Origin of the sequence: Dongia sp. (assembly GCF_041905885.1) — a bacterium.
GTDB lineage: Bacteria > Pseudomonadota > Alphaproteobacteria > Dongiales > Dongiaceae > Dongia.
Genome location: NZ_JAYRKD010000001.1, coordinates 62138 through 173939 on the forward strand (window position 1 = coordinate 62138; position 111802 = coordinate 173939).

Annotated in this window: 105 protein-coding genes and 1 tRNA gene (2 of these 106 cut by a window edge); 67 read left to right on the plus strand and 39 right to left on the minus strand. The window is 65.8% G+C overall.

The annotated features are described in order from the left end of the window. Both urtD and urtE read left to right on the plus strand, forming a co-directional pair. Window positions 1–41, plus strand: the 3' portion of a protein-coding gene (gene urtD, locus ACH2CY_RS00285; RefSeq protein WP_395014633.1) for an urea ABC transporter ATP-binding protein UrtD. 706 nt of this gene lie to the left of the window's left edge; only the last 41 of its 747 coding nucleotides appear in the window; its start codon lies off the left edge, out of view; the stop codon is at window positions 39–41. Window positions 42–47: 6 nt separating this feature from the next. Beyond that, window positions 48–743 (plus strand): urea ABC transporter ATP-binding subunit UrtE, encoded by a 696-nt coding sequence (urtE, locus tag ACH2CY_RS00290; RefSeq protein WP_395014635.1) that lies wholly within the window; start codon window positions 48–50, stop codon window positions 741–743. Between the two features lie 56 nt (window positions 744–799). Here urtE and ACH2CY_RS00295 read toward each other — a convergent pair whose 3' ends face one another. The 8 genes from ACH2CY_RS00295 to ACH2CY_RS00330 form a co-directional block, all read right to left on the minus strand. Continuing rightward, complete coding sequence (locus tag ACH2CY_RS00295) at window positions 800–1342, minus strand: DUF1097 domain-containing protein (RefSeq protein WP_395014636.1); 543 nt, start codon at window positions 1340–1342, stop codon at window positions 800–802. A 358-nt stretch (window positions 1343–1700) separates the two neighbouring features. After that, window positions 1701–2273, minus strand: coding sequence for an S-(hydroxymethyl)glutathione synthase (gene gfa, locus ACH2CY_RS00300; RefSeq protein ID WP_395014639.1), 573 nt, complete (start codon window positions 2271–2273; stop codon window positions 1701–1703). Between the two features lie 232 nt (window positions 2274–2505). Then, entirely contained in the window at window positions 2506–3219 is a 714-nt protein-coding gene (locus tag ACH2CY_RS00305) for a hypothetical protein (RefSeq protein WP_395014640.1), read from the minus strand. 25 nt (window positions 3220–3244) lie between these two features. Then, on the minus strand, window positions 3245–4069 hold the full coding sequence (locus ACH2CY_RS00310; RefSeq protein ID WP_395014643.1) for an ABC transporter permease: 825 nt from the start codon (window positions 4067–4069) through the stop codon (window positions 3245–3247). A 10-nt stretch (window positions 4070–4079) separates the two neighbouring features. Further along, window positions 4080–4847 (minus strand): ABC transporter ATP-binding protein, encoded by a 768-nt coding sequence (locus ACH2CY_RS00315; protein WP_395014645.1) that lies wholly within the window; start codon window positions 4845–4847, stop codon window positions 4080–4082. Window position 4848: 1 nt separating this feature from the next. Then, complete coding sequence (locus tag ACH2CY_RS00320; protein WP_395014648.1) at window positions 4849–5814, minus strand: PQQ-dependent catabolism-associated beta-propeller protein; 966 nt, start codon at window positions 5812–5814, stop codon at window positions 4849–4851. Window positions 5815–5865: 51 nt separating this feature from the next. Continuing rightward, a complete protein-coding gene (locus ACH2CY_RS00325) occupies window positions 5866–7104 on the minus strand; it encodes an ABC transporter substrate-binding protein (protein ID WP_395014650.1) in 1239 nt (412 codons plus the stop codon). Further along, entirely contained in the window at window positions 7101–7499 is a 399-nt protein-coding gene (locus tag ACH2CY_RS00330; RefSeq protein ID WP_395014652.1) for a c-type cytochrome, read from the minus strand. Before ACH2CY_RS00330 ends, ACH2CY_RS00325 begins: the two co-directional genes overlap by 4 nt. Before the next feature lie 209 nt (window positions 7500–7708). Between ACH2CY_RS00330 and ACH2CY_RS00335 the strand changes: the two genes are divergently transcribed. Beyond that, on the plus strand, window positions 7709–8632 hold the full coding sequence (locus ACH2CY_RS00335) for a quinoprotein relay system zinc metallohydrolase 2 (protein ID WP_395014655.1): 924 nt from the start codon (window positions 7709–7711) through the stop codon (window positions 8630–8632). A 44-nt stretch (window positions 8633–8676) separates the two neighbouring features. Beyond that, the gene (locus tag ACH2CY_RS00340; protein ID WP_395014656.1) at window positions 8677–9501 is read left to right on the plus strand and encodes a quinoprotein dehydrogenase-associated SoxYZ-like carrier; all 825 of its coding nucleotides are present in this window, start codon (window positions 8677–8679) and stop codon (window positions 9499–9501) included. A 39-nt stretch (window positions 9502–9540) separates the two neighbouring features. Here the strand turns inward: ACH2CY_RS00340 and ACH2CY_RS00345 are convergent, their stop codons facing one another. Continuing rightward, the gene (locus ACH2CY_RS00345) at window positions 9541–9888 is read right to left on the minus strand and encodes a hypothetical protein (protein ID WP_395014658.1); all 348 of its coding nucleotides are present in this window, start codon (window positions 9886–9888) and stop codon (window positions 9541–9543) included. An 83-nt stretch (window positions 9889–9971) separates the two neighbouring features. Between ACH2CY_RS00345 and ACH2CY_RS00350 the strand changes: the two genes are divergently transcribed. From ACH2CY_RS00350 to ACH2CY_RS00395, 10 genes are all read left to right on the plus strand, one after another. Continuing rightward, window positions 9972–10427: a hypothetical protein gene (locus ACH2CY_RS00350; RefSeq protein ID WP_395014660.1), complete on the plus strand. Its 456-nt coding sequence runs from the start codon at window positions 9972–9974 to the stop codon at window positions 10425–10427. A 202-nt stretch (window positions 10428–10629) separates the two neighbouring features. After that, the gene (pqqA, locus tag ACH2CY_RS00355) at window positions 10630–10707 is read left to right on the plus strand and encodes a pyrroloquinoline quinone precursor peptide PqqA (RefSeq protein WP_395015264.1); all 78 of its coding nucleotides are present in this window, start codon (window positions 10630–10632) and stop codon (window positions 10705–10707) included. A 56-nt stretch (window positions 10708–10763) separates the two neighbouring features. After that, window positions 10764–11684: a pyrroloquinoline quinone biosynthesis protein PqqB gene (pqqB, locus tag ACH2CY_RS00360; RefSeq protein ID WP_395014661.1), complete on the plus strand. Its 921-nt coding sequence runs from the start codon at window positions 10764–10766 to the stop codon at window positions 11682–11684. A 5-nt stretch (window positions 11685–11689) separates the two neighbouring features. Beyond that, entirely contained in the window at window positions 11690–12421 is a 732-nt protein-coding gene (pqqC, locus tag ACH2CY_RS00365; protein ID WP_395015267.1) for a pyrroloquinoline-quinone synthase PqqC, read from the plus strand. A 5-nt stretch (window positions 12422–12426) separates the two neighbouring features. Continuing rightward, window positions 12427–12702 carry a pyrroloquinoline quinone biosynthesis peptide chaperone PqqD gene (gene pqqD / locus ACH2CY_RS00370; protein ID WP_395014663.1) on the plus strand — a complete coding sequence of 92 codons (276 nt, stop codon included), beginning with the start codon at window positions 12427–12429 and terminating at the stop codon, window positions 12700–12702. Between the two features lie 44 nt (window positions 12703–12746). Next, window positions 12747–13871 carry a pyrroloquinoline quinone biosynthesis protein PqqE gene (pqqE, locus tag ACH2CY_RS00375; RefSeq protein ID WP_395014664.1) on the plus strand — a complete coding sequence of 375 codons (1125 nt, stop codon included), beginning with the start codon at window positions 12747–12749 and terminating at the stop codon, window positions 13869–13871. 402 nt (window positions 13872–14273) lie between these two features. Further along, complete coding sequence (locus ACH2CY_RS00380; protein ID WP_395014665.1) at window positions 14274–16025, plus strand: methanol/ethanol family PQQ-dependent dehydrogenase; 1752 nt, start codon at window positions 14274–14276, stop codon at window positions 16023–16025. A 202-nt stretch (window positions 16026–16227) separates the two neighbouring features. Beyond that, complete coding sequence (locus ACH2CY_RS00385; protein ID WP_395014668.1) at window positions 16228–16662, plus strand: c-type cytochrome, methanol metabolism-related; 435 nt, start codon at window positions 16228–16230, stop codon at window positions 16660–16662. A gap of 8 nt (window positions 16663–16670) precedes the next feature. After that, entirely contained in the window at window positions 16671–17495 is an 825-nt protein-coding gene (locus ACH2CY_RS00390) for a substrate-binding domain-containing protein (protein ID WP_395014670.1), read from the plus strand. Continuing rightward, window positions 17492–18043, plus strand: a complete 552-nt coding sequence (locus tag ACH2CY_RS00395) for a PQQ-dependent catabolism-associated CXXCW motif protein (RefSeq protein WP_395014671.1) — start codon at window positions 17492–17494, stop codon at window positions 18041–18043. The genes ACH2CY_RS00390 and ACH2CY_RS00395 overlap by 4 nt, the downstream gene beginning before the upstream one ends. Window positions 18044–18090: 47 nt before the next feature. Here ACH2CY_RS00395 and ACH2CY_RS00400 read toward each other — a convergent pair whose 3' ends face one another. The 5 genes from ACH2CY_RS00400 to ACH2CY_RS00420 are packed head-to-tail and all read right to left on the minus strand — an operon-like array spanning window position 18091 to window position 22691. After that, window positions 18091–18882, minus strand: a complete 792-nt coding sequence (locus ACH2CY_RS00400) for an ABC transporter ATP-binding protein (protein WP_395014674.1) — start codon at window positions 18880–18882, stop codon at window positions 18091–18093. Beyond that, the gene (locus ACH2CY_RS00405; protein ID WP_395014675.1) at window positions 18879–19661 is read right to left on the minus strand and encodes an ABC transporter permease; all 783 of its coding nucleotides are present in this window, start codon (window positions 19659–19661) and stop codon (window positions 18879–18881) included. The genes ACH2CY_RS00400 and ACH2CY_RS00405 overlap by 4 nt, the downstream gene beginning before the upstream one ends. After that, window positions 19658–20632 (minus strand): ABC transporter substrate-binding protein, encoded by a 975-nt coding sequence (locus ACH2CY_RS00410; protein ID WP_395014678.1) that lies wholly within the window; start codon window positions 20630–20632, stop codon window positions 19658–19660. The genes ACH2CY_RS00405 and ACH2CY_RS00410 overlap by 4 nt, the downstream gene beginning before the upstream one ends. A gap of 47 nt (window positions 20633–20679) precedes the next feature. Next, window positions 20680–21555 (minus strand): S-formylglutathione hydrolase, encoded by an 876-nt coding sequence (gene fghA / locus ACH2CY_RS00415; RefSeq protein ID WP_395014679.1) that lies wholly within the window; start codon window positions 21553–21555, stop codon window positions 20680–20682. A 26-nt stretch (window positions 21556–21581) separates the two neighbouring features. Next, on the minus strand, window positions 21582–22691 hold the full coding sequence (locus tag ACH2CY_RS00420) for an S-(hydroxymethyl)glutathione dehydrogenase/class III alcohol dehydrogenase (RefSeq protein ID WP_395014682.1): 1110 nt from the start codon (window positions 22689–22691) through the stop codon (window positions 21582–21584). 241 nt (window positions 22692–22932) lie between these two features. Between ACH2CY_RS00420 and ACH2CY_RS00425 the strand changes: the two genes are divergently transcribed. Continuing rightward, window positions 22933–24141 (plus strand): FIST N-terminal domain-containing protein, encoded by a 1209-nt coding sequence (locus ACH2CY_RS00425; protein WP_395014685.1) that lies wholly within the window; start codon window positions 22933–22935, stop codon window positions 24139–24141. Then, on the plus strand, window positions 24138–26810 hold the full coding sequence (locus tag ACH2CY_RS00430; RefSeq protein ID WP_395014686.1) for a NahK/ErcS family hybrid sensor histidine kinase/response regulator: 2673 nt from the start codon (window positions 24138–24140) through the stop codon (window positions 26808–26810). Before ACH2CY_RS00425 ends, ACH2CY_RS00430 begins: the two co-directional genes overlap by 4 nt. Here the strand turns inward: ACH2CY_RS00430 and ACH2CY_RS00435 are convergent. After that, on the minus strand, window positions 26778–27464 hold the full coding sequence (locus ACH2CY_RS00435; RefSeq protein ID WP_395014687.1) for a response regulator: 687 nt from the start codon (window positions 27462–27464) through the stop codon (window positions 26778–26780). The two genes, ACH2CY_RS00430 and ACH2CY_RS00435, sit on opposite strands and share 33 nt — an antisense overlap. 303 nt (window positions 27465–27767) lie before the next feature. On the opposite strand from ACH2CY_RS00435, the gene glgA reads away from it, so the two are divergent. The 8 genes from glgA (at window position 27768) to treY (ending at window position 46319) form a co-directional block, all read left to right on the plus strand. Then, window positions 27768–29264 (plus strand): glycogen synthase GlgA, encoded by a 1497-nt coding sequence (gene glgA / locus ACH2CY_RS00440; RefSeq protein ID WP_395014689.1) that lies wholly within the window; start codon window positions 27768–27770, stop codon window positions 29262–29264. 109 nt (window positions 29265–29373) lie between these two features. Then, complete coding sequence (locus ACH2CY_RS00445; protein ID WP_395014691.1) at window positions 29374–32640, plus strand: maltotransferase domain-containing protein; 3267 nt, start codon at window positions 29374–29376, stop codon at window positions 32638–32640. Continuing rightward, window positions 32637–35945: a maltose alpha-D-glucosyltransferase gene (treS, locus tag ACH2CY_RS00450; protein ID WP_395014692.1), complete on the plus strand. Its 3309-nt coding sequence runs from the start codon at window positions 32637–32639 to the stop codon at window positions 35943–35945. Before ACH2CY_RS00445 ends, treS begins: the two co-directional genes overlap by 4 nt. Next, complete coding sequence (gene glgB / locus ACH2CY_RS00455; RefSeq protein WP_395014695.1) at window positions 35926–38121, plus strand: 1,4-alpha-glucan branching protein GlgB; 2196 nt, start codon at window positions 35926–35928, stop codon at window positions 38119–38121. Before treS ends, glgB begins: the two co-directional genes overlap by 20 nt. A gap of 2 nt (window positions 38122–38123) precedes the next feature. Next, window positions 38124–40232 carry a glycogen debranching protein GlgX gene (glgX, locus tag ACH2CY_RS00460; RefSeq protein ID WP_395014697.1) on the plus strand — a complete coding sequence of 703 codons (2109 nt, stop codon included), beginning with the start codon at window positions 38124–38126 and terminating at the stop codon, window positions 40230–40232. Further along, window positions 40229–41974, plus strand: a complete 1746-nt coding sequence (gene treZ, locus ACH2CY_RS00465; protein WP_395014699.1) for a malto-oligosyltrehalose trehalohydrolase — start codon at window positions 40229–40231, stop codon at window positions 41972–41974. The genes glgX and treZ overlap by 4 nt, the downstream gene beginning before the upstream one ends. Continuing rightward, the gene (gene malQ / locus ACH2CY_RS00470) at window positions 41971–43923 is read left to right on the plus strand and encodes a 4-alpha-glucanotransferase (RefSeq protein WP_395014701.1); all 1953 of its coding nucleotides are present in this window, start codon (window positions 41971–41973) and stop codon (window positions 43921–43923) included. Before treZ ends, malQ begins: the two co-directional genes overlap by 4 nt. Further along, window positions 43920–46319, plus strand: coding sequence for a malto-oligosyltrehalose synthase (treY, locus tag ACH2CY_RS00475; RefSeq protein ID WP_395014702.1), 2400 nt, complete (start codon window positions 43920–43922; stop codon window positions 46317–46319). Before malQ ends, treY begins: the two co-directional genes overlap by 4 nt. On the opposite strand, the gene ACH2CY_RS00480 is transcribed toward treY, so the two are convergent. Further along, a complete protein-coding gene (locus ACH2CY_RS00480) occupies window positions 46306–46599 on the minus strand; it encodes a DUF1488 family protein (RefSeq protein WP_395014705.1) in 294 nt (97 codons plus the stop codon). The genes treY and ACH2CY_RS00480 overlap by 14 nt on opposite strands. A 173-nt stretch (window positions 46600–46772) precedes the next feature. On the opposite strand from ACH2CY_RS00480, the gene ACH2CY_RS00485 reads away from it, so the two are divergent. Further along, window positions 46773–47852, plus strand: a complete 1080-nt coding sequence (locus tag ACH2CY_RS00485) for a diacylglycerol/lipid kinase family protein (protein WP_395014707.1) — start codon at window positions 46773–46775, stop codon at window positions 47850–47852. Further along, window positions 47828–48709, plus strand: coding sequence for an inositol monophosphatase family protein (locus ACH2CY_RS00490; protein ID WP_395014709.1), 882 nt, complete (start codon window positions 47828–47830; stop codon window positions 48707–48709). Before ACH2CY_RS00485 ends, ACH2CY_RS00490 begins: the two co-directional genes overlap by 25 nt. Here the strand turns inward: ACH2CY_RS00490 and ACH2CY_RS00495 are convergent. Further along, window positions 48645–49013 carry a DUF1488 family protein gene (locus tag ACH2CY_RS00495; protein ID WP_395014710.1) on the minus strand — a complete coding sequence of 123 codons (369 nt, stop codon included), beginning with the start codon at window positions 49011–49013 and terminating at the stop codon, window positions 48645–48647. The two genes, ACH2CY_RS00490 and ACH2CY_RS00495, sit on opposite strands and share 65 nt — an antisense overlap. Before the next feature lie 224 nt (window positions 49014–49237). On the opposite strand from ACH2CY_RS00495, the gene ACH2CY_RS00500 reads away from it, so the two are divergent. Then, window positions 49238–49918, plus strand: coding sequence for a hemerythrin domain-containing protein (locus tag ACH2CY_RS00500; protein ID WP_395014713.1), 681 nt, complete (start codon window positions 49238–49240; stop codon window positions 49916–49918). 73 nt (window positions 49919–49991) lie between these two features. Further along, the gene (locus ACH2CY_RS00505) at window positions 49992–50978 is read left to right on the plus strand and encodes an SDR family oxidoreductase (protein WP_395014716.1); all 987 of its coding nucleotides are present in this window, start codon (window positions 49992–49994) and stop codon (window positions 50976–50978) included. Here the strand turns inward: ACH2CY_RS00505 and ACH2CY_RS00510 are convergent. Continuing rightward, window positions 50975–51343 (minus strand): response regulator, encoded by a 369-nt coding sequence (locus ACH2CY_RS00510; protein WP_395014718.1) that lies wholly within the window; start codon window positions 51341–51343, stop codon window positions 50975–50977. The genes ACH2CY_RS00505 and ACH2CY_RS00510 overlap by 4 nt on opposite strands. 128 nt (window positions 51344–51471) lie before the next feature. After that, on the minus strand, window positions 51472–53490 hold the full coding sequence (locus tag ACH2CY_RS00515; RefSeq protein ID WP_395014721.1) for a PAS domain S-box protein: 2019 nt from the start codon (window positions 53488–53490) through the stop codon (window positions 51472–51474). Window positions 53491–53983: 493 nt separating this feature from the next. Here ACH2CY_RS00515 and ACH2CY_RS00520 point away from each other — a divergent pair, with 493 nt between their 5' ends. From ACH2CY_RS00520 to ACH2CY_RS00530, 3 genes are read left to right on the plus strand one after another with little or no spacing between them, the layout of a single operon-like run. Then, window positions 53984–54157 (plus strand): bacteriocin, encoded by a 174-nt coding sequence (locus ACH2CY_RS00520; RefSeq protein ID WP_395014724.1) that lies wholly within the window; start codon window positions 53984–53986, stop codon window positions 54155–54157. A gap of 44 nt (window positions 54158–54201) precedes the next feature. Next, window positions 54202–54357 (plus strand): bacteriocin, encoded by a 156-nt coding sequence (locus tag ACH2CY_RS00525; RefSeq protein ID WP_395014725.1) that lies wholly within the window; start codon window positions 54202–54204, stop codon window positions 54355–54357. 54 nt (window positions 54358–54411) lie between these two features. Further along, window positions 54412–55809, plus strand: coding sequence for a class I SAM-dependent methyltransferase (locus ACH2CY_RS00530; protein ID WP_395014728.1), 1398 nt, complete (start codon window positions 54412–54414; stop codon window positions 55807–55809). Window positions 55810–55813: 4 nt separating this feature from the next. Here ACH2CY_RS00530 and ACH2CY_RS00535 read toward each other — a convergent pair whose 3' ends face one another. Genes ACH2CY_RS00535 through ACH2CY_RS00550 form a run of 4 tightly spaced genes read right to left on the minus strand, consistent with a single transcriptional unit; the run spans window position 55814 to window position 62643 of the window. Further along, complete coding sequence (locus ACH2CY_RS00535; RefSeq protein WP_395014730.1) at window positions 55814–56350, minus strand: cyclic nucleotide-binding domain-containing protein; 537 nt, start codon at window positions 56348–56350, stop codon at window positions 55814–55816. A gap of 16 nt (window positions 56351–56366) precedes the next feature. Next, the gene (locus ACH2CY_RS00540; protein ID WP_395014732.1) at window positions 56367–59231 is read right to left on the minus strand and encodes an NHLP bacteriocin export ABC transporter permease/ATPase subunit; all 2865 of its coding nucleotides are present in this window, start codon (window positions 59229–59231) and stop codon (window positions 56367–56369) included. Beyond that, a complete protein-coding gene (locus ACH2CY_RS00545) occupies window positions 59221–61365 on the minus strand; it encodes an NHLP family bacteriocin export ABC transporter peptidase/permease/ATPase subunit (RefSeq protein ID WP_395014734.1) in 2145 nt (714 codons plus the stop codon). Before ACH2CY_RS00545 ends, ACH2CY_RS00540 begins: the two co-directional genes overlap by 11 nt. Window positions 61366–61377: 12 nt before the next feature. Further along, on the minus strand, window positions 61378–62643 hold the full coding sequence (locus ACH2CY_RS00550) for an NHLP bacteriocin system secretion protein (protein ID WP_395014736.1): 1266 nt from the start codon (window positions 62641–62643) through the stop codon (window positions 61378–61380). 330 nt (window positions 62644–62973) lie between these two features. On the opposite strand from ACH2CY_RS00550, the gene ACH2CY_RS00555 reads away from it, so the two are divergent. The 22 genes from ACH2CY_RS00555 to ACH2CY_RS00660 all read left to right on the plus strand — a co-directional run bounded on the left by ACH2CY_RS00555 (window position 62974) and on the right by ACH2CY_RS00660 (window position 84208). Next, complete coding sequence (locus ACH2CY_RS00555; protein ID WP_395014739.1) at window positions 62974–63183, plus strand: hypothetical protein; 210 nt, start codon at window positions 62974–62976, stop codon at window positions 63181–63183. A gap of 94 nt (window positions 63184–63277) precedes the next feature. Continuing rightward, window positions 63278–63445 (plus strand): hypothetical protein, encoded by a 168-nt coding sequence (locus tag ACH2CY_RS00560; protein ID WP_395014741.1) that lies wholly within the window; start codon window positions 63278–63280, stop codon window positions 63443–63445. Window positions 63446–63564: 119 nt separating this feature from the next. Beyond that, window positions 63565–65157, plus strand: coding sequence for a tetratricopeptide repeat protein (locus tag ACH2CY_RS00565; RefSeq protein ID WP_395014743.1), 1593 nt, complete (start codon window positions 63565–63567; stop codon window positions 65155–65157). 32 nt (window positions 65158–65189) lie between these two features. Continuing rightward, on the plus strand, window positions 65190–66191 hold the full coding sequence (locus ACH2CY_RS00570; RefSeq protein ID WP_395014745.1) for a Gfo/Idh/MocA family protein: 1002 nt from the start codon (window positions 65190–65192) through the stop codon (window positions 66189–66191). A 181-nt stretch (window positions 66192–66372) separates the two neighbouring features. Further along, on the plus strand, window positions 66373–67113 hold the full coding sequence (locus ACH2CY_RS00575; protein ID WP_395014747.1) for an ATP-binding cassette domain-containing protein: 741 nt from the start codon (window positions 66373–66375) through the stop codon (window positions 67111–67113). Next, window positions 67103–68227, plus strand: a complete 1125-nt coding sequence (locus ACH2CY_RS00580) for an ABC transporter permease (RefSeq protein WP_395014750.1) — start codon at window positions 67103–67105, stop codon at window positions 68225–68227. The genes ACH2CY_RS00575 and ACH2CY_RS00580 overlap by 11 nt, the downstream gene beginning before the upstream one ends. Before the next feature lie 51 nt (window positions 68228–68278). Beyond that, window positions 68279–69283, plus strand: coding sequence for a sugar-binding protein (locus tag ACH2CY_RS00585; protein WP_395014752.1), 1005 nt, complete (start codon window positions 68279–68281; stop codon window positions 69281–69283). A 119-nt stretch (window positions 69284–69402) separates the two neighbouring features. Further along, the gene (locus ACH2CY_RS00590) at window positions 69403–70419 is read left to right on the plus strand and encodes a sterol desaturase family protein (RefSeq protein WP_395014754.1); all 1017 of its coding nucleotides are present in this window, start codon (window positions 69403–69405) and stop codon (window positions 70417–70419) included. 12 nt (window positions 70420–70431) lie between these two features. Next, window positions 70432–70746, plus strand: a complete 315-nt coding sequence (locus ACH2CY_RS00595; RefSeq protein ID WP_395014756.1) for a MocE family 2Fe-2S type ferredoxin — start codon at window positions 70432–70434, stop codon at window positions 70744–70746. A gap of 197 nt (window positions 70747–70943) precedes the next feature. Further along, the gene (locus tag ACH2CY_RS00600) at window positions 70944–71597 is read left to right on the plus strand and encodes a GntR family transcriptional regulator (protein WP_395014758.1); all 654 of its coding nucleotides are present in this window, start codon (window positions 70944–70946) and stop codon (window positions 71595–71597) included. 277 nt (window positions 71598–71874) lie between these two features. Next, window positions 71875–72981: an ABC transporter ATP-binding protein gene (locus ACH2CY_RS00605; protein WP_395014761.1), complete on the plus strand. Its 1107-nt coding sequence runs from the start codon at window positions 71875–71877 to the stop codon at window positions 72979–72981. 69 nt (window positions 72982–73050) lie between these two features. Next, window positions 73051–74481, plus strand: a complete 1431-nt coding sequence (locus ACH2CY_RS00610) for an ABC transporter substrate-binding protein (RefSeq protein ID WP_395014763.1) — start codon at window positions 73051–73053, stop codon at window positions 74479–74481. Window positions 74482–74661: 180 nt separating this feature from the next. Then, complete coding sequence (locus ACH2CY_RS00615) at window positions 74662–75687, plus strand: carbohydrate ABC transporter permease (RefSeq protein ID WP_395014765.1); 1026 nt, start codon at window positions 74662–74664, stop codon at window positions 75685–75687. 5 nt (window positions 75688–75692) lie between these two features. Beyond that, window positions 75693–76640, plus strand: coding sequence for a carbohydrate ABC transporter permease (locus tag ACH2CY_RS00620; protein ID WP_395014767.1), 948 nt, complete (start codon window positions 75693–75695; stop codon window positions 76638–76640). 2 nt (window positions 76641–76642) lie between these two features. Then, the gene (locus ACH2CY_RS00625) at window positions 76643–77731 is read left to right on the plus strand and encodes an ABC transporter ATP-binding protein (protein ID WP_395014769.1); all 1089 of its coding nucleotides are present in this window, start codon (window positions 76643–76645) and stop codon (window positions 77729–77731) included. Beyond that, a complete protein-coding gene (locus ACH2CY_RS00630) occupies window positions 77728–78177 on the plus strand; it encodes a hypothetical protein (protein WP_395014770.1) in 450 nt (149 codons plus the stop codon). Before ACH2CY_RS00625 ends, ACH2CY_RS00630 begins: the two co-directional genes overlap by 4 nt. Window positions 78178–78223: 46 nt before the next feature. After that, entirely contained in the window at window positions 78224–78970 is a 747-nt protein-coding gene (locus ACH2CY_RS00635) for a type 1 glutamine amidotransferase domain-containing protein (RefSeq protein ID WP_395014773.1), read from the plus strand. A gap of 167 nt (window positions 78971–79137) precedes the next feature. Then, complete coding sequence (locus tag ACH2CY_RS00640) at window positions 79138–79926, plus strand: AraC family transcriptional regulator (protein WP_395014775.1); 789 nt, start codon at window positions 79138–79140, stop codon at window positions 79924–79926. Between the two features lie 19 nt (window positions 79927–79945). Beyond that, window positions 79946–81139, plus strand: coding sequence for a Tm-1-like ATP-binding domain-containing protein (locus ACH2CY_RS00645; protein ID WP_395014777.1), 1194 nt, complete (start codon window positions 79946–79948; stop codon window positions 81137–81139). An 11-nt stretch (window positions 81140–81150) separates the two neighbouring features. Next, complete coding sequence (locus ACH2CY_RS00650; protein ID WP_395014780.1) at window positions 81151–82071, plus strand: SRPBCC family protein; 921 nt, start codon at window positions 81151–81153, stop codon at window positions 82069–82071. Between the two features lie 9 nt (window positions 82072–82080). Continuing rightward, complete coding sequence (locus ACH2CY_RS00655) at window positions 82081–82851, plus strand: SDR family NAD(P)-dependent oxidoreductase (RefSeq protein WP_395014783.1); 771 nt, start codon at window positions 82081–82083, stop codon at window positions 82849–82851. 19 nt (window positions 82852–82870) lie between these two features. Then, window positions 82871–84208, plus strand: coding sequence for a hypothetical protein (locus ACH2CY_RS00660; protein ID WP_395014785.1), 1338 nt, complete (start codon window positions 82871–82873; stop codon window positions 84206–84208). Here ACH2CY_RS00660 and ACH2CY_RS00665 read toward each other — a convergent pair. Together ACH2CY_RS00665 and ACH2CY_RS00670 are read right to left on the minus strand one after the other, a co-directional pair. Next, window positions 84205–84396 (minus strand): hypothetical protein, encoded by a 192-nt coding sequence (locus ACH2CY_RS00665; RefSeq protein WP_395014788.1) that lies wholly within the window; start codon window positions 84394–84396, stop codon window positions 84205–84207. The genes ACH2CY_RS00660 and ACH2CY_RS00665 overlap by 4 nt on opposite strands. A gap of 289 nt (window positions 84397–84685) precedes the next feature. Then, window positions 84686–84925, minus strand: a complete 240-nt coding sequence (locus ACH2CY_RS00670; protein WP_395014789.1) for a hypothetical protein — start codon at window positions 84923–84925, stop codon at window positions 84686–84688. 230 nt (window positions 84926–85155) lie between these two features. Between ACH2CY_RS00670 and ACH2CY_RS00675 the strand changes: the two genes are divergently transcribed. Genes ACH2CY_RS00675 through ACH2CY_RS00690 form a run of 4 tightly spaced genes read left to right on the plus strand, consistent with a single transcriptional unit; the run spans window position 85156 to window position 88727 of the window. Next, the gene (locus tag ACH2CY_RS00675) at window positions 85156–86736 is read left to right on the plus strand and encodes a DUF4118 domain-containing protein (protein ID WP_395014791.1); all 1581 of its coding nucleotides are present in this window, start codon (window positions 85156–85158) and stop codon (window positions 86734–86736) included. Between the two features lie 2 nt (window positions 86737–86738). Further along, window positions 86739–87452, plus strand: a complete 714-nt coding sequence (locus tag ACH2CY_RS00680) for a response regulator transcription factor (RefSeq protein ID WP_395014794.1) — start codon at window positions 86739–86741, stop codon at window positions 87450–87452. A gap of 34 nt (window positions 87453–87486) precedes the next feature. Continuing rightward, complete coding sequence (locus tag ACH2CY_RS00685; protein WP_395014796.1) at window positions 87487–87873, plus strand: hypothetical protein; 387 nt, start codon at window positions 87487–87489, stop codon at window positions 87871–87873. After that, window positions 87870–88727, plus strand: a complete 858-nt coding sequence (locus ACH2CY_RS00690) for a sulfotransferase domain-containing protein (RefSeq protein WP_395014799.1) — start codon at window positions 87870–87872, stop codon at window positions 88725–88727. The genes ACH2CY_RS00685 and ACH2CY_RS00690 overlap by 4 nt, the downstream gene beginning before the upstream one ends. Here ACH2CY_RS00690 and ACH2CY_RS00695 read toward each other — a convergent pair whose 3' ends face one another. Further along, entirely contained in the window at window positions 88728–89645 is a 918-nt protein-coding gene (locus ACH2CY_RS00695) for a 3-hydroxyacyl-CoA dehydrogenase family protein (RefSeq protein WP_395014802.1), read from the minus strand. It abuts the gene before it with no gap. Window positions 89646–89776: 131 nt separating this feature from the next. On the opposite strand from ACH2CY_RS00695, the gene ACH2CY_RS00700 reads away from it, so the two are divergent. The 5 genes from ACH2CY_RS00700 to argE all read left to right on the plus strand — a co-directional run bounded on the left by ACH2CY_RS00700 (window position 89777) and on the right by argE (window position 93473). Continuing rightward, window positions 89777–89850, plus strand: a tRNA-Gly gene (locus ACH2CY_RS00700). Window positions 89851–90241: 391 nt separating this feature from the next. Next, a complete protein-coding gene (locus tag ACH2CY_RS00705; RefSeq protein ID WP_395014805.1) occupies window positions 90242–91081 on the plus strand; it encodes an OmpA family protein in 840 nt (279 codons plus the stop codon). Between the two features lie 157 nt (window positions 91082–91238). Then, a complete protein-coding gene (gene apaG / locus ACH2CY_RS00710; protein ID WP_395014807.1) occupies window positions 91239–91637 on the plus strand; it encodes a Co2+/Mg2+ efflux protein ApaG in 399 nt (132 codons plus the stop codon). Between the two features lie 49 nt (window positions 91638–91686). Further along, window positions 91687–92319, plus strand: a complete 633-nt coding sequence (gene folE / locus ACH2CY_RS00715; RefSeq protein ID WP_395014810.1) for a GTP cyclohydrolase I FolE — start codon at window positions 91687–91689, stop codon at window positions 92317–92319. Further along, window positions 92319–93473, plus strand: coding sequence for an acetylornithine deacetylase (argE, locus tag ACH2CY_RS00720; protein WP_395014813.1), 1155 nt, complete (start codon window positions 92319–92321; stop codon window positions 93471–93473). The genes folE and argE overlap by 1 nt, the downstream gene beginning before the upstream one ends. Here argE and ACH2CY_RS00725 read toward each other — a convergent pair whose 3' ends face one another. From ACH2CY_RS00725 to ACH2CY_RS00740, 4 genes are read right to left on the minus strand one after another with little or no spacing between them, the layout of a single operon-like run. After that, complete coding sequence (locus ACH2CY_RS00725) at window positions 93474–94052, minus strand: hypothetical protein (protein WP_395014815.1); 579 nt, start codon at window positions 94050–94052, stop codon at window positions 93474–93476. It abuts the gene before it with no gap. A gap of 16 nt (window positions 94053–94068) precedes the next feature. Next, window positions 94069–94983, minus strand: a complete 915-nt coding sequence (locus ACH2CY_RS00730; protein WP_395014818.1) for an Hsp33 family molecular chaperone HslO — start codon at window positions 94981–94983, stop codon at window positions 94069–94071. Window positions 94984–94999: 16 nt separating this feature from the next. Next, window positions 95000–95938 (minus strand): ornithine carbamoyltransferase, encoded by a 939-nt coding sequence (gene argF, locus ACH2CY_RS00735; RefSeq protein ID WP_395014819.1) that lies wholly within the window; start codon window positions 95936–95938, stop codon window positions 95000–95002. Window positions 95939–95940: 2 nt separating this feature from the next. Continuing rightward, complete coding sequence (locus ACH2CY_RS00740) at window positions 95941–97113, minus strand: aspartate aminotransferase family protein (protein WP_395014822.1); 1173 nt, start codon at window positions 97111–97113, stop codon at window positions 95941–95943. A 307-nt stretch (window positions 97114–97420) separates the two neighbouring features. On the opposite strand from ACH2CY_RS00740, the gene ACH2CY_RS00745 reads away from it, so the two are divergent. The 4 genes from ACH2CY_RS00745 to ACH2CY_RS00760 are packed head-to-tail and all read left to right on the plus strand — an operon-like array spanning window position 97421 to window position 100333. After that, on the plus strand, window positions 97421–98227 hold the full coding sequence (locus ACH2CY_RS00745; protein ID WP_395014825.1) for a transporter substrate-binding domain-containing protein: 807 nt from the start codon (window positions 97421–97423) through the stop codon (window positions 98225–98227). 14 nt (window positions 98228–98241) lie between these two features. Next, window positions 98242–98910, plus strand: a complete 669-nt coding sequence (locus ACH2CY_RS00750) for an amino acid ABC transporter permease (protein WP_395014828.1) — start codon at window positions 98242–98244, stop codon at window positions 98908–98910. An 11-nt stretch (window positions 98911–98921) separates the two neighbouring features. Then, window positions 98922–99569, plus strand: coding sequence for an amino acid ABC transporter permease (locus tag ACH2CY_RS00755; protein ID WP_395014831.1), 648 nt, complete (start codon window positions 98922–98924; stop codon window positions 99567–99569). Between the two features lie 11 nt (window positions 99570–99580). Next, window positions 99581–100333, plus strand: coding sequence for an amino acid ABC transporter ATP-binding protein (locus ACH2CY_RS00760; protein WP_395014834.1), 753 nt, complete (start codon window positions 99581–99583; stop codon window positions 100331–100333). 2 nt (window positions 100334–100335) lie between these two features. Here the strand turns inward: ACH2CY_RS00760 and ACH2CY_RS00765 are convergent, their stop codons facing one another. Then, window positions 100336–101301, minus strand: a complete 966-nt coding sequence (locus ACH2CY_RS00765) for a LysR family transcriptional regulator (RefSeq protein WP_395014836.1) — start codon at window positions 101299–101301, stop codon at window positions 100336–100338. A 113-nt stretch (window positions 101302–101414) separates the two neighbouring features. Here ACH2CY_RS00765 and ACH2CY_RS00770 point away from each other — a divergent pair, with 113 nt between their 5' ends. Further along, the gene (locus ACH2CY_RS00770; RefSeq protein ID WP_395014838.1) at window positions 101415–103016 is read left to right on the plus strand and encodes a 5-guanidino-2-oxopentanoate decarboxylase; all 1602 of its coding nucleotides are present in this window, start codon (window positions 101415–101417) and stop codon (window positions 103014–103016) included. Here ACH2CY_RS00770 and ACH2CY_RS00775 read toward each other — a convergent pair. The 8 genes from ACH2CY_RS00775 to ACH2CY_RS00810 all read right to left on the minus strand — a co-directional run. After that, on the minus strand, window positions 103013–103804 hold the full coding sequence (locus ACH2CY_RS00775) for an ABC transporter permease (RefSeq protein WP_395014841.1): 792 nt from the start codon (window positions 103802–103804) through the stop codon (window positions 103013–103015). The genes ACH2CY_RS00770 and ACH2CY_RS00775 overlap by 4 nt on opposite strands. Then, the gene (locus ACH2CY_RS00780; RefSeq protein WP_395014843.1) at window positions 103804–104598 is read right to left on the minus strand and encodes an ABC transporter permease; all 795 of its coding nucleotides are present in this window, start codon (window positions 104596–104598) and stop codon (window positions 103804–103806) included. Before ACH2CY_RS00780 ends, ACH2CY_RS00775 begins: the two co-directional genes overlap by 1 nt. 82 nt (window positions 104599–104680) lie before the next feature. Further along, window positions 104681–105391 (minus strand): DUF1868 domain-containing protein, encoded by a 711-nt coding sequence (locus tag ACH2CY_RS00785; RefSeq protein ID WP_395014845.1) that lies wholly within the window; start codon window positions 105389–105391, stop codon window positions 104681–104683. Between the two features lie 84 nt (window positions 105392–105475). Continuing rightward, the gene (locus ACH2CY_RS00790; RefSeq protein WP_395014848.1) at window positions 105476–106501 is read right to left on the minus strand and encodes an ABC transporter permease; all 1026 of its coding nucleotides are present in this window, start codon (window positions 106499–106501) and stop codon (window positions 105476–105478) included. A 14-nt stretch (window positions 106502–106515) separates the two neighbouring features. Further along, window positions 106516–108000, minus strand: a complete 1485-nt coding sequence (locus tag ACH2CY_RS00795) for a sugar ABC transporter ATP-binding protein (RefSeq protein ID WP_395014851.1) — start codon at window positions 107998–108000, stop codon at window positions 106516–106518. Window positions 108001–108129: 129 nt separating this feature from the next. Next, entirely contained in the window at window positions 108130–109146 is a 1017-nt protein-coding gene (locus tag ACH2CY_RS00800) for a sugar ABC transporter substrate-binding protein (RefSeq protein ID WP_395014854.1), read from the minus strand. Window positions 109147–109334: 188 nt separating this feature from the next. Beyond that, the gene (locus ACH2CY_RS00805; protein WP_395014856.1) at window positions 109335–111722 is read right to left on the minus strand and encodes a glucose/quinate/shikimate family membrane-bound PQQ-dependent dehydrogenase; all 2388 of its coding nucleotides are present in this window, start codon (window positions 111720–111722) and stop codon (window positions 109335–109337) included. Next, window positions 111722–111802: the 3' portion of a hypothetical protein gene (locus ACH2CY_RS00810; RefSeq protein WP_395014857.1), read on the minus strand. 216 nt of this gene lie beyond the right edge of the window; only the last 81 of its 297 coding nucleotides appear in the window; the start codon falls outside the window, past its right edge; the stop codon is at window positions 111722–111724. The genes ACH2CY_RS00805 and ACH2CY_RS00810 overlap by 1 nt, the downstream gene beginning before the upstream one ends.

Genomic DNA, 111802 nt, shown 5'->3' on the forward strand with positions numbered 1-111802 from the left:
GCGCCGATCCGCGGGTGGTGGAAGTCTATCTGGGGCGATAGAAGATCATGCTGGAGATCGACAATATCTCGCTCCGATACGGCGCCGCGGTGGCGCTGAAGAGCGTGTCGCTGGCTGCCTGGCCGGGGCGGATCACCTGCCTCTTGGGTCGCAACGGGGTGGGGAAGACCAGCCTCTTACGCGCGGTGGTCGGGCACCAGCCGATCTTCAACGGCGCCATCCGCTGGCAGGGCGAGGAAGTCGCGAAGCTGCCGCCCTTCGAGCGGGCGCGGCGCGGCATCGCCTATGTCCCGCAGGGGCGCGAGATCTTTCCGCTGCTGACGGTGAAGGAGAATCTGGAGACCGGCTTCGCGGCCTTGCCCGGCAACCGGCGCAAGCTGCCGGCGGAGATCTTCGAGCTCTTCCCGGTGCTGGGCAGCATGCTGCGGCGGCGCGGCGGCGATCTTTCCGGCGGTCAGCAGCAGCAGTTGGCGATCGCGCGGGCGCTGGTCACCCGGCCCAAGCTGCTGGTGCTGGACGAGCCGACCGAGGGCATCCAGCCCTCGATCATCAAGGATATCGGGCGGGTGATCGCGCATCTCGCCGCCGGCGGCGAGATGGCGATCCTGCTGGTCGAGCAGTATTTCGAGTTCGCCCGCGAACTCGCGCCCCGGATCGCGGTGATGGACCGCGGCGAGATCGTGATCGACGACGCCGCGGAACGGCTCAATCCCGAAGTCGTCAAGCGGCATATCGCCGTTTAGGACCGTTCATCCGATGCTCGGCGCCCGCCATCCCGACGGGCGCCGATTGCCAGGGTTCAAGCCGCCTTCTTGGTCAGCGCGCCGGCGAGCTTGCCGGAAATCAGACCCGCGACTGCGCCGATCACGAACGACACGATCATCTTGACCAGCGGGTTGTCGAAGTTCGGCGAGGTGAGATTGGCCAGCGGCCCGGTCCCGGCTGCCGTATCCGAAGCCTGGTGCAGCGAATAGGCGACGGTCGCGGCATAGCCGTAGACCTGCGCCGGCACCGCCGACAACGGCTCGATCGAGGCGACGATCACCAGGAAGAAGACGGTGACGCCGACCACGATCGCCGGCCAGACCGGCAAGGTGCCGAAGGCCGTGACCGGCACCTTCACGATGATCAGCAGCGCGATCCAGGCGATCACGGCGCCGTAGGCGGTGCCGGCGATGGTCTTCACCAGCGCCTTCTGGTCGCCGCCGGTGTGGAAGAAGCAGCCCCAGGCGATGAAGCCGGCCCAGACCAGCACGATGCTGGAAAGAGGCCCGAGAGCGAGGAACGCCCAGATGGCGCCCAGCACGGCGATACTCAGTGACAGAGCAGTAAGCTGCGGCACGATACCCTCCCAATATGTCAATCGGGGGTGTTGTTCGGCCTTCCGCCGATGTGATGTGCGAAGAAAGTCAGAATCGCTTCGTTGCCTCTACCGCGGTCCCCCGTTCTTCCCGCGCAAGGCCATTCGCACAACTCGCGCCCGCAAAATCCCCTGCAGCGGACGGGAGGCGATTCATGACGGAGATTTTACCGGGATTCGCGTGGCGCCGATCTTGTACTTGGGAACGACGGGACTCGGCGCTGTTGAGAGCGGTTCTAGAAGACTCGCCTTCGACTCGCCGAAGATGGACCGCAAAAAAGAAAACGGCGCGCCACCGGGGTGGCGCGCCGCTATAGGCGGAGAGCAATCTTCAGTCGGATCAGGCAGCCAGCGCGCCGGATGCCTTGGCGATGTGAGTCGCGATCGCGTCCATCAGCGCCGGCGACAGGCAGTCATAGGGCTCGAGGCCGAGTTCCCTGATCCGCGCGCGCACCGCGCCCATGTTGTCCGGCTTCGCACCGGATTCGATGATCGAGGACACGAAGGCGGCGAACTGCGGCTCCTGCCAGCCGTCCTGCTTCGAGAGCTCGGTGTGGATGAAGTCGAGGCCGTAGAAAGGATGCTTGGTGTTCTCGATCCGGCCATACATGTGGACGCCGCAACCGGTGCAGGCGTAGCGCTGGATGGTGGCGCTCGGATCGACGATCTTCAGCTTCTGGCCGTTCTTGGTGACCGACACGGAATCCTTCGGGACCACCGCGACCATCGAGAACAGCGCGCCGGAGGGCTTCCAGCATTTGGTGCAGCCGCAGATATGGTTATGCGCGCTCTGCGACTTGACGGTGACTTCGACCGGATCGCTGGAGCATTTGCAGGTCAGCGTCCCGCCGGTGAAGCTCGAAGAGCCTTTCTTGAGCCCGCCGTCGACCGACGGATGAATTGAAACTGCCATCTTTTTCCTCCCAATCGCGAATGCGTTTCGCCGCCCGCAGCGAGGGTGCTGCCGATAGGGCCGGCCTCGCTGGCCGAGCGCTTTGCGGCTCTCAATTTATACGCTTGCCGGTTTCCCCCCGTCGAGGGTCGCGGCGGTAACCCTGGCCTAAAGGATGAGACATGCGCGGAAATTCAAGGATTTCCGTGATGCATGTCACGGATTTGACGCCGATCGATTATGGGAACCGGATCTACTGGGGCAGATCTTCCTGGATCGCACGCGATAGGGCGAAAAGCCGCTGCTCGATGACGCTGGGCTGCTGGCAGATCACCGGCAGCAAATGCTCGCGGTCGTCGAACACCCTGGAATCCCAATCGATGGTCTGCTGCAGCGCCATGCGTTGCTCGATCACTTTCGGATCGCCGGAGCTGGGATCCAATTCGTCCAATTGCTTCCAGCCTTCCTGGATGCGCTGCGAGAGGCTGTCCTGGCGGCTGTTGAAGTGCTTGATTCCGCGAATGATCTGGCTGCGCTCGTCGCTCATGGTTTCGAACAGGCCGGCGAACAGGGCGGTCAGCACGCCGGCACGGTCGTCCTTGTAGCCGGCGGAGAAGCGATGCACGGCGTCGATCGCCTGGTCCTGCGGCATGCGCCGCGGCGCGATCTGCTCGACCAGGCTGGCGACGGCCTGGTTGTCGCGCCAGCTGGTCGCGGCGGCGCCTTCCGGGTCCGGTCCGTGCCAGACCGAGCCGATGGAAATCTCCGGACGCTGCACCTGCTCGCAGGGCCAATCGGAGCCGGTCGCGGCGGCCGGCGCGTTCGAGGCCGGCGCGGCGGCGCCGGGTGTGCTGGCCGAGGCGGGATCGGGCGCGGTGCTGCCGGGTGCGGTTTCCTGCGCCAAGGCGAATGCGGCCGACAGCGCCAGCGCCGTGGAGAGGCCGAGGGTTTGCAGCACCGATCTCATCGCGATCTCCTGTTGAAACGCGGCATCATGCGCCGGCGCCGCCGGTGCGCACGCGGGCGATCAGGCCCTTGGCCGGATCGTAGGCGGCGATGGCGCCGCCGAGGAAGACGACCAGGAAGCCCGCCACTACGCCGGCATTCTGCAGCGCGGTCGCGTCGAACTTCACGTAGAGCAGGAAGCGGGTCAGCTCGACCGCATAGGTGAAGGGGTTGAAGGCGCAGATGTCGTGCAGCAGCGGGCTCGCCTCCTCGACCTTCCACAGCGGATAGAGCGCCGACGAGGCGAAGAACATCGGGAAGATGATGAAGTTCATCACCCCGGCGAAATTCTCCAGCTGGCGGATCATCGAGGAGAGCAGCAGGCCGAGCGCGCCCAGCATCAGGCCGGAGAGGATCAGCGCCGGGATGACGGTGATGTAGCCCAACGGCGGCAGCTCGATGCCGTAAGCCCAAGCGATCAGCAGGAAGACGTAGATCTGCGGCAGCGAGAGCAGGGTGCCGGCGATCAGCTTGGAGATCAGCAGGAACCAGCGCGGCACCGGGCTGGTCAGCAGCACGCGCATGCTGCCCATCTCGCGGTCGTAGACCATGGAGAGCGAGCTCTGCATGCCGTTGAATAGCTGGATCATCGCGATCAGCCCGGGGATGATGTATTCGTCGTAGAGGATGTAGGTCTCGTAAGGCGGCACGATCGAGACCCCGAGCACCGAGCGGAAGCCGGCGGCGAAGACGAACAGCCAGATCAGCGGCCGCACCAGCGCCGAGACGAAGCGGCTCCTTTGCTGGATGAAGCGCAGGCCCTCGCGCCAGACGATGCCGATGAAGCAGCGGATCCAGCCGGCGCCCGTCATCTATCGTCCCTCATGCGGCCTTCCCCTCGGTGATGCGGCGGAAGGCGTCGTTGAGGCTGGTGGCGCCGGCCGAGGCGATGATCTCGCGCGCCGGCCCCTGGTTCAGCACCTTGCCGCGGTGCAGGATCACGGTGCGGTCCTCGGGCTGGACCTCGTCGATCAGATGGGTCGCCCAGAACACGGTGAGGCCGCGGTCGCGCACCAGGCTGCGGACGTCGGCCATGATGTCGGCGCGACTCCGGATGTCGAGGCCGACGGTCGCTTCGTCGCAAAGCAGCAGATGCGGGTTGTGCAGCAGCGCGCGGGCGATCTCGACCCGCCGCGCCTCGCCGCCGGAGAAGCCGCGCACCTTGCGCTTGGCGTGGTCGGCGAGGCCGACCCGCGCCAGCTCCTCTGCGATGCGCGCGCGCGCCTTGCCCCAGGGCATGCCGTGCAGCGCGGCGTGATACCAGAGATTCTGGTTGGCGCTGAGATCGGGATCGAGGGCCCGCTGCTGGAACACCACGCCCAATTGCGAGAGCGCCACCGAGCTCTCCTGGCGGAGGTCGTGGCCGAAGATCCGGATCGAGCCCACTTGCGCGGTGTAGAGCCGGGTCACCAGGGAGAAGAGCGTGGTCTTGCCGGCGCCGTTCTGGCCGAGCAGCACCACGAACTGCCCGGCCGGAACCGCGATGTTCACTTGATCCAGGATGGTCTTGCCGCCGATCTTGTGTGACAGGTTCTCGATCGCCAAAGCGGCGACGTCACCATGGTCTGAAGCTTGATCCGAAACCGTCATCTCACTTGATCGCGATGCCCCAGGGCAATTCGCCCACGGGAATCGATTTCAAGACCTTGAGCTTCTCCACGTCAATCACCGAGACGTCGTTGGATTCGCCGTTGGCGCTCAGGAGCATCTTGGCGTCCGGGGTCAAGGCGAGCTGCCAGACCCTTTGCCCGACCAGCAGATAGTCCTTTACCTCGTAGGTGGCGGCGTCGATCACCGCGACCCGGTTGGCCGGTCCCAGGGCGACGAAGACGGTCTTGCCGTCGGGCGTGATCGAGATGCCGACCGGTTGGATGGTCTCCTTGCGCAGGCCCTGCACCGCGAACTCGATCTTGTGCTCGACCTTCCTGGTGGCGGTGTCGATGACGGCGACCGTGCCGCCCACTTCCGACGAGACCCAGACCTTGGAGCCGTCCGGCGTGAAGCGGGCGAAACGCGGCCGGGTGTCGACCAGCACGCTGTCCACCACCTCGAGGGAGGTGGTGTCGATGAAATGCGCCATGCTGGTGGTCTCGGAGGTGTTCACCAGCCATTTCCCGTCGGGGCTGACGCCCATGCCCTCGGGCTCGGTGCCGACCGGGATCTCGGCGGCGACGTCGCCGCTGTCGGTGTCGAGCACGGTCACCATGTTGTTGTCCTCGTTGGCGACGAACAAGGTCTTGCCGTCGGTGGACAAGGTGAAGAGCTCGGGGTCGGGGCCGCTGTTCAGGGTGCGGACCACCTTCAGCGTCTCGGTGTCCAGCACCTCGATATGGTCGGCGTCGCTGGTGCAGACATAGACTTGCTTCAGGTCGCCGCTCATGATGATTCCGCGCGGCCGCTCGCCGACGTCGACGGTCGCGGTCACCTCCATCTTGTCGAGGTCGATGACGGTGACCGTGTTGCTCTTCTCGTTCGAGACATAGGCGGTGTAGGCCTGGGCGCCCGATGCCGTCAGGAGCAGCCAGGCCAGGGTCGTGGTGCCGAGCAGCGTCTTCATCTTTGTCCTCCCGTCAAAGCGGCTCCGGCGGCGGCTGGTCGCTCTTCTTGATTATGGGTTCAGGTTGCATTGCGAATCCGGCTGATCGAAGCCGAGCGTGTCGAGCGGCGTGCGCTGGTGCAGGAAGCCTTCCTGCGGCGAGACCGAGACGAGCATCAGGGGCGAGGCCAGGAGGATCGGCTCCCGGAGCTGCTGGTCCCAATGGCGGAAGGTGAGGCCCTGCCCCTTGAAGGCGGCGAGCTCGAACTGGTCGGAGAGCATGTAGTCGCGCATCGCCTTGGGGTCGGCGGTGCTGATGCGGGTGACACTTTCGCCGAAGGTCCGCGCCGCGGCCCAGCCGGCATAGTCGCGCTCCAGCATCGGGCGGCCGGCGAGCTTGATGAAGCGGCGCTGGATCTGCGTGGCGCCCCATTGCTCCTGGGCGCGGTGCCAGGCGGTCGGCACCAGGCCCTGGGTGCCGACCACCGGCCGCGGGTCCCAGGTGCGGTAGGGGAGATAGTCGCCGAACACCTCGCTCTCGTCAGCGACGATCATCACGTCGTAATCCGGCAGGCGCTGGGTCAGCTCGGTCATCTGCTTGCGGACCTGGGCCTGGCCGGTGTCGGTGCGCCGCGAGCCGGCGGTGAAGGTATAGGTGCGCTCTTCGACGATCTTGCCGGCGAAGCGCTTGGCGGCGCGACGGATGGCGTCGGCGAACAGCTTGTCGTCCGGGTTCGAGCCCTCGATCAGCACCCACTTCATCCATTGTTTGCTGACGAGATACTGGGCGAGAGCGTCCGCCTTCATCGCCCGGTTGGGCATGATGTGGAAGACATTGGCGCGGCAGTCCGTCAGGCGCAGGCGGTCGTCCTGGGTGCGGATATCCAGGATGACCGCGTCCTGCATCTCCGGGAAGCCGGCCAGCTCCAGCAGCCGGTCGGCGGTCAAGTCGGCGATGATGAGCTTGATGCCGGCGCTGGCGAGCTCGGTCGCCGCCTGGTGCAGATCGCCGCCGTCCGGGATGACCTTCTCGGTCACCGTGTAGTCCTGCTTCAGGAACTTGCCAGTGGTGTTGTTGTCCTCGAGGCCGAGCTTGATGCCGGCCAGCCCCTTGTCCTTGGGCACGACCTCGATCAGCGAGAGCGGATCCGGCTCGGGGATCTCTTCGCTGATATAGCCGATGGATATCTTCAGCGGGGTCGTATCAGCGCGGGCGTCGTTGCCACCAGTCGAGACGATCGAGATGAAGAGAGCCAGAAGTGCAACGAAACCGGCGCCGATTCCGCGAGGGAGAGCGGCGCCCCCCGTCATTGCGTTGCCTGCTTCAGGTAGGCGATGACGTTGGCCCGGTCTTCCGCCTTGGGCAGGCCGGGGAAGGCCATCTTGTTGCCGGGAATTTCATCCTTGGGCTTGGTGAGGTACTTGTCGAGCTCGGCCTCGTCCCAGGTCTTGCCGGAATTCTTCATGGCGTCGGAATAGCTGAAGCCCTCGATCGAGCCCGCCTTGCGGCCGATGATGCCGTGCAAGCTCGGGCCGACCTTGTTCTTGCCGGCCTCGACGGTGTGACAGGCGGCGCATTTGGCGAAGACCTTCTTGCCCTTCTCGGCATCGCCATCGGCGCGGGACGGCGCGCTGGCCAGGGTGACGAAGGCCGCGGCGGCGAGAATGGTGAGGCCGAAACGCGCGGCCGCGATGGAATGACGCATGAAAACTCTCCCAGTTTTGGTCTTAGGTGGCAGGCGAACGGCATGCTGCCGTGCCGGCGAAGAATCGCCAAGTCCTCTTTCGTACAATTCCAAAGAGAGTAGAAATCGCCCGAAAGCCGGGCAAGGGGCCTTGCAATGGGGTTCGACTAAAGTAGTAGCAAGAATCAGTGACTTGACGAGAGGACGCGGGCTGGCAGGCTCAGGGCCGCATGCGCGCCCCGGCTTTCATTGTCATCCTGCTTGCAGCTCTAGGATCGCCCGCCCGGGCCGAGGAAGCGCAGCCCTTGCCGGTCGAGGAAGTGGCGCCCGGCGTCTATGTCCACCACGGCCTGCATGAGGAGGCGACCGTCGCGAACCAGGGCGGCATCGCCAATATCGGATTTGTGATCGGCGACGCCGCGGTCGCGGTGATCGACAGCGGCGGCAGCCCGATGGAGGGCAGAGCGCTGCTGGCGGCGATCCGGCAGATGACGCAACTGCCGGTGCGATACGTGATCGACACGCATTTTCATCCCGACCATGTGCTGGGCAATGCCGCCTTCGTGGCGGAAGGCGCGGAGTTCATCGCCCACAAGAACCTGCCGATGGGCCTGATGGCGCGCCGCGACAGCTATGTCGCGATGTATGAAGCCGTTTTTGGTCCGGGATCGGCCCAGGACGCGCTCGTGGTGCCGTCTCATCTCGTGGGCGATAGGGAGACGATCGATCTCGGGCAGCGGGTGCTGGAGATTCGGGCTTTTCCGACTGCGCATACCGACAGCGATCTCGTGGTGATCGACCAGACGTCGCAGACGCTGTTCGCCGGCGACCTGGTCTTCCTGGAACGGACGCCGGCAATCGACGGCTCGATCCTCGGCTGGCTGAAGGCGATCGAAGCCTTGCGCGCGGTTCCGGCGGCCCGGGTGGTCCCCGGTCATGGACCGGTCAGCGCGCCCTGGCCGGCGGCGCTGGATCCGGAGCAGGCCTATTTCGAGCTGCTGGTGCGCGACATCCGCAAGCTTTTGGCCGAGGGCGGCAGCCTGCAGCAGGCCACCGACCGGATCGGCTTTTCGGAAAGCGCGAAATGGCAGCTGTTCGATTCCTATAATGCGCGCAATGTGACCGCGGCGTATACTGAACTGGAATGGGAGTAGGGCCGCCGACGGGCCGGCCCACCCCGCAATGGGAGATCACCCCCATGCATACCTTTAGGAAGCTGGGCTTCAAGCGGCGTACATTTCTCGGCACCATGCTCTCGACCGGCCTGCTCGCCGTGTCCGGACGCGCGCGGGCCTATGACGATCCCTGGCCGGATCTGCAGGAGGCGTTGTTCCCGGGCAAGACCCTCGACGACGGCGCGGGCTTCATCACGATCACCGCGCCGGAACGCGCCTACGACGCCGCAACGGTGCCGATCTCGATCGACTTCGACGCCGCGAAGATGCCGGGCATCGCGGTGAAGGCCATGACCCTGGTCGTGGACAAGAACCCGGCGCCGGTCGCGGCGGTGTTCCACTATCCGGACGACACGGTCAATCCGTCGATCGGGACGCGGATCCGGGTCAACGAATACACCAATATCCATGCGGTGGTGGAAGCCGCCGACGGGCGCCTGTTCCTGGCCAAGGTGTTCGTGAAGGCGGCGGGCGGCTGCTCGGCGCCGGCCTCGAAGAGCGTCGCCGACGCGGCGGAGCATCTCGGCGATCTGAAGCTCAAGGTGCCGAAGGAAGCCAGCGCCGACAAACCGTCCAAGCTCGAGCTGCTGATCCGGCATCCGAACTTCACCGGCATGCAGATGGATCAGGTCACGCGCAACTACGTGCCGGCCGATTTCGTGCAGAAGGTCGACATCACCCATGACGGCAAGCCGGTGCTTTCGGTCGAGGGCAACATTTCCTTGAGCGAGAATCCGGCCTTCGAGTTCTGGCTGAAGCCGAAGACCCAGGGCGTGCTGCGGGTCAACGCCGAAGACTCGAGCGGGCGGAAGTTCGAGCGTGTCTGGATGGTGCCCGCGACATCCTGAGGGCGACTTCCCAAGGTTGGCGATTTGACAGAAGCGGTGTCAGAAGCAGCGGAAATCGGCCTCGATCTGCGCCAGGCGCAGCTGCTTCACGATCTCATCCAGCTTCGTCATGCTGCGGAACACCGCCGTGGCGTCGCCCGCCACCTGTCGCATCTGCAGGATGGTCGAAGCTTTCTCGTAGGTGTCGTAGGGCACGATCGAGGAGACCGCGTCGATCGAGCAGGAACAGCGGCGCAGCATGTCCTGGGTCTGGCCGTTGCTGGCCAGGCAGCCGATCACGTAGTCGGCGACGACCTCGGTCGGGTAGTTGTTGGCCGCCACGGCCGGGCCGGGACCGGCGCCGAGCATCGCGATCGCCGCCGCCGTCGCAACCAGAATGCGCCTCATGCCGTCACCTCCATGCCGCATGCCGCACAGCACATCACAGGATGCGGAACATGGTCAATCATCCTTCTCGCTGAGACCGCGGCATGATCATTTCCCCGAAGCTGATCTCGGCGCTGCTGGTCTCGATCTCGCAGATGACCGGCTACTCGATTCCCGGCGAGCCGCCGCGGGTGCGGCCGATGTCGCATGCACAGCTGGCCGAAGAGGTCTGCGGCAAACCCTGCGGTGTCCTCGCCTTCACCACGCCCACCGGCGAAGTGCTGATCGACGAATCGCTGATGATCGGCCGCGACCCCGCAGCGACCAGCATCCTGGTGCACGAGCTCACGCATTACCTCCAGGTCAAGAGCCAGGTCATCCCGGCGGTGTTGACCTGCGATCTCTGGAGCGCGCGCGAGCGCGAGGCCTATGACGTGCAATATCGCTGGCTTCGCCTGCAGGCGCCGAACATCCGCGTCTACAGCTTCGAGGTGCGGCGTCTGGACGACCCGATCCTGCCGGACTGCCCGGAAATCCGGCCGTTGCCGACGGGCGGATGAAGCCGCGATTGTGCGATGCAGCAGGTCGGGAAAATTTCCCGAAGGCCAGCTAAATCAGGGATTTCGGACTAAAGGATGATACTTCCGCGGGCGATTCGGTCCCTGGAACGATTGTAACGATTCCAAATTACCGATAGCATCACCCTCAGTCGGCACAGCCGGCTGCTACACGGCTTCTGCAACCTCGAACGGGAGGACGATCATGAAGAAGTGGAAATCACCGCGCGTTTGCGAAATCTGCGTCGGCATGGAAATCAACAGCTACGCCAGCGCTTCGTAACGCCGTCTTTCGTCGCGCGGTGAGCCAGTACAGATCACAACCGAGGCTTTGACGCCATGGACGTGGCGGTACTTGGCTCTGCCGCCGGCGGGGGATATCCGCAGTGGAACTGCAACGCGCCGCTGAGCAAGGCGGCGCGCGACGGATCGATCAAGACAAAATGGCGAACGCAAGCGTCGATCGCGGTTTCCGCGGACGGCGCGCGTTGGCTTTTGATCAATGCATCGCCGGATCTGCGTCAGCAGTTGATGCAGACCAGGACGCTCTGGCCGCGCAAGTCGCCGCGGCATTCGCCGATCGACGCCGTCCTGCTGACCAGCGGGGAGATTGACCATGTGGCGGGCTTGCTGTCCTTGCGCGAGAGCCAGGCCTTCACGCTCTGGGCCACGCCGCGGATCCTCGAGATCCTCGGCGAGAACTCGATCTTCGGCGCGCTCAATCCCGACTATGTCGCGCGCAAGACCTTCCCGCTCGGCACCGCGTTCGAGCCCAGCGGCGCGCAAGGGCCGCTCGGCTTCACCCTCGAGGCGTTTCCGGTGCCGGGCAAGGTGCCGTTGTTCCTGGAATCCCGGAACCAGGGCAATCTCGGCGGGATGCCGGAAGAGACCGTCGGCCTGGAAGTCACCGCCGAGGATGGCGCGCGCTTCCACTACATTCCCGGCTGTGCGCGCATGACACCGGAGCTCCGGACACGTCTCAAGGGCTCGGCGCTGGTCTTCTTCGACGGCACCTTGTGGCAGAACAACGAGATGATCGATCTCGGCATCGGCCAGAAAACCGGTGCGCGCATGGGTCACATGAACATCAGCGGCGCGGATGGTACGATCGCGGCGTTCGCCGATCTCGACGTGAAGCGCAAGCTCTTCATCCACGTCAACACAACCAATCCGGTGCTTGACGAAGGCTCGCCCGAACGTGCTGAAATCAGGGCGAAGGGATGGGACGTGGCCGAAGACGGAATGGAGATCCACCTGTGAGCGAAATGCTGAGCCCCGAGGGACTGGAAGCCGCGCTGCGCGAGATCGGCCGCACGCGCTACCACAACAACCACCCGTTCCACGGCCTCTTGCACAGCGGCAAGCTGAACAAGGGCCAGGTCCAGGCCTGGGCGCTCAACCGCTACTACTACCAGTCCATCATCCCGATGAAGGATGCGGCGATCCTGGCCCGCTCGAGCGATTCCGAGTTCCGCCGTGCCTGGCGCCAGCGGATCATCGACCATGACGGCACCGAAGAGGCCCCGGACGGAGGGATCGAGCGCTGGCTGGGCTTGACCGATGCGCTGGGGATCGACCGCGGCTACGTGACCTCGGGGGCGGGGATGCTGCCCGGCACGCGCTTCGCGGTCGAGGCCTACCTGCATTTCGTCAGCGAGAAGAGCCTGCTCGAAGCGGTGGCCTCGTCGCTGACCGAGATGTTCGCGCCGACCATCATCACCGAGCGCGTCTCCGGCATGCTGAAGGCCTATGACTTCATCGATGCGAAGGCGCTGAGCTATTTCGACAAGCGGCTCTACCAGGCGCCGCGGGACGCGAATTTCGCGCTCGACTATGTGAAGCGCGAGGCGCGGCTGCCCTATCAGCAGCAGCAGGTCTTGAAGGCGCTGGAGTTCAAGTGCGCCGTGCTGTGGTCGCAGCTGGACGCGCTCTACTACGCCTATGTCACGCCGGGCAATATTCCGCCGGGCGCGTTCCGGCCGGACGACGCAAAGTGACGGTCATGGCGCTCGATCTCGACTCCCGTCCGAGATTGGCGCCCGGCGTGCGGCTGAAATACGACGAGGCACGGGAATGCTGGGTGGTCCTGGCGCCCGAACGCGTGCTGATGCCGGATGAAACCGCGCTGGAAGTGCTGCAGCGCCTGGACGGGCAGAAGACCATCGATGCCCTGGTGGACGAGCTGGTGACCGCCTATGAGGCGGATCGCGGCGAGATCCTGGCGGATGTGACCGAGCTCTTGAACGGTTTGCTGGAGAAGCGGGTGCTGGCGCTGTGAACGCCCCATTGGATCAAAGAGGGTCGAAAAAACTCGCGCCGCCGATGGCGGTGCTGCTCGAGCTGACACACCGCTGTCCGCTGCAGTGCCCCTATTGCTCCAACCCGCTGCAGATGGATCAGGTAAAGAGCGAGCTTTCCACCGACGAGTGGAAGTCGGTGATGACGCAGGCGGCCAAGCTCGGCGTGCTGCAGGTGCATTTCTCCGGCGGCGAGCCCACCGTGCGACAGGACCTCGCCGAGCTGGTCCGCCATGCGCGGAAGGTCGGGCTCTACACCAACCTCATCACCTCGGGGGTTGCGGCCAACAAGGCGCGGCTCGATGAGTTCGTCGCGGCCGGGCTCGACCATGTGCAGCTGTCGATCCAGGATGCCGATGCCGCGACCGCAGAGAAGATCGGCAACTATGCCGGCGCCCAGGAAAAGAAGCTCGCCTTCGCGAAGTGGGTGCGCGCGGCCGGGCTGCCGCTGACCGTGAACGCGGTCGTCAACCGGCACAACATCGACCGCGTGGGCGAGATGATCGACCTCGCGGTATCCCTGGATGCGCACCGCGTGGAGATCGCCAATGTCCAGTATTACGGCTGGGCGGTGAAGAACCTGGCGGCGCTGATGCCGCGCTTCGACCAATTCGAGAGCTCGATGGCGATCGTCGAGGCGGCGCGCGAGCGGCTAAGGGGCAAGATCGTCATCGACTACGTGGTGCCGGATTACTACGCGCGGGTGCCCAAGGCCTGCATGAATGGCTGGGGCCAGCGTTTCATGAACGTGACCCCGGCCGGCAAGGTGCTGCCCTGCCATGCCGCGGAGACGATTCCGAATCTGAAATTCGACAATGTGCGCGAGCGGCCGCTGGCGGAGATCTGGGCCCATTCCTCGGCCTTCGAGGCCTATCGCGGTACCGACTGGATGCCCGATTTGTGCAAGGGCTGCGACAAGCGCGACATCGATTGGGGCGGCTGTCGCTGCCAGGCGATGGCGCTGACCGGATCCGCGGCCGAAGCGGACCCCGCCTGCGGGCTTTCGCCCTGGCATGCGAAGCTGCGCGGTATGGCGGAGGCGGCGTCGCAAGCCGCGGCACCCGAGTTCGAGTATCGCCGCATTGCGCCGCGCAAAGAATCTTCTTCCGAGGGGAAGAAGTTCGACTCTCCCGAACTCGCCGTCGGTTAACGCGGCGATCCATCTTCATCTTTGAATTTGCGTCGCGCGCGCTGATGAAACGCGTGCCTTTTTCATGCCTTGGTGCAATGCCAAAGGCCCGGCTCGTACCAAAGAACAATGGGTTTTGGCCGTTCTTCCGTTGACGGCAAATGGTCGCAGGTCCCACTCTGTTCGTGGCTGTCGTTGTCTGCTGAGTGTCAGACGAATGTCTGAGCCGGCTCCGATCGAGAGACCGTTTCGCGACGTCGGGGCCGCGATCCAAAGAGCTCAGAACAGCGATCGACGATGGTGACTGCGTTGGCTCCGGCATGTCAGGGAACGCGCCGGTGCATCTGTGCCGTACAATTGTGGGAGGACACGATGGCAAAGAGATTGCCCGCTTCACGAGTTATCCTGGGGCTGGCGGGGGTCATGACCTTGTGGTCTGGCGCAGCCCTGGCCAATGACGATCTGGTGAAACGGCAGCAGGATCCGAAGCAGTGGGTCATGCCGCTCGGCAACTATTCGAGCCAGCGCTACAGCGCCCTCGACCAGATCACCAACAAGAACGTCAAGAATCTGCAGGTCGCATGGACCTTCTCGACCGGCGTGCTGCGCGGCCACGAGGGTGGTCCGCTGGTGGTCGGCGACATGATGTATGTCCACGCGCCGTTCCCCAACACGGTCTTCGCGCTTGATCTTTCCAAGGGCGGCCAGATCGTTTGGAAATACGAGCCGAAGCAGGACCCGAACGTCATCCCCGTCATGTGCTGCGACACGGTCAACCGTGGCGTCGCGTACGGCGACGGCATGATCTTCCTCCACCAAGCCGATACCAACCTGGTCGCGCTCGACGCGAAGACCGGCAAGGAAATCTGGAAGGTGGCGGACGGCGACCCGGCCAAGGGCGAGACCGGCACTTCCGCGCCGATGGTGATCAAGAACCTGGTTCTGATCGGCAACTCGGGCGGCGAGTTCGGTGTGGTCGGCCACATCACCGCCTACGACAGCAAGACCGGCAAGCGGGTGTGGCGCGGCAACTCCATGGGCCCCGATGCCGACACGTTGATGGATCCGGAAAAGACGACCGAGCTCGGCAAGCCGGTCGGCAAGGATTCCGGCATCAGCACCTGGCAGGGCGACCAGTGGAAGATCGGCGGCGGAACCACCTGGGGCTGGATGTCCTATGACCCGGCGCTGAACCTGGTCTACTACGGCTCCGGCAACCCCTCGACCTGGAACCCGGTGCAACGCCCGGGCGACAACAAGTGGTCGATGACCATCTGGGCCCGCGATGTCGATACCGGCATGGCGAAGTGGGTCTACCAGATGACCCCGCACGACGAGTGGGACTATGACGGCGTCAACGAAATGATCCTCGCCGACATCAAGGTCGGCGGCAAGGACACCAAGGCGCTCGTCCACTTCGACCGCAACGGCTTCGGCTACACCCTTAACCGTGAAACCGGCGAGCTGCTGGTGGCTGAGAAGTATGACCCGGCCGTGAACTGGGCGTCCAAGATCGACCTGAAGACCGGCAAGCCGGAGCGGGTGAAGGAATTCTCCACCGAGGCCGGTGGCGAAGACACCAACACCCAGAACATCTGCCCGGCGGCCCTCGGCTCCAAGGACCAGCAGCCTTCGGCCTTCTCGCCGAAGACCGGCTTGTTCTACGTGCCGACCAACCATGTCTGCATGGACTACGAGCCGTACAAGATCGCCTACACCGCGGGCCAGCCGTATGTGGGCGCGACCTTGAGCATGTATCCGCCCAAGGGCGAGGAGAATCTCGGCAACTTCATCGCTTGGGATGCCGGCACCGGCAAGATCAAGTGGTCGCTGCCCGAGCAGTTCTCGGTCTGGAGTGGTGCTCTGGCGACGGCCGGCGACGTGGTGTTCTACGGCACGCTGGAAGGCTATCTGAAGGCGGTCGATGCCGCGTCGGGTAAGGAACTCTACAAGTTCAAGACCCCGTCTGGCATCATCGGCAACGTCAACACCTACGAGCATGACGGCAAGCAGTACGTCGCCGTGTACTCGGGTGTTGGTGGCTGGGCCGGCATCGGCATGGCTGCGGGCCTGACCGGTGACCAGGAAGGTCTGGGTGCGGTGGGTGCCTACAAGGCCCTGTCGTCCTACACCGCCCTGGGCGGCACCATGACCGTGTTCAAGCTCCCTGACTAACCCGCTTGCGCAGCGGCGGGAAGGTGGCAGCGATGCCGCCTTCCCGCCGGCCTTTTTTCCGGCACAAGCGAATTTGAAGCACAAGCCTGCTTCCGACGCGTATAATCCATCCGATAGATTTGGGAGTTGCTGAAGAATGCTCTCGCGTGGCTTTCGGCTGTTCGTCCTCGGCTCAGCCTTTTTCCTCTCGCTCTTTATGATCATGGCTGATCGCAGCCAGGCGCAGGACAGCACCGCCGCCGCCGAAGAAGAGAAGCCCTACAAGGTCGATCCCGACGGCACCGTCGATTGGCCGAGCTTCAGCGGTTTCCGCCGCTTCAACAGCGAATGCTTCGTCTGCCACGGTCCCGACGGGGTCGGCAGCACCTTCGCGCCGGCGCTGATCGATTCGCTGAAGACCATGACTTACGAGCAGTTCCTGGAGACCGTGACCAACGGCAAGCAGGAAGTGAATACCGCGGTCCAGAAGAAGATGCCGGCCTTCGGCACCAACCCGAACGTCATGTGCTACCTGGACGACATCTACGCCTATCTGAAGGCGCGCTCCGACGGCAAGATCGGCCGCGGCCGCCCAGCCAAGAAGCACGAGAAGTCGCCGGAATGGGTCGAGGCCGAGAAAGCCTGCATGGGCAACTAGATTCCATGATGACGCTGCGGGCAGGAAGCATCGCGGCAGGGCTACTGCTGGCAACGCTGTGCCTGGCGCCGGCCAAGGCGGACGATCCCCCGGAAGCGGTCGATCGCTCCGCCTTTCGCGTCTGTTCGGACCCGGCGAACCTGCCCTTCTCCAACGACAAGGGCGAGGGCTTCGAGAACAAGATCGCCGAGCTCCTGGCCAAGAAGCTCAATGTTCCGCTCAAATACACCTGGTATCCGAACTCGATCGGGTTCCTGCGGAACACGCTGCGGGTGCGGCGCTGCGACGTGGTGATGGGCATCGTCACCGGCGCCGAGATGGTGCAGACCACCAATCCCTATTACCGCTCGGTCTATGTAATGGTGACCCGCAAGGCCGACAACATCGCCGCCGAAAAGATCGAGGATCCGGCGCTGAAGGACCTCAAGATCGGCCTCAACGCCGGGGCGCCGCCGGCCGACGCGGTGGCGAAGAGCGGGCTGGCCGCGCATGTCCGGCCCTATGATCTCTACGTCGACACGCGGGTGCAGTCGCCGGGCAAGGACATGATCAACGATCTCGCCAAGAAGGAGATCGACGTCGCGCTGCTCTGGGGCCCCATCGCCGGCTACTACGCGGCGCAGCATGGCGACGAACTGAAGGTGACGCCGCTGCTGAAGGAGTCCAAGAAGACGCGCATGGAGTTCTACATCACGCTCGCGGTCCGGCCGGGCGAGAACAAGTGGAAGAACGACCTCAACACCCTGCTGCGCGACAACAAGGCCGAGATCGACCAGATCCTGCGCGACTATCACGTGCCCACCTTGAACGCACGCGGCGAGCTGATCCAATGATCTCCCGGGCCGCCAGGGTCGGGCTGTTGATCCTGGGCCTCGGCCTCGCCGGACCCGCTGTGGCCGAGGTGCCGGAACCCGCCGACTATCGCCAGGGCGACTATCGCGCCGAGGTCCCCGCGACCTTGATGGGGGCCACCGTCGTCGACGCGAAGCAGGTCCACGCGATGATGGTCAAGGAGGCCGTCGTGGTGATCGACGTCCTGCCGCAGCCGCCGCGCCCGGCGGAACTGCCGGCGACGACGCTCTGGCATCCGCCGGCGCGCCACGACATCCCGGGCTCGATCTGGCTCGCCAATGTCGGCTTCGGCGCCCTGTCGGCGGAGATGGAGGGCTATTTCCGGAAAGCGCTCGAGGCGGTCAGCCTGGGCGCCAAGGACCGCAAGCTGGTCTTCTACTGCGAGGCCAGCTGCTGGATGTCCTGGAACGCCGCCAAGCGCGCGGTGGAATACGGCTATACCGCGGTCTATTGGTTCCCCGGCGGCATGCAGGCCTGGTCCGAGGCGGGATATCCCACGCTGCTCAATGCACCGGTGCCGGTGAAATAGGCGACCTTCCGCTGCGTCTCACGCGGCTTGAGGCCTCTCCAGGAAGATCAGATCGTCAGCAGCCGGAGCCCGGTATTGCCGGCGCGTTCCTCGCCCTCGCTTTCCGGCGACGGCGGCGGCGCCGGCCAGTCTTTTGCGAGGTCGCGGAGCTCGCCCAGCAGCGAAGCCTCGGCGGGGTCGGTCATCTGCCGGGGATAGGGGAGCGGGATCGCGCGGTCGAGGGCGATGCGGCCGGTCTCCGGCGCGAGCGCGATCACCCGGCTGGAAAGCTCGATCGCCTCGGCGAAGTCGTGGGTCACCATGACGATGGTGGGCTTCCCGGCCTGCCAGAAGGCCAACAGACGCGCGCGGAGCCGCTCGGCCCGCGTGCTGTCGAGGGAGATCAGCGGCTCGTCCAGGAGCAGCAGGTCCGGTTTGGCGAGCAAGGCGCGGGCGAGGGCGGCCCGCCGCTGCATGCCGCCGGATAGCTGGCGCGGCAGGGCATCGGCGCAACCCTGGAGCTCGACCAGGTCGAGCAAAGCCAGGGCCTCGCTCCGGGCGCCGGGTTCGGCGATCAGCAGCAGGTTGTCGAGGATGCTGAGCCAGGGCACCAGGCGCGGCTCCTGGAACACCATGCCGATCTTCGGCCGGCGACCCTCGGGCCAGGTGACGCGGCCTTCAAAGCCGCGGTCCAGGCCGGCGATCATCCTGAGCAGGGTCGTCTTTCCGACTCCCGAGGGCCCGACCACGGTCACGAAGGCGCCGGACTCAACCGTGAGCGAAATGTCCTGGAGGACGGTCTTCTGTGCCCCGTTGGCGGCGAAGCGGCGGGTGATGTCTTCGAGCCGGAAGCCGGTCATGCAGCCCGCCAGCGTCCGGTCCGGCGCTCGATCGGCTGGATCAGGAAGGTCTCGATCGCCAGCACGACCGCGATGAAGGCGAGCGAGTAGGCGAGGATTCCGGCGATGTCGAAGTAGTTGAAGAAGGTGCGGATCTGGAAGCCGATGCCGTTCGGCCGGCCCAGCAGCTCGACCACCAGCACGATCTTCCAGGTGAGCGCGAGACCCGCCCTGGCCGAGGCGATGAAGCTTGGCGCCAGCTGCGGGAGAACCACCTGGCGCAGCACCTTCCAGCGCGAGACACCGAACACCTCGGTGGTTTCGAGGAGCTGCCGGTCGAGCGCCCGGGCACCTTCTCGCATGATCGCGGCGACTGTCGGTGCCTTGTTGATGGTGACGGCGAGGATGGCGGCGACCTCGGTCAGGCCGAACCAGACGTAGCAGAGCACCATTGTGACCAGCGCCGGCATGTTGAGCGCGATCGACAGCCAGCCGCCGAAGATCGCGTCCGCCGGCTGCGAGCGGCCGAGCGCGATCCCGATCGCGCTGCCGATCACCATGGCGAACAGGAAAGACACGGCGACCCGCGCCAAGGTGGCGGCGAGGTTCAGCAGCAAATCGCCCGCCATCAGATGCGCATAGCCGGTCTCGACCGTCGCCCAGGGCGTCGGGAAGACCGGGTCGGCGATCAGCATGGCCGAGGCCTGCCAGAGCACCAGCAGCGCGATCAGGGAGGGCAGCTTGAGCCGGAGCCAATCCGGCCTCTGGCGCGGCACGTCGAGTGCTGCGGCCAGCTTCATGGGCGATAGGCGGGATAGAAGGTTCCGGCCGGCAGCCGGTCGAGGCCGGCGACCGCTTCCTGGTCGATGCTGCGCATCAGGTCGAAGGCTTCCGCCGCGGCGGTGACGTCGGCCTCGCTATAGCCTGCGGGAATGCCTTCGCGATAGCCGGCCTTCAGGATCTCGAACAGGCTGTCGCTCTCGGCGTCCATCTTCGGCCGCAGCTTCAGCCAGACTGCGTCGTCGGTCTTCATCACCTGCTTGGCCTCGTAGGAGGCGTCGATCAGGCCCTTGGCGAGATCGGGGTTGTCCTTGGCCCATTTCTCGCTGAACACCCAGCCGAGCAAGGGCGGCGAGGTCTTGATGCCGAGCGTCGGCAGGATCTCGCCGATGGTGATCAGCGGTACCATGCCCTTCTCCTTCAGGCGCGCATTGAAGTTCCAGAAGTTGAGCACACCGTCCAGCTTCCCGCGCAACATTAGCTCATTCAGCATCGGCGGTGCCGCGAACTGCGCGTCGATGGCCTTCGATATCTCCATGCCCGCGGTCTTCTGCGCATAGGCCTGCAGCAGTACCCAGCTCTTGTCGCTGGCGCCGCCGGCGATGCCGATGCTCTTGCCCTTGAGGTCGGCGAGAGTCTTGTAGCCCTTGGCGGGATCGACCATCAGCGCGCCGACCGAGCGCGAGAAGGGCACGAAGGTGAAGTCGCGGCCGAGCGAGCGCTGCTTGGCGACCCAGATCCAGTCGGTGACGATGGCATCGACCTCACCGGAGAGCAGCGCCACGCTAGTGGCGTCCTTGTCGGCCAGCACCACCGGCTTCAGGGTGAAGCCGTGCTTCTGGTCGATGCCGCCGGCGACCACGCCGAGCTCCCAATTGACGGTGCCGAACTGCAAGGTGCCGACCCGCACCTCGGGCGCGGCCGCGGCGGGTCCGAAATCGACGGCGATCAGCGAGAACGCGGCGAGAAGTATGGAAGAGAGCTTGGCCATTCCGCCTCCACTCCACCTGTTACGCGCACGAGCCTCGCCGCAGCCCTCTAGCGATGCAATGCGGCGGCGTGTCGCTTCAGATGATCGGCCATGAAGCTTTGGATGAAATAGTAGTTGTGGCTGTAGCCGGGATGGAGGCGGAGCTCCACCGGCTGGCCCATCTTCACCGCGGCCTTCTCGAACAGGTTGGGATGCAGCTGCTCGGTCAGGAACTCGTCGTCGAGCCCCTGGTCGATCAGGATCTCGGAATGGAACGGCTGGTTCTGCACCAGCTCGGTCGCGTCATAGGCGCGCCAGGAGGCCTTGTCCGCGCCGAGATAGCCGCTGAACGCCTTGTTGCCCCAGGGACATTGCGTCGGCGCGCAGATCGGCGCGAAGGCCGAGACCGAGCGATAGCGCTTCGGGTTGCGGAGCGCCGAAACCAGCGCGCCATGGCCGCCCATCGAATGGCCGAAGATCGACTGCCGCTCCGGATCGACCGAGAAGCCGTTGGCGATCACCTCGGGCAGCTCGTGGTTGACGTAGGAGTACATGCGCCAGTGCTTGGCCCAGGGCTGGGCGGTGGCATCGACATAGAAGCCGGCGCCGATGCCGAAATCCCAGTGGTCCGCCTGGCCCGGAAAATCGGTGCCGCGCGGGCTGGTATCCGGGGTCACCAGCGCGATGCCGAGCTCCGAGGCCAAGCGCTGGGCGCCAGCCTTGATCGCGAAGGTCTCTTCGTTGCAGGTCAGGCCCGCGAGATAGGTCAGCACCGGCACGCGCTCGGTCTCCGCCTGCGGAGGCAAATAGACGCCGAATCGCATGGGGAGGCCGATCTCGCGCGACTGGTGTCGGTAGTAGCCCTGCCAGCCGCCGAAGCAGCGGTGCCGGGAGAGCGTCTCCAATGCAGGTGCCGTGGCGGTCTGTACGAAACTCTGTGCCATTATGCTGGGCGATCGATCTTCGGGGGTCAGTAGATCACGACGCCGCGGATCGACTTGCCTTCCTTCATCAGCTCGAAGCCCTTGTTGATGTCCTGCAGCGGCATGGTGTGCGTGATCAGGTCGTCGATGTTGATCTTCTTGTCCATGTACCAATCGACGATCTTCGGCACGTCGGTGCGGCCCCTGGCGCCGCCGAAGGCGGTGCCCTTCCAGACCCGGCCGGTGACCAGTTGGAACGGACGGGTGGAGATTTCCTGGCCGGCACCGGCGACGCCGATGATGACCGAGACGCCCCAGCCCTTATGGGCGCATTCGAGCGCCTGGCGCATCGTCTTCACGTTGCCGATGCATTCGAAGCTGTAATCGGCGCCGCCCTTGGTCAGGTCCACGAGATAGGGGACGAGGTCGCCCTGGACTTCCTTCGGGTTGACGAAATGGGTCATGCCGAACTTCTCGCCCAGCGCCTTGCGAGCCGGGTTCAGATCGACGCCGACGATCATGTTGGCGCCGGCGAGGCGGCAGCCCTGGATCACGTTGAGGCCGATACCGCCGAGGCCGAACACGACGCAGTTGGCGCCTTCCTCGACCTTCGCGGTGTTGATCACCGCGCCGACGCCGGTGGTGACGCCGCAGCCGATGTAGCAGACCTTGTCGAACGGCGCGTCCTCGCGGATCTTCGCCAGCGCGATTTCCGGCAGCACGGTGTGGTTGGCGAAGGTCGAGCAGCCCATGTAATGCAGGACCTTCTGGCCCTTATACGAGAACCGGCTGGTCCCGTCGGGCATCAGGCCCTGGCCCTGGGTCGCGCGAATCTTCTGGCAGAGATTGGTCTTGCGGCTGAGGCAGTATTCGCATTCGCGGCATTCCGGGGTGTAGAGCGGAATGACATGGTCGCCCTTCTTCAGCGACTTCACGCCCGGGCCCACCTCGACCACGATACCGGCGCCCTCGTGACCCAGGATCGCGGGGAAGGCGCCCTCGGGGTCCTCGCCGGACAGGGTGAACCAATCGGTGTGGCAGAGGCCGGTCGCCTTGATCTCCACCATGACCTCGCCCTCTTTCGGGCCCTCGAGGTCCACGTCGTCGATAACGAGAGGCTTGCCGGCCCCCAGCGCCAAAGCTGCCTTGGTCTTCATGTCGTTTCCCTGTAGATCGGTCCCAGAAGGCGCCACCGCCCCGGAAAATCGGGGGGAAGATGGAGCGCAGATGATTGAACAGGAATGCTAACGAGAAGTCTATTGGCTCCGAAATTGGACTTTGGAAGGAGGCCATAAGAGTCAATAATATGGCCACGAAACACACCCGGCCGGACGTTGCAAAAAAGAAGATCCGGCCGACTTGGAGGATGGCTCTAGGGAGCCTTGGGGAGGGCAGGAGATGATCGTCACCGAGAAGGTCGTCGCCGAGGAGACGCTGCGCCATGGGACCGCGCGCGGCAGCGGAATCCGCTGGGCGGTGCAGGAATGCAGCCAGCGCGACAACCTGAAAGTCGCCGTCGCCGAGTTGCTGGACGCGATCGCGCATGACCAAAGCGAGCTGGTCCTGCTGTTCTGCTCGCCGCAATTCCACATCCCGGAGATCGCGGCGGCGGTCGGCGCCAGCGGCGGCAATACCAGCCGGATCGTCGGTTGCACCACCGCGGGCGAGCTGACGCCGCTCGGCCATCGCGACGGCACCATCGCCGGGATCAGCTTCCCGGCGCAGCATTTCGTGACCAGCCTCAGGGTCTTCGAGCAGCTCTCGAAATTCGAGATCGCGGATGGATTTACGGATGCCCGCACCATGCTGGTCGATCACGAGGCGGTGCAGGCCCGGCACGGCAAGATGCATACCTTCGGCGTGCTGATCAACGACGGCCTCTCGATGCGGGAAGAGGCGATCGCCAGCGCCTTCGGCAACGCGCTGGGCCATGTGCCGCTGGTCGGCGGTTCGGCCGGCACCAGCGCCATGACCACCGAGCCCAACATGTTCCTGGGGGACCGCGTGCTCACCAACGCCGCGGTCCTGATGCTGATCTCGACCGATCTCGATTTCCGGGTATTCCAGACCCAGCATTTCGAGCCCCTGGACCAGCAACTGGTCATCACCCGGGCCGATCCCGGCCGCCGCGTGGTGATGCAGATCAACGCCGAGCCGGCGGCGCTGGAATACGCGCGGCTGCTCGGGTTGGAGCGCGCCGAGCTCACGCCCGGCGTGTTCGCACTTCATCCTTTGGTCGTACGTGCGGGCGGTCGTCACTATGCGCGTGCGATCCAGAAGGTGAATGACGACGATTCATTGCAGTTCTTCTGCGCGATCGACGAGGGCATCGTGCTGTCGATCGCGAAAAGCGGCGATCTCGTTGAAGACCTGGATTCGGTCTTCAACAAGCTGCATGAAGATCTGGGTGAGGTCGAAGCGGTGCTCGGCTTCGACTGCATTCTGCGCTACATTGAGATGGAGCAGGGCCAGATGCTGAGCCCGGTCTCCAACCTGCTGCGGGCCAACAAGGTGGTCGGCTTCAACACCTACGGCGAGCAGTTCGGCACCATGCACATGAGCCAGACCTTCACCGGCATTGCCTTCGGGAACAACGTGAAGCGATGAACCTGCCCGCGACCACGCAAGCCGCAGCGCTGCAGACCGCCCCGACGCCGGAGGAGGAGCGCGCGGCGCTGAAGCGCGAGGTCGTCAAGCTCAAGGAGATCAACCGCGCCCTGATGAAGCATGTCGAGCACAGCCTCGATCTGCAGGGCAATGCCTACCACTTGTTCCAGGCCGCCGTTTCGCTCGACCGCATGGTCAAGGAGCGGACCCGCGAGCTGGAACAGGCGCTGGAAGCCGTCGCCAGTTCGAACCGCGAATTGAATGAAGCGGTGGTGGTCGGCCTCACCGCACAGAACCGCCTGCGGGACGCGATCGACAGCATCTCCGAAGGGTTCGCTATCTTCGATCCCAAGGACCGGCTGATCCTCTGCAACCAGCGCTTCATGGATTTCTGGCCGAACCCCTCGGTCGACATCCGCTCGGGCATCACCTTCGAGGAACTGATCACCCGCGCGCTCAAGGACGGCTCGATCGTGACGCCGGAGGACGTGGCCTCGGAGCAATGGGTGGCCGACCGGCTGAAGCAGCGCGAGTCCGCGAAGAGCTCCGGCTCCGGACGCTGGGTCTATGCGCTCTCCAACGGCCGCTGGATCCAGGTCAACGACCGCCTGTCGCTGGAAGGCGGCATCGCCTCGATCTACACCGACATCACCGACATCAAGGATGCGGAACGCCAGGAGCGCGAGCGCGCGCTGGCTGAACGGTCGCTGCATCTCCAAGCCACGCTTGAATCGATGTCGATCGGCGTCGCGGTGTTCGACAAGGACCAGCGCCTGGTGACCGCGAACCGGCGCTACGGCGAATTGCTGGAACTGCCGGCCTCGCTGACCACGCCGGGCGCCACCTTGCACAGCTTCCAGCGCTTCAACGACCAGCGCGAGGTGTCCGAGCTCGGCACCGCGTCCTTGCTGGTGACGGCCAATGCCTCGACCCCGGCGGAAGTCTCGGTCAACGGCCGCTGGTTCGCGATCAAGCGCGACCCGATGCCCGACGGCGGCTTCGTCATCTCCTATGCCGAGATCACCGAGCGCCGCATGGTCGAGGAGGCGTTGCACGACACCGAGGAGCGCATTCGCCTCTTCGCCAACGCCATGCCGACCATGATGTCCTACGTGGACACCGAGGAACACTACCAGTTCGTCAACCGCGCCTATCGCACCACCTATGGCCGCAACGGCAAGCGCATCCTCGGCCGGGATCTCAAGGCCGTGCTGGGCGAAGTCGAGTATGGGATGCGCAAGCCCTATATCGACCGCGCGCTCCGTGGCTCGACCGTGGTGTTCGACACCCAGCTGCCCTCGCCGGACGGCGAGCCCAGATTCGGCCTCGCGACCTATGTGCCGCATCGCGGCGCCCGCGGCCAGGTGGTCGGCTTCTTCGTGCTGATCCAGGACATCACCGAGCGGCGCCGGTCGGAGCGCATCCTCGAGGCCGCCAAGGAGGAGCTGGAGCGCCGGGTTTACGAGCGCACCGCATCGCTGCAGCAGCTGAACGAGACCTTGCTTTCCGAAGTCGTGGAACGCCGCCGCATCGCCGCCGAGCTGCAGAAGTCGAAGGTCGAGGCCGAGCGCGCCAATCTCTCGAAAACCCAATTCCTGGCCGATGCCAGCCACGACCTGCTGCAGCCGCTGAACGCGGCCCGGCTGTTCGTCTCGGCGATGCAGGACCGCACCTTGCCAGAGGGACTGCCGCCGATGATCGGCAAGGTCGATCAGGCGCTCTCCAACGTCGAAGACATCCTCAACATCCTGCTCGACATCTCCAAGCTCGATGCCGGCAAGGTCGCGGTCAACATGAAGCGGGTGCCGCTGACCGCGGTGATGACCTCGCTGCATGACGAGATCGCGCCCCTGGCCGAGCGCGGCGGGATCGAGCTCCGCTTCATGCCGTCCTCGCTGATCGTCAATACCGACGTGCGGCTGCTGCGGCGGCTGTTGCAGAACTTCCTGACCAATGCCTGCCGCTACACGCCGAGCGGGCGCATCCTGTTCGGCGCGCGGCGGCGCGGCAACCATGTCGAACTGCAGGTCGCCGATACTGGGATCGGCATCCCGAAGGACAGCCTGGATGAGATCTTCCAGGAGTTCCAGCGCCTGACCGACGTCGCCGGCGGCAAGAAGGGCTATGGCTTGGGGCTCTCGATCGTGCGGCGCATCAGCCGGCTGCTCAATCACCCGATCAAGGTGCGCTCGGAGCCCGGCAAGGGCTCGGTCTTCTCGGTCCTGGTGCCGCTGGGGACCGAGGTCACCGAGCTGATCGAGGTGCCGAAACCCGAGCCGGTCTCCAACGCCGCAGTCGACCAGATCAACGCGCTCATTGTCGAGAACGAGCCGGACGTGCTGGAGGGCATGGCCAATCTGCTCGGCACCTGGGGCTGCAACTACCTGGCGGCGCCCAATCAGGAGCAGGCCCTGGCCGCCGTCAGCGAAAGCGGCCGGCAGCCGGACATCCTGCTGGTGGATTATCACCTCGACAACAATGTGCTGGGCACCGATGTGATTGCGGCGCTGCGCCGGCAGCTCGGCACCGAGATCCCGGCGGTGGTGATTACCGCGGACCGCAGCGCCGAGGTGGCGCACGCGATTCAGGAGATGCCGGCGGCGACCCTGCTGCCGAAGCCGATCAAGCCGGCGCGGCTACGCGCTCTGGTCGCCTCGGTTCGTCGCTGACATATAGCGGCAGTAATTCTCGTAGAGAATGACCGCCTGGGTGCGGCTGGTGACGCCCAGTTTCTGCAGCAAGGTCGAGACGTGCGACTTCACCGTGGTGATCTGCACGTTGGTGTTATAGGCGATCAGCTTGTTAGCCATGCCCTGGGCCATCAGCTCCAGCACCCGGCGCTGCTGGTTGGTCAGCAATTCGAACCGGCACAGCACCGCTTCGTCGATCACCGGCGCCTCTTCGGTCACCGGCTCCGATCGCGCCGCCGCCGGCTCCTCGGCCGGGGTGTAGCTGCCGCCGTCGAGGATGGTCTTGATCGCGCTGGCGATCTCCGCCCGCGGCAGCGACTTCGGGATATAGCCGATGGCGCCAGCATCGAGGCATTCGCGGACCACGAAACTGTCGGTCAGCGCCGAGATGACCGCGATCGGCACGTCCGGGCGGCGGACCCGGAGCGCGCGGATGCCCTTGACGCCGCTCATTCCCGGCATGCGCAGGTCGAGCAGGATCAGGTCGAGATCATCGTGGCCGGCGACCTGGTCGAAGGCCTCGGAGATCGAGCCAGATTCGATGACGCCGACATCGCCGTCCATGCCCTGCAGGGCGCCGACAATGGCTTCACGGAATAAGGGGTGATCGTCTGCGACCAGCACCTTCATCATGGCGATCCCTCCCTGGGCAGCGTTAGTGGTTCCTCGAATTGAAGGCCACAATCGGCTGTCTTGTCAACGCGACAGGCCGTATACAGCCTCCGACCATTGGAGCATTGCGAAGCTTGTGGCTTTGCCGGGCGCAGCTGTGGCGCGCCTGCATCGATGGGCTCCGATTTTGTTGCGTTCATGAGACAGGGGCAGACGACAACGCACGGGCGCAGCGGCCTTTTATCCGATTCGGCTCGCTTCGTTTTGCGGCGCGGAACTCCGCCCAGGTCGACGTCTTGGTCACGCGAAAGGGAGACCAAGGGTATGCGTAGTCGGGTGGGTCGGGCGCCGGACGTTGCTGCTGCTGAGCGCGACGCGGCACTGCGCTGCAAGCTTCTCTTCGTCACCTCTGAAATCGCCGATTTCCTGAAAGTGGGCGGCCTTGGCGAGGTTTCCGCCGGCCTGCCGCGGGCGCTGCGCCGTGTGGCGGATGCGCGGGTGCTGTTGCCGGGCTATCGCGCGGTGCTCGCCGCCAATCCGGACATGCGGATCGTGGCCAAGCTGCCGGCGGTCGCCGAGATCCCGGCTTGCGAGATCGGCGAGATCGACACGCCGGACGGTCTCACCATGTATATCGTGGTCGCAGACGGGCTGTTCGACCGGCCCGGCAACGCCTACCTGGACGAACACGCCAGCCCCTGGGACGACAACGACGTCCGTTTCGCACGGCTCGCCATGGCAGCGGTCGAACTTGCCCGCGGCGTGCCTGCCCTCGGCTGGCAGCCGGAAGTGCTGCACCTCAACGACTGGCCGGGTGCGCTCGCCGCCGGCTATCTCGACTGGCAGAAGGTCGAGACGCCGAGCATCCTCACCATCCACAATCTCGCCTATCAGGGCCTCTACGGCCGCGATCGTCTCAGCCGCCTCGGCATCCCGGCGGAAGCCTTCGCGATGGACGGGGTCGAGTTCCACGGCAAAATCTCCTTCCTCAAGGCCGGCATTTATTACGCGTCGCAGATCACGACCGTGAGTGCCACCTATGCGAAGGAGATCACCACGCCGGAATTCGGCTGCGGCCTCGACGGCCTGTTGCGCCTGCGCAGCGGCGAGGGGCGGCTGACCGGAATCCTGAACGGCATCGACGAGAGCTGGAACCCGAGCGCGGATCCGCATCTCGCCCATCCTTTCGACAGCGTGAACTGGCGCGGCAAGGCAGCCAACGCGCAGCACCTGCGCGAGGCATTCGGCCTCGCGGTCAGCCGCGGGCCTTTGTTCGCAGTGGTTTCGCGCCTGGTTCACCAGAAGGGTCTCGACCTCACCATGGCGGCGATCGAATCGATCGTGCGGGACGGCGGCCAACTGGTGGTCACCGGCGAGGGTGAGCCCGAAGTCGAAAACGCATTGCGCGCGACGGCAGCGCGGCATCCGCAATCGATCGCGGTCAAGATCGGCTACGAGGAGCCGACCGCGCGGCGGATCTTCGCCGGCAGCGATTTCCTGCTGATGCCGTCGCGCTTTGAACCTTGCGGGCTCAGCCAGATGTATGCGCAGCGGTTCGGCTCGTTGCCGATCGCGCACAACACCGGCGGGCTCGGCGATACGATCGAGGACGGCGCCACCGGATTCCTGTTCAGCGGCGCCACCCCCGAGACCTTCGCCCAGGCGATCCACCGCGCAAAATCGGTGTTCGACCGCAAGGACCAATTCGCGGCCATGCGCCGGCGCGCCATGCTGCGGCCCTCGGGCTGGGGCGAAGCGGCCCGCTCCTACATGGACGTCTATCGGCGCGCCATCGGCCCGGGTCTTCGCGTCGCAGCGTAGCGGAATTCGCGCGGAACGATCAAAGCCCGCCGACCGTTAACTATGCGAGTGCCGCCCAACTCAGCGCGGCACCGACTGCGAATCCGTCACATATGCAGGGCTGTCCGTCATGCAGAACCGGCAAGCGGCGTCGCGGCCGTCGATCTATTATTTCCACCCGGCGCTCGGGGGCGCGATGGCAGGCTGGAGCCGCCATCTGGACCGCTGCGCTACGATGGGTTTCTCGCATCTGCTGCTCGCTCCGCTGTTTCAGCCGGGGCGCAGCGGCAACATCTTCCTGACCGCCGATCATCAGGCCTGTCATCCAGCCCTGCAGGCCGGCGGGTCCGCCGCGTCGCAGCTGCGCGATCTCGCTGGGGAATGCCGCCGGCGCGGCATCGGTCTCTGGCTCGACCTGGTGCTGGACCGGGTCGCGCGCGAAGCCCGCGTCGTCGCCGAGCATCCCCGCTGGTTCATCGGCGGCGGCGAGGATCCGCTGCCCGACCCGCGCAGCATCATCCGCACCAGCCAGGCCGCGCGCTTCGCCTACGAGAACGGCGCGAGCGCCGAGATTCTCGCCTGGTGGAAGGCGCGCATCGACGAATGGCTGGAAGCGGGCGTCGATGGCTTCCGCCTCGACCAGCCACAGGCCATTCCGCCGCATCTCTTGAAAGAAGTGATCGCGGCGGCGAAAGCGACGCAGCCGGAGTGCCGCTTCGTTGCCTGGACGCCCGGCCTGACGCCCGCCGAGATCAAGCAGCTTGAGGATTGTGGGGTCGATTTCACCGTCGCCTCGACCTGCTGGTGGGATTTCAAGGGCGAGTGGTTCCTGGAAGAGCAGGCGAAGCTCGCCGCGGTGGCGCCGCCCCTGGCGCTGGCGGAAGCGCCGTTCGCCCGCCGCCTAGCCGAGCAATTCGCCAGCAGCGATGCGCTGGAGCTGGGCTATCGGCGTGTCCTTGATGTCTGCGCCACCGACGGCAACGGCTGGCTAATGCCGATGGGCTTCGAGTTCGGCAATGCGCTGCCGCTGGACACCGTGCGCGCCGACCCGGCCGCCTTCGAGCGCCACGAACAGGCCAGCAATATCCGCCTGATCGACGAGATTGCCGCCGCCAACGACCGCGCCGCCAAGCGTTTCGGCGGCAAGCCGGTGCGTTGGCGCGTGCTCTCGGCGCCTCAGGCGCCGGTCTTCGCCCAGATCGCGGAGACCGCCGATGCGGGAACGCTGCGGCTCGTCAATGCCGAAGCGCGGGCGGCCCAGGTCGTGGACATCGCCATGCTGCTGGCCCGCGCCGGCCGCGCCTGGGCGCTGCAGGAGAAGTCGCGCGGGCTGGACGGAACGGAGATTCACCTGCAGCCGGCGGAGGTGCTGTTGCTGAAACTGACGCCGGCGGCCACGGTGAAATTGCCGACGCCGCAATCCAAGCGCCAGGCGACGGCGGCGGCCAAGGTCCCGCGGGTGGCGATCACGCATGTAGCACCGGCGGTCGAAGGCGGCGAATACCCGGCCAAACGCGTGGTGGGCGAGCGCGTGACGGTCGAAGCCGACATCTTCAGCGACGGTCACGGCGAGTTGGCTGCCGATCTGCTCTGGCGCGCCGCGGACGAAGCCGACTGGCGCCGGGTGCCGATGAAGTTCCTGGGCAACGACCACTGGACCGCGCATTTCCGGCCGGAGCGGGTGGGCGATCACCTCTTCACCATCGAGGCCTGGCGCGACGACTTCGCCTCGCTGCAGCACGGCAGCCTGAAGAAGCGGGACGCCGGGATCGCCATCGAACTCGAGTTCCAGGAAATGTCGGCCTTCCTCGATCGCCATGTGCCGCCGCCGGCCGAACGCGGCGAGGCAGTGAAGGCCTTCATGGCCCAGCTGCACCGCGCCAAGAAAGAGGAACGCCGCGACCTGCTGCTTTCGAAGGAAGCGGTCGCCGCCCTGCGCGACGTGCCGGCGCTGGAATCCCGCATCCGGCACCAGCCGCCGATTCCGCTGACCGTCGATCGCGGCGCGGCCATGTTCTCCAGCTGGTATGAGATTTTCCCACGCTCGATGAGCGGCACGCCGGAGCGTCACGGCACTTTCGATGACGTGATCGCCCAGCTGCCGCGGATCGCGGCCATGGGTTTCGACACGCTCTATTTCCCGCCGATCCACCCGATCGGCAGGGTCAACCGCAAGGGCAAGAACAACAACACCCGGTCCGAGCCGGGGGAAGTCGGCAGTCCCTATGCGATCGGATCGGACGAAGGCGGGCATGACGCCATTCACCCGGAGCTCGGCACGATCGAGGATTTCCGCCGGATGCGCGACGCCGCGGCCGGGCACGGGCTGGAGATTGCGCTCGACTTCGCGATCCAATGCGCGCCCGATCACCCCTGGCTGAAGCAGCATCCCGAATGGTTTGCCTGGCGGCCGGACGGGACGATCGCCTATGCCGAGAATCCGCCGAAGAAATACGAGGACATCGTCAATGTCGACTTCTACGCGCCGGGTGCGGTGCCGGGGTTGTGGCTCGCCTTGCGCGACATCTTCCTCTATTGGCGGCAGGAGGGTGTGCGCACGTTCCGGGTCGACAACCCCCACACCAAGCCGCTGCCGTTCTGGCGCTGGGTGATCGCCGATATCCGCGCGCGATTCCCCGACACGCTCTTCCTCTCGGAGGCCTTCACCCGGCCGCAGGTGATGTATGAGCTGGCCAAGGTTGGCTTCTCGCAGTCCTACACCTACTTCACCTGGCGCAACACCAAGGCCGAGCTTGAGTCCTACCTGAAGGAGCTCGCCGACGGCCCGCCGAAGGATTTCTTCCGGCCGCATTTCTTCGTCAACACGCCGGACATCAATCCCACTTTCCTGCAGCGCTCCGGCCGCGCCGGATTCCTCATTCGCGCCGGCCTGGCCGCGACAATGTCGGGCCTCTGGGGCGTCTATAGCGGCTTCGAGCTTTGCGAGGGCACGCCGCTGCCGGGCAAGGAGGAGTATCTCGATTCCGAGAAATACGAGATCCGGGCCTGGGACTGGAATCGCCCCGGCAACATCAACGCCGAGATCGCGCAGCTCAATCACATCCGCCGGCGCAACCCGGCTTTGCAGACGCATCTCGGCATCCGCTTCATCCCGGCCGCGAACGACAGCATCACCGCCTTCATCAAATCCACGCCGGAGCGCGACAATGTGATCCTGGTGGCGATCAACCTCGATCCCTTCCATGCCCAGGAGGCCTGGATCGAGATTCCGCTTTGGGAGTGGAGCCTTCCCGACCACGCCAGCATTGATGTCGAGGACCTGGTCCGCGGTACGAAATTCCAGTGGCAGGGCAAGAGCGGCTCGATCCGTCTCGATCCTTACGAGCTGCCTTACTCCATCTGGCGAATCGCCGTTCCTGCCGGAGACAAAGCATGAGCCGACGCGAAAAGCCGAAACTGCCGGTCGACCCGCTCTGGTACAAGGATGCGGTCATCTACCAGCTGCATGTGAAGTCGTTTATGGACGCGAACGGCGACGGCATCGGCGACTTCAAGGGCCTGTTGCAGCGCCTCGACCATGTGGTCGAGCTCGGCGCCAACACGATCTGGATCCTGCCCTTCTATCCCTCGCCGCGGCGCGACGACGGCTACGACATCGCGGAGTATCGCAAGGTCTCGCCCGACTACGGCACCATGGCGGACTTCAAGAAGTTTGTGAAGGCTGCGCACGAGAAGGGCATCCGGGTCATCACCGAGCTGGTGATCAACCATACGTCCGACCAGCATCCCTGGTTCCAGCGGGCGCGCAAGGCCAAGAAGGGCTCGGCGGCGCGCGACTTCTACGTCTGGTCCGACACCGACAAGGCCTATGCCGGCACCCGGATCATCTTCATCGACACCGAGAAGTCGAACTGGACCTGGGATGAGGAAGCGCAGCAGTATTTCTGGCACCGCTTCTATTCGCATCAGCCGGATCTGAACTTCGACAACCCGAAGGTCCTGAATGAGATCTTCTCGATCATGAAATTCTGGCTCGACATGGGGGTCGATGGCCTGCGGCTCGACGCCATCCCCTACCTGATCGAGCGGGAAGGCACCAACAACGAGAATCTCCCCGAGACCCATGAGGTCCTGAAGAAGATTCGCGCCGAGATGGACCGGCTCTATCCGGGCAAGATGCTGCTCGCCGAGGCCAACCAATGGCCGGAGGATACCCAGGTCTATTTCGGCGACGGCGACGAATGCAACATGTCCTTCCACTTCCCGCTGATGCCGCGGATGTATATGGCGATCGCCCAGGAGGATCGCTTCCCGATCTCGGACATCCTCCGGCAGACGCCGAAGATCCCGGATAATTGCCAGTGGGCGATCTTCCTCAGGAATCACGACGAGCTCACCCTTGAGATGGTCACCGACAGGGAGCGCGATTATCTCTGGGATACCTATGCCGCGGATCGCCGGGCGCGACTGAACCTCGGCATCCGACGCCGCCTGGCACCCTTGGTGCAGCGCGATCGCCGCCGCATCGAGCTAATGAACGGTTTGCTGCTCTCCATGCCGGGCACCCCGGTGCTCTACTACGGCGACGAGATCGGCATGGGCGACAACATCTATCTGGGTGACCGGGATGGCGTCCGCACGCCGATGCAATGGTCGCCCGATCGCAACGGCGGCTTCTCCAAGGGCGATCCGGCGCGGCTGGTCCTGCCGCCGATCATGGATCCCGCCTACGGTTACCAGGCCGTCAATGTCGAGGCGCAATCGGCCGACCCGCATTCGCTGTTGAACTGGACCCGGCGCATGCTCGCGGTCCGCAAGCAAACCGCTGTCTTCGGCCGCGGAGAGTTCAAGCTGCTGGCGCCCGGCAACCGCAAGATCCTCGCCTATCTGCGGACGTTGGGCGACGACGTGGTGCTCTGCGTCAATAATCTCTCGCGCACCGCGCAGGCAGTCGAGCTCGACCTCGCGCAATTCGCGGGCCGGGTGCCGGTCGACATGGTGGGCGGCAGCGCCTTTCCGCCGATCGGCCAGCTCACCTATCTCCTCACCTTGCCGCCCTACGGCTTCTATTGGTTCACCCTCGGCGTCAGCGCCGACATGCCGGACTGGCACAAGCCGGCGCCCGAGCAGATGCCGGAGTACATCACCTTGGTCTTGCGCAAGAACGTGGCCGAGCTGCAGCAGCCGGCCTTGAGGAAACAGCTGGAGGAGGAGATCCTCCCCACTTACCTGCCGAAGCGCCGCTGGTTCGGCGCCAAGGATGCCGCGGTGCCAAAGCTGGAGGTCAACTGCCAGCCGGCCTTCCCGGAATCGCGCTATCCGGTCGTGCTCTGCGAGATTCGCCTCGAAGGGTCCGGCGCACGCTACCAGCTGCCGCTGACCATACTCTGGGAGGACGACAGCGTCGCCAGCGCCTTGCCGCAGCAGCTGGCTTTGGCGCGGGTCCGGATCGGCCGCCGCGTCGGTCTGGTGACCGATGCCTTCGCGCTCGACACATTCCCGTTGATGCTGCTGGAGCATCTCCGGAAGGAATCGGTGCTGGAACGCGGCGAGGAGACGACGCATTTCATCCCGACCGTCCTGCTGAAGGATTACGCGCTCGACGGCGAGGACCCGCAGGTGCGCACGCTGGCGGCCGAGCAGTCCAACAGCACCGTGGTGATCGATGACAAGGTCATCATCAAGCTGCTGCGCCGGCTCGACGACGGCATCCACCCGGAAGCCGAGATCGGCCGCTATCTGGCCGAGCACGGCTACCGCAACACGGCGCCGGCATTGGGTGAGATCCGCCGCGTCGCGCCGGACGGCACCCCGCGCACGCTCGCCGTGGTGCAGGGCTTCTTGCGCAACCAGGGCGACGGCTGGAGCTGGGCATTGGCCTATCTCGCGCGCGCGCTCGAGGATGCCGCGCTGGCGACGCAAGCCGGCGCCGACGGCGCCACCACCGCCGAGCTGATGGCGCCCTATGCCAGTTTCGGCGCGATGATCGGCAAGCGCCTGGCCGAGCTGCATGCCTGCCTCGCCCAGCCCACCGAAGACCCGGCCTTCGCACCCGAACCGGCCGCCAAGGACGATGTCGCCGCCTGGGAGGCACAGGCGCAGGATCAGCTGGATCGGGCTTTCGCGGCGCTGGAGAATGCCAAGGCCAATCTCGATCCGGATTCCGCGGCCGCCGCCGCCAAGTTCCTCGGCCGGCGCCGCGAGGTCCATGACCTCCTGCGCAAGATGGCGAATGCCAAGAACGCGGGCTTGATGACCCGGATCCATGGCGACTTCCATCTCGGCCAGATCCTGGTGGTGCAGAACGACATCCACATCATCGATTTCGAGGGCGAACCGGCCAAGCCGCTGCAGGCCCGCCGCGCCAAGGCCAGCCCGCTGCGCGACGTCGCCGGCATCCTGCGCTCCTTCGACTACGCGGCCGCGGCCACGGTCGGCAACCGGCCGCCGACCTCGCCGGCCCTCGATGAGAAGCAGCTCGCCTTGCTGCAGCGCTTCACCGCCGCGGCCGGCGATGCCTTCCGCAAGGCCTATCAGGAGGTGCTGGCGGAAGCGGAGCATCCCTGGATCGATCTCGCAGCCGACGACAAGCTGCTGCGCCTGTTCCTGATCGAGAAGGCCGCCTACGAGATCTGCTACGAGGCGGCGAACCGCCCGGCCTGGATCGCGTTTCCGCTGCGCGGATTGACCAGGCTCCTGGAACGCAAGACGGAGAAGACGCTTGAGCCGCACCACGCATGACGTAGCGCCGGATCCGGGCGCGCTCGAAGCCCTGCTGCGCGGCCGATTGGGCGATCCCTTCAGCCTGCTCGGGCCGCATCGCGGACGACACGGCACGGTGATCCGCACCTTCCAGCCGGGCGCCAAGGCCGTCGAGGTCCATCCGCTGCAAAAGGATGAGGCCACGGAGACGCTGCAGCCGCTCCATCCCTCCGGGGTGTTCGGCGGCGAGGTGATCGATCCCGGTCGCTATGTGCTGCGGGTGCAATGGCCGGAGACGGTGCAGGAGACCGAGGATCCCTATTCCTTCGGCACCCTGCTGGGCGACGTCGATCTGCATCTGATCAGCGAAGGCACGCATCGCAATCTGGGCGCCACCCTGGGCGCGCAGGTGATGGAGCAGGGCGGTGTCGCCGGTGTGCGCTTCGCGGTCTGGGCGCCGAATGCACGGCGGGTCTCGGTGGTGGGCGACTTCAACAACTGGGATGGCCGCCGGCATGGCATGCGGCTGCGGCACAGCGCCGGCGTCTGGGAGCTGTTCATCCCGCGGCTCCGCCCCGGCACAATATATAAGTATGAGATCGTCGCCCCTTCCGGCGAGGTCCTGCCGCTGAAGGCCGATCCGGTCGCGCTGCGCGCCGAAGTGCCGCCCGCGACCGCCTCGATGGTGGCCGATCTCGCGCTGATCTCTTGGACCGACGGCGACTGGGAGGCCGGCCGCGCCGAGCGCCAGACCGCGCAGGCGCCGATGTCGATCTATGAGGTGCATGCCGGTTCCTGGTTCCGCGAGAACGGCGTCGAGCCGACCTGGAACGACCTCACCGAACGGCTGATCCCTTACGTCAAGGAGATGGGCTTCACCCATATCGAGCTGCTGCCGGTGATGGAGCATCCCTTCACCGGCTCCTGGGGCTACCAGCCGATCGGACTATTCGCGCCCACCTCGCGCTACGGCAGCTGCGAGGACTTCGCGCGCTTCGTCGATGCCTGCCATCGAGCCGAGATCGGCGTGATCCTGGACTGGGTGCCGGCGCATTTCCCGAGCGACGCCCACGGCCTGGCCACCTTAGACGGCACGCATCTCTACGAGCATCAGGATCCGCGCGAGGGCTTCCACCACGACTGGAACACGCTGATCTTCAATTTCGGCAGGCGCGAGGTGCGCGGCTACCTGATCGCCAGCGCACTGCACTGGCTGCGGCACTATCACATCGACGCACTGCGGGTCGATGCGGTCGCCTCCATGCTCTACCGCGACTACAGCCGCAAGCAGGGCGAATGGGTCCCGAACGTCCATGGCGGGCGCGAGAACCTTGAAGCGGTGAGCTTCCTGCAGGAGCTATCCCAGATCATGCGCCAGGATTTCCCCGGCCGCCTGCTGATCGCCGAGGAATCGACCGCCTGGCCCGGCGTCACGCGCAGTGCCGACGAAGGCGGGCTCGGCTTCCAGTTCAAATGGAACATGGGCTGGATGAACGACACCCTGCGCTACATGTCGCGCGACCCGGCCTATCGCTCCTGGCACCACGACGACATGACCTTCGGGCTGATCTACGCCTTCTCCGAGCGCTTCATCCTGCCGCTGTCGCATGACGAAGTGGTGCACGGCAAGCGTTCGATCCTCGGCCGCATGCCGGGCGACGACTGGCAGCGCTTTGCCAACATGCGCGCCTATCTCGCCTTCATGTGGTCGCATCCCGGCAAGAAGCTCATCTTCATGGGCACGGAGATCGCCGAGCCCTTCGAATGGAATCATGACGCGCAGGTGAACTGGTGGCTGCTGGACCATGCACCGCATTCCGGCATGCAGCGCTTGGTGCGCGACCTCAACCGCCTCTACGCGTCGGAGCCGGCGTTGCATCGGCGCGACGCGGAGCCGGCCGGCTTCCGCTGGATCGTCGGCGACGATCGGGGGCAGAGCGTCCTCGCCTACCTGCGCTCCGCCGGCGAGGATGATGGGAAGCCGGTGCTGGCGGTCTGCAATTTCACGCCGGTGCCGCACCGGGGCTATCGCATCGGCGTGCCGCACGGCGGGCGGTGGCGCGAGCGACTGAACTCCGATGCCGGAATCTATGGCGGGTCGAACCTGGGCAATGGCGGCGGGATCTCGGCTGAGACGAACCCGGTCCACGGCTTCGACCATTCGCTGTCGCTGACGCTCCCGCCGCTGGCCACGGTCTGGCTGCAGCCGGAATAGCCGTGGCCCGCTTCCCCGACCGGCTCGAGCCGGGCAGGCCGGATCCCTTGGGCGCGACCTGGGACGGGCTCGGGGTGAACTTCGCCGTCTTCTCCGCCAATGCCGATCGCATCGATCTCTGCTTGTTCGATCATTCCGGCCGCCGCCAGGTGGCGAGGCTTCCCTTGCCGGAATGCACCGACGAGATCTGGCACGGCTATCTGCCCGATGCCAGACCGGGCCTAGTCTATGGCTATCGCGCCGAGGGGCCCTATGACCCCAGGCGCGGCCATCGCTTCAATGCGCACAAGTTGCTGCTCGATCCTTATGCGAAACGGCTGGTCGGCGAGCTCAAATGGTCTGACGTGCTCTACGGCTATCGGCCGGGCAGCGCCAAGGGCGATCTCTCGCAGGACCGCCGTGACAGCGCCGCCGCGGTGCCCAAGGGCGTGGTCGCGGATTGCACCTTCAATTGGGGCGAGGACCGCCGGCCGCACACGCCTTGGCCGCGGACCGTCATCTATGAGCTGCATGTGCGCGGCTTCTCGATGCGCCGTGACGACCTGCCGCTGGCCGAGCGCGGCACCTTCGCGGCGCTCGCCGATGCCCGTTCGATCGACCGGATGGTGAAGCTCGGGGTGACCGCGGTCGAGCTGATGCCGGTCCATGCCGCGATCAACGACCACTTCCTGGTGAAGAAGGGTCTGGCCAATTATTGGGGCTACAACACGCTCGCCTTCTTCGCGCCGCAGCCCGGATTTCTCTCCGATGGCGCGCTGTCGGAGTTGCAGACCGCGGTGCGGCGGCTGCATGCGGCAGGAATCGAGGTCGTGCTGGACGTGGTCTACAACCATACCTGCGAGGCCGACGAGACCGGGCCGACGCTTTCGTTCCGCGGTCTCGACAACGCCAGCTACTACCGCCTCCATCCCGACGACCCGCGCCGCTACATCAATGACACCGGCACCGGCAACAGCGTGAACCTCTCGCACCCGCGCGTGTTGCAGATGGTGATGGATTCCATGCGCCACTGGGCCGAGACCTTTCATATCGACGGCTTCCGCTTCGATCTCGGGGCCAATCTCGGCCGCGAGCAGGGCGGCTTCGATCCGAATTCCGGATTCTTCGATGCCATCCGCCAGGATCCGGTGATTTCCAGGTTGAAGCTGATCTCCGAACCCTGGGACCTGGGACCGGGCGGCTATCAGCTCGGCAACCACCCGCCGGGTTTTGCCGAATGGAACGACAAATATCGGGACAGCGTGCGGCGGTTCTGGTGCGGCGACGCGCATCAATGTCCGGATCTGGCGGCGCGGCTCACCGGATCCAGCGATCTTTTCGATCACCACAAGCGCCGGCCGTTTGCCTCGGTGAACTTCGTCGCCGCCCATGACGGCTTCACCCTGGAAGACGTCACCCGCTACCGCGAGAAGCACAACGCCGCCAACGGCGAGGAGAATCGCGACGGCCATAACGAGAATTTCAGCAGCAACTGGGGGGTCGAGGGGCCGAGCGACGACCTGGCGATCCGGGTGAAGCGCGGCCGGGTCAAACGGGCCATGCTGGCGACCCTGTACTGCTCGCTCGGCACGCCGATGCTGCTGGCCGGCGACGAGCTGGGGCGCAGCCAGGGCGGCAACAACAACGCCTATGCCCAGGACAACGAGACTTCCTGGATCGACTGGGCCAAGGCCGCCGAGCCTGACAACCGCGACCTCGAACGCTACGTCGCGCGGCTCGCGGCGCTGCGGCGCAATCACCCGACCCTGCGGGCGGATCGCTTCCTGCATGGCCGCAACGAGATCGCGCCCAATCTCCTCGACATCGAATGGTTCAACGAAGCGGGCTCGGCGATGGAGCCCGAGCATTGGCAAAACCCGGAACGGCGGCTGCTGGCGGTGCGCCGGGCCGGCTTCGTCAACGGCGGCGGGACGATCGAGGCCTCGCTGATGATGCTGAACGGCTCGGTCGAGGACTGCGAATTCCGCGTGCCGCCGACCAACAACCTGCATTGGGCCCTGGCGCTCGACAGCAGCGATCCCAACCGCCTGCCCGGCGGCATGGCATCCGATACCGTGGCGGTGCCGAGCCACGCCGTGGTGCTGCTGATCGGCCAGCAGAACGGCGCATGACGGCGCTCTCCCACGGCGCCACCTTGATTGCGCCCAACCGGACGCGGTTCCAGTTCTGGGCGCCCGATATCGCATCGATCGGACTCGAGATCGGCGACGAAGCCGCGCGGTTGATGCGCGCGGAAGAGGGCGGCTGGCATCGGCTGGAGGTCGATTGCGGCGCCGGGACTCGCTATCGCTACCGCATCTCGCCCGACCTCGCGGTGCCCGACCCGGCATCGCGCGCCCAGGCGGATGACGTCCATGGCCCGAGCGTCGTCGTCGATCCCGCTGCCTATGCCTGGCGCAACACGCAATGGCGTGGCCGGTCCTGGCATGAGGCGGTGCTCTACGAACTGCATCCCGGCGCGCTGGGCGGGTTTCGTGGCGTCATGGGGCAGCTGCCGCGGCTGCAGGCGCTCGGCATCACCGCGGTCGAGCTGATGCCGATCGCGGATTTCTTCGGCCGGCACAACTGGGGCTATGACGGCGTGCTGCATTTCGCGCCGGATGCCGCCTACGGCACGCCGGAGGAACTGAAGGCGCTGGTCGATCGGGCCCATGATCTCGGGCTGATGATGTTCCAGGACGTGGTCTACAACCATTTCGGCCCAGAAGGCAATTATCTCCACGCCTATGCATCGGCGTTCTTTCGCGACGACGTCCAGACGCCCTGGGGCGCCGCGATCGATTTCAAGAATCCGGTGGTGCGGCGTTTCTTCGTCGAGAACGCGCTCTATTGGCTGGAGGAATACCGCTTCGACGGGTTGCGGCTCGACGCGGTGCACGCCATTCCCGACCGCGACTGGCTGCTGGAGCTGGCGGAGACGGTGCAGGAGGCCATCACCGACCGCCAGGTGCATCTGGTGCTGGAGAACGACGACAACGATGCGCCGCTGCTGGAGCAAGCCTTCACCGCGCAATGGAACGACGATGCGCATCACGCGGCGCATGTGCTGATCACCGGCGAGACCGGCGGCTATTACAGCGACTATGCCGAAAACCCGGCGGCCGCACTGGCGCGCTGCCTGGGGGAGGGCTTTGCCTTCCAGGGCGAGGCCTCGGCCTATCGCGACGGCGCGCGGCGTGGCAGGCCGAGTGCGCATCTCTCGCCCGACCGCTTCGTCTTCTTCCTGCAGAATCACGACCAGGTCGGCAACCGCGCCATGGGTGACCGGCTGGCCGCGATCGCCGATCCCGACGCGCTGAAGGTCGGGATGGCGCTGCTGCTGCTCAGCCCGCAGATTCCGCTGCTGTTCATGGGCGAGGAGCTGGGCGCGCGCGAGCCCTTCTTGTTCTTCACCGATTATGCAGGCGAGCTTGCCGAAGCGGTGAAGCGGGGCCGGCGCAAGGAGTTCGGCAAGTTCCCGGAATTCGCCACCGAGGAAGCGCAGCGGCGCATTCCGGATCCGAACCGGCCGGAAACCTTCCGGCAGAGCTGTCCGAGCTTGGTCGCCGAGGATGCATGGTCGCGCGGCTGGCAGGATTATGTGCAGCGCCTGATCGCCCTGCGGCAGGAGGCGCTGGTGGCGCGCTTCAACGGCGCGCGGTCGGACGGCGCGCAGGCGCTCACGCCGCGCGCGCTGCAGGCGCGCTGGATCCTGGGCGATGGAACGCGGCTCACCCTGTCGGCGAATTTCGGGCCCGAGCCGATCAGCCTGCCGCCGGTTCCCGGCTGGCACTTCTTCTCCCACGGCCCGAGTGCCGATGCGATCGGGCTTGGCGGCAAGTCTTTCCTGGCGATCCTCGGCGAGGCGTCGTGAAGACCGACGCGCAACTCCGCAAGGCGGCGCGGGCGGCGGGGATCCTGACCGAGTGGCAGGATGTGCATGGCAGGACGCGTGCGGTCGGGCATGAGACCCTGCGTTCGCTCCTGGAGATTCTCGGCAGCGAGACGAAATCCGCCGAGGTCCCGTTGATCACCGCCGAAGCGGGCGCCGCCTACGCGGTGCCGGGTCTTGCGGCGAAAGCGCGGGCGCCGCGGGAGCCGGGCTACTATCCGGTCACCAAGGGCAAGCGGCACTTCACGCTCGCCGTGGCGCCGGCGCGCCAGCCGGGCCGCGCGGCGGCGCGGGGCTGGGGATTGTCGGTCCAGCTCTATGCGCTCTATCGGCAGGGCGACGGCGGCATCGGCAGCTATGGCGCGCTGCGCGACTTCCTGCGCAGCAGCGCCGAAGCCGGGGCGAGCGCGGTGGCGGTCAGTCCGTTGCACGCGCAATTCTCCGCCGATCCCTGGCGTTTCAGCCCCTATTCGCCGTCCAGCCGGCTGTGGATGAACGCGCTGCATATCGAGGTCGGCGAGGCGGCTGCGCTGCTCGCGCTGAAGCCGCCGAAGCTGGCGCCGCGCCAGGGCGCCGGCGGCGACGCGCTGATCGCCTGGCCGGAAGCCTCGCGGGCCAGGCTGAAGGCCTTGCGCACGCTGTTCGACGCCGCCCACAAGCAAGGTTGTTTCGACGGCGGTCATCCGGCGGCGCGCAGCCTCGCGGCGTTCCGGCGGGCGGGTGCCGCTTCGCTGCTGGCGCACGCGACCTTCGAGGCCTTGCATGCGCATTTCTTCGGCCGGGATCGCAATCTCTGGAGCTGGTCCAGCTGGCCGGGCGAATACCGCGACCCGAACGGCGCGGCGGTCAGGCGCTTCGCGCGGGCGAACCGCGAAAGCGTGGAGTTCCATCTCTTCCTGCAATGGCTGGCGGCGCGGCAGTTCAAGAGCGCCGCCGAAGCGGCGCGCGACGGCCGGATGGCGCAGGGCATCATCAAGGATATCGCGGTCGGCGCGGATGGCGGCGGCAGCGAGGCCTGGAGCAACCAGGGCCGCATGCTCACCGGCGCCGCGATCGGCGCGCCGCCCGACGCCTTCAACACGCTCGGTCAGAACTGGGGCGTCACCACCTTTTCGCCGAACGCCTTGGTGGCGACGGGCTATACCGCCTTCATCCAGCTCTTGCGCAGCGCCCTGGCCGATGCCGGTGGGATCCGCATCGACCACGTGCTCGGCTTGCGCCGCTTGTGGGTGGTGCCGAATGGCGCCGACGCCCGCGACGGCGCCTATCTCCGTTATCCGCTGACCGACCTGCTGCGCCTGACGGCGCTCGAGGCGCATCGCGCCGGCGCGGTGGTGCTCGGCGAAGACCTCGGCACCGTGCCGGAGGGCTTCCGCGAGGAACTCGACGGCTTTAGCATCAAGGGCATGCAGGTGCTGTGGTTCGAACGCCAGGGCCAGGCCTTCCTGCCGCCGCGGAAATGGCGCCGCCGTGCCGTCGGCATGACGACCACCCACGACCTTCCGACGGTCGCCGGCTGGTGGCTCGGTAAGGATATCGCCTGGCGCAGGAAGCTGAAGCTGTTCGCCGCGCGCGACGGCGCCGCCAAGGCCGCGGCGGAGCGCAAGCGGGACCGGGCCCAGCTCTGGGACGCCTTCCTCCGCGCGGGCGCCGCGGCCGGGCGGCAACCGGGCACGCATGACGTGACCAAGGTGCTGGCCGGCGCGATCGATTACCTGGGCTCGACCGCCTGCGATCTGGTGCTGCTGCCCTTGGAAGATGCGCTCGGCCGCAAGGAACAGCCGAACCTGCCGGGCACGATCGCCGAGCATCCCAACTGGCGCCGCCGCATCCTGGTCGAGGCCGGCGCGATCTGCCGGCAGAAGCAGGTAGCGGCGCGGCTCCGCCGGCTTGCCGCCAGCCGTTCAAAGCCGGGCCGCGCCCAACCATGACCCCTCCGCGCGCCACCTGCCGGCTCCAGCTGCATCGGGAATTCCCGTTCGACGCCGCCGTCGAGGCGGTACCTTACCTGGCGAAGCTCGGCATCAGCCATCTCTATGCCTCACCGATCCTCAGCGCCCGGCCAGGATCGACGCATGGCTATGACACCGTCGATCCCGGCGCGATCAACCCGGAGCTCGGCGGCGCGGCGGGTCTCGACCGATTGTCGCAGGCGCTGCGTCGGCATGAGATGGGCCTGATCATCGACATCGTGCCCAACCACATGGCGGCGGTGGCGGAGAATCCCTGGTGGTGGGATGTGCTGCGGCTGGGCCGCGCCAGCCGCCACGCCGATCACTTCGACATTGAATGGGCGGATTCCGATCCCGAGCTGCGAGGCAAGGTCCTGCTGCCCTGTCTCGGCGACCGGCTTGAGGCCTGCCTGGAGCGCGGCGAGATCTCGCTGGCCGAAGCGGGCGGGGAACGGGTGCTCCGCTATTTCGATCAATGCTTCCCGGTCGATCCGCGCAGCCAGGGCAGCGCGCCGTCGGCGCTGCTGCAGCAGCAGAACTACGTCCTCGCCTCCTGGCGCGAGGCGGCGACGCGGATCAACTGGCGGCGTTTCTTCGACATCAACCAGCTGGTCGCCTTGCGGATGGATCGGCATGCGGTGTTCGACGACTATCACCGCCTGATCCTCGATCTTTCCAGGCAGGGGGTGGTCGACGGCGTGCGGGTCGATCATGTCGATGGCCTGGCCGATCCGATCGGCTATTGCCGCCGGCTGCGCGCGGCGCTGGGGCCGGAGGTCTATCTCGTCATCGAGAAGATCCTGCACGCGGATGAACGGCTGAGCGCGGATTGGCCGATCCACGGCACCTCCGGCTATGACTTCATGGACGAGGTCTCGGCCGTGCTGCACGATCCGGCCGGCGAAGTCACGCTGACCGGCCTGTGGCAGAGCTTGAGTGGCGATCGCCGCGCCTTCGCCGCCGTGGCCGCCGATGCGCGGCGGGAAATCCTGGACCGGCTGTTTCCCCGACAACGGGATCGGCTGCTGGGGGCGCTGCGGGCGATGCGGTTGCGGGCCGATGATGCCGCCCTGCCGAAGGCGGTGGACGAGTTGCTCTCGGCGCTCCGGCATTATCGAACCTACGGGGGCGAGTCCGGCTTCGATTCGGGGGATGCGCTGGAGCTCGAGTTCGCGGCCAACACGGCACGGCCGCTGCTGAACACCGCGGCCGCGGCCGCCTTGGCCGAAATCTGCCGGGTCCTGCCGAAGGCGCCGGTGCGCCAGCGTTTCGAGCAGCTTTCGGCAACCCTCACCGCCAAGGCGGTGGAGGATACGGCCTTCTATCGCTACAGCCGTCTGCTCTCGCGCAACGAGGTCGGCTCCGACCCCGGCACCCTGGCGCTGCCGGTCGAGCGGTTCCACGGCAACGCCGCGGCGCGCTGCAGCGCCTTTCCCGCGACCATGCTGGCGACGGCGACGCATGATACCAAGCGCGGCGAGGATCATCGCGCGCGGCTCGCAGTGCTGAGCGAACTGGCGGAGGAATGGCGGGCGCAGGCGATCCGCTGGTCCGGGCAGTATCCGGCCCCCGATCCGGCGGTCGGCTTGATGATCTGGCAGACGGTCGTCGGCGCCTGGCCGCCGGATTTCGATGCCGCTGCCTTCCACCAGCGCCTGGAGACCTGGCTGGTGAAAGCCCTGCGGGAGGCCAAGCAGCGCACCGCCTGGGATGACCCGGACGAAGGTTACGAGCGCGCCTGCAAGGGCTACCTGGCTTATCTCTTCGATCCGATGCGCGGGTTCCTGGCCGAAGCCGCGGCATTGGTCGAAAAGATCGCGCCGGCCGGCATTCGGAACAGCCTGGCGCAGACGGTCCTGCGCCTGACCATGCCCGGCGTGCCCGATCTCTATCAGGGCACCGAGTTCTGGGACTTCAGCTTGGTCGATCCCGACAACCGTCGGCCGGTCGATTTTGCGGTCCGCGCAAGCGGCCTCGCCGAGGGGGCGGATCTGGCGCTGCTGCTCAAGGAATGGCGCGACGGTCGGATCAAGCAGGCCGTCATCGCGCGCCTGCTCGCTTTCCGGCGGCGTCACGCCGCCTTGTTCGCCGAGGGCAGCTACGAACCGCTGGCGGTATCGGGAGAGCGGGCGGATCGTCTGATCGCCTTCGCGCGCCGGCGCAGTGGCGAAGCGCTGATCGTCGTGGTGCCCCGCCTGACCGCCGGTCTCGAAACGACGGTCGGGCCGGTCTGGAGCGGCACGCGGGTCGCCTTCGCCGCGACGGAGGCCACGGACCTGCTGCGCGCCCGACGCGTTCAGATCGGCCCGGAAGCCGACGCCGGCCTGATGCTGGACGCCCTGCCGCTTTGCGTTCTCTACGCTAGCGTCCGGTGACGCTGGTGAGATCGTCGAGCTCGATGCGGACCGATCCGTCGCGCTCGAGCTTACCCTTGCGGTATTTGATGTCGGCGGCCTTTTCCAGCAGGCGGCGATGGCGCTCGAAGCGGTCCACCAGGTCCATCGAGGTTGTGGACTTGGAATCCCCGCCCAACTTCTCCAGCGCCGACCGGGTCGTGTACCAGCGCACCAGCCGGTTGCGATCGAGGGCCGCGCAGCCGACCGCATCGCGCCCCGGCAGGAAGATGCCGTAATCCCCGATGAATTGCAGCGACATCGCGCACCCCTTTCTCCCAGACACAAACCACCAGAACCCCAATGCAGCGGTGAGTGCCTCGTTCCGCTTGGATCGCAATTCGGGTGAGGTCCGAGCTTTCCTTAAAGGAGCCACTGGCCCGCCCAGGGGGTTGAGTCGGAGCGACCGTATTGGGCAGAGAAAAGGGGACTTCCTTGGCGCCTAAAGCAATCCTGGTCCACAACGCTTCGGCCGGCATCCGCGAGCCGTCCCTAGAGGACCTGACGGCGATGATCGAGGCCGCGGGCTATCGTGTGAAATACCGGAACTCCAAGGCGCCGGACCTCGAGGCGAAGCTCGACAAGCAGGGCGATCTCGTGGTCGCCGCCGGGGGCGACGGCACGATCGCCAAGGTCGCCAAGATCCTGCTGTCGAAGCCGGAACAAGGCGCGCCGCTCGCCATTCTGCCGATCGGCACTTCCAACAACATCGCGCTCTCGCTGGGGATCACCGAACCGCCGGAGGCGCTGATTCCGCGCTGGAACGAGACGCCGCTGCGCAAGCTGTCCCACGGCATCGCGCATGCGCATTGGGGCGAGCAGCGCTTCATCGAAGGTGTCGGCCTCGGCTCGCTGGCCGAAGCGACCACGCCGAAGCCGAAGCAGACGAAGGATCGCAGCGCGAAGGGGCGCAGGCGCCGCATCACGGAGGGTCGCATCGCGTTTCGCCACGCCATCAAGCACGCCAAGCCCGAGCGGCTCTACGTCACCGTGGACGGTACCCGGATTGAGGACGAGGTCGTGCTGATCGAGATCCTCAACATCGCCCAGGTCGGCCCGCGGCTGCGCCTTGCGCCGAATGCCGACCCCGGCGACAACCTGCTCGACGTCGCCTATGTGACGACCGAGCACCGCAACGCCCTGCTCGCATGGCTGGATGCGCTGATCGAGGACGACCTCGACGCCGGCGTGGTCGGACCGCCGCCGGTCGCCGTCGTGCCCGGCGCCAAGGTGACCATCGCCTGGAACGGGATGGATCTGCGGATTGACGACAAGTTCCCGCTGATGCCGGGCCAGGCGACAGCGCCCAGCGCGGACACCAAGAACGGCAAGAAAAAGAAGACCAGCGATGAAGCCGACGAGAAGGCCAAGCGCGACAAGGTCGACCTGGTGACCATTGAAATCGCCGAGCGCCAGCTGGAGATCCTGGCGCCGGCGGGCAAGGCGAACGGCGTCGCCGCGAAACGGGCCGGAAAGAAGGAGAAGGGACGATGGGAGAAGCCGCGCGCCATCTGATGGATCTTCCCGACGACCGTACCCTGGGGCAGATCGAGCGCACCGCGGTCGAGATCGCGCGTCTCGCCGGGGCGGAGATCGTGACCGCGCTCGGCGGCATGCTGGCGGTCAAGTACAAGAGCGACGTCGCGCGCAAGGAGGGTGACGAACTCGCGTACCGGGATCCCGTTTCCGAGGTCGATCACCGGGTCGAGGTGCTGCTTCGGGCCCGCATCGCCGAGCGATTCCCGCAGCACGACATCATCGGCGAGGAGATCAACGACCGTCCCGGCGATCGCCCTTACGCGGAATTTGTCTGGGCGGTGGACCCGGTGGACGGCACGGCGAACTTCATCAACGGCTTTCCGCTGTTCGCGGCCTCGATCGGCGTGCTCTATCGCGGCCGGCCGGTGGTGGGCGCGGTCTGGTGCGCGACCTCGCATGCCCTGCGCGCTGGCGTCTATCACGGCCATGTCGGCGGCGACCTGCATTTCGACGAGGTGCCGACCGACCTCAAGGTCAATCCTGGCGTGCAGCGCCGGCTGGCCGGCGATCCCGGCGGCGGCAAGAATTTCGGCTTCCTGTGGGACACCCGCAAGACCGGCTCGGCGGCGATCGAATGCGCCTTCGTGGCCGCCGGCCTGCTCCGGGTCAGCCGTTTCGAGGCGCCGAATGTCTGGGATGTCGCCGGCGGCTTGGCGCTGGTGCGTGCCGCGGATCTCGATGTCCGGACCATCGAGAAGGGCGAATGGCGGCCGCTCGAGGTCTTCTCCGGCCCTGACGGCGATATCCGGCGCTGGCGTCAGCCGCTGATCATCGGAGATGCGCCGGCCGTCGCCGAGCTTGCCGCGGCGCTGCCGCCGAAGCCGGAGAAATAGCCGCGGGCTGCCCGCGGGGCGCCGGCTCGAGGGTCTTCAGGTCCTCGTCGCTGATCAGCAGCGTCGTGAGCTTCGGGTTGGTCGAGCGGCGATACTTGATCATGGCCGCGATCTCGAACAGCAGCCGGTTCTGCTCGAAGCGATCGACCAGGTCGCGCGGCGTATCCGCGCGCGTGCAGCCGATGGCGCTCAGCGCCGAACGCGTTGCCAGGCAGCCGATATGTGCGCCGGGGGTCAGCGCGGTGATCCGGATGGCGTCCTTCTGGGGCAGATAGACGCCGGTCTCGCCGAGGAACTGCAACATGGATCACCTCTATCGCCGGGCAGCCGATGCCAGCCCCGCTACGCTCCCACCGCAGCGCGCAGCGAACAAGGTGAATCCGATGAATCTTGTGCGGCAATCCAGCGTCGGCGCGCGATATGGGCGGAACCCGTATTCATAGCATGGGTTGGAAAATCACACCGCGGTGAGGAAAGCGGCGGAATGCCGCCACGCGGTGACAACCCGGCATTCGAGCGAGGCAGGACATGAAATCACCCAAGAAGAAGGCTGCGGCCCGCAAACCCGCGCGCCGTTCGGGACGCGGCGCGGGCCCGGACGCGGTCGCCATGCTGAAGGCCGACCACCGCAAGGTCGAGGGCCTGTTCAAGAAGGCCGAGAAGGCGAAAGGCGGCGCCAAGGAGAAGCTGGTCGAGCAGATCTGCAACGAGCTGATCATCCACACCATGCTCGAAGAGGAGATCTTCTACCCGGCGTGCCGCAGCGAGGACGTGGAAGAGGACAAGATGGACGAGGCGCAGGTCGAGCATGACGGCGCCAAGGTCATGATCAACGACCTCATGCAGTCCGGCGCCAGCGCGCCGATGTACGACGCCAAGGTCAAGGTGCTCTCCGAATACATCAAGCACCACGTCAAGGAGGAGGAGCAGCCGCGCAAAGGCCTCTTCGCCGAAGCCAAGCGCAAGGGCGTCGATATGAACGCGCTCGGCGCGCGGATGAAGGCGCGCAAGCTGGAGCTGATGCGCGAGGCGGAGGAAGAGGGCCTGCCGCGTCCGGAGCCGAAGTCGATCGGCGCGGCGCCGAAGTCCAATGGCGACGGGGCCCGCGCGGACGAGGCCGACGGCGGCATGGGCGGCCGCCTGCGGCATTTCGTGCAGGAAGCGAAGCGCCGCCACTTCTCGCAGTCGGCGAAACGCGCGCTCGATTAGCCATCCGGTGTGAACCAAGGTCCGTTGCGGGGGTTGGCCTCGCAACGGACCTTTTTCATTGTCGGAGATGAGCATGAGACAGCGCAGCGCCGCTTCCCGCGAGGCCGAGGAAACCGCAGCCCAGCAGCGTGCAATCCAGTCCAAGACCGATGCGCGGGACGCGCAGAAGAAGGAGAACCAATCCGAGGATGAGGCGCCGCAGACCGGTGCCCGGCCCTATCCGGTCCCGCCCTTTCCGGAACAGCACCAGGCCAAGCCCGGCACCGAGGCGACCTTGGAGCCGCGCCCGATGTACGACGCGCCGCATTATCTCGGCTCGCGCAAGCTCGAGGACAAGGTCGCGCTGATCACCGGCGGCGATTCCGGCATCGGCCGCGCGGTTGCGATTCTCTATGCCCGCGAGGGTGCCGACGTGGCGGTGGTGTACCTCAGCGAGCACGGCGACGCCAAGGAGACCAAGGCCGCCGTGGAGAGAGAAGGCCGGCGTTGCACCCTGATCCCGGGCGACGTCACGGATGCGGCGTTCTGCCGTGACGCGGTCGAGGCCACGCTGCGGGAGCTCGGCGGCCTGGACATCCTGGTCAACAATGCGGCGTTTCAGGAGCATTCCGCCGGCATCGAGGAGCTTTCCGAGGCGCAGTTCGACCAGACCCTGAAGACCAATCTCTACGGCTATTTCCACATGGCCAAGGCGGCGGCACCGCATTTGCGCCGGGGCGGCGCGATCATCAACACCGGCTCGATCACCGGGATCGACGGCAGCCAGGAGCTGCTCGATTACTCGATGACCAAGGGCGGCATCCACGCCTTCACCCGTTCGCTGTCGGGCAGCATGCTGAAGCGCGGCGTGCGGGTGAATGCGGTGGCGCCCGGGCCGGTCTGGACGCCGCTCAACCCGGCCGACAAGACCGCCGACAAGGTCGCGAAATTCGGGCAGCAGACCAAGATGAAGCGTCCGGCCCAGCCGGAGGAGATCGCGCCGGCCTATGTCTTCCTGGCCGCGCCCTGCTGCTCCAGCTACATCACCGGCGAGGTGCTGCCGATCATCGGCGGGTATTAGAGCGCCGCGCGGATCGCTTCCACCAGGCGCGGGCCGCTGTAGGGTTTCTGCAGGAAGCGGCCGCGCTCCGGGATATCCCGCTCACGCAGGACGATCTGGCCCGAGGTGACGATCAGCGCGATCGGCGGCCAGCGGTCGCGGATGGTTGCGGCCAGCTTCAATCCATCCATCGAGCCCGGCATCTGAATGTCGGTGACCACCACGCGAATGTCGCGGCGTATCTCCAGGATGGCGATCGCCTCGTCGGCGTTCGCCGCCTCGATCACGCGATAGCCGGCGCGCATGAGTGTTTCGATCGCGTCGAGCCGGACGAGGGGCTCATCTTCGACGACCAGAACGACGGCGGTGGATGCAGGTGTCTTCATCTGATGATTCAAATCAAGAAAGCTTCGCAGATGTAACGATGGCCGCGCAGCTGCGTTCCGTGTCTGCAAGCCGCGGCTTGGTGTCAAAGCGAACACCTGGGTGCAGTCTCGGTTCGTTGCGCTGTCGATCAGATCTGCGCGCGGGCGCGCGAGACGTCGAGCCGCACGGTGACACCCGCGGCGTCCCAGCTATGCGCAATCTGACCGTCGAGGGTCCTTACCGTAGCCTTGGCGAGATACCCGCCGAATCCCTCCGACGAAGTCGGGGGACTGACGGGCGGGCCCCCGCGCTCCACCCAGGTGACGATCAGGCGATCGCCGTTCTGCGTGATGTCGATCGCGATGGTGCCGCGCTCGTCGGACAGGGCGCCGTATTTCGCGGCATTGGTGGCGAACTCATGCATCAGCAAGGCGAAGCTGGTGGTGGCGGAGGCGGAGAGCTGGAGATCGTCGCCGGTGAGCCGGATCCGCCGCCCGCCCTCCGCTCCCATTTCGTAGGGGGCGAGGATCGCCCGGATCAAGGCATGGAGCGTGGTCGGCGCCGCAACGGTGGCCTCATCTTGCCCATGGCGCGACAAGGTGAGGCTGTGCACCCGCGCCAGGGCGGCCAGGCGCTCGGTGGCGCGGGTCTTCAGGGCCTGCGGGCTATCGGCGTCCCGTGCGCTCAGGCTGATGATGCTGCTCGCCAGCGCGAACAGGTTCTTGATCCGGTGGTTCATCTCGCGGATCAGCAGGCGCTCCTGCTCCTGGCCGCGGTTCCGCTCGGTGATGTCGCGCGCGATCTTGGAGGCGCCGACAACCGTGCCCGCGCTGTCCTTCAACGGCGAGACGCTGAGCGAGAGGTCGACCAGCGTGCCGTCCTTGCGCTGGCGCACGGTTTCGTAATGCTCGATGCGCTCGCCGGCCCGAATCCGCTCGAGGATCGAGGGCTCCTCGTTCTGCAGGTCGGCGGGGATCAGCATGGTCACCGGCTTGCCGATCGCCTCCTCGGCGCTGTAGCCGAACAGATCGGTGGCGCCCTGGTTCCAGCTGGTGATGATGCCGTCAAGATCCTTGGTCAGGATCGCGTCATCCGAGGTTTCGACGATCGCCGCCAGCCGGCTGCTCGTCAGCGCCGTGGCTCGCCGCTGCTCGCTCTCCATGCGCAGGGTGCGGAGCAGCCGCTCGTTGTCGAGAGCGATCGCAGCATGGGAGGCGACCGCCTCGATGATCGCCTCGGCGTCGCTGGTGAAGACGCCGGGTGCGTCATGGCCGAAGAACAGGCCGCCATGCACCTCGCCGGTGCTCGAAATGACCGGAACCGCGAGATAGGAGACCACCGGCAAATGGCCCTGCGGCATGCCGCGATGCGGCGGGTTGTGGCCGTAGCGCGGATCCTTGCGGATGTCGTCCGAGCGGACCGTGCCGAGGCCGCGGAAGGTGGTCTCGAAGATCGGGGTGTTGCGCGGCAGGCCGAACTTCTCGAAGGCCGAGCGCGGCGCGCCGGACAGGGTGAACAGCGTGTAGCTCTCGCCCGCTTCGTCCCGGCGGTTGTAGAAGAAGGCGCCGAACTTGGCGCCGCAGAGCTCGGTCGCCGCGTCGGTGACGGTCTGCACCACGCGTTCAAGGTTGTCGATGTCGGTCGCGACCGACCTCGCGATCTGGTTAAGGCGCTCCAGCCGCCGGCTTTGGCGCAGCAGGGCGCGCTCGGCGGTCTTCTGGGCGGTGATATCCTGCACGCTGGCCAGCGTTCGCTCGAACCGCGCGCCGTGGAAGCGGATCGAGAACGCGATTTCGATCGCGCGGCCGGTCAGGGTGCACATGCGGGTCTCGCCCTCGAAGCGGCGGTGCCCGTTCCACAGCGTCACCAGCACATCGACGAAGACCGCCGCCGTTTCCGGCAGGAAGATCCGGCCGAGCGATTGCAGCAGGTCCTGCTTCCGCTCGACCTCGAACAGGCCGAGGGTGAAGGCGTTGACGTCGATGATGCGGACCCGGCGGATCGCCTCCTCGACATGCTCCGGATGCGCAGCGAGATGCGTGCGCAGGTCGATCACGCCCTCGGCGCGCAGCCGGTCGAGGAAGACGACGACCGCGGAAAAATCCTCGTCCCACAAGGAAACCGGGGCGGCGTCGAAAATTTCGCGGTACCGGTCTTCGCCGGACACTGCCTCTGCGCCGGGTCGTTCTGCGGCCATGATGTTCCAGTTGATCAGCGGCTGCCGTCGGCAGGGCCCGAGAGTGCAAAACTCTATCGGGATTTCGCGGGCTGATACAGCAGCGATTGACCGCGCACCCAGCCGAATCCCCAGCGCGCTATTCGTCCATGCTGGCACTCTGCGACGCGGCTTGCTGCTGGCGGCGAGGTTGCGGATTCACCCGGCGCTACCCCCTCGGCGGACCGGCCTTGCCGCGCGACCCGCCCCGGCAGCCGCGCTTGTGATGGTGGTCACGGTAGCGCTTCCGCCCCGATGACGCCGAATGGTGCGATTTTCCTGGCTTTCCGCCGGATTCGGATGGGTTGTGGGGAGTCACACAAACTCTTGCCTCGAATCCAAGCGGAGCGTAGCGTTTTTACGTGAACCTTTCCACAGACCGGCACGACCGGTCCTTGGCGAGGGGACCGTGGGGCCGCGTCTTTCCAGCAAGCAGGAGCGCAGCATGAGCAAAGAGACTTCCAAGAAGGATCCGCAGAGCCTGGTGAAGGCCTCGCCGGAGGGTTCGATCGAGCTCTCGGAGAAGGAACTGCAGCAGGTCGCCGGCGGCCAGAAGGTCAAGGGCGAGCAGCAGGAATATCTGAAGATCAAGCTGACCGACATCCTCATCTCCGGCTGAGGTTCGCGTCCGCGATTCCGTCCTCACAGTTCTTGGAGCCTGTCATGTCGAAGAAACCCTCGAAGCCCGACAGCCTGACCAAGTCCGGCAAGAATGCCGGCATCGAGCTCACCGAGAACGAACTGACCAAGGTCACCGGCGGCAAAGCCAAGACCGCCGACAAGGCGTTCAACGCGATGGACGCCTATATCAGAGGCTGAACCGATTTGGACGCGCGCTCGAACCCTCCCGGTCGGGCGCGCGTCTCATCTCCCATGAACTTACCCAGCAGGGATCATCCCGGCGGCGTTGCGGCCGACATCCGTTACGTCACCGACGTGCCCTATATCGCCGGCTTCACCGCGGAGCTGGCGCCGGAATGGCTGGACCTGGTTGCGACCATCAACGGATTCGCCGCCCCGGCGCGCGCGGACGGCTTCGCCTGGTGCGAGCTCGGCTGCGGGCCGGGCATGGCGCCGATCATCTTCGCCGCGACGCATCCTGAAGGCGAATTCCACGGCATCGACGCGATGCCGGATCATATCGCCCGCGGCGAGGCCGTCGCGTCGCGCGCCGGCATCGGCAATCTCACCCTGCATGCGCTGGATTTCGAGACCGCCTGCGGACGCGATCTGCCGCAGTTCGACTACATCACCGCGCATGGTGTCTATGCCTGGATCGACGAGACGGCCGCGGCCTCGCTGCGCCGCTTCATCGAACGGCACCTGAAGCCGGGCGGCCTCGTCTACATCAGCTACAATTCGATGCCGGGCTGGGCCTCGGACGGGCCGTTCCAGCATCTGCTCTATGCCCTGGCGGAGGACGGCGCCGGCGACAGCATCGCGCGCTTCGCCGCCGCGGCCGAGGCCGCGGAGAAACTCCGCGAGGCCGGTGCCGCCGCGCTGGCGGCCAGCCCGACCGCGGTCGGCTTCAAGGATGAGCGGGCGAAGCGGCCGGAAGCCTATTTCGCCCATGAATATCTCTGCCCCGCCTGGCGGCCGCGCTATGTCGACGAGGTGCGCCGCGACATGGCGGCGATCGGGCTGAGCCCGGTCGGCTCGGCGACCTTGCGCGACAACTTCGACAGCTTCGTCCTGCGCGCCAAGGCGCGCGAGGCCCTGGAGGCGATCGCCGATCCCGATCGGCGCGAGCTCGCGCGCGACTATTTCATGTTCCAGCGCTTCCGCCGCGATGTCTTCGGGCTGTCGCCGCGCCCGCTCGACGACGACGAGCGGCGCGCGGGGCTGTTTGCGACGACCTTCGCGCTGCTGCGCCCGCCGTCGCTGGTCGAATATAAGATGACGACGGAGGCCGGCGATCTCGCCTTCGACAATCCGGTGGCGCGCGGCCTGGTGGCGAAGCTCGGCGCGGGACCGCGTCGTTTGCAGGACTGCCTGGAACCCGGCGCCGACGCCCAGGACCTGCTGGCGAACACGCTCAGCCTCTGCTGCTCCGGTGCGGTGCGGCCGGTCGCGGCCCGCGCCGCGCCGGTGGATCGGCTGAACACGGTGCTGCTGGAAGCGCTCGACGCGAACAACGAGACCACCTTCCGGGTGATGCCGCACGGCACCGCCTTGCGCTTCGACGGCCAGATCCTGGTCGCCCTGCGCGACGGCAAGCCGCTGCCGGACAAGGTGGCGCCCTGGGTCGAATTCCTGAACCGCGTCGGCTGAAACCTCAGCCGGTCGCCAGCATTCCCAGCAAGCGGTTGAAGCGGTCGCCGGCCTGCGAAACGGTGTCGAGCACGGTCATGTCGAGCTCGCCTTCCAGCATCTGCTCGGAGCCGAGATCGCCCTGCTTGCCGTAGCCGAGGCGCCGGTTGGCGGCGCGCAGGCGATCCGCCAGGAAGACGGCGAGCGCGCGGTGGAAGCGGGCGGAGAAGCCGACATCCTCGGCGAACTTGCGCTGGATCGCGCTGCGCTTGATCTCGAGCACCGCGGATTGGCCGACCCCCTTCACCGTCGCGGAGGGCGGCGCGGAATCGACGAAGGAGATTTCGCCGACGAACTCGCCGGCGCCGAGCCTCGCCACCTCGACGCCGTCGCCGGCGGTGACCGCCAGCGCGCCCTCGAGATTGAGGAACAGCGCGTCGATCGGCCGGCCTTCCTGGATCACCACCTCGCCGTCGCGCAATTGCCGGGTGCGGCCGTGATCGGCGAGCCATTGGATGTCGGCGTCGTTCAGCTGGCCCAGGATGTAAAGCGCCTTGCGCATGTCCCGTTCTCCCTCGCTACAGCAGTTGGCGGCGCGCCAGCGCCGCGAAGGTTCCGTCCCCGGCCATCAGCTCGTCGAAGCCGCCGGATTCCACCAGGCGGCCGCGGTCCATCACGAAGATCCTGTCGGCGTCGCGGATGGTCGACAGCCGGTGCGCGATCACGATCCGCGTCGCGTGCAGGCGATTCAAGGAATCCGTCACCACCGCCTGGCTGACATTGTCGAGCGCGCTGGTCGCCTCGTCGAGGATCAGCACCTGCGGTTTTCCGATCAGCGCGCGGGCGATCATCAGCCGCTGCAGCTGCCCGCCGGACAAGGTCGAGGCGCCTTCCATCAAGACCGAATGCATGCCCATCGGCATCGCCTCGATATCGGTGGCGAGCCCGGCCATGCGCGCCGCGTCCCAGGCCTCGTCGAGCGAGTAGGGGAGGCCCGCGGTGATGTTCTCGTGGATGCTGCCGCTCATGATCCGCGCGCTCTGCAGCACCACGCCGATCCGCCGCCGCAGGGCCGAGGTGTCGAGATTGCCGATCGGCTGGCCGTCATAGAGGATGTCGCCGCTCGCGGCGGTCTCGAAGCCGAGCAGCAGGCGCTGCAAGGTCGACTTGCCGCTGCCCGAGGCGCCGACGATGGCGACGAACTGGCCGGGCTCGATCCGGAGCGAGACGTCGTCCAGCACCAGCGGCGCCTCGGGCGCGTAGCGGAAGCTCACCCGGCTGATCTCGATGCTGCCCGTCAAGGGGCCGGGATCGGCCTTGTCGTCCTGGCGCTCGGGCGCGGCGGTGACGATCGGCTTCAGGCGCTCGAACAGAGGCAGCGCGCCGAGCACCCCGGCCAGGGACGCGCCGGCCGCCATCATCGCGGCGAGCAGCTGGCCGAAGGCGGTGCTGACCGCGAGGAAGGCCCCGAGTGAAAGACTGTGCGAAAGCCCGTTGGGCCCGAGCGACCCCGCGGCCACTTTGTAGAGCAGCAGCGCCGCGATGATCGGGTAGCAGCCATAGAAGGTGGTGCGGAGATTGGCATAGCCCTGGCCGCGCACCAGGGCGGAGCGGCGCTCGGCGAAGATCTCGGCCCAGAGCCCGAACATCCGCGCCTCGCCGGCGGAGACCCGGAGCTTGCTGATGCCCTGCACGAATTGCAGCACCAGCCCGTCCTCGCGTCCGCCGAGCCTGACCGCGTCGCGCTCATGGCGCAGCTGCGCGATCGCCAGCGCGGCGGTGACCAGCGAGGCGATGCCGACCAGCGCAATCGAGAGCAAAGCGAGGATCGGGCTGTAGAACAGGATGACGCCGAGGCTGACCAGGGCGAAGCCCCCGGACAGCAGCGAGGTGATCGCGGTGCCGGTGATGAGATGCCGGATCCGCTGGATCGCCAGCACCCGGTCGGTCAAGTCGCCGGTGCCGAAGTTGCGGAAGAAGCCGACCGGGAGCGTCAGCAGGCGCTGCAGGATCAGCGGCTGCAGCCCCGCTTCCATGCGCGCTTCCAGCCGCACCAGCGCGATCGCCTTGACGAGGTCGAAGCAGGCGACGCCGAGAGCCGCCAGCGCGAGGCCGCCGATCAGCGCGGCGAGCATGCCGAGCTCGCCGCGCGGCACCACCCATTCGAACAGGAAGCCGGTGGCGATCGGCGTCAGTGTGCCCATGAGGCTGCCGAGCAGGCCCATCGTGACGATGGCGGTGAGATCGCCGCCGGCGCCGCGGAAGATCTGTCGCGCCAGGCCCGGCAGCGAGCGGATCTCCGGCGGCGGCGGGCGATAGAAGGTGATCGCTTCCGGCTCCAGCGTCTCGGCGATCTTGGCCGTGACCCGCGCTTCGCCATTCCCGTCGATGATCCAGTTATGGCCGCGCCCGTCGGGCAGCAGCGCCACGGGCATATGGGTCGCGGCGACATGGCCGATCAGCGGGCCGTTGTCCTTGCGCCACCAGTCGTCGCGCAGCAGCACGCGGCGAAAGCCGAAGCCGGTCAAGCGCGCGATCTGCGGCAGGGTCTTCTGCCGCAGATCGATCCGCGGGAGCTGGGTGAGCGGCACGCCGAGCCGGTCCGCGACCGCCGAGAAGGCCGCGACCAGGGGCGCTGCATCGGGTGATGCCGAGGCGCGGGCGTGGCGGCGGCCAACCAAGGCGAGGCGCTGGATCGCGCCCGACATGGTCTTGGCGTCGAGCGCTGCGCGGGTGTCGAGCCGCTGCTGCGCGGCGCGGTCGTGTTCGGTAAGTGTTGCGGCAATGGCCATGGCGGCGAAGCCGTGGAATGCGGCCAGCCCGTCGCGCAGGTCGGCGATTTCCATCGCGCTGGTGGTCTGCGCGAAGGCGCGGGTGTCGTCGCGGGCGCGCAGGAAGAAGCCGGCGGCGAGCGGCAGCGCGGTGGTCATGGCATGATCGCCGTCGCCGATATTGCAGGCCGTCGCCTGGACCCAGACCACGCTGCGACCCGCGTGAATCCTGGCACCGGCGGTGCAAGCGGTCTCGCTGCCGGCTTCGGGCAGCAGTTCCGGCCAGGCCGGCGCCGGGCCGAAGGCGGCCTCGGCGAGGGCCGCGATCCAGAGGTCGAGCAAGGGTTCGGCGGCGGCCGAAGGCAAGGTCAGCGGCTCGATCGAGCGCAGATGCTCGATCTCGGTCTCCAGCCCACCGACGGCGATGACCACCGCGTTCTCGGCAGCGGGGAGCCCGGCGACCAGCCGGCCGCTCGGCACCCGCAGCACGTGCCGCCGCGCGCCCAGCGGCTCGCCGTCGACCAGCGGCAGGACGAAGAGATCGACATAGCCGGCCCGCACCAGGAAGAAGCCGGAATAGGTGTCGAGCCGCATCGGCGCGTCGGCGGCGAGCCGCTCCGGTGTTCCGTGCAGCGCGACCAGGCCGGCGATGGATTCGACGTTACTCGGCATGGATCAGCCGCCGGTATTCGTCGCAGCTGTCGAGCAGCGCGGTATGCGGACCGCGGCCGACCACGCGGCCTTCCTGCAGCACCACGATCTCGTCGCAGTCGCGGATGGTGCTCAAGCGATGCGCGATGATGATGCAGGTACAGCCGCGCCGGCGGATGCTCTCGTCGATCTCCTTCTCCACCACGGGGTCGAGCGCGGCGGTCGCCTCGTCGAGGATCAGCACCGCGGGATCGCCGGACAGCGCCCGGGCGATCTCCAGCCGCTGGCGCTGGCCGCCGCTGTAATTGATGCCGCCTTCCGCGACCTCGGCCTCCTGGCGGCCGGGACGCACCGCGATCTCGTCGAACACCGCGGCGTCCTTCAGCGCCGCGGACAAGGCCACGTCATCGACGCTGCCGTCCCAAAGGGTCACGTTCTGCCGCACCGAGCCCTGGAACAGGAACACATCCTGGTCGACATAGGCGACCGAGTTGGCGAGCACGTTGCGCGGGATCTCGGCAAGCGGCACGCCGTCGATCTCGATGCTGCCGGACCAGGGCGCGTAGAGGCCGCTGACCAGGCGGCCGAGCGTCGACTTGCCGCTGCCCGAGGCGCCGACCAAGGCGACCCGGCGCCCCGGCCGCACGCTCAAGTCGAAGTCGATGATCAGAGGCGGTTCCTGGCTGTTGTACCCGAAGGTGACGTCGCGCAGCGTGACCTCGCCCTGCAGCCGCGCCGGCCAGTTCTGGTTGTCTTCGTCGCGGAGGAAGCGGGTGTCGGGCGTATAGGCGAGCACGTCGCGCACGCTGGCGAGGCCGCCTTTGATCTCCTGGAGCGCGGTGCCCATGTTGAGGATCTGGCCGATCGGGTCGGCGAAGGCGGCGGCGAGCGCGAGGAAGGCGACCAGGTCGCCGACCGAGATCTTGCCGGCCATCACCTGCATGCCGCCGACCCCGAGCAGGGCGGCGATGCCGAGGCCGGTCAAGAGCGGCGGCACCACGCCGAGTGCTGCACCGGCGCGGTCGAGGTCGCGGCTGGTCGCCATGGTCTTGGCGTGGAAACCGGCCCAGCGGCCGAAGGAATCCTGCTCCAGCCCGCCGGCCTTGATGGTCTCGATCGAGCGGACGATGCCGACGGTGGCGCCCATCAGCGCGCTGCGGTCCTTCATCAGCCGCTGCGCCGCCGTGGCGCGATACTGCGCGACCAGGCGCAAGGCGAGAATGTTGACAAGGGTGATCGGCAGCACGATGAGCGCCAGGGTCAGGTTGATCGCCAGCATCACCATCAGGAACAAGACCGAGGTGGCGAGGCTCAAGACCGTGGTGGCGAGGCCGCTGGAGAGCAGCCGCGCGACGTCGTCATTGGCGGTGAAGCGGTTGGCGAGGTCGCCGGCATGGCGCTGGGTGAAGAACACCACCGGCAGCCGCAGGAGATGCCAGACGAAGCGGCTCGCCATCGCCAGCGCCAGCTTGCTCTCGAGCTTCAGCAGATAATGGCTCTGCAGCCAGAGCATCGCGGCGCGGAGCAAGGCGGTGGCGGCCATGCCGAGCAGGAGCGGTCCCAGCCAGTCGTTCAGGCCGCCGATCAGGATGTCGTCGACGAAGACCTTGGCGAAGACCGGAGTCACCACGCCCGGCACGATCAGCAGCAGGCTCATCAGTAGCACGAGCGTCACGCAGGTGCCGGAGCCTTGCAGCCGTTCCCAGAGCGCGCCGATCAGGGCCGGCGGCGCGCCGCCGCGGGTGAACCCCTCGCCCGGCTCCATCGCCAGGACGACGCCGGTGAAGGATTCCGAGAACTCCTCCAGGCCCACCTTGCGATGGCCGTAGGCGGGATCGTTGATATGCGCGTCCTTGCCCGAGAAGCCTTCGAAGACGACGAAGTGGTTGAAGTTCCAGTGGATGACGGAGGGGACGGGGAGCCCGGTCAGTTCTTCCGGCTCCTTGCGGAACCCCTTAGCGGAGAGGCCGTAATGCCGCGCGGCCTTGAGGATGTTGCTGGCCTTGGTGCCGTCGCGGGAGACGCCGGCCCGCAGCCGCAATTCCTCGAGCGGGACCCAGCGTTTGTGATGCGCCAGCACCATCGCCAGGCTGGCGGCGCCGCATTCGACCGCCTCCATCTGCAGAACCGTCGGCGTGCGGACCCGTTTGCCCATCGCGCGCGCTCTCTAAGAGGAGAGGCCGGCCTGCCCTTTCAGCAAGGGCAGCAGCAGGCTGATCGGGGCGCGGCGGTCGGTGGTGACGGTGGCGCGCACCGTGGTGCCGCTGCTGAGCTTGACCGTCGGTCCCGGACCGCCGGACCAGCGATAACCGGAAGCGCTGTCGGCGCTGGGTGCCAGCTCGACCCGCACCGCGTAGGGCGGGCCCTGCTCCATGAATCGCGTGACCAGCTGCGGGTTCTGCAGCACCGAGGCCATGCCCTCGGCGGTCATCGGGAAATCGGAAACGGCAACGACCTTGCCGATGAGCGTCCCATATTCCTCCTTCTTCACCGTCGCGGGCTCGATCCGCACCTCCATGCCGGGAGCGACCTTCTTGCCGAACTCCGGCGGGACATAGAGCAAGAGTTCGAGCCCGCTGCCGGCGGTCTCGATGCTCAAGATCGGTTTGCCGGGCGCGACCACGGTGCCGGGTGTCGCCTTGATCTCGGTGATGACGCCGTCCATCGGCGAAAGGATCTCGGTCGATTGGTCGAGCTGGATCTGGAGCTCGGCCAACTTGCGCCTGGCATCGTTGACCGCCTGCTCGGCGCCCAGCACGGCGAGATCGCGGCGGCCGACCAGGTCGGATTCCTCGGCGTCGAGGCGCAAGAGATCGCTGCGCGCACCGCGCGCCTCCTGGTCCGCCATGTCCATCGAGCGCCGGGTCTCTTCCTGGAATCGCTGGGTGAGAAATCCTTGCTGCACGATCTTGTCCTGCTTGGCGAGCAGGCCCTGGTAGAAGTCGCGGCGTTTCTCGGCGGCGGCGATGACGCGCTTCAGGTTGTCGCGCTGTGCCATCGCATTCTTGTGTTTGAGCTGGATCTGGTCGGCGAAATTCTTGGCCAGGCTGGCGAGGTCGGCCTGCTTCTCCTTCACCACCTCCTCGGCATGGCGGAGATTCTGCCGCAGTTCGGTGTCGTCGAGCGAGGCCAGGCGGTCGCCTTTCTTCACCACCGTGCCGATGTTGGCGACGTCGATCAGCGTGCCGGGTGTCGGCGCCATCGCGTCGAAGACATGGCCGCCGCGGCTGACCAGGATACCGGCGCCGTTCACCGAGGTCGGCAGCACGCCGAAGATGCTCCAGCCGATCGCCGCCGCGACCAAGGCCGCAATCGCCACCACCGCGGTCCAGCCGATCGGCGAGGTCAGGGGCCCCAGCTGGTCGAGCTGCTCCGGCGAGGACAGGCGCTCCAGCGCCACCTTCCGAAAGATCCTTTCGCTCGAGGCCGTCATACCCCCTCCCGAACTCGCCTCCGGGATGCCGTTTCGGCCATCCCGGGATCCCTGCTTCAGGTCGGTCGTCCGCGCCGCGGATCGCGTTCAAGTGGTTCGGAGGGCTCGGAAATTTGCGCGAAGTCCAAACCCGAACCATCCGCAAACGAGCGACCTTGCAAGAGTAACCCCTTCGGATGGTCCCGCCAATGTGAAACTTTCCACATCTTCTTGCCAGAATCCTGGCATCCAGGCAGTATGAACGGGACTGGGGATGGTTGCGACGGATCAGAAGGTACCGGCTCTCTGCCGGTGCCTATTGGTCCCTCACAACAGCCACAGGAGATTGCCATGTCGGATTCCAAGAAGTCCCAGCCGGCGTCCCCGGACAGCCTGGCGAAGACCTCGAAGGACGGCTCGATCGAGCTTTCCGAGAAGCAACTGGCCGATGCGGCCGGCGGCGCAATCTACATGAACCAAGGCGCCCAGAAGTGGAACACAGCCGTGAAGATCGATACCGATCCCGCGCTGCTGTTGCCCGCGGTGAAGCCTGGCCAGTGAGATCACCGGCGGGGGGAGCTGGTACCCCTCCCGCCATTTCATGACCACGCCCATTCCTATCCAAGCAGTTTCCATAACCAGCGAGGAGGATCTGATGCCGACCAACAAGCAGAAGCCGTCGAGCAGCGCGAAACCAGCGCCGAGCAAGAAGCCCGCGCATGAGCTCAGCGACGACGATCTCCGCTCGATCTCCGGCGGCATGATCTCCTCGCCGGCGGGCAGCGCCAAGGATCCGGTCTGCGTCAGCTCCACCGGCGGCTGAGCAGCCTCCACGTCACCTTAGACGCGCATCGCGGGCGCCGCGGCCCTTACACGGCTGCCGGCGCCCTGGTGCGCTTCGTCTGCACGCAGCCCGCGGGCGCAGCGCTCGCCGGCGATCACTTGCTATCGCTCCTCCTGGTCGCGCCGGAAATCAGCGCGCAGTTTCCCGTTCCGACCGCGCTCCGGGATTCCTTCCGCTTCTCGCGCGAAGGCAATCCCAGCGCCTGGAGCCAACGCACGGCCCACGGGGTCGCCGATTTCCTGCAAGCCTTCCTGGATCGGGCCGCAACGCGGCTCTCCGTGGCGTTCACGCATGCGGATGCGGCCGACCCGACCGACTGCGAAATCATCGACATTCTGCGACAACGCTGCGATCCCGACCGGCTGAAGATCATCTGCGAACAGGGTGATGAGAGCGGCGATCTCGTCGTCGGCGCACGCGGTTTCCTTCTCGCTGGCAGCGCGCTCTGGCGCGGCAGCGATTTCGAGGATGTCGTCGATGGCGCAACGCTTCTGCTGCGCGCCTCCGACCTCGCCATGCGCATGGCCAATTACGATGCGGCGCTGGAATGGGCGGCGCTCGGGCGGACCCGGCTCGACGCCGCACGGGTCGAAGATTGGGGCAAGCTCACCCGCAACATGCTGTTCGCGCGGTTGCTGCTCGACCGCATCCCGGAAGCCGAGGCGATCTGCGCCGAAGTGCAGGCGCGGGCGCCGGAGCCGGCAATCCTCGCCCATGTCACCTATGCGATGGCGATCCTGAATGCGCGGCTCTACGACCGCGCGCGCCACGACTACGACGCGGCCAAGGCCTGGATCGAGCGGTCGCTGGAATATACGGAACGCCTGCCGGCGTCGGAGACCCGCAGCGTCAACCGCGCCTTCCTGATGAACACCATGGCCCTGGTCGAGATGCGCAAGGGACGGCAGGACGCCGCCCGCGATCTGCTGGATGCCGGGCTGGCGCTGATGGAACGTGAGGCGCCGCAGCGCTTTGCGTTCGAATGCAGCATCCTGCTGCACAACCGGGCGAAGCTGCATCGCGCCATGAAGCAGCCGGAGCGCGCGATCGAGGACCTCACCCGGCTGCTCCGCTTCGAGCCGAGCAGCGGCGAGGCCTATTTCGATCGCGGCTTGTTGCAGCAACGCGCCGGCCGGCATGCGGCGGCGCTGGCGGACTACTCCGCCGCTTTGCGCTGGAGCCCGCCCTATTGGGAGCCGCATTTCAACCGCGCACAGGTTCACCTCGCGCTCGGCGATCGCGACGCCGCCTTGCGCGACTACGAACGGGTGCTGGTGTTGAATCCGGCGCATGTCGAGAGCCGGGCGCATGCCTTCTGCCTGCGCGGGCTCATCGCCATGGAGTCGGGTGATCTCGCCGAGGCCGAGCGGAACTTCTCGCTTTCGATCGCGGCGGATCCACGGCTCGCGGATGCCTGGGCCAACCGCGCCACCATCCGCTTCCGCCAGCGCGATGCCGAAGCGGCACTGCAGGATCTCGATCACGCCCTTGTGCTGCGCGAGGATGCGGAGACTCTCTATAATCGCGGGCGCGTCCTCGAATCCCTGGAGCGCCGGCGCGAAGCCATCATCGACTATCGGCGCGCGCTGGCCCTGGGTGTCTCCGGCGCGGAGGCGATCCAGCGCCGCCTGGATCACTGCCTCGCGCTCGAACCAGACGCGCATGGACAGCCCGCCACGCCTGCGGTTTAGTACCCCCGCGATCATGGCGAGGGAGAAGGCGGGTGAGCGTAAGGGTTGGGATCATCGGTGTCGGCGTGATGGGATCGGACCATGCGCGGATTCTCGCGACGCAGGTACCCGGCGCTACGATCGGGGCGATCTACGATGCCGATCCGGCGCGCGCCAGATCCATTGCCGATGAAACCGGCGCCGCCAAGGTCTTCGCCGACGCCGTCGCCTTGATCCAGGATGCCGCGGTCGATGCGGTCCTGGTCGCTTCGCCGGACCAGACCCACAAGGATCTGACCCTCGCCGCCATTGCCGCCGGCAAGCCGGTGCTCTGCGAGAAGCCGCTGGCGCCGACGCCGGGCGAATGTCTCGAGGTGCTCGCGGCCGAGGCGAAGAGCGGACGCCGGCTGGTGCAGATCGGTTATATGCGCCGCTTCGACCCGTCCTATGCCGAGATGAAGGCGGGGCTGAGGTCCGGCCGTCTTGGCTCAGCGCTGATGTTCCATTGCATCCATCGCAATGTCGCGGCGCCGAGCTGGTTCGATTCCAAGATGGCGGTCAGCAACTCGGCGGTGCACGAGTTCGACATCGCGCGCTGGATGCTTGACGCGGAGCTGACCGGCATCTCGGTTTTTCGCCCGAAACCGGCGAAGGGCAGCTCTCCCGGCGCCCCGGTCTACCTGGTTCTGGAATCCGCAACCGGGCAGCTGGTGACCATCGAGGTCTTCAACGACGCGGCCTATGGCTACGACGTGCGCGGCGAGCTGGTTTGCGAGAAGGGAACCATCGCGCTGCGTGCGCCGCTGCGCACCGAGACCAATGCCGAATTAATTCAGGGCACCGCCTATCCGGTCGATTGGCGCCCGCGTTTCGCCGATGCCTATCGGCTGCAGGCGCAGGCCTGGATTAATTCGATCGGGCATGGCGGCAGCGCGGGCGCCAGCGCCTGGGACGGTTACGCGGCCAGTGCGGTGGCCGAAGCCGGATTGCTGTCGCTGGCCGAGGGCCGGCGCGTCGCGATCGAACTGGCCGACCAGCCTGCACTCTATCGCTGATGGACATTTGATCGGCTTGGCGCATCGCCCGGGCCGTAAACGCTTCCCTTTGCCGAAGATTAAGTCATACTATAAGGCCTGCACCGGTCGGCCAGTCCTTGCGGGCATGGCCCGAGTGCAATAAAAAGTTGCTACCCCGCGAAGCAGCCGTCAGAGCCGCGAGCGGATAGGGAGGATCGGCGTGGCGTTGCTCGACATTCGCAACATCTCGATGCATTTCGGCGCCATCCACGCGCTGACGGACCTGAGCTTTTCTGTCGGCGAGGGCGAGGTCGTCGGGCTGATGGGCGACAACGGCGCCGGCAAGTCGACGATGGTCAAGATCATCGCCGGCAACTTCCGCCCGACCCATGGCGAGATCGCGGTCGAGGACGAGGTCTGCCACTTCCACAGGCCGGTCGATGCGCGGGCCAGGGGCATCGAGGTCGTCTATCAGGATCTCGCTTTGGCCGACAACCTGACCGCGGCGCAGAACGTGTTTCTCGGACGCGAGGTGAAGAAGGGTATCTGGCCCTTTCGCGTGCTCGACAAGAAGGCGATGATCGACCGCTCCGGCGAGCTCTTTCAGGAACTGAAATCGGAGACGCGGCCGCACGATCTGGTGAAGAAGATGTCCGGCGGCCAACGCCAGGCGGTCGCCATCGCCCGCACCAGGCTTTCCCAGGCGAAGATCGTGCTGATGGACGAACCGACCGCGGCGATCTCGGTGCGACAGGTGGCCGAGGTGCTCGGCCTCATTCGCCGGATGAAGGCGCAGGGCGTCTCGGTCATCCTGATCAGCCACCGCATGCCCGACGTGTTCGCGGTCTGCGATCGCATCATCGTGCTCCGGCGCGGCTCCAAGGTCGCCGACAAGGACACGCACCACACCTCGCCGGAGGAAATCACCGGATTGATCACGGGAGCCATTCGTGCCGCCTGACAATGTTACGCCAAGGGGGGAAGCCGCCGCGATCGAATCCGACCACGCGTCGATCTCCGACGTCGTCGGCAACAAGGAGCAGACGCTCGCCAAGAAACTGTTCGGCAGCCAGCCCTTCTGGGTGACGGTGGCGCTGTTCATCCTGATCATGGTGATGGTCGCCGCCGAGCCAACCTTCGGCACCTCGAACAACGTCGGCAACATCGCGCGGAACTTCGCGCCGTTCGGCATCATGGCGATCGGCATGACAATGGTGATCATCACCGGCGGCATCGACCTCTCGGTCGGCTCGGTGATGGGCCTGGTCGCGATCGTCGCCGGCCTGTTCCTGACCTGGGATTATGCCTGGTACGTCGCCTTCGCCATGGGGATGTTGACCGGACTGATCTGCGGCGCGGTCAATGGATTCTTCGTAGCCTATGTCGGCATGCCCTCTTTCGTGGTGACTTTGGGCATGCTGTCGCTGGCGCGGTCCCTGGCCGTCGTCTTCTCGCAGAATCAGATGCTCTACAAGTTTGGACACCATGCGCCGATCGTGAAGGCGATCGGCCAGGCGAAGTGGCCGCTGCGCGAGCCGGCCGGCTGGGCGCCGGCCTGGGTGCCGGAAATCTCCTCGCATTTCTGGATCATGGTGCTGATCGCGCTGTTCGTCGGCTTCGTGTTCAACTTCACCGCCTGGGGCCGTCATCTCTTCGCGATCGGCGGCAACGAGCCGGCCGCGCGGATGACCGGTGTCCCGGTCAACTGGATCAAGTTCCAGACCTATGTCTTCTCGGCCTTCACCGCTGCGGTCGCGTCATTGCTGCTGCTCGGCTACAACGGCTCGGCCATCAACGCCATGGGCACCGGCTACGAACTCCGCGTGATCGCGGCGACGGTGATCGGCGGCGCCAACCTAATGGGCGGGGCGGGCACGGCCTATGGCGCCATCGTCGGCTCGGCGCTGCTGGAGGTGATCCGCAATGCGCTGCTGATGGCCGGCATCGATTCCAATTGGCAGGGTGCCTTCGTCGGCGCCTTCATCGTTCTCGCGGTGCTTCTCGGAATGCTGACCACCGACCGGTCATTCGTGTCGACCGTGTTCGGCAACTGGTTCCACAAGAAGCACCGTTAGGACCGGTTCACTGCGGCAAACAGTGAAAACATGAATCTGGGAGGAGACCTCATGAAGAAGCTGCTTTTGACGACGGCCGTTGCCTTTGGGGCGATGATGATGGCCGCGAGCGGCGCCCAGGCGAAGTTCGTCTTCGCGCTGGTGCCGAAGAACATGAACAACCCGTTCTTCGATCAGGCCCGCGACGGCTGCAAGAAGGCCGAGGCGGAATCCAACGGCGCGTTCGAGTGCATGTATATCGGCCCCGGCGAGCATGGCGGCGGCGACGAGCAGGTGACCATCGTCCAGGATCTGGTCGCCAAGAAGGTCGACGGCATCGCCGTGTCGCCCTCCAACGCGGCCGCCATGGCGGTGGCGCTGCAGGCTGCCAAGGACGCCGGCATTCCGGTGCTGACCTGGGACTCCGACCTGCTGCCGGAGAACAAGGATCTGCGCGTCGCCTATGTCGGTACGCACAACTACGAGATCGGCGTGAACCTGGCGAAGCTCGCCCAGGCCGCCAAGCCCAAGGGTGGCACGATCTGCATCCAGTCGGGTGGTGCGGCCGCGGCCAACCACAACGAGCGCATGCAGGGCATCCGCGACACGCTCGCCGGAAAGAAGTCGGCGGCCTCGCCCGGCGATCGTCTGACCGGCCAGAACGGCTGGACCGAGATCGACGGCTGCCCGCTCTACACCGACGACGACTTCCCGCGTTCGGTGCAGCAGTTCCAGGACATCATGGCGAAGAATCCGAAGCTGGATGCGTTCATCCCGACCGGCGGCTTCCCGCAGTTCATTCCTGATGCGAACCGCGCGGCGGTCGAGCCCTACAAGGGCCAGATCGCCGACAAGTCGCTGGCCCTGGTGGTCGCCGACACCCTGCCGGTCCAGATCGATCAGATGAAGGAAGGCCTGTCCCTCGGTCAGGTCGGCCAGCGTCCCTTCGAGATGGGCTACAAGACCATGCTGTTCCTGAACGACATGAAGAACGGCAAGGCGGCGCCGGCCGATCCCACCTATACCGGCCTCGACGTCTGCACGCCGGAGACCGTCGATACCTGCATCGGCAAGTAAGCCGGCGCAATCTCTCATCCTCAGCGGCGGGCACCGAAAGGCGCCCGCCGTTTCTTTTTCAATTGTCAGGACCGGGTCGTTGGCGCACCGTGATTGCACGGCGAAGCGGTGATGGATCGATGGACGATCTGGCATTCGGCACAAGGGACAAGCGCGGCGACTGGAAGCCGGCCGCTCGACTGGAGCTGCCGCCCTATTGGCATTGGCCGCTCAGTCCCGTTGCCATCCTGAAATGGCTGCCGGGATACCTCTTCCCCTGGAACGCCTTCCACATGGCGACGGCGCTGGCCTACTGGTATTGGGTCGTGCCCGAGGTCGAGGCGATGAAGACTCTGAGCTGGGACTGGGCGCTCCGGCTCTATCTCGTGAATGCCGCGGCGATCTTCGTCATGTACGGCGCGATCGAGTTCTTCTTCTATGTCCGCCGGAAGCAGGGGACGCAGTTCAAGTATAACGGCCGCTTTCCGGCCGAGCAGCCGTCCGACGTGTTCTGGTTCAAGAGCCAGAATCTCGACAATGCCCTGCGCTGCTTCCTGTTCAGCATCCCGCTCTGGACCCTCGTCGAGGTGCTGTTCCTCTGGTGCTTCGCGACCGGGGCGGTGCCCTGGCTGCGCTGGGTGGACCACCCGGTCTATCTCGCCGCACTCGCCTTCTTCGCGCCGATGCTGCACGAGGTGCACTTCTTCGTGATCCACCGGCTGATCCACACGCCGCCGCTCTACAAGTGGGTGCATTCGGTGCACCACAACTCGATCAACCCCTCGCCCTGGTCGTCGCTGTCGATGCATCCGGTGGAGGGCTTCATCTATCACGCGGTCGCTCTCTGGCACCTGGTCATCCCGTCCAACCCGGTCCTGGCGCTGTTCCAGCTGCATCTCGCCGGCTTCGGCGCGATCAACGGGCATATCGGCTTCGACCATCTCGCGCTCGGCGGCAGGTGGAAGCTCAGAAGCCACGCCTATGCCCACTACCTGCACCACAAGTTCTTCGAAGTGAACTACGGCGGCGACGGGCTGATCCCGCTCGACAGGTGGCTCGGCACCTGGCACGACGGCAGCAAGGAAGGCGAGGCGCTGATGAACGCGCGCTTCAAGAAGAAGCGCGAGCGGTTGAACGCGAAACGGCAGGAAGCTTGAGGCGGGGCCAGAATGGCGGAATGGATCGACGCTTGCGGGATCGAGGACATCGAGCTGGAAGAGGTGATCCGCTTCGATCACGGCGCCAAGACCTTCGCCATCTTCCGCAGCCCCGAGAACGAATATTTCTGCACCGACGGGCTTTGCACCCATGAGAAGGTCCATCTCTGCGACGGCCTGGTGATGGACAACATCATCGAATGTCCGAAGCATAACGGACAGTTCGACTACAAGACCGGCGAGGCCCTGCGGGTGCCGGCCTGCGTCGATCTCTGGACCTATCGCACCAAGGTCGAGAACGGCCGGGTCCTGATCGAGCTGCTCTGAGTCCCCGGTAGAAAGGCCGATTGTGCGACTGCAAAAAATCTCATCGAGAACAATCGCTTATTGCGATCCTATATTAGATCCTATAGGATATTTCTTATAGGGAAGTGCATTTCCCTGTTGTCTGTCAGTTATCGATAGATGACAGTGCTTGCAGCAAGAGCCGCCGATAAAGGTGGCCGCGCGACATGGGAGGCGGATTGGCGATCCAGCGGCATAAGGGCCTGGCTGACGACGTCTATGGGGCGATCTTCAACAAGCTGATCTCGCTCGAGATCACCCCAGGCGCGCGCATCACCGTGGACGGGCTGGTCCGGGAGCTTGAAGTCTCCCAGACGCCCATTCGCGAGGCGCTCGGCCGTCTGGAAGGCGAAGGCCTGGTGGTGAAAACCCATCTGGTCGGCTACAGCGCGACGCCGCAGATCACCCGCCGGCATTTCGACGAGCTCTACGAATTGCGACTGCTGCTGGAGCCCGACGCCGCGCGCCGTGCCGCCAGCCGTATCGACGAAGAGAACATGCGCAAGCTGACCGACACGGCCGAGCAGATGCGGCGCCTCGACGGCGGCCGCGAGCGGCGGAAGTATTCCGCTTTCGCGCGGCTGGACGCGGATCTGCACGACCAGATCCTCGGCATCGCCGGCAACGAGCTGGTGCGCGATACCTTGGCGCATCTGCACACGCATTTTCACATCTTCCGGCTGATGTTCCACGCGCGCGTCACCGAAGAGGCACTGACCGAGCATGAATCCCTGCTGGTGGCACTCTCCTCCGGCGATCCGGACGGGGCGGAGCGCGCGATGCGCGAGCATATCGACCGCTCGCGCCGGCGCCTGCTGATGGCGTTTGCCTGATGGTTTTTTATCTGATGGATCCTGAGGTGAAGCTTTGCTCATCTTTGAGGCAAGTGGTTCGATTTTCGTGGCGTTCCGGTCACATTGGTATCGTGCATGCAAATCCGGGCTTGCATCAAATGAGTGATTTACACAAAAATCTCCACGATACTCACAAGACGAGAAGGCCCGCTCCAATGAGGGTAGGGCCCAATGAAGAAGTATCGCCGTCGCGTGCCTGGGAGGCTCTTGCGATGGCCGCCGTGCAGACACCGCCGGCGCAGTGACGGGGGAGGCGATGGGACAGGTCGAGAATTTCGCGCCGGGTAATGTAGCGCTCAGTCTGGCCAAGGTGAGCAAGGCCTATGGCCGCGTGCGCGCGCTCGAGAATCTCTCGTTCAACGTCGCGGAAGGCCGGTTCTTCGTGTTGTTCGGCCCGAGCTCGGTCGGCAAGACCACGACGCTTCGGACCATCGCCGGGCTGGTGACGCCGGACCGCGGCCGGGTGGAGATCTTCGGCAAGGACTGGACCAACGAGCCGATCGCCGGGCGCGGCGTCTCCATGGTGTTCCAATCCTTCGCGCTCTATCCGCATCTGACCGTCTACCAGAACTTCGCCTATCCCCTGGTCGAGGAGAAGGTGGCGAAGACCGAGATCGACCGCCGGGTCAAGGAGACCGCGGCGATGCTGCGGCTCGACAAGAAGATCGACCGCAAGCCGAACACGCTCTCCGGCGGCGAGCAGCAGCGCGTGGCCCTGGGCCGCTCGCTGATCCGGCATCCGAAGATCCTGCTCTTGGACGAGCCGCTGACCAATCTCGATGCCAAGCTCCGGCACGACATGCGCGCCGAGTTGAAGCGGCTGCACCGCCAGTTCGGCCTGACCATCGTCTACGCGACCCCCGACGAGCTCGAGGCCCTGTCGATGGGCGAGGAGATCGCGGTGATGCGGGACGGCGGCATCGTGCAGATCGGCACGCCGGATGAGCTCTACGAGCAGCCGCGCGATCTCTACGTCGCAGGCAAGATCGGCTCGCCGCACATGAACATGATCCAGGGCAAGCTGGCGAGCGACGGCTCGGCGCTGGAATCGGCGATCGGGCCGCTGCCCTTCGCGCGGCGCCTGCAGGGTGCTTCCGGCGGCGAGGCGGCGATCGTCGGCATCCGGCCGAACGACGTGCGCTTCGCCGGCGGCGGCGAGCGGGGCCTCGATGCCAGCATCGCCATGCTGGAGCCCCTGGGTGACGTCACCGTGGTCTCGGTGGAAGCGGGCGGCGAGACCTTGCGCATGGTGCTGCCGGAATCGGCGGCGTCGGGCCTCGAGCCCGGCCAGCCCGCATCGGTCGTTCTCGATCCAGCCAAGTTTCACATCTTCCGGGCTTCGAGCGGGCAGGTGATTGCCTGAGGGGATCACCTGACTGCAAGAAGCCAAGAAGGAAAATCGGCAACAAATAACGTGGGAGGAAAGCCGAAGATGAGTACCAGGACGAAAATCAAGGGCGCATTGATGGCGGCGGGCGTTGCCGCGTCATTGGGGGTGGCCGATGTTTCGACCGCCCGCGCCGAGGAAGTGACGCTGACGATGGCCGTTCCCGATTGGCCGCCGACGCGCATCATGAAGAAGTTCTTCGACGAGCAGTACAAGCCGAAGTCCGGCAACACCGTGAAGCTCGACGTCGACTTCATCCCCTGGCCCGACTTCTACACCCGGGTCAACGCCTCGCTGACCTCGGGCGAGAAGAAGTACAACTTCATCGTCTCGGATTCGCAGTGGCTGGGCGCCTTCGTCGAGGGCGGCTACTACCGCAAGATCAACGATCTTCTCGATGCCGATCCGGACTTCAAGAAGATCTTCTTCACGATCCACCCGAACCCGCTCAATGCCTACGCGACCTATCCCTACAAGTCGGAGAACTACTACGGCTTCCCGCAGTTCCCGGACGTGCTGGTGAACTACGGGCGCAAGGACATTCTCTGCGACGAGACCGAGCAGAAGAACTTCCAGGCCAAGTACAGCAAGAAGCTGCCCTGCACCGGCGAAGAAATCGACGCCATGACCTGGGACGACTTCAAGAACGTCGGCGAGTTCTTCCGCCGCAAGAAGGGCGAGATGCTGGCCGGCAAGCCGGCGGACGACGACTTCTACGGCATCGCCTTCCAGGCCGGCAAGGGCTACGACTTCTCCTCGATGCAGATCAACGGCCTGATCTGGCAGATGGGCGGGAACATCTGGGACGAGACCAAGGCGCCGTCGGGTCAGGCGGAAGGCGTGGTCAACTCGCCGGAAGCCGTGAAGGCGCTGGAAAAGTACCTCCAGCTGATCGAGTACATGCCGCCGGTGGCCAAGACCGGCACCATGGACATCTTCAAGTCGGACGAACTGTTCCGCGAAGGCAAGGTGGCCATGAACATCGACTGGATCGGCTTGGGTGAAGCCTCGCTCGATCCGAAGACCTCCAAGGTCGCCGACAAGCTGGTCTTCGGCCAGATGCCGGGCACCATGGTCGACGGCAAGAACGTCAAGTGGTCCAACATCGGCGGCCAGCCGTTCGTGCTGACCACCTGGACCACCGACATCCAGATCAAGGAAGCCGTCGAGTTCGTGAAGTGGTGGCTGTCTTCCGACATCCAGCACCAGTTCGCGGCCGGCGGCGGCCAGTCTGCCGTGAAGGCGGTGTACGAGGATCCCAAGTACGTGACCTATCGTCCTTGGAACCGGGCCTGGGCCCCGCAGCTGGATTGGCAGAAGGACGTGTGGCACGTGCCGCAGTTCTTCGAGCTCCTGACCCAGCAGCAGGACCAGTTCGACCTCGCCATCACCGGCAAGCAGGACGCCAAGACGACCTTGGACAACATCGCCAAGTTCCAACAGGACCTGCTCACCCAGGCGGGCCTGATCCAGTAACGACGTGACCAAGGCTTCCGCCCGGCTTTCGCCGGGCGGAAGTCCCGACTCCCGGCCCGGGGAGATCCGGCATCGACCGGATCTCCCCAGGTCGCCCTGCAACCACCGACTTTATTGACGTGTCGCTGAATGCTTATGGACGCTGTGCCTGCAACAAGACCGGACCGCGCTCGCCCCGCCTTGCTGGCGGTTGCCGCCGATAACTGGCGCCTCGCGATCCTGGTCGGCCTGGTCGTCTCGGTCGTCGCCGCGATCGCCTTGCCCGCATCGATCTCCTTCTGGGTCGTCGGCGCGATGGCGGCAATGGTGGCCGCGGCCTTCGTGGTGAATGCCTATCGCCGGCGCTATTACGGCGGCCTGCTGGTGGCGCCCGCGATCGCGGTGCTGTTCGTGATGAACATCTTCCCGCTGCTCTGGTCGCTGGGGCTCTCGTTCTTCGCCTACAATTCGAACCAGCAGTCGATCCGCTTCGTCGGCCTGGCCAACTACATCCGGGTCCTGACCAACGACATCGCGGCGCCTGACAACTGGCACGCATTGTTCAATACCGCGCTCTTCGTCGTCCTGACGGTTTCGGCGCAGATGCTCACTGGTTTCCTCCTGGCGATGCTGTTCGCCAAGCAGTTTCCGCTGCGGAAATACCTGCTGATCCTGGTGCTGACGCCGATGATGCTCTCGGTCGTCGCCTCCGGCGTGTTCTTCACCTATTACTACGACCCGACCTTCGGCATCCTGAGCTACGTCATCAACAGCATGTCCGACGGCCAGTTCATCCTGATGGACAGCAAGGCCGGCGCGGTCGGCGGCATCGTCTTTGCCGATGCCTGGATGTGGTCGCCCTTCGTCATGCTGCTGGTGCTCGCCGGCCTCGTCTCCGTGCCGAAATATCTCTACGAGGCGGCGGCGATCGACCGGGTCTCGGCCTGGCGGCGGTTCTGGAGCATCACCTTCCCCTATATCCGCAGCCTGCTGATGCTGGCGCTGCTGTTCCGCACCATCGAGGCCTTCAAGCTCGCCGACCTGGTGATCCTGCTGACCAAGGGCGGCAACGACACCATGACCATTTCCTATCACCTGATCCGCATCGCCAACGAGCAGAACAAGACATCCGAGGGTGCTGCGATCTCCTACATCATGCTGTTCATGGTCATCGTGCTGACCAACCTCTACCTCTACCTCGCCAACCGCCGGAACCGGGAGGGCTGATACTCATGGCAAGCGGCATCTCTCTCCTGGAACGGCTGGGCCTGAAGGGCGGCAACGGCGGCGTCTCCGATGCCGGCTGGGGCCGCACGGCGGTCGTGGCCGTCGTGAGCTTCATCTACTTCCTGCCGGTGCTGTTCATCATCTTCACCGCGATCAAGCCGCAGGACGTGGCGCTCTCGGTGCCGCCGACGCTCTCGCCGACCTCGCTGTTCGGCCTCATTCCCGAGCAGTTCGTCTTCACGCCGACGCTCGAGAACTTCGGCTCGGTGTTCGAGCGCGTCATGACCGTGGGCGGCGCGCCGGAAGCGACCGGCTTCGACCGCTTCTTCTTCAATTCGATCGTGATCGCCTCGGTCTCGGTGCTGCTGGCGCTGATCCTCGGAACGCTGGCGTCGTATGGCTTCTCGCGCTATCCGCTCAAGGGCAACGACACCTACCTCTTCATCATCCTGACGACGCGCATGCTGCCGGCGATCGTGGTGATCATCCCGATCATCCTGATGTTCCGCGCGGCCGGCCTCGCCGGTTCCTATACCGGCATCATCCTGCTCTACACGGCGTTCAACCTCGCCTTCACGATCTGGATGATGAAGAGCTTCTTCGACGAGCTCTCGACCGACGTCGAGGACGCGGCCAGGATCGACGGCTCGTCCGAGATCAAGGTGTTCTTCAAGATCTGCCTGCCGCAGGTGATCGCCGGCCTCGCCGCGACCTTCGTCTTCGGCCTGATCCTCACCTGGAACGAGTTCCTGTTCGCGCTGCTGCTGACCGGTCCCGACACCCGCACCGTGCCGGTCGCGATGAACCAGGCGGTGTCCTCGGGCGGCCGCGGCACCGACTGGACCCTGCTGGCGGCGATCGAAACCCTGTTCCTGATCCCGGTCTTCCTGGTCACGTTCTTCCTGCAGGAGCACCTGCTGCGCGGCGTCACCTTCGGCACGGTTAAGAAGTAGTCATGTCCACGATCGAAATCCGCAAGCTCACCAAGAAGTTCGGCGACTTCACCGCGGTTCGCGACGCCGACCTCAATGTCGCCGCCGGCGAGGTGGTCTGCCTGCTCGGCCCCTCGGGCTGCGGCAAGACCACGACGCTCCGGATGATCGCCGGCCTCGAACGCGTCACCGCCGGCGAGGTGGTGATCGCCGGCCAGCGCATGAACGATCTGGCGCCCGAGAAGCGCAATATCGCCATGGTGTTCCAGTTCTACGCGCTCTATCCGGCGCTCACCGTCGGCCAGAACATCGCGATGCCGCTGCATTACGAGAAGATCGGCAAGGCGGACATGGAGCGGCGGGTCAACAAGGTCGCCGACATCCTGCACCTGCGCGAAGTGCTGGACCGGCTGCCGGGCCAGATCTCCGAGGGCGAGAAGCAGCGCATCGCGGTGGCGCGCGCCATCGTCCGCGATCCCAACTGCTTCCTGTTCGACGAGCCGCTGTCGCGGCTCGACGTCGAGCTCCGGCATTCGATGCGCGGCCAGATCAAGGGCGTGCTCTCGAATCTTTCGAAGGCGACGGTGATCGTCACCCACGACCAGCTGGAAGCGCTGACCATGGCGGATCGTATCGCCATCATGCGCGACGGGCTGATCGAGCAGGTCGGCAGCCCCCACGACGTCTTCGCCAAGCCGGCCAACGTCTTCGTCGCCAGCTTCATCGGCACGCCGCAGATGAATCTCATTGAAGCGCAGTTCAAGGGCTACAACGCCGGCAAGGCCAAGGTGGTGTTCGACCAGCAGGACGTCGATCTCAGCGTCGATCCGGCGGTCGCCAACCTGGCGCCGGGCAAGGTCACGGTCGGCGTCCGGCCGCGCGCCTTCACCGCGGTCTCCCAGGACACCCAGGACACGATCGAGGCCCTGGCGGAGCTGATCGAGCCGATGGGCGCCGAGACGCTGATCCATGCCCGGACCAAGACCGGCGGCGATATCCGCGTGGTGGTGCCGCGCGAGAAGCGGGTGAAGACCGGCGAGGTGCTGCATCTGGTGCCCGACCGCGCCCAGACCCATGTCTTCGCCGAGGACGGAAGGGCGGTGCGCGCATGAGCAACGAGGTCCAGAACACCCGCGGCATGGGACCAACGACCGCGCTGCGGCTGGAATACGCCATCATCGGCCTGGGCGTGCTCGCCCTGCTGCTGATCTTCCAGCCGTTCAGCATCACGCTGTTCACGATCGGCTGCATGCTGGTGGTGCTGGCGGGCCTGATCAACAACCTGCTGCCGCTGGCCCAGCCGAGTGTCTCGCTCCGCTCGGTGGTGAAGGTCGCCATGGTCGTGGCGATGATCTTCTGCATCGCCTTGCTGGTCTCGATCTTCGCGGCCTCGCTCTACGGCGTGTTCTTCCTGGCCCCGCCGGATCCCAACACCACGGCCGGCAAGGTGCAGCTCGCCGCGAAGCCCTGGTACATGCACAGCTTCACCTGGTCGGTCGCGGTGGTCGCCTGCGTGCTCGCAGGCCTGATCACGGTCATGAACCGGCGGCGCGGTTGAAGTTCGTCGCCTCAAACTCGAAACCTCCTCGATGGGAGCATTTATCATGAGCAATTCCACCCAAGCCGGTCACGTCAATCGCATGCAGCAGTTGATGTCGACCTCGCCGGTCCCCTCGATCTCGACCGAGCTGCTGGTCACCGCCGACGGCGAGCTGAACCGCGAGCTCCAGGCCTTCCTGTTCGACCCGCCGTCGAACCCGAACCTACTGAAGGGCAAAAAGATCGCGATCTGCTGCACCAACGGCGTCGAGGAGGTGGAGATCATCGGCGCCCAGCGCTGGCTCTCCGAGCACGGCGCCACCGTCCACATCGTCAGCCCGCGGATCGGCGAATTCCACCCGACCCTGGGGCTCCGCTTTCCGCCGCAATGCGCCACCCATGTGCTCGCGATCCGGCTGATGGAGAATGCCGGCTGGCTGAAGATCGACAAGTACACCGACGAGGCCAAGGCCGGCGATTACGACGCCGTGCTGCTGCCGGGCGGCTGCTGGAATCCGGATGCGCTCCGCATGGACCCGCATTGCCGCAGCTTCGTCCAGGACATGCACAAGGCGGGCAAGCCCACCACCGCGATCTGCCACGGCCAGTGGGTGATGGTTTCGGCCGAGATCCTCAAAGGCAAGAAGGCGACCGCCGTCTGGAACATCCAGGTCGATCTCAAGAATGCCGGCGCCACCGTGCTCGACGAGCCCTGCGTGGTGGACGGCAACCTGATCACCGCCCGCTTCCCCTATGATCTGCCGCGGCTGGTGCAGGCCATGGTGAAGCAGCTCTTGGCCGGGAAGAACTAGCGCGGCCTGCGGGTGGCGGATTCTCTCTCGCCGCTCCTGAGGTCGGCAAGACCGTACACCATCGTGTGTGCCATGTCAATGACCGGGTTAACCAATTGATCCTGCGAACTTTTCCTATGGCGCGGGACGCAAGATTGTTTGGCGAGGCTTTGTAGAAGGGCAAGGCCATGAACTTTGCGGGGCGGCAGAGGCAGGCAAGCGATGAATCCCGGGAGCATCACCGGGACGCGGTCCTGCCCTGCAAGCCCGACAACCTGCCCGAGATCCTCGACCACCTGGCCGACGTCTATTTCTACGTGAAGGACGTCGACAGCCGCTGGCAGGAATGCAATTCCGCGACGCTCACCCTGTTCAACGCCTCGCGCAAGAGCGAGGTGCTCGGCAAGACCGACTGGGATTTCTACCCGGAGGAGATCGCGCGCGAGATCATCCAGGACGACCGCGCGGTGATCGAATCCGGCAAGCCGATCGTCAACAAGCTCGAGGTCATCGTCAACGAGACCGGGCGCCTGCTCTGGGTGCTGACCACCAAGACGCCGGCCCGCAATCGTGATGGAGAGATCTGCGGGGTGATGGGCCTGACCCGGCCGGTGGGGACGACCGACCTGCTGCCCGAGGGCTATCGCCAGTTCTCCAAGGTGATCGCCCATGTCGAGGAGCGCTACCGCAGCTCGCTCGAAGTCTCGGAGCTGGCCAGGATCGCCTGTCTCTCGGAAAGCCAGTTCCGCAAGCGCTTCGTCAAGCTGTTCAAGATCTCGCCGTCGAAGTTCATCAACCGGATCCGGGTGCAGACCGCGGCCAAGCTGCTGCTCTCCAGCAAGGAGCCGATCTCGGAGATCGCCCTGCAATGCGGCTTCTGCGACCAGAGCTACTTCACGCGGCAGTTCTCGCATTTCTTCGGCCTGACGCCGAAGCGCTATCGCGATCGGCTGGGGAAGCGCGGCACGGCGGCGTGAGCCGGGATTTGGGGGATCGATGCGCAAGGTCTATGTGATCGGGACCTGCGACACCAAGGGAGACGAGCTGCGCTTCGCCTGCGCTTGCATCGCGCGCGCCGGGGCGAAGCCGGTGCTGGTCGATGTCTCGACGGCCAGGCCCGACGCTGAGGCCGATGTCACGGCCGAGACGGTGGCTGCGTATCATCCGCAGGGCAGGGCGGCCGTCCTCGGCCTGACCGACCGCGGCAAGGCGGTCTCGGCCATGGGCGAGGCGCTGAAGCTCTATCTGCTCGCGCGCAAGGACCTCGGCGCCGTGCTCGGCCTCGGCGGCTCCGGCAACACGGCGATCGTCACCGCGGCGATGCGGGCGCTGCCGGTGGGCCTGCCGAAGGTCATGGTCTCGACGCTCGCCTCCGGCAACGTCGCCGGCTTCGTCGGCCCGACCGACATCATGATGATGCATGCGGTGACCGACATCGCCGGCCTGAACGCGATCAGCCGCGCGGTGATCGGCAACGCCGCCCATGCCGTCGCCGGGATGGTCAGGACCAAGGTGCCGAAGGCGTGGAAGGTGAAGCCGACCGTCGGCTACACCATGTTCGGGGTCACCACCGCCTGCGTGAACGAGATTCGCCGCCGGCTGGAGCCCGCCACCGAGAGCTTCGTCTTCCATGCGACCGGCACCGGCGGGCAGAGCTTCGAGAAGCTCGCCGAATCCGGCTTTTTCGACGGCGTGCTCGACATCACCACGACCGAGGTCGCGGACTACCTGGTCGGCGGCGTGCTGCCTTGCACCGCCGACCGCTTCGGCGCCTTCATCCGCCACGCGATCCCTTACGTCGGCTCGGTCGGCGCCTGCGACATGGTCAACTTCGGCCCGCGCGATACCGTCCCCGCCAAGTTCGCATCGCGCAAGTTCCACATCCACAACGCCCATGTCACCCTGATGCGCACGACGCCGGAAGAGAACGCTCGGATCGGCTCCTTCATCGTCGAGCGCGTCAATCGGTTCGCCGGCTCGGTATGTTTCCTGCTGCCGCTGAAGGGTGTTTCGGCGATCGACGCGGAAGGCCAACCATTCCATGATCCGAAAGCCGATGCGGCCTTGTTCGACGCCATCCGCAAGGGTTGGGCGAAGGCCAGGAACCGCAAGCTGATCGAGCTCGACCTCAACATCAACGATCCGGCCTTCGCCGCGGCGGCGGTGAAGGCCTTCAAAGACATCACCTGACGGAGACACTCATGGCGCGCGCCTATGCCTCGACCATTCTGAAAGCCCCGGTGGAAACCGTCTGGAGCCTGGTCCGCGACTTCAACGCGCTGCCCAAATGGGCGCCGGCCATTGCGCGCTCGAAGATCGAGGATGGACTCGATGCCGATGTCGTGGGCTGCGTCCGCTCCTTCTACACCAAGGACGGCGGCCATGTCCGCGAGCGGCTGCTGACGCTCGACGATGCCAACTACACCTTCACCTACAACTTCGAGAAACCGGCCTTTCCGGTGAAGAACTACATCGCGACGCTCCGGCTCTATCCAGTCACCCAGACCGACCAGACCTTCGCCGAATGGGAAGCGAACTTCGACGAAGCGCCGGGCGACGAAGGCAAATACGAGAAGATCGTCTCGCGCGAAGTCTTCGCCTCGAACTGGGCCAACCTCGCGAAGATCATCGCCGCCAAGAAGCCGAAGAAGCCGGAAGGCGCGGTGCGCTGGAAGGGCTATGCGCCGAACAAGGTCTGGACCTCGCGGGTGATGCGGGCGCCGGTGGAGAAGGTCTGGGCTGTCATCCGCGACTTCGCCGGCATGGGCGCATGGCACGAGGACATCACCAAGATGCACATGATCGGCGGCGTCCGCTCCGATAAGGTCTCGGGCGTGCGCGACTTCTACTTCGGCCCGGGCCATCTGCATGAGGAGCTGCTGCATCTCTGCGACCGCACGCGCTCCTTCTCCTACCGCATCACCAAGTCGCCCTTGCCCTGGATCAACTATGTCTCGGGGCCGCGGCTCTGGCCGGTCACCAGCAACAACACCACCTTCGGGGTCTGGACCGGCGACTGGGACGCCAGCCCGCAGGACGACCTGACCCTGATCCCCAACACCGAGCAGAACGTCTATCAGAAGGCCTTCGCCACGGTCGAAAAGAAGCTCCGCAGGAAATAGGAAGATCACATGGCCGACTGGACCAAACGCTTCGGGCTCGACGGCAAGGCGGCACTCGTGACCGGCGCCACCAAGGGCATCGGTCTCGAGACCTGCAAGGTGCTGGCCGATGCCGGCGCCGACATCGCTGCTGTCGGCCGCGATGCGGAAGGCCTGCGTGAGATCAAGGCGGCGGTGGAAGCCAAGGGCCGTCGCTGCGTCGCCATCGCCGCCGACATGGCGACGGTGGACGGCCCCGCCAAGGCCGCGCGCGAAGCGCTGGCGGCTTTCGGCACGGTCGACATCCTGGTCAACAATGCGGCGATCGCCTTGATCGCGCCGCTGCTCGACGCAACTGCGGCGGATTGGGACGCGACCATGGCGGTCAATCTCCGTGCGCCCTTCCTGCTGGCGCAGGCGCTGGTGCCGGCGATGATCAGACGAGGCGGCGGCAAGATCATCAACATCTCTTCGCAAGCCGGCGTGATCGGGCAGGACAGCCATGCCGCCTACGGCGCCTCGAAGGGCGGCCTCAACACCCTGACCAAGGTGATGTGCATCGAATGGGCGAAGCACAATATCCAGGTGAACTCGGTCTGCCCGACCGTGATCCTGACGCCGATGGGCGAGGAGCATTGGGGCCAGCCCGAGCGCGGCGATCCCATGAAGGCCAAGATCCCCGCCGGCCGTTTCGGCAAGCCGGTCGAGGTCGCCGACATGATCCTCTATCTCGCCTCATCGGCGTCGAACCTGGTGAACGGGCAGGATATGCTGATCGACGGCGGCTATACGGCGGCTTGAGCCGGCGGGGAGGTTCGACGTGACGGAAACGACGGCGGAAATCGCCGCGCAACTTGATCGCCTGGGCGCCGAGGTCGTGCATGTCGGGCTGTTCGACTATGCCACGATGTTCCGCGAGCGGCGGATTCGCCGCGACGACCTGCTGGCCGGCGCCGACACCGCCGTTTTCGCCAACGTATTGCCGAAATGGGACAGCGCGGAGGCGATCCTCGCCCCAGGACCCTATGGCAGCGAGACGGTCGCCTACGACCCGGCTTCGCTGCGGCCCTATCCGTTCGAGCCTCGAGCGGCGGCGCTGGTCGCGGACTATACCGGACCCCAGGCCGAGATCATGCCGCGCCGCCTGCTGGCGCGGCAGATCGAGCGGGCGGCGCGCGCCGGCTTCAACGTGCTCGCCGCCTTCGAGTTCGAGTTCATCGTGCTCAACGAGACCGCGGATTCACTCCGCACGAAAGGCTTCTCGGGCCTCACCCCTTTCGCCGCCGACAACCGGTGCTGGTCGGGCCAGACCGCGGCCGCCCATGCCGGCTTTGTCGCCGATCTCGAGGCGCTGCTGCGCGGCGCGGATATAGATCTCTTCGGCCTTGGTGTCGAGCTGGGGCCGGGCTGTTTCGAGGCGACCTTGCGGCACAAGTCTGCCATGCGCGCCGCCGATGATGCCGCCTTCTTCCGCATGTTCACCAAGGCTTTCTGCCGCCGGCGCGACCTGACGGCATCCTTCATGCCGCTGCTCGGCGCGGATTTCCCCGGCATCGGCGGGCATATCAATCTCTCGCTGCAGGATCGAAAATCGAACGGCAATGCCTTTGCCGACCCGCGCGACCCGCAGGGCTTGAGCGGGATCGCGCGCCGCTTCCTGGCCGGCATCATCGCGCTGGTTCCGGAAGTCTTCGCGCTCTGCGGGCATACGGTCAACGCCTACCGGCGGCTGGCACCCGGCAGCTGGGCGCCGAAGACGGTGAGCTGGGCGCCTTACAACTACGCCGCCGCAGTCCGCACCGCGGCCGAAACTCCGGCACAGACGCGGTTGGAACTGCGACTGCCGGGAAGCGACACGAATGTCTACCTGGCGCTGGCGATGATGCTGGGGGCTGGACTGGACGGGCTCGAGCGCGGCCTCGATCTTGCCGATCCGCCGATCGCGCGCGGCGGCCCGAACGAGATCCCGCCGCATGCGCCGCGCCTGCCCTCGGATCTGCTGGAGGCAACCAAGCGCCTCCGCGGCAGCGCCGCCGCAAGGAGAATCTTCGGCGATCCGTTCGTCGAGCATTTCGCGACGGTCTGCGAGGCGGAAGACGCCGCGCTGCGGCGCGCCGTCAGTGCGGCTGAAGTCAGGCGGTATCTGGAGGCGGGCTAGAGATGCCGGGCGGCGTCACTCAGGAAATGCGACGCACCCGTGATTGCGCTGCCGACGGCCGCGAGCGCCGTCTTGATCGGCATGACGCAACGCACTGTTTCCTCGGCGTTGCCGAAATCCTCGTTATCGATCTCGGCGGCCAGGACTTCCGCGGTGTCGTCTCTGAAGATGAACTCGTTGAGATCCATATTGCTCTCCGATTCACGCGGCACCGGCAGTGCCTGCGCCCTTCTGACATGGGACCCTCCATGCGGAGATCAAACGGTGCCACGCCGGCAGGATCGGCGAAATCACGCCTTTCTGTGTCCGGCATCACACGTCGTGCGGTGGGACTAAACCTGGAACTGAGGCACCGGGCGGGCTTCGCTGGAAAAAAGCCCTCCCTGTGGGGGCAGGGAGGGCGTCAGGGTTGCTGACCGAGGATAAGCGGGCCAGCAGTGCACCGGCACCTGCGGTATCGGAACCTGCCGGTGAACCTCATCCGCCGTATGCGCCACCCAGAGAAAGCCGATGGACCCTGTATCGAAGGCCGAGTTCAGCTTCCACTTGGCTAGCCACATCTGCGTTTGCCTGCAGTCGGCCGGCGGATCCGTTCAGCAGAATTCGCCACGTGCCGTTCATATCAGGCATGACCTCGATTTCCTCCACGCCGATGCCGTGGGGCACGAGCGCGGCTGCAACGTGCAGCTGAAGCTCTACGAGGCTGATTGCAATCAAACTGCGTTCTCCTGCCGCAGGGCCGCTTGCCGCGCAGCCTCCAATCCTTGCCTCGACCTTGATTGTGGGAAGCATCGTTGGCAACGAAAGTCTCGAACATAGAAAACTTATAATATTCTTATGGTGTGTCGAATCGCGGAAACCTCGCGAATAATGCCGCGTGCCGAGCAACGACCGATGGGTCATATTCGGTTTGCGCGCGAGGATTTCCTCGATTTTCCTAGGCCGGCATGACGACACTTCCGCCTGCATTGCAGAACGCCCACACCCGGCAGCTCAAGCCGAAGCAGGGGACTTTGAAATTCAGTCCCTATATGTGGTCGATCGTTGCCATTGCCGTCGCCACGCTTGCCGCCGTCTGGCTCAAGGATTTCACGCCGGCCCAAGGCCTGCTGTCGATGGTCTACCTCTCGGCGGTGCTCGTCTGCTCGGTCGTGCATGGCCGCACGGTCGGGATTTTCTCCGCCCTGCTGGCCTTCCTGAGCTTCAACTTCCTGTTCTTGAGACCGCGCTTCGGTTTGGCTTTCGAACCGGTGAGCAACACGCTGACGCTCGGCGTCTTCCTCGCGGTCGCCCTGCTCACCGGCACCCTGGCAGGGCGGGTGCGCGACCAGGCCCGGGAAACCGCCCAGCGCGCCGCGACGATGACTCTGCTCTTCAACGCGAGTCGTGCGCTCGGTGCGTCATCCAATCGCGACGAGCTCGCCCGGATTCTGGCCGCCGAGGTTGCCAACGCGGGCGGCTGCTCCGCGCACGTATTCCTCAGGAGCGAGGAGGGGATCGGCTGGGCAGCATCAGGCGCGCCGTCCGACCAGGGTGCTGGGCAGCGGACTTCCCTCGCCGGCCTCCGGGAGATCGCCGACCGAGCGTGGACACAGATCGGAGCCGACAAACCGAGCATCGGAGCAGGCCCGAATGAGCGCCTTGCCATCCAGCCCATTGGCACCCTGCGGCGCCCTATGGGACTCATCGTCTGCGAAGCCCTCGATGAAAGGGCTTCGGCCTTCGAGGAGCAGATCGTCTCCATCCTCTGCGAGCTTGGGGCCGTCGCCCTTGAAAGGGTCGAGCTCATGCGGGAGATGACGGATGCACGCGTCGTCCAGGAAAGCGACAAGTTGAAGACCGCGCTTCTCTCTTCTCTCAGCCATGATTTTCGCACACCACTCTCGGGAATCCTGGCGGCGGTCACCGCCCTGATCGAGCAAGGCGCGAAGTTCTCCCCGCAGAGCGCAGCCGAACTGCTTTCCGACATTCGATGGCAGGCCGAGCGCGCCAATCGCTACGTCGCGAACCTGCTCGACATGATCAAGCTCGAAGCCGGCGCCATCAAGGTGAAGCTGGAGTCGACGGATGTTCCGGAGATCGTCAGCGCTGCCGTGCGACGTTGCGGCGCGGCGCGCGCGGAGGCGGCGCTGGACCTCTGGGTGCGGAACCTGCCGGAGAAGGCGTGCCTGGTCGAAGCGGACCCGATCCTGCTGGAGCAGGCGATATTCAACATCCTGGACAACGCGCTGCAATACTCCCCTGCCCACGCCGGGATCGAAATCCAGCTGCGCGAAACCCTCCATATCGCCGAGATCGTCGTCTCCGATCGGGGGCCCGGGATTCCACGACATGACCTGGAGCGTGTGTTCGACAAGTTCCACCGCCTTTCGAGCAATGCCGCCAATGCCCAGGGTACAGGCCTTGGGCTCTCGATATCCCGCGGATTGATCGAGGCCATGGGGGGCACGGTGCGCGCCGTCAGTCCGGTCCACCAGGCATCGGGAACCGCAATCCACATCTGCCTCAAGCGGATCGACGAGGCGTGACCATGGCGAAGCAGGTCGTGCTGGTCGTCGATGATGAGCCGCAGATGGTAAAGACGCTGCGGATGTCGCTCTCCGTCGCGGGCTACAGCGTCCTAACCGCCGGCACGGCCGGAGACGTGTTCGGCGCGCTGCGGCGTGAGCCGATCGACGCGATCATCCTCGACCTCGGGCTTCCGGACCGGGACGGCAAGGAAGTGATCGCCGAAGTTCGGCAGTTCTCCGAGGTTCCCATTGTCGTGCTCTCGGCGCGACACATGGAAGGCGAGAAGATCCTGGCGCTCGACGCCGGCGCGAACGACTACATCAACAAGCCGTTCGGGATGGGAGAGCTGCTGGCAAGGCTACGGGTTGCGCTTCGTCTTCGACGAGACCGGGAAGTTCCGCTCACTTACCGGAGCGCCGGCCTCGCGGTCGATTTTTCCGCCCGGCGAGTGATCGCGCGAGGGCGCGAGGTCCATCTCACGCCGAAGGAATTCGACCTGCTGCGCATCCTCGCCGAGCACGCCGGTCAGATCGTGACTCGCAATGCACTCCTGGCGGCGCTTTGGGGTCTCGGAGAACGGGACATTCAAGGGCTCCGCGTGCTTGTCGGGCAGCTTCGCCAGAAGATCGAGGCTATGCCCGGTGCGCCGGAATTCATCCTGACCGAGCCCGGGATCGGCTACCGGCTTCGTCCGGAGACGGAAGAGACAGTCGAGATAGAAGATGGCGCCTGATTCGTGCCGGGTGTGCCGGTTGAAGGAGAAGTGAGTGCCCGATGACCCCGTTGCTGCCGATGTTGAGCGTTTCATCGCGCAGCACATCGAGTCCATCGCGCAGCTTGAGGCGCTCCTGCTGCTTCACGATCAGCCGGAGCAGTGGTGGACGCCGGCCCGCGTTGCGGAGCGCGTCTTCACCAACGAGAAGGAGATGCAGGCCATCTTGTCCCGTCTATGCGCGATTGATCTCATCGTCTGCAAACAAGACGTTTATCGATACGAGCGCCGGGCAGGCCGCGCCGAGACCGTCGACCGGTTGGCCGAGGCGTATCGAGGCCGGCTCGTCGCCGTCACCAACCTGGTCCACGCCAAGCAGCGAGGCCTCGAGGGATCTGCCGGCATCAAGGCGTCAGACGATACCGGGAGCGATGCGTCGTGAGATTGCGCAAAGGTGTGCTCGGTCTTAACGAGCGCTTGTGCGACTATCTGCAGGCCAAAGCCGCGGCATTCGCATTTCCGGGACGCGGTGCGAGCCTGCCGCCAGTTCTGCTGATTGCGTTGCCGAAGTCGGGCAGCACCTACATGCAGCGCGCCCTGGGCCGGACGTTGCGTGTGCAGGTACAGCATTTTTCCGCCGCCGGAATCTCCGGCTCCAGCTTTCGCCTCGCCGATCTTTGCCGCTTCGCCGAAGGGAACGTGATTTCGCGAGAGCACCTGCAGCCACGCGCGATCTCGCCAAAGCTGCTCGGCGAATATGGCATCAACAAAGCGGTGTTGCATGTCCGCGACCCGCGCGATGCGATCGTATCCTGGACCAGGCACATGGATCGTTCACTGGCAACCCGCGGTTTGCGCTTCGTAGAGCTGTCCTGCGAAATGGCGGTGCCGGCCGTGTATCGGGACTGGGATTTCGCCCGGCGCCTTGAGTGGCAAGTCGAAAACAAGCTGCCGGACTTCGTGCGCTGGATCGAGCGCTGGCTTGCGCTGGTTGCTGGCAACAGCGATGTCGAATTCCTGATCACGGATTATGCCGAGCTCGCGGATGATGCGCGCGGTCTGGTGATACGGATCCTCGATTTCTATGGAATCGAGCACAAGCCGGAGTGGATTTCGATGCCGTCGGTCGCCTATGGCAAGAACAACATTTTCAGCGACCTGGAAACTCGGGATTCCGCGGATTGGATGGCTGAAATGTCGCGCGATGTCCTGGCCGCGGCCCATGCGCAGATGCCGGCCGCTCTGGCCAGGCGATTTGGCTGGCCTCACCCCGAGCAGGCCAGCAACGATCGTTGATCAGGCTCCGGCGCGGTCGCTCCGGAGCCAACGGAACAGCTCGGCGCGGCGCGCCGTCGATAGCGCCGACCAGCTCCCCGGCTTTCGCGCATTGATATGCGGATCTGCGGATTGGCTCCGGGCGCCGACGGTCTCCGGCGGCATGGCTGAGGCGTCGAGCGTCGGCTGCAGGAACTGGGCGAAGCGGAACATCGTGTCAAGGCCGCCGAGATCGGCCGATTCGATCGGGCCGGTGACGCCGAGCCGCCGGCCGATGCTGTTCTTGACCACCGCGTCGATCGCCTCGGCCGAGGCCGCACCCGAGGCCCAGAGCGACCAGGCCTCGCGCAGGATCGCGAACTGGATGCGGTTGCCGATGAAGCCCGCGATCTCGCGGGCGATGACGACCGGCTCCTTGCCGGCATCGCGCAGCCGCGCGCAGGTCCAGTCGAGGACGGCCGGGTCGGTTTCCGGCGCGCCGCAGACCTCGACCAGCGGCAGGAGCTGCGGCGGATACCAGAAATGCGTGGCGATGACGCGGCCCTTCCGCTTCACGCGGGAATTGACCTCGCTGGCCGGGTGTCCGCTCGAGGAGGCCAGCACCGCATCCGGCCGGCAGATCCCATCCAAGCGCTCGAAGATCGCCAGCTTCAGCGCCATATCCTCCGGTACCGCCTCGATCACCATATCGGCCGGGGCGGCATCGTCCAGGTTGGTGGTCGGGCGGATCCGCGCCAGGGTCGCGTCGATGTCCTTGGCATCGAACAGCCGCTCGCGAGCGAATTCCTCGCGGCTCTGCCGGATGCGCTTGACCGCTTCCGCGAGGCTGGCGGTGCTTCGGCCGACCAGGATGACGTCCGTTCCGGCCGAAGCGAAGACTTCGGCGACGCCATGGCCGATGATCCCGTTGCCGATCACCGCCAGAGTCCGCAATTGCATCTCGAGCCTCCCCCGTGTTTTCGGCGCAGCCTATCACAGGCGGGAGGAGGGAAGAGGTCGCGCCCGCTCGGCCGCGCAAGGTCCGCCAACTTGAACCCGGGGACGGCTTCACCTATAAATTCCGAACCGGCGCGGGTGTAGCTCAATGGTAGAGCAGAAGCTTCCCAAGCTTACGACGGGGGTTCGATTCCCCTCACCCGCTCCAATCTCCCCCACTGTTTTGCAATACGCGACAGCGCCGAGCCATCGCCCGCGCGCGACGCTGGAATCACGTCCGGCGACGGTTCTTCAGCCGCAAACTGATCCACGCAAAGTTACCGGATAAATCTGCGTGAAGGCCGGCCCTTTCGTCCCTAAGTTTATGGTTTCGCTTATGAATTTTACTATTCCACACTTTTGACATCGCCTGGGCACCACCCTATAGTGCCCCGACTAGGCCATTGCTCCGTGGGGAACCGGTCGGCCGTAGAACTGTTGTCTTCGGAGCCGGTTATCGCCCAGGGGTCCAGATACATCACGGTCAAAGGTTCGAGTGTCGCGCGTGGGGGCATGCTGCCGACGCGCCGAGCCGGCGGAAAAAGAAGAGCGAGGAAAACATGAAAACGCTGAAACTTGTGGCAGCCATCGGGGCACTGAGCTTCCTGGCGGCTTGCAGCTCCCAAATCGAGGAAGCGCGGATGGCGCAGCCGTCGGGGGGCACGCCTTTCACCCAGGCATTGACCCGCGAGTATAAGGACCTCTCGGCCTTCGAAGCCGACGAGATGAAGGATTGGAACGACGCCAACTACTTCGCCAGCAAGGCGTTGGCGGCGGCCGGCGGCCAGACCGTCGCCCCGCAGGATCCGGGCGAGCGCGATCTGCCGTCGGACGTTCTGCCGCAAATCCAGTCGGTGCGTCAGCGCCTGCTGACCGCGCTGGACGGCGGCGCCCGCGAGAACAAGGCGGACATCGCCGCCCGCGCCCAGGCCCGCTTCGATTGCTGGCTCGAGCAGCAGGAAGAGAACTTCCAGAACGATCACATCTCCGCTTGCCGCGACGAGCTGCTGGCCGCTCTGGCCGAACTCGAGGCCAAGCCGGCCGAGCCTGCTCCGGCGCCGGCGCCGGCCCCGCAGGTCTATCTGGTGCTGTTCGACTTCGACAAGTCGAACATCAACCCGGCGGCCCAGGCGGTCATCAACCGCGTGGTCGCCGACTTCAGCGCCAATAAGTCGAAGGCGATCTCGATCACCGGTTACACCGATCGTTCGGGCACCGACGACTACAACCTGAAGCTCTCCGAGCGTCGTGCTGACTCGGCCCGTGCCGCGCTGATCGCAGCGGGCATCCCGGCCGATGCGATCACGACCGCCTGGAAGGGTGAGTCCGAGAACGCGGTTCCGACCGCGGACGGTGTGAAGGAGCAGGCTAACCGCCGCGACGAAATCATCGTCCAGTAAGCCTCAGGATCCGAAAAACTGGAACGGCGCCGGTCTCGACCGGCGCCGTTTTCCTTTGCCCGCTTTTCCCCTGAGCCGTTAGTATTTGCCTCATCTGGGCCGGCACTGCCTGCCGGCCTCATCCGGGACAGCGGCCGGCCGGAGCGTCGGAAGGACCATGTTCAAGTACCAGGAGACCACCCGGGCGATCACCGTGACGGTCGAGCCGACCTATCTCGAGGACCAATCCTCGCCGGAAGAATCGCACTACGTCTGGAAGTACCATGTGCGGATCGACAACGGCGGCGAGGAGACCGTGCAGCTCCGCAACCGCTATTGGCGGATCACCGACAGCCTCGGCCGGATCCAGGAAGTGCGCGGCCCCGGTGTGGTCGGCGAGCAGCCGATCCTGCATCCCGGCGAGAGCTTCGAATACACCAGCGGCACGCCGCTGAAGACGCCGTCCGGCATCATGGTCGGCACCTACCAGATGGAAGCCCAGGGCGGCGAGCGGTTCGACATCGCGATTCCCGCCTTCTCACTGGACAGCCCGCATCAGGCGATCCGCCTCAACTGATCCCAGCGGACCCCGGATCCCCAGCGGGTCCCGGATCCAAGGAGCGAACGTGGCACGCAGCAGCAAATCGGCGCGTTCAGTCAAGCCGACGAAACCGAGCCAGACAGATGCCGAGGAGGCGGTCCGGACGCTGATCCGTTGGGCCGGCGACGATCCGGCGCGCGAAGGCCTGTTGGAGACGCCGGCTCGCGTCGCGCGCGCCTACAAGGAATTCTTCCGCGGCTATGGCGTCGATCCCGAGGGCGTGCTGAAGCGCACCTTCGAGGAGACCGACGGCTATGACGAGATGATCGTTCTCAAGGACATGCGCTTCGAGAGCCATTGCGAGCACCACATGGCGGCGATCATCGGCCGTGCCCACATCGCCTATCTGCCCAGCAAGCGCGTGGTCGGGATCAGCAAGCTCGCGCGCCTCCTGGACGTCTACGCAAAGCGTCTGCAAATCCAGGAGAAGCTGACGGCGCAGATCGCCAACACCCTGAACGAGGTGCTGCAGCCGCGCGGCGTCGCCGTGGTGATCGACGCCAGCCACCAATGCATGACCACCCGCGGCGTGCACAAGCCCGGCACCTCGATGGTCACCAGCCGCATGCTCGGCGCCTTCAGGAGCGACGCCTCGACCAGGCGCGAGTTCCTGGCCTTCATCGGCATGCCGCACGGAATCATCGGCAGCAATTCGTAATGCGGGCCGAGGAGATTCTGGCGAAGCTCATCGCCTTCGATTCTGTTTCCTCGCGCTCCAACCTCTCGGTCATCGACTGGATCGCCGACTATCTCTCCGGCCAGGGCATCCAGGCGGAGATCGTCAAGGCGCCGGACGGCCAGCCCAAGGCCAATCTCTGGGCCTCGATCGGTCCCGATCGCGACGGCGGCATCGTGCTCTCGGGCCATACCGACGTGGTGCCGGTCGAGGGTCAACCCTGGTCCAGCGATCCCTTCGTCCTCAGGGACGGCGGTGACCGCTGGTTCGGCCGCGGCACCTCCGACATGAAGGGTTTCATCGCGCTTTGCCTGGCACTGGTGCCGGAGATGAAGCGGCGCGCGTTGAAGACGCCGCTGCATTTCGCCTTCTCCTATGACGAGGAGATCGGCTGCCTCGGCGCGCCCAACCTGATCGCCGAGATCGGCAAGCGATTCAAGAAGCCCCGCATCGCCATCATCGGCGAGCCGACCGAGCTAAAGCTCGGGACCCGGCACAAGGGCTGCTACTCCTTCACCACCACGATCACCGGCAAGGACGGTCATTCCAGCCAGCCGGAGCGCGGGCTTAACGCAATTCTGGCCGCCGCTGAGGTCGCGACCGAATTGGGGCGGATCTACGACCGCCTCCGGCATGACGGCCCCTTCGACAAGAGCTTCGATCCGCCGCACAGCACGATCAACCTCGGCCGCATCAACGGCGGCACCGCGGTCAACATCATTGCGCGGAGCTGCAGCATCGAATGGGATTTCCGCGGCGTGCCCGGCGCCAGGCCTGCGATCGTGCTGGACGCGTTGCGGCGTTTCGTCGACCAGGATCTGCTGCCCCGCCTGAGAGCGGTGGCGCCGGAAGCGAGCATCGTGACGACCGATCGCGTCGCCGTGCCGCCTCTGGTCGAGGAGCATGACGGGGCCGCCGAGACGTTGATGCGCTTGCTCACGGGCCAGAACGACAGCTTCGGCATGTCCTTCGCGACCGAGGCCGGCCAGTTCCAGTCGGCGGGCCTCTCGGCCATCGTCTGCGGCCCCGGCTCGATCCGCGAGGCCCACCAGCCCGACGAATTCATCCTGAAGGAGCAGCTCGCGGCCGGCGCGGCGTTGCTGCGCCGCGTGATCGACTGGGCCGAGCAGAACTGATTACCGCAAAAACCCGCCGAGATAGCGCGGGATCAGCTTTTCCATCTGCGCGTTCACGTCCTTCATGCCGACGTCGAGCAGCCGGAACAGCACCGCTTCGCGCTGGTTGAGCGTCATGTCCTCGCGCACGGTCTGGCTGCGCGAGGCCTGCCCGGTGACCGCGCCGGACTTGCCGCCCGATCGCACCTCGAGATTGACGGTGATCTGCAGGTCGAAGCGGTCGGACTGGTCCTTATGCGTCATGCCGGTGATACCCGTCGAGCGCGGGAGGGGCGTCTGCGTCGCCTTGGCGAGGGTGATGGTGTAGACCGCCACACCCTGCCCACCCACCGCGAGCAGCCGGTCCTCGCCCCATTGCCGGGCGACCGCGGCGGGTGCTTCCGGGAACTGGTTGCCCACATCGTTGGCGGGATCGGGCTGGTAGCCGTCCACGATCTCGACCTTCGCCACGTCGAGCCGGAACGGCTGCAGGTGCTGGAAGGTGATCTCCGGAAATTGCTGCCGGTCCGGCGGCGTCTTGCAGGATGCCAGTCCGAGAACCAGCAGCGCCGGGAGGAGGGCTTTCAGAAGGGGAGGCATCTCGGTCTCGTTTCGATCATGCCGGGTCCGGGGCGGCCTCTTCCAGATCCGCCAAGGTGAAGCGGTATTTGCTGTTGCAGAACTCGCAGGTGACCTCCAGCGCGCCGTCGACTTCAAGTTCCTTCAGCTCGTCGCGCGGCAGCGAGCGCAGCACCGAGCCGACACGCTGGCGCGAGCAGCGGCATTCGGCCCGCAGGCCCTGGCCCTTGAACACCCGCACCCCGTCCTCGTGGAACAGGCGATAGAGCAGGTCGTCGATCGGCAGGCCTTCGTCCAGCAGCTCCTTTGATGTGCAGCTCGCGAGCAGAGTCACGGCGCGGCGCCAGGCATCGTCGTCGATCTCAACCGCGCTGGTCTGCTCCTCGCGCGGCAGGCGCTGCAGCATGATCACGCCGGAATGCCAGCGGCCGCCCTGCTGGACCGCCGCCAGCTTGAAGCCGGCCTTCAGCTGCTCCGACTGCTGGAAATAGTGCTGCACGCATTCGACCAGGTCGGCGCCGGTCAGTTCGACGATGCCCTGGTAGCGGTTGGTGTCCTCGCCCTGGTCGACGGTGAAGGCGAGATAGCCGCCACCGAGCAGGCGGGGGAGGCTGGCATCCGCCGGCAAGGCCGCGACTGCATCGGCGTCGAACTGGGCATAACCGCGCATGGCGCCTTCGGAGGTGACATCCACTACCATCAGACGGACCGCGCCCTCGCTCTTGGTCTGGAGCGTGAACACGCCTTCGTATTTCAGTGCCGAGGCGAGTGCCGCCGCGACGGTCAGCATCTCGGTCAGCAGGCGCGCGACCGGCCCCGGATAGGCGTGCTTATGGACGATCTCATCGACCGCCCGGGACAGGCGGACGGCACGGCCGCGGATGCCCAAGGCCTCGATCTGGAACGGGCGGATAAAGTCGGCGCCCGCTTGCGGCGCAGTTTCGACTCGCATTGCGGTTTATTTAACGTCAGATCACGCCCAAGCACCAGAGCAAGATGCCCTGCTGTGCGTGGAGCCGGTTTTCCGCCTCGTCCCAGACCACCGATTGCGGGCCGTCGATCACCGAAGCGGTCATTTCGTCGCCCCGATGGGCGGGAAGGCAGTGCATGAAGACGGCGCCGGGCGCCGCCAGCTTCATCATCGCGTCGTCCACCTGGAAGCGGCGCAACTGCTCGGTCCGGTCCAGCGTGTCCGCGTCGCCCATCGAGACCCAGGTGTCGGTCACGATGCAATCCGCACCCTTGGCTGCTTCCTGCGGGTTGCTGGAGATTCGGACTTTGCCGCGGCCCTGCTTCTCGGCCCACTGGATCACGTCCTGCGGCGGCGCGAGGTTGCCGGGGCAGGCGATGTTCAGCTCGAAGCCGAACTGCACGGCCGCGTGGATCCAGGAGGTCGCCATGTTGTTGCCGTCGCCTGACCAGGTAACGCGCTTGCCGGCGATCGGCCCGCGATGCTCCTCGAAGGTCATCACGTCGGCCATCAGCTGGCAGGGATGGGTGCGGTCGGTCAGGCCGTTGATCACCGGGACGGTGGCGTTGTCCGCGAGCTCCTTCAGCTTCTGCTCCTTGGTGGTCCGCACCATGATGCAGTCGACATAGCGCGAGAGAACCCGCGCCGTGTCGGCCACGGTTTCGCCGCGCCCCAGTTGGGAGCTTTCGCGCTCCAGCACCACCGCATCGCCACCGAGCTTCTTCATGCCGAGCTCGAAGGAGACGCGGGTACGGGTGGAGGGCTTCTCGAAGATCATCGCCAGGGCCTTGTCGGCCAGCGGCTTGCGGTTGCCGTTCGGGAAGTCGCCGCGCTTCAGCGCCTTGCCGGCTTCGATGATCTTGCGGAGCGTTTCGACCGGCAGGACGTCGAGATCAAGGAAATGCCGAATCTCAGCTTTAGGATCTCCCATTGGCATGATCAGGCCGCCTTCGCCTGGGCGGCGATCTCGGCCAGCAGGTCGATGCCCTGGTCGAGCTCGGCCTCGCTGACGATCAGCGGCGGCAGCAGGCGCACCACATTGTCGGCGGCGGAGACCAGCAGCAGACCCTTGGCGCGCGCCTGGTCGACAATCTCCGCATTGGAGCCGGCGCATTTCAGGCCGCGGATGAGACCGATGCCGCGCACCTCGGTGAACACCTTCGGGAAACGCTTCAGCAGGTCGGCGAGACGCTTGTCGAGATGGCGCCCGAGCTTGGCGACATTGTCCAGAAAGCCCGGCGCCAGCATCACGTCCATGACCGCATTGCCGATCGCCATGGCGAGCGGATTGCCGCCGAAGGTCGAGCCATGGCTGCCATGGCCGAAGGCCGCCGCGACCTTGGCGGTGGCGAGGCAGGCGCCCAAGGGGAAGCCGCCGCCGATCGCCTTGGCGGTGGACATGAGATCGGGCGTGACCCCCGCCCATTCATGGGCGAATAGCTTGCCGGTGCGGCCCATGCCGCATTGCACTTCGTCGAACATCAGCAGCAGGCCGAACTCGTCGCAGACCGTGCGCAGGTCTTTCAGGAACTGCGCGTCGGCGGCGCGCATGCCGCCCTCGCCCTGCACCGGCTCGATCAGGATCGCCGCCGTCTCCGGGGTAATCCGCGCCCGCACCTCGTTCAGGTTGCCGAAGGGCACCTGCTCGAAGCCTTCGACATTCGGCGCATAGCCCTTCAGGTATTTCTCGTTGCCCGCGGCCGAGAGGGTAGCCAAGGTGCGGCCGTGGAAAGCGCCTTCGAAGGCGATGACCTTGTAGCGGTTGGGATCGCCGAAGTCGTCGTGATACTTGCGGATCAGCTTGAAGCCGCATTCCAGCGCCTCGGCGCCGGAATTGCCGAAGAAGACGGCATCGGCGAAGCTCGCATCGGTCAGGCGCTGGGCCAGCTTCTCCTGGCCCGGCACCCGGAACAGGTTCGAGGTATGCCAGAGCTTGGCGCCCTGTTCCTGCAGGGTCTTCACCAGATGCGGGTGGCAATGGCCGAGCGCGGTCACCGCGATGCCGCTGGTGAAGTCGAGATAACGTCGCCCTTCCGCCGTGATCAGATAAGCACCCTCGCCCCGCTCGAAGGCGAGATCGACCCGATTGTAGGTGTTCATCAAGGCGTTCATGGTCGGCGTTCCGGCGCTGATTGCTGGGAAAAGAGCGCCGAATATCGGGGCCGCCATGGGCGATGTAAAGGGCGGAATTGTCCTCCCCGATTGTCCCAGTCTTGAAATAATATCGCTATTTCAATGATTAAGAGGGAACGGTGCCGGCCGCATACATCGGCCCGCCAGAAACTGAGTTTCGGCGCCCGGCTATTTGTCCTTACCAAGGCTTTCGGTCAGAGTGGTTTTAGCCGCCCAAAATCGCGGTCCAGAAGCGCCGGGACAGGGGAAGGCGCCGTCAATCTCACACAGAAGACAGGGAGCAGTCATGAAAATCGCCACGTCACGCCGGTCCGCCTTGCAGTGGACCTTTGCCATCGGCTTTTCGCTGGGCGTTGCCGCGCTCGGCATGAAGCCCGCGGCCGCCGATGCGCTCGAGAACATTACCAAGGCCGGAGTCATCAAGGTCGGCATCTTCGAGGATTTCCCGCCCTTCGCCTCGCTCGGTTCCGAGATGAAGATCGAGGGCTATGACGTCGACATGGCCGAGAAGCTGGCCGCGGCGCTCGGCGTCAAGGCGGAACTGGTCGGCATCACCGGGCAGAACCGCATTCCGCAGCTCTCCGAGGGCAAGGTCGACATCCTGCTCAGCATCGGCTTCAGCGAAGAGCGCGCCCAGGTCGTCGATTTCACCAAGCCCTATGCGCCCTACTACATCGCCGTCATGGGCCCGAAGGAGATCGAGGTCAAAGGCCCGGCCGATCTCGCCGGCAAGACCATCGCCGTCAACCGCGGCACCCTCGAGGACACCGAAGTGACCAAGGTCGCCCCGCCGACCGCCGACATCCAGCGCTTCACCGATTATGCCGGCGTGATCTCCGCCTTCCTCTCCGGCCAGTCCCAGCTGATGGTGGTCGGCAACGATGTCGGCGCCACCATCCTGGCGAAGAACCCGAAAATCGAGCCGGTCGAGAAGTTCCTGCTGCTGACCTCGCCGTCCAACATGGCGGTGAAGAAGGGCGAAGCCGCGCTGCAGGCCAAGGTCGACGAGATCCTGGCCGGCATGAAGAAGGATGGGACCCTGAACGACATGGCGGTGAAGTGGCTGAAGCAGCCGCTGGCCAAGGACTTCTGATCCTATAAAGTCGAGTGGGTTACGAGCTCGATTTCGGGGCGCTGGCCGGCTATTTCGGCCTGTTCCTCCAAGGTGTGGGTGTGACGCTGGGGCTGACGGCGATTGCCGCCAGTCTCGGCCTCGCGCTCAGCATCGGCGGCGCCGCGGCCGCCAGCCGCGGGCGGCGCTGGGCGCGCATTGCGGTCCTCGCCTATGTCGAGGCGATCCGCAACACGCCCTTCATCGTGCAGATGTTCTTCATCTTCTTCGCCCTGCCGGAGCTTGGGCTGAGGCTCTCGGCGATCCAGGCCGCAGTCCTGGCGATGACCGTCAACCTCACCGCCTATTCGATCGAGATCCTGCGCGCCGGGATCGAGGCGGTGGCACCCGGCCAGCGCGAGGCCGGCGCCGCTCTCGGGATCAAGCCGGTCGAGGTCTTCATCTTCGTCGTGCTGCCCCAGGCGCTGGCCAACGTCTATCCAGCCCTGGTCAGCCAGATCGTCATCACCATGCTGGAATCCGCGGTGGTTTCGACGATCGCTGTCATGGACCTCGCCCATGTGGCGGACCTCATCCAGTCGCGCACCTACCGTGCCTTTGAGACCTATTTCGTCGTCCTCGTGGTCTACCTGGTGCTCTCAGTCGCGCTGCGCCGGCTGTTCGCGCTGGCCGGCCGCCGCCTCTTCGCCGGCCGCGCGGGCTAGGGGAGGGCGCCATGGACATGCCGCTCTCCAACATCGTCATCTATCTGCTGACCGGCGCGCGCTGGACCCTGCTGCTCTCCGCCATCGCCTTCATGGGCGGCGGTATCGGCGCGCTGCTGTTGCTGTTGCTGCGCTACGGCAGGCCGCGCATCGGTGCCCGGTTTCTCCACCTCTATGTCGGCCTGTTCCAGGGCACGCCGCTGCTGCTCCAGCTCTTCCTGGTCTTTTTCGGCCTGCCGCTGATCAGGATCGACGTGCCGCCGATCGTGGCCGCGGGCATCGCGCTGACGCTCTATGCCAGCGCCTTCCTCGCCGAGATCTGGCGCGGCTGCGTTGATGCGGTCCCGCGCGGCCAGTGGGATGCCGGCGGCGCGCTCGGCCTCAACTTCATCATGCAGATGTGGGATGTGATCCTGCCCCAGGCTTTGCGCATTGCGGTGCCGCCGACGGTCGGCTTCCTCACCCAGCTGGTGAAGGCAACGGCCTTGGCCTCGATCGTCGGCATCACCGAGCTCACCAAGTCCGGCCAGAACGTCAGCAACGCCACATTCCAGCCGCTCGTCGCATACGGGATCGCGGCGCTGATCTATTTTGCGATGTGCTACCCGCTCACCCTTTGCGCCCGCCTGCTCGAGCGCAAGCTCAGCCAATCCCGCTAGGAACGCCTCGCATGGAATCAGAATCCAACAAGACCATGATCGAGCTCATCAAGGTCAGCAAATGGTACAACCAGTTCCAGGCCTTGAAGGAAGTCTCGCTGACCGTGAAGAAGGGCGAGCGCGTGGTGATCTGCGGACCGTCGGGCTCAGGCAAATCCACCCTGATCCGCTGCATCAACCACCTGGAGCCGCACCAATCCGGGCAGATCCTGGTCGAGGGCGTCGAGCTCACCGACGCCTCCAAGAACATCGAGCAGATCCGCCGCGAAGTCGGCATGGTCTTCCAACAGTTCAACCTCTTCCCGCATCTGACCGTGCTGCAGAATCTGACCCTGGCCCCAAGAAGAGTCCGCAAGGTCTCGAAGCAGAAGGCCGAAGAGCTGGCGATGGAGTATTTATCGCGCGTGCATATCGCCGAGCAGGCCCACAAATATCCGAGCCGGCTCTCGGGCGGTCAGCAGCAGCGCGTCGCCATCGCCCGCGCGCTCTGCATGGAGCCTCAGGTGATGCTGTTCGACGAACCGACTTCGGCTCTGGATCCGGAGATGATCAACGAAGTGCTCGACGTCATGATCGAGCTCGCCGAAGCGCATATGACCATGATCTGCGTCACCCACGAGATGGGCTTCGCCCGCCGCGTCGCCGACCGGGTGATCTTCATGGATAAGGGCCAGATCGTCGAAGAGGCCCCGCCCGCGCAATTCTTCGACAACCCCGGCAACGAGCGCACCAAGGCGTTCCTGGGCCAGGTGCAGAAGCACTAGATCTATTCAGCCGGCAGCAGCTCCCGCGCCGGTTTCGCCGCCTTGCCGCGCTTCGCCTGCGTCGCGTCCGCCGGCCGATGTGCCCGGTAAAGTTCTTTCAAGAACGCCTCGAGGATCTGCGGCTTCTGCTCGGTCTTCCGGATGGTGAGGTAGATCGGGTTCTGGTAGCCGAGCTTCTTCTCGACCAGCGGCCGCATCCGGTCCGTCTCAATCCATTGCGCGGCGAAATGGTCCGGCAGGAAACCGATATAGCGGCCGGAGAGGATGAACAGCGCGACGCTCTCCATCAGGTCGGCGATCGCCGTCGAGGTGAGGCGCACGCCCGACGGGAAACGGTTGGGCGCGGCATAGGCGCGGCGCGCGAACTGCTGGTCCTTTAGGTCGGCGACGGTCACCGCGGCATGGCGCTCGAACAGCGGGTGGCCGCGGCCGCAATAGAGCACCTGCCGCTCCTCGAACAGGTCCTCGTAGTCGAGATAGGGTGAATGCTGGCCGCAGGCACCGAGGCCGAGGTCGAAGCGCCCTTCCAGCACCGCGCGCTCGAGCTCGGTCGGCGCCGCGATCTGCAGCGAGATCTGCACTTCGGGGGCGGAAGCGTTGAACGCGGCGATCGCCTCATGCAGCCGGCAATTCGGGTTGTTGGCGAGGTTGTCCACGATCCCGACCGTCAGCTTGCCGAGCAGGCAATTCCGCGCCGCACCCGCCTCGGAGCGAAACGCGTCGATGGCGGCGAACAGCCGCTGGCTCGCCTCGTAGATCAGCGTGCCCTTCTCGGTGAGCTTGAAGCCCGAGCGGCCGCGCTCGCAGAGCCGCACCCTGAGGCGCTGCTCCAGCGCCGTCATGTGCGTGCTGATCGTGGACTGGCTGACGTTGAGCTCGATCTGCGCCGCCGAGAACCCGCCGGCCTCGACCACTTTCGCGAAGACCCGCAGCAGCCGGATATCGCCTTCGCTCAGGTTGGCCAGCATGGAATATCCTCTCGTATCGGCAGGCGTCGAACTGAACGTCGAATATTCTGGATAGTATCGGGACCCCTCGCAAGGCGGTATCTGGGGCCTAATCCTCGCGGAGAACCCGGATCATGGCGACCTGTGGCGAATGGCTGGTCAAGCTGCTCGAAGCCAATGGCGTCGAGCTGGTTTTCGGCATTCCCGGCGTCCACACCGTCGAGCTCTATCGCGGGCTCCCCGCCACGCGGATCCGGCACGTGACCCCGCGCCACGAGCAGGGCGCCGGTTTCATGGCCGACGGCTATGCCAGGGTCAGCGGCAAGCCCGGCGTCTGCTTCATCGTGACCGGCCCGGGGATGACCAACATCCTGACCGCGATGGGCCAGGCCTATGGTGATTCCGTGCCGATGCTGGTGATCTCCGCCGTCAACCCAACCGCGCATCTCGGCATGGGCGATGGCCGGCTGCACGAACTGCCGTCGCAGCGGGGCCTGGTGGCGGGCGTCACGGCCTTCAGCCACACGCTGCTGGACCCGGCGCAACTGCCCGAAGTCCTGGCCCGCGCCTTCGCGCTCTTCGCCGCCGCGCGACCGCGCCCGGTCCATATCGAGATCCCGATCGACGTTATCGCGCGCGAGGTTGACCCGCGCGTGATGCTCCGTGCGCAGCCCAGGCGCCCGGCACCGACGCCGGCGGATGTCTCGGCGGCGGCCTCGTTGCTGAAGGCGGCGAAGCAGCCGCTGCTGGTCCTCGGCGGTGGCGCCGCGGATGCCGCCGCCGCGGCGCGGATCCTGGTCGAAGGCCTGGACGTACCGGTCGTCAACACGGTCAACGCCAAGGGCATCCTGCCGCCGGGCCACCCGTTGCATGCCGGCGAGAACATCGCCTTCCCGCCGGTGCATCGCGCCATCGCCGAAGCCGACGTCGTGCTCGCGGTCGGCACCGAGTTCGGCGAGACCGAGATGTACCCGGACCCGAAGCCGGTCGTGATCGGCGGCAAGCTTATCCGCGTCGACATCGATCCCGAGCAGGTGGCGCGCGGTCCGATCGCCGACCTGCCGATCGTCGCGGATTCCAACGCCGCGCTCTCGGCGATCAACGCAGCCCTCGGCTTCGCCGCGTCGTCCACGCGCACCAGTTCACTCGGTGCCAAGCGCGCCGCCTCGATCCGCGAGGCCACCGCGCAGTGCTGGTGGCCGGCCGTCACCTTGCACCGGCGCATCGCGAACCTGGTGCTCGAAGCCTTGCCGGGCGCGATCCTGGCCGGCGATTCCACTGAGCCGGTCTATGCACTGAACCAGTGTTTCGAGGCGCCGCAGCCGCGCTCCTATTTCAACTCCAGCACAGGCTACGGCACGCTGGGCTACGGCCTCCCGGCCGGGATCGGCGCCAAGCTCGCGGCGCCCGACCGTCCGGTCGTGGTGCTGATCGGCGACGGCGGGTTGCAGTTCACAATCGCCGAGCTCGCCTCGGCCGTCGAAGCGGAAGTGCCGCTGATCGTGCTGCTTTGGAACAACCACGGCTACGCCGAGATCAAGAACTACATGCTTGAGCGCAAGATCGCGACCATCGGGGTCGACATCTTCACCCCGGATTTCCAGACCCTTGCCAAGGGCTTCGGCTGCATCGCCGTTCGCCCTGGTAATGACGCGGGCTTGGCCGAGGCCTTGTGCGCGGCCGCGTCGGCGCGCCGCCCGACTGTCATCGAGCTCCGCGCCGACGAGTTCCGCTAGGGCTTCAGCTTGTAGCCGGAGCGGAACCAGCTATAGGCCCAGGCGCCCAGCACCAGGTTGACGCCGGCCACCACCAGCACATGGACCATCGGGTCGCCGGCCTCGGTGCCGTTCATGCCGTAGCGAAACCCCGCGATCGCATGATAGAGCGGGTTGAGCTCCATCACCGCCTGGAACGCGCTGGGCAGGGCCTCGATCGGATAGAACATGCCGGAGAGGAAGGAGAGCGGCAGCAGCAGGAAGCTCTGGATCGCCGCGAACTGGTCCCATTTCTCGGCCCAGACCCCCACCAGCAACCCGACCAGCGAATGTAGGATCATGCCGAGAAAGCCGAAGGTGATGATCGCCCAGGGATGGGCGGCGCCGAGGTCGGCAAACAGCAGGGACGTGACCGCGACCGCAGCCCCGACGGCGATCCCGCCCATGCAGTTGGCGCTCACATAGCCGATGAGACGCTCGAGCGGAGTCAGCGGCGCCATCAGGATGTCGCCCATGATCCGCTCATGCTTGTCGAAGATGAAGCTGCCGGCCGCCGCCTCATAGGCCTTCTCGCAGGCCGAGTAGATGATGATGCCGGGGGCGATAAAATCGATCAGCAACTGCCCCGTTTCGTCATTGTGCAAAGCGAGCCGGAAAACCGCGAGATAGAGCAGGGCGGTCACCGCCGGCCCGAGCAGCTGGTAATTGTAATCCGAGAGGCCTCGGCTCGCCTCGCGCTTCACCAGGGTGGCGAGACCCAAGCCGTTGACGGCGCCGAAGCGCCGGATGGCGAGCCCTGCGGTGGCCATCAAGCCTTCAGCCGGTAGCCGCGCTTGAGCCAGCGATGCACCGCCACCAGCAGCACCGCGTCGATGCCGAGCATCACGATCACCCCGGTCCAGACCGGCGCATCGGCATGGCCGATGAAGCCGTAGCGGAAGCCGTCGATCATGTAGAAGAACGGGTTCAGGTGCGCGATGGTCTGCCAGAGCTCCGGCAGGCGCGTGGTCGAGTAGAAGGTGCCGGAAAGGAAGGAGAGCGGCGTCACGATGAAGTTGGTGATCGCCGCCAGGTGATCGAATTTCTCCGCCCAGATCCCGGTCAGCATCCCGAGCAGCGCCATCAGCAGGCTGGCCGCGACCGCGTGGAAGATCACGAAGCTCGGATGGGCGATGTCGATCGGCACGAAGATCATCATGGCGATGCCGGTGGTGAGGCCCACCACCAGGCCACGCGTGACGCCACCGCCCGCGATCCCGATGGTCATCTCCAGCGCGTTCAAGGGCGGCATCAGCAAATCGACGATGTTGCCCTGCACCTTGGCGATCATCAGCGAGGAGGAGGTGTTGGCAAACGCATTCTGGGCAATGGTCATCATGATCAGACCCGGCACCAGGAAATCGACATAGGGCTCGCCGCCGATCTGATCGACCCGGTGCCCCAGCGCCAGCACGAAGACCGCGAGGAACAGGAGCCCGGTCACCAGCGGCGCCAGCACGGTCTGGGTGGCGACCGTCCAGAAGCGGCGCACCTCCTTGCCGTAAAGGGTGCCAAGGCCGATCCAGTTGACGGCGCCGTAGCGACGGGAGGAGAGGGGGAGCATGGGCGATCGGGCGAGTTCTGTTGCGGAGCGCGAAGTTACTCGCCGGACCCGCCCCTGGCAACAACCCCCTCGCCCAGGCCGTTTAGGCCAGGATCAGCAATTCCTCGAAATGCTTCATGTCGCGGAACTTGCAGAAGGCCGGCTCGCGGAGCTGGATTTCCCGGGCTTCGCGCTGCAGCAAGTCGAGACCATCATCCAGCGCCGCCTGCCATTGCGCCGCCGCCGCATCAGGGATGCCGCGGATCACATAGGCGAAGGTGATGTGGAAGCTGTAGGTCTCGTGGTCCGGATGCCGATAGCCGAAGATTCGCGCCAGCTTGTCGCGCCAGGCCTGCATCGCCTGCCGGTCTTCCTCGGTGACGCCCTCGACCGTGATTCCGGCCGGCGTCACCGCGGTTGCCCGGACCGAGAAGGGGCCGCAGCCGTCAAATCCGTCCAGCCGGCTGATCATCCGCCGGGTCATGTCGTCGATGCCGAGATGGAGCGGGATGTCGGCCGGCCAATAGGGATGCTTGCGCCGCGTGTCGGTGACGCCCTGGAACAAGGTCATATGCAGGCTGGCGGCCGGGGTGAAGGCAAGGCAGTCGGCGCCGGGCAGCCGCGTGAGCCGCTCGCGCAGCTGCAGAATCGCGGCCTCCGAGGCCGAGCGCCGCTCCAGATGGCAGGCGATGGTATTGCCCGCCTCGGGCAGGAAGTTGCCGGCGGCGTCGTAGCGGATGCCGAGCCGCGGCGGGGGCAGGTCCAGGCGGCTCGCGAGGAAGGGCGCGAGGGACGGACTGATCGTGTCGAGCATGGAACCTCCAGGCGGGAAAGCCTGTGAGACTAGCCCGCCCGGATGTCAGTCATGTGAAGGCGCGTGACTTTATTCCGTGCCCCGCTATTCCGTGCTCTGCATCTGCTGCGCCCGCAGGTTCTGGGCGTAGACGTTGATGATGAGGGCGGTCAGCAGGATCAGGCCGCGGATCAGGATCTTCAGGAAGGAGTCGATCTGGATATGGTCGAGGCCGTTGTTGAGCACACCCAGCACGCAAAGGCCGATGATGGTGTTGCCGATGCCGCCGCGCCCGCCGAACAGCGAGGTGCCGCCGACCACCACCGCCGAGATCGCGTCCAGCAGGAAGCCGTTGAACTCGTCCTGTTGTGCACTGCCGAAATAGGCGACGCCCAGCATGCCCGAGGTGCCGGCGCAGAAGGCCGAGATCACCATGACGGCACCCAGGATCAGCTTCACGTTGACGCCGGAGAATTCCGCCGCCTCGCGGTTGCCGCCGACCATGTAGACGTAGCGCCCGAACCGCGTATAGGTCAGCACCAGGTGCCCGACCGCCAGGAACAGCGCCAGCACGATCACGATCCAGGGCACGCCGCCGATCGATTCAGTGCCGAGATAGGAGACCTGCGCCGGCACCGCATAGAGGATCTGGCCGCGCACCAGCAGGGCGCAGATGCCGGCGGCGATCTGCATCATGGCCAAGGTCATGATGAAGGAGGGGATGCCGATCTTGGTCATGCCGATCGCGTTGATGAAGCCCAGGATCAGGCAGCCGATCAGCGCCAGCACGATCGCCATCCCGCCCGAGAGCGGCACGTTGGCGACGTTCACATAGGATTCCTGGGCGGTGAAATAGGCGACCGCGATACCGGTGGCGTTGGCCACCGCGGCGAAGGAGAGGTCGATCTCGGCGCAGAGGATCACGAAGGTCAGCCCGACCGCCATGATTCCGGCAATCGAGATGTTGGTCAGGATGTTGCCGAGGTTGTCGATCGTGAAGAAGGACGGGCTGGCGAAGCTGAAGAACACGACCAGTGCGATCAGCGTCACGAAGGGCGCGATGTTGCGCATCTGCGCGCGCAGGAAATTCTTGAGTTTGAGGCTGCTGCTCGATGCGGTAGTGGCGTTCATCTTCTGGCTTTCCCCTAGGCGGCCTCGAGCAGCCGGTCCTTGCTGATGGTTTGGCTGGCGAATTCCTTGACGATCCGCCCCTTCTTCATGACGACGATGCGGTCGGCCAGCGACAGCACGGTCTCCGGCTCGGCCGAGACCACCACCACCGCCATGCCCTGGTCGCGCAGGCCGCGGACGATCTTTACCACGTCGTCCTTGGCGCCGACATCCATGCCGCGCGTCGGTTCGCTCAGGACCAGGACCTTGGTCGGATAGGCGAGCCATTTGGCCAGCGCCACCTTCTGCTGGTTGCCGCCGGACAGCCCGCCCAGCAGCGTTTTCACATTGGGCGGCCGGATGTTGAGCGCCTTGGCCTGTTTGTCGGCGATGCTGCGCTCGACCGCGGGCTTCAGCCAGAGCCGCGAGATCCGCCCCAGTGAGCTGATCGAGACGTTCTTGTAGACCGGCTCGTGATAGAACAGCATCGAGCGCCGGCTCTCCGGCACGAAGGCGATCCCGGCCTTGCGGGCCTGCGCCGTGTTCTTGAAGCGGGTCGGCTTGCCCTCGATCGTGAGGCCGCCGGATTCCGGCTTCAGCTTGCCGAACAGCGCGCGCGCCAGCTCCAATTGGCCACAACCCATGAAGCCGTAGATCCCCAGCACCTCGCCGGCCCGGACCTCGAGCGAGACGTCGGAGAAGGCGCGGCCGGAACCGAGGCCCTTGGTGGCGAGCACCACCGGCGCCTGCGGCTTGCTGTCGAGCGCAATCTCGCCGGTATAGGTCTCTTCCAGGCCCTCATGGCCACGGCCGATCATCTGCTCGATGACCCAGCTCTTGTTGATCTTCGGCACCGGCTCGGTCGCGACCCGGCGGCCGTTGCGGAAGATGGTGACGGTGTCGGAGATCTCCAGGATGTCGTCCAGGAAATGCGAGATGAAGACGATCGAGCGGCCGCTGGCCTTGACGCCCTGCAGCACCTCGAACAGACGCCGCACTTCCGGCGGCGAGAGGGCGGAGGTCGGCTCGTCGAGAATGATGATCCGGGCGCCGGAATAGAGCACGCGGGCGAGCTCGATCAGCTGTTGCAAGCCGATCGGCAGCGAGCCCATGGTCGCGCGCGGATCGACGTTGAGCCCCAGCATCTCCAGCTGGCGTTTCGCACCTTCCCGCATCGCCTTCCAGTCGACGACGCCGTTCTTGGTCGGTTGCTTGCCGAGATAGACATTCTCCGCGACCGTGAGGTCGGGGACGATGGAAAGCTCCTGGTGCACCATGCCGATCCCGGCATGCAGCGCATCGCGCGCCGAATGGAAATGCACCTGCTGGCCGTCGAGCAGCATCTTGCCGGTATAGCCGGTGTGCACGCCGGCGATGATCTTCATCATCGTGGACTTGCCGGCGCCGTTCTCGCCGACCAGGCCATGGACCTCGCCCTCGCGCAGCTCGAAATCGACCTCGCGCAAGGCGGCGACGCCGCCGAAGGATTTGGAGATTCCCTCCATCCGCAGGCGGGGCACCGCGGTTGATTCGGAAGTCGAATTTTCGGACTCAGCCTGCATATTCACTCGCCACCCGGACATGAAAGCGGCCGGGAGCGTCCTCGCTGGACGCTCCCGGCCCCCTAAGGGTCCTTATCCGCAGTCAGTTTAGATCAGGAAGTGATCCTGCATCCACTGCATGCCGGCCGCGTTGTCCTTGGTGACAACCGGGCCGTCGGTGACGATGTTCTTCGGGATGCCGTTGCCGGTCTTCTCGCCGTTGACCGCCGCCACGCCGGCGACGATCGCGCCGCCATGGATCCGGCAGGACGGGTTGCGCACCGTCGCATGCATCCGGCCGTCGGCGACCGCCGCCAGGGCCGGCGGCATCGCGTCGGTACCGCCGATCTTGATCTCGGTGCGGCCCTTGGCCTTCATGACGTTGTAGGCGGCGAGCGCCATGTCGTCATTGTGGAAGTAGGCCGCATCGATCTGCGGATACTTGGTGAGATAGGTCTCCCAGAGACGGGCAGCCTTGGTCACGTCCCAGTCGGCCGGCTGGTCGTCCAGCACTTCGACGCCCGGGTATTGTGCGACGACCTGCTTGAAGCCCGCGGCACGGCCCTGCGCGCCGGTATGGCCGAGCGCACCCTGGGTCATGATCACCTTGCCCTTGCCGCCGATCGCCGACATCAGCGACTGCGTCACCGCAGCGCCCATGAAGACATTGTCCGGCGCGAGCAGGGCATGCACGTCGATCGTGTCGAGCGGCGCGATCAGCGTGTCCATGTCGATCACCGGGATGCCGGCGTCGATCATCTTCTTCACCGGCTGCGTCAAGGTGCCGATGCCGAAGGCCTGGATCGCGACGAAGTCCCACTTCTGCGAGGCCATGTTGTCGATTGCGGCGCGCTGCTTCACGGCGTCGAGCTGGCCGTCGAACCAGGTCACTTCCACGTTGTAGAGCTTGCCCCAATATTCCGCGGCCTGCTTGCCCTGGGCGCACCAGGTTGCCTGCAGACCGGCGTTGGAGAACGCAGCCTTCAGCGGCTTCTCGGAACGCCCAGCCGCGACCGCTTGTGCCGCCGCTTCTTTGATTCCGAGGCCGCCGACGAGAGCCGCGGCGCCTCCCAACGACGCGCCCGCCAGGAAGCCACGCCGATTGGTCTTCGGTAGATCCGTCATTATTTCCTCCCAAGGAAACTTGCTTATGACTGCAAGACCTGGAAAGTATGGCAGGCGTTTTGTCCTGCCACAAGACCGGACCGGCTTTGGTTCGCCTATTTATCGGACAAATAAGCCGGGGATTTGACGAGGCCGAACCCGCCGCGATTTCTTTTGCACTGCGGCAAACCCTCAAAGCACCTCAGTCCTCAATCGGGCAGTCGATACGCGATCACGTAGTCGCCACGCTTGGTGCCGAACGAGCCGTGACCACCGGCCGCCGTCACCACGTATTGGTGCCCATCGATCGCATAGCTCATCGGCGTCGACTGGCCGCCGGCCTGCAGCCGGTCTTTCCAGACCTCGCGCCCATCGGTCACATCATAAGCGCGGATATAGTAGTCCTGCGTGCCGGTCGCGAAGGCGACGCCGCCCGCGGTCGTGATCGGGCCGCCGAGACTTGGCACGCCCATCTTCAGCGGGATCGGCAGGGGCGCGACGTCGCGGATCGTGCCGTTGCGGTGCATCCAGGCGATCCGCATCGATTTGAGATCGATCGCCGCCATGAATCCCCAGGGCGGGCGCAGGCAGGGCAGGCCGATCGGCGAGAGGAAGGGATGCAGCACCACGCCATAGGGCGTGCCGTACATCGGCTGGATGCCGATCTCGCTGCCGTGGTGCAGCGATAGATCGGGTGTGTCGGGATTGTCCGGCCCGCGCGGGATCAGCCGCGAGACGAAGGGGATGGCGATCGGGTTGGCGATCGCGATCTGCCGCTTGGGATCGACCGCGAGCCCACCCCATTCGAACATGCCGAGATTGCCGGGAAAGACCAGGCTGCCCTGCTCGGAAGGCGGCGTGAACGGCCCTTCGTAGCGCAGCTTGTGGAACAGGATGCGGCAGGCGAGCTGGTCGAAGAGTGTCGCGCCCCACATGTCGGCTCCGGTCAGCTTGCGGTCGGGCCGGAAGCTGAGCGCCGAGAAGGGTTGCGTCGGCGAAACGCGATCGCCTTTCGCCGCGCCTTGCGGCACCGGCCGTTCCGGCGCCGGCACGATCAGCTTTCCGTCGCGCCGGTCGAGCACGAAGATGTTGCCGGTCTTCGCCGGTTGCAGGATCGCCGGCACCGTGCCGCCATCCGGTCCGGGCAGATCGACCAGGCTCGGTTGCGCCTGCAGGTCCATGTCCCAGAGATCGTGGTGCACCGTCTGGTATGACCAAACGCGCTTGCCGGTGTTGATGTCGAGCGCGACCAGCGCATTGGCATAGCGTTCGGAGAGCGCCGAGCGGTTGCCGCCCCAGATGTCCGGCGTCTGCACCCCCATCGGCAGGTAGACCAGCCCGAGCTTGGGATCGTAGGAAGGCGTGATCCAGGCATTCGGCGAGTTGTTGGTATATCTGTGCGTCGCGGAGGCGAGCGCGTTCTCGTCCTCGGCGCCGGAATCCCAGGCCCAGACCAGCCGGCCGGTGTAGACATCGAAGCCGCGGATCACGCCGGACGGCAGGTCGGTCGAGTAATTGTCCATGACCGAGGCCGCCGCCACGACGATCTTCTCGCCGACGACCGGCGGCGAGGTCGGTTCATAGAAGCTGTAGGTCGGCGCCCCCATCCCCTGCTGCAGGTCGAGCACACCGTGATCGCCGAAGCCTTCGCATGGCTTGCCGCTATCGGCATCGACCGCGATCAGCCGCCCGTCATTCACCGGCAGGAAGATTCGCTTCCGGCATTCTGCCGGCGCCGGCGCGCCGGTGGTGTCGGTCGCGCCCTCGGCGGTTTCGTGATAGGAGACGCCGCGGCAGGTCAGGTGCTGGAAGCGCGGATCGGATTTGAGCTGCGGGTCGTAGCGCCAGCGCTCCTTGCCGGTCCTGGCATCGAGCGCGAACAGGATCTGGTGCTGCGAGCAGAGATAGAGCATGTCGCCGACCTTGATCGGCGTCACCTCGAAGGTGGTCTCCGCGGAATCGTTCGGCCCCTGCCCGTCGCCGGTGCGGAAGGTCCAGGCGACTTCGAGTTTGTTCACGTTCTCCGGCGTGATCTCCGCCAGCGGCGAGTAGCGCTGCCCGAACTGGCTGCGGCCATAGGCGCGCCAGTCGGCATCGGGCTGGCCCTCCGCGGCGGCCGGATTGGGTGCGGCCTGCGGAGCCGAGGCGAGCGAGGCTTCGCGCTCGTGCACATTCGTGGTGAGGCCGAGGGCCAGCACGATTGCGCAGAGGGCCACGCCGGCCCAGAGCGGTGCGGCGGCCAACCCCCCGGTCAGCCGCCCCTTGCTTCCGAGATTGCGAGTGACCCACGGGGTCAGCAGCCAGAGCGCCAGCGGGAACAGGATGTCGCCGCGCGCCGCCAGAGGCCACCAGTCGAATCCGATCTCCGCCACCGACCAGGCCAGCGTGCCGATAAGCACTGCGGCATAGACCCAGAGTGCTGCACGCTGTCTGAGCACCAGCAGTCCGGCGCTGATGAGCAAGCCTATACCGGCGATGAGGTAATAAAGGGATCCCCCGACCGCAGCCAGCCAAGCCCCACCGCCCAGCAGGGCGAGGCCGATCAGCCCGACGAAGAGTCCGGTGATGATGGGTATGACCGCAGCGCGACCCGCCATCAGATTGCTAAGACCGCGACCAGCGCGACCGCGGTCGCGATCATGGCGGAAACCAGCAGCACCATAACCCGGCCGCCCGC

What these genes read in the sequence shown, in the direction of transcription:
- urtE (WP_395014635.1), top strand. Translation starts at nt 48, where the DNA reads ATGCTGGAGATCGACAATATCTCGCTCCGATACGGCGCCGCGGTGGCG.
- gfa (WP_395014639.1), bottom strand. Translation starts at nt 2,273, where the DNA reads ATGGCAGTTTCAATTCATCCGTCGGTCGACGGCGGGCTCAAGAAAGGC.
- ACH2CY_RS00305 (WP_395014640.1), bottom strand. Translation starts at nt 3,219, where the DNA reads ATGAGATCGGTGCTGCAAACCCTCGGCCTCTCCACGGCGCTGGCGCTG.
- ACH2CY_RS00310 (WP_395014643.1), bottom strand. Translation starts at nt 4,069, where the DNA reads ATGACGGGCGCCGGCTGGATCCGCTGCTTCATCGGCATCGTCTGGCGC.
- ACH2CY_RS00315 (WP_395014645.1), bottom strand. Translation starts at nt 4,847, where the DNA reads ATGACGGTTTCGGATCAAGCTTCAGACCATGGTGACGTCGCCGCTTTG.
- ACH2CY_RS00320 (WP_395014648.1), bottom strand. Translation starts at nt 5,814, where the DNA reads ATGAAGACGCTGCTCGGCACCACGACCCTGGCCTGGCTGCTCCTGACG.
- ACH2CY_RS00325 (WP_395014650.1), bottom strand. Translation starts at nt 7,104, where the DNA reads ATGACGGGGGGCGCCGCTCTCCCTCGCGGAATCGGCGCCGGTTTCGTT.
- ACH2CY_RS00330 (WP_395014652.1), bottom strand. Translation starts at nt 7,499, where the DNA reads ATGCGTCATTCCATCGCGGCCGCGCGTTTCGGCCTCACCATTCTCGCC.
- ACH2CY_RS00335 (WP_395014655.1), top strand. Translation starts at nt 7,709, where the DNA reads ATGCGCGCCCCGGCTTTCATTGTCATCCTGCTTGCAGCTCTAGGATCG.
- ACH2CY_RS00340 (WP_395014656.1), top strand. Translation starts at nt 8,677, where the DNA reads ATGCATACCTTTAGGAAGCTGGGCTTCAAGCGGCGTACATTTCTCGGC.
- ACH2CY_RS00345 (WP_395014658.1), bottom strand. Translation starts at nt 9,888, where the DNA reads ATGAGGCGCATTCTGGTTGCGACGGCGGCGGCGATCGCGATGCTCGGC.
- ACH2CY_RS00350 (WP_395014660.1), top strand. Translation starts at nt 9,972, where the DNA reads ATGATCATTTCCCCGAAGCTGATCTCGGCGCTGCTGGTCTCGATCTCG.
- pqqA (WP_395015264.1), top strand. Translation starts at nt 10,630, where the DNA reads ATGAAGAAGTGGAAATCACCGCGCGTTTGCGAAATCTGCGTCGGCATG.
- pqqB (WP_395014661.1), top strand. Translation starts at nt 10,764, where the DNA reads ATGGACGTGGCGGTACTTGGCTCTGCCGCCGGCGGGGGATATCCGCAG.
- pqqC (WP_395015267.1), top strand. Translation starts at nt 11,690, where the DNA reads ATGCTGAGCCCCGAGGGACTGGAAGCCGCGCTGCGCGAGATCGGCCGC.
- pqqD (WP_395014663.1), top strand. Translation starts at nt 12,427, where the DNA reads ATGGCGCTCGATCTCGACTCCCGTCCGAGATTGGCGCCCGGCGTGCGG.
- pqqE (WP_395014664.1), top strand. Translation starts at nt 12,747, where the DNA reads ATGGCGGTGCTGCTCGAGCTGACACACCGCTGTCCGCTGCAGTGCCCC.
- ACH2CY_RS00380 (WP_395014665.1), top strand. Translation starts at nt 14,274, where the DNA reads ATGACCTTGTGGTCTGGCGCAGCCCTGGCCAATGACGATCTGGTGAAA.
- ACH2CY_RS00385 (WP_395014668.1), top strand. Translation starts at nt 16,228, where the DNA reads ATGGCTGATCGCAGCCAGGCGCAGGACAGCACCGCCGCCGCCGAAGAA.
- ACH2CY_RS00390 (WP_395014670.1), top strand. Translation starts at nt 16,671, where the DNA reads ATGACGCTGCGGGCAGGAAGCATCGCGGCAGGGCTACTGCTGGCAACG.
- ACH2CY_RS00395 (WP_395014671.1), top strand. Translation starts at nt 17,492, where the DNA reads ATGATCTCCCGGGCCGCCAGGGTCGGGCTGTTGATCCTGGGCCTCGGC.
- ACH2CY_RS00400 (WP_395014674.1), bottom strand. Translation starts at nt 18,882, where the DNA reads ATGACCGGCTTCCGGCTCGAAGACATCACCCGCCGCTTCGCCGCCAAC.
- ACH2CY_RS00405 (WP_395014675.1), bottom strand. Translation starts at nt 19,661, where the DNA reads ATGAAGCTGGCCGCAGCACTCGACGTGCCGCGCCAGAGGCCGGATTGG.
- ACH2CY_RS00410 (WP_395014678.1), bottom strand. Translation starts at nt 20,632, where the DNA reads ATGGCCAAGCTCTCTTCCATACTTCTCGCCGCGTTCTCGCTGATCGCC.
- fghA (WP_395014679.1), bottom strand. Translation starts at nt 21,555, where the DNA reads ATGGCACAGAGTTTCGTACAGACCGCCACGGCACCTGCATTGGAGACG.
- ACH2CY_RS00420 (WP_395014682.1), bottom strand. Translation starts at nt 22,691, where the DNA reads ATGAAGACCAAGGCAGCTTTGGCGCTGGGGGCCGGCAAGCCTCTCGTT.
- ACH2CY_RS00425 (WP_395014685.1), top strand. Translation starts at nt 22,933, where the DNA reads ATGATCGTCACCGAGAAGGTCGTCGCCGAGGAGACGCTGCGCCATGGG.
- ACH2CY_RS00430 (WP_395014686.1), top strand. Translation starts at nt 24,138, where the DNA reads ATGAACCTGCCCGCGACCACGCAAGCCGCAGCGCTGCAGACCGCCCCG.
- ACH2CY_RS00435 (WP_395014687.1), bottom strand. Translation starts at nt 27,464, where the DNA reads ATGATGAAGGTGCTGGTCGCAGACGATCACCCCTTATTCCGTGAAGCC.
- glgA (WP_395014689.1), top strand. Translation starts at nt 27,768, where the DNA reads ATGCGTAGTCGGGTGGGTCGGGCGCCGGACGTTGCTGCTGCTGAGCGC.
- ACH2CY_RS00445 (WP_395014691.1), top strand. Translation starts at nt 29,374, where the DNA reads ATGCAGAACCGGCAAGCGGCGTCGCGGCCGTCGATCTATTATTTCCAC.
- treS (WP_395014692.1), top strand. Translation starts at nt 32,637, where the DNA reads ATGAGCCGACGCGAAAAGCCGAAACTGCCGGTCGACCCGCTCTGGTAC.
- treZ (WP_395014699.1), top strand. Translation starts at nt 40,229, where the DNA reads ATGACGGCGCTCTCCCACGGCGCCACCTTGATTGCGCCCAACCGGACG.
- treY (WP_395014702.1), top strand. Translation starts at nt 43,920, where the DNA reads ATGACCCCTCCGCGCGCCACCTGCCGGCTCCAGCTGCATCGGGAATTC.
- ACH2CY_RS00480 (WP_395014705.1), bottom strand. Translation starts at nt 46,599, where the DNA reads ATGTCGCTGCAATTCATCGGGGATTACGGCATCTTCCTGCCGGGGCGC.
- ACH2CY_RS00490 (WP_395014709.1), top strand. Translation starts at nt 47,828, where the DNA reads ATGGGAGAAGCCGCGCGCCATCTGATGGATCTTCCCGACGACCGTACC.
- ACH2CY_RS00495 (WP_395014710.1), bottom strand. Translation starts at nt 49,013, where the DNA reads ATGTTGCAGTTCCTCGGCGAGACCGGCGTCTATCTGCCCCAGAAGGAC.
- ACH2CY_RS00500 (WP_395014713.1), top strand. Translation starts at nt 49,238, where the DNA reads ATGAAATCACCCAAGAAGAAGGCTGCGGCCCGCAAACCCGCGCGCCGT.
- ACH2CY_RS00505 (WP_395014716.1), top strand. Translation starts at nt 49,992, where the DNA reads ATGAGACAGCGCAGCGCCGCTTCCCGCGAGGCCGAGGAAACCGCAGCC.
- ACH2CY_RS00510 (WP_395014718.1), bottom strand. Translation starts at nt 51,343, where the DNA reads ATGAAGACACCTGCATCCACCGCCGTCGTTCTGGTCGTCGAAGATGAG.
- ACH2CY_RS00520 (WP_395014724.1), top strand. Translation starts at nt 53,984, where the DNA reads ATGAGCAAAGAGACTTCCAAGAAGGATCCGCAGAGCCTGGTGAAGGCC.
- ACH2CY_RS00525 (WP_395014725.1), top strand. Translation starts at nt 54,202, where the DNA reads ATGTCGAAGAAACCCTCGAAGCCCGACAGCCTGACCAAGTCCGGCAAG.
- ACH2CY_RS00530 (WP_395014728.1), top strand. Translation starts at nt 54,412, where the DNA reads ATGAACTTACCCAGCAGGGATCATCCCGGCGGCGTTGCGGCCGACATC.
- ACH2CY_RS00535 (WP_395014730.1), bottom strand. Translation starts at nt 56,350, where the DNA reads ATGCGCAAGGCGCTTTACATCCTGGGCCAGCTGAACGACGCCGACATC.
- ACH2CY_RS00540 (WP_395014732.1), bottom strand. Translation starts at nt 59,231, where the DNA reads ATGCCGAGTAACGTCGAATCCATCGCCGGCCTGGTCGCGCTGCACGGA.
- ACH2CY_RS00545 (WP_395014734.1), bottom strand. Translation starts at nt 61,365, where the DNA reads ATGGGCAAACGGGTCCGCACGCCGACGGTTCTGCAGATGGAGGCGGTC.
- ACH2CY_RS00550 (WP_395014736.1), bottom strand. Translation starts at nt 62,643, where the DNA reads ATGACGGCCTCGAGCGAAAGGATCTTTCGGAAGGTGGCGCTGGAGCGC.
- ACH2CY_RS00555 (WP_395014739.1), top strand. Translation starts at nt 62,974, where the DNA reads ATGTCGGATTCCAAGAAGTCCCAGCCGGCGTCCCCGGACAGCCTGGCG.
- ACH2CY_RS00560 (WP_395014741.1), top strand. Translation starts at nt 63,278, where the DNA reads ATGCCGACCAACAAGCAGAAGCCGTCGAGCAGCGCGAAACCAGCGCCG.
- ACH2CY_RS00585 (WP_395014752.1), top strand. Translation starts at nt 68,279, where the DNA reads ATGAAGAAGCTGCTTTTGACGACGGCCGTTGCCTTTGGGGCGATGATG.
- ACH2CY_RS00590 (WP_395014754.1), top strand. Translation starts at nt 69,403, where the DNA reads ATGGACGATCTGGCATTCGGCACAAGGGACAAGCGCGGCGACTGGAAG.
- ACH2CY_RS00595 (WP_395014756.1), top strand. Translation starts at nt 70,432, where the DNA reads ATGGCGGAATGGATCGACGCTTGCGGGATCGAGGACATCGAGCTGGAA.
- ACH2CY_RS00605 (WP_395014761.1), top strand. Translation starts at nt 71,875, where the DNA reads ATGGGACAGGTCGAGAATTTCGCGCCGGGTAATGTAGCGCTCAGTCTG.
- ACH2CY_RS00610 (WP_395014763.1), top strand. Translation starts at nt 73,051, where the DNA reads ATGAGTACCAGGACGAAAATCAAGGGCGCATTGATGGCGGCGGGCGTT.
- ACH2CY_RS00620 (WP_395014767.1), top strand. Translation starts at nt 75,693, where the DNA reads ATGGCAAGCGGCATCTCTCTCCTGGAACGGCTGGGCCTGAAGGGCGGC.
- ACH2CY_RS00625 (WP_395014769.1), top strand. Translation starts at nt 76,643, where the DNA reads ATGTCCACGATCGAAATCCGCAAGCTCACCAAGAAGTTCGGCGACTTC.
- ACH2CY_RS00630 (WP_395014770.1), top strand. Translation starts at nt 77,728, where the DNA reads ATGAGCAACGAGGTCCAGAACACCCGCGGCATGGGACCAACGACCGCG.
- ACH2CY_RS00635 (WP_395014773.1), top strand. Translation starts at nt 78,224, where the DNA reads ATGAGCAATTCCACCCAAGCCGGTCACGTCAATCGCATGCAGCAGTTG.
- ACH2CY_RS00640 (WP_395014775.1), top strand. Translation starts at nt 79,138, where the DNA reads ATGAACTTTGCGGGGCGGCAGAGGCAGGCAAGCGATGAATCCCGGGAG.
- ACH2CY_RS00645 (WP_395014777.1), top strand. Translation starts at nt 79,946, where the DNA reads ATGCGCAAGGTCTATGTGATCGGGACCTGCGACACCAAGGGAGACGAG.
- ACH2CY_RS00650 (WP_395014780.1), top strand. Translation starts at nt 81,151, where the DNA reads ATGGCGCGCGCCTATGCCTCGACCATTCTGAAAGCCCCGGTGGAAACC.
- ACH2CY_RS00655 (WP_395014783.1), top strand. Translation starts at nt 82,081, where the DNA reads ATGGCCGACTGGACCAAACGCTTCGGGCTCGACGGCAAGGCGGCACTC.
- ACH2CY_RS00665 (WP_395014788.1), bottom strand. Translation starts at nt 84,396, where the DNA reads ATGGATCTCAACGAGTTCATCTTCAGAGACGACACCGCGGAAGTCCTG.
- ACH2CY_RS00675 (WP_395014791.1), top strand. Translation starts at nt 85,156, where the DNA reads ATGACGACACTTCCGCCTGCATTGCAGAACGCCCACACCCGGCAGCTC.
- ACH2CY_RS00680 (WP_395014794.1), top strand. Translation starts at nt 86,739, where the DNA reads ATGGCGAAGCAGGTCGTGCTGGTCGTCGATGATGAGCCGCAGATGGTA.
- ACH2CY_RS00695 (WP_395014802.1), bottom strand. Translation starts at nt 89,645, where the DNA reads ATGCAATTGCGGACTCTGGCGGTGATCGGCAACGGGATCATCGGCCAT.
- ACH2CY_RS00705 (WP_395014805.1), top strand. Translation starts at nt 90,242, where the DNA reads ATGAAAACGCTGAAACTTGTGGCAGCCATCGGGGCACTGAGCTTCCTG.
- apaG (WP_395014807.1), top strand. Translation starts at nt 91,239, where the DNA reads ATGTTCAAGTACCAGGAGACCACCCGGGCGATCACCGTGACGGTCGAG.
- argE (WP_395014813.1), top strand. Translation starts at nt 92,319, where the DNA reads ATGCGGGCCGAGGAGATTCTGGCGAAGCTCATCGCCTTCGATTCTGTT.
- ACH2CY_RS00725 (WP_395014815.1), bottom strand. Translation starts at nt 94,052, where the DNA reads ATGCCTCCCCTTCTGAAAGCCCTCCTCCCGGCGCTGCTGGTTCTCGGA.
- ACH2CY_RS00730 (WP_395014818.1), bottom strand. Translation starts at nt 94,983, where the DNA reads ATGCGAGTCGAAACTGCGCCGCAAGCGGGCGCCGACTTTATCCGCCCG.
- argF (WP_395014819.1), bottom strand. Translation starts at nt 95,938, where the DNA reads ATGCCAATGGGAGATCCTAAAGCTGAGATTCGGCATTTCCTTGATCTC.
- ACH2CY_RS00740 (WP_395014822.1), bottom strand. Translation starts at nt 97,113, where the DNA reads ATGAACGCCTTGATGAACACCTACAATCGGGTCGATCTCGCCTTCGAG.
- ACH2CY_RS00745 (WP_395014825.1), top strand. Translation starts at nt 97,421, where the DNA reads ATGAAAATCGCCACGTCACGCCGGTCCGCCTTGCAGTGGACCTTTGCC.
- ACH2CY_RS00755 (WP_395014831.1), top strand. Translation starts at nt 98,922, where the DNA reads ATGGACATGCCGCTCTCCAACATCGTCATCTATCTGCTGACCGGCGCG.
- ACH2CY_RS00760 (WP_395014834.1), top strand. Translation starts at nt 99,581, where the DNA reads ATGGAATCAGAATCCAACAAGACCATGATCGAGCTCATCAAGGTCAGC.
- ACH2CY_RS00765 (WP_395014836.1), bottom strand. Translation starts at nt 101,301, where the DNA reads ATGCTGGCCAACCTGAGCGAAGGCGATATCCGGCTGCTGCGGGTCTTC.
- ACH2CY_RS00770 (WP_395014838.1), top strand. Translation starts at nt 101,415, where the DNA reads ATGGCGACCTGTGGCGAATGGCTGGTCAAGCTGCTCGAAGCCAATGGC.
- ACH2CY_RS00775 (WP_395014841.1), bottom strand. Translation starts at nt 103,804, where the DNA reads ATGGCCACCGCAGGGCTCGCCATCCGGCGCTTCGGCGCCGTCAACGGC.
- ACH2CY_RS00780 (WP_395014843.1), bottom strand. Translation starts at nt 104,598, where the DNA reads ATGCTCCCCCTCTCCTCCCGTCGCTACGGCGCCGTCAACTGGATCGGC.
- ACH2CY_RS00785 (WP_395014845.1), bottom strand. Translation starts at nt 105,391, where the DNA reads ATGCTCGACACGATCAGTCCGTCCCTCGCGCCCTTCCTCGCGAGCCGC.
- ACH2CY_RS00790 (WP_395014848.1), bottom strand. Translation starts at nt 106,501, where the DNA reads ATGAACGCCACTACCGCATCGAGCAGCAGCCTCAAACTCAAGAATTTC.
- ACH2CY_RS00800 (WP_395014854.1), bottom strand. Translation starts at nt 109,146, where the DNA reads ATGACGGATCTACCGAAGACCAATCGGCGTGGCTTCCTGGCGGGCGCG.
- ACH2CY_RS00805 (WP_395014856.1), bottom strand. Translation starts at nt 111,722, where the DNA reads ATGGCGGGTCGCGCTGCGGTCATACCCATCATCACCGGACTCTTCGTC.